Genomic DNA, 115,343 nt, shown 5'->3' with positions numbered 1-115,343 from the left:
ATGGCCGAAGATTTTAGCGGGCGCTTTATTTTAATTATAGATGGTTTCGATGAGTTTTATTTCAAGAATAACACATTCGAAACGGTATTTAAGCAATTGGCCGATATTATAGCCATGTACCACAAATACCCCTGGTTTAAGGTGATACTAACCATGCGTTCGTCAACCTGGAGTAACTTCAGGGAAGATATAATAGCCCAACCTGATCTGTGGTTCACCGGTTTTATGATGGATAGCAGTCAAAAACTTAATGTGCCGCTGTTTACTACCGAACAAATCAAAAAACTTTGCGATAATATAAACCCTAATATTGCCCATGATATAACTTTACCTATTATTGATAAACTAAGTCATCCTTTATACTTCCAGTACTATTACCAGCGATACAGCGATAATTTCAGCTTAAGCCACTTTAATGACCTTACTTATTACAACCTTGTAGCCGCAAACTACTATCATAATGTTTACAAAGGTCATTATGCCATTGAAAAGGTATTGTTGATTACCGGCATCATTAATCAAATGGATACCGATAACCGGGTATACGAGGTTAGTAAGATCAGGATCTATGAGCTGATCAAAAAATATGGATCGGCATACCAGGAGATGCTTAGCGCAGGGATCATTGAGGAACTTAACCTCTCGCGCGAAAACAAGCTCAACTTCGTAGTTAAAATGATTGACGATACTACCCTGGAGTATGCGTTGGCTATGATACTGATGTACAACAATAACTATGTATTTGATGATAACCTGGTAAACCTAACCGACCTGGTATTCGGCAGGGATAAAAAACTGCCTATCATAAAATGGTTTATTTATAATGCAGTTCATAAAGACTATAGGTTCGAGCTTAAAGCTTTACTAAGTGTACAGTTGTTGCCAAAAGAAAAATCGGAGATCATCAGGTTTATTGGTGAATTACTCAAAATTCAGCATGTAAACACAAAAATGACCGAGCGAATGGAAGATTTGTTTAGACAGGTTTGCAGCGAGGAGTTCTTTAACTACTTTATCAGCCTTGAATTTATCGATATTGGTTATGAGGAAGTGCTGGAAACATTTTTACAATTCCGCTTATCAAACCAGCAACAAATTTTAATAAAAACCTGCCTTGCTGCCATTGCCATCATGCAGCTTGATTTAACAAAAATCGAAAAACACTTTAATGATTTAAAGCAATACAATTTAAAAGCGCTTCAAAACTTGCCTATCAACCCGGTAAACTGCATTGAAACTATTTTGTTTTACCTCAAGTATGGCATCATAAAAAAGGAGTCGCTTACCGAAATCACAAGGTTCTATTTCAATCCGGTTCAAAACACCGGTGTTTCAAAAGGATTTACAGAAGTAGTTTATTTGTTGGCTTTATACACATCAACCATCTGTCAAAAACACAACAAAGCAGCCAAATTTATTAACGGTTTAAATAAGGTATACCGGGGTTATTCTACAGGATATGCTTTCATTTTAAAAACCGTTATGGCCGAGTCATACCTGGCGTCGGGTTATGAAGATAAAGCCAAAGCCGTTTTTAATGAGATAAGCATCACTTACAATGAACAGGATGGCGGTTTCACTACTTTTATGAAAGTGCTTTACGAGGGCTTAAAAATAAAACTCACCCTGCCGGTAAGTAACCAGCTTGCAGTTGTTAACAATATTAAAAACCTCATTAAATTATGCGATGACTCGAAACAGATCATAGTTAAGGTAAACACGCTTGGTTTTATACTTACTAACTATGCTGTATTGAAAGAAAACGTATACGTTTTTAACGATCTGTATTTCGATTTCATTAAAAGCATCCGCAACAACGGCTGCCGTACCGAACATTTCATGAACGATGAAATAAAATGGGCCGAAACGCCTCCTGCAAATAGTACGACAAACAGGTTGCAAAACTTTAGCCTAAATCGCAACTAAGACAAAATCTGGTTCCGGTACTCGCGGGGGCTTACTTTTTTAATCACCTTAAAAAAGCGGTTAAAGTTTGATACGTTATTAAAACCGCATTCATAGGCTATATCTGTAATACTGGTTTCTTTATGGCCCAGCAATTTACAGGCATAGCCTATTCTTGTTTCATTTACAAACTGAGTAAATGACTTTTGCGTGCGGGCCTTAAAAAACCGGCAAAACGCAAAGGTGTTCATGTTAGCCACATCGGCTATTGTGTTTAGTGAGATATCTTCCCTGAAATTGTCAAAGATGTACTTAAATACCTGGTCCATACGTTTGCTATCATTGTACTGGTAGTAGTTGATATAATTGATACTGGCCAGCAGATCATATTCCGTATCTGATGAACTCATGGCATTCAGGATCTCAAGCAGGGTGATGATTTTTTGCAGCCCCTCTTGCTGCAAAATCTGGTACATTAATTTTACTACCATATCCCGGCTTCTGCCTTTCAACTCCACCCCTCTTTGTGCCTTGTTCAAAAACGACTCGATTTTGCGCACATTTCCAAAAGCCGAAAGGTGCAGCAATAACTTCGATGGGTTAAAATAGATAGATAGAGAATGCGCATAAGGCTCCGGTTCGTCTCCGTTAGTTTGCTCCTGTGTGTTGTGCCAAACGTGCGGGATATTTGACCCCAGGAAAATAAGCTCGCCGCTTTCAAAATAATCAACCAGGTCGCCGATTATCCTTTTGCCCGAACTTTTTACGATGTGAACCAGCTGGCATTCCTCATGAAAATGAAACTCATTGGAGAAAAAAGGAAGCCTGACTTCCTTGGCAACAAAAAGGTCTTCTGACTGTACCCCGTCAGACAATACGGCTAAAATTGGTTTCATTTTAACAAGATCAGATCACAAAAGCTAAATATAAGCAAAAATACTATCGAAAGTTGCCAATTAAAGTGAAAGTAAAAAATCAAACCGCGCTAATTTTACAACATCATACCTTATCTGAAAAGGTATAATAAACCGATTTATAAACACAGGAAACAAGATTTTATCGAGGACTTTTCTATAGAGAACAGTCTGAATTTATTTGCAAAATATATTTACTTACATGTACATTAATAAAATTGAAGTTACCGACAAGCGTTTTAATTTAGGCAATGGCGCCGGATCTGATGCCGTAAACGATTCTACCCAGTACGCTTACGCCATTTGTGAACTGCATACCGATAGCAGCGTAAAAGGCATTGGCCTGGCCTTTACCCTTGGCGCCGGCAACGACCTGGTATGCAAAGCCATACAATACCTTTCCGAAACATTGAAAGGCCGCGAAATTGAGGAACTGATGTCTGATTTCGGTTCGGTTTACCGTTCGATACTTGACTCGCCTACTTACCGTTGGCTGGGGCCGCACAAAGGTGTTATGCAACTGGCGCTGGCGGCTATAGTTAACGCATGTTTCGATCTATGGGCTAAAAGTCGCCAGGTACCACTCTGGAAACTTTTGCTCGATTTAAGCCCGAAAGACCTCGTAGCTACACTCGATCTTAATTACCTGGAAGATGTATTAACCATTGAAGAAGCAGAAAACATTTTAGGGAACAATCTTACCGGCCGTACGCTACGCAACAGCGTTTTGCAAACAGGTTATAAAGCCTATGATACATCGGTAGGTTGGTTTAACTACTCAGATGAAAAAATTAAGGAAAATGTGGCGCGCGCCATCGATCGCGGGTTTACGGCCATGAAATTAAAAGTAGGCTCAAACGACCCGTTACGCGATATCCGCAGGGCAAAGTTGGTTCGGGCCGAAGCTGGCGACAGAACTACCATCATGCTTGATGCCAACCAAAAATGGAACCTTCCGCAGGCCATCTCCATTTGTAAAGAGTTAAGCACCATAAACCCTTACTGGATTGAAGAGCCTACCCACCCCGATGACGTATTGGCTCATCAGACACTGGCTAAAGAAATTGCACCTCTTAAAATTGCAGCCGGTGAGCATATTCCTAACAAGATCATCTTCAAAAACTTTTTGCAGGCAGGCGCCATGGATTTTTGCCAGGTTGATTGTGTGCGCGTTGGTGGTGTGTCTGAATTTCTGACGATTAGTCTGCTGGCAAAAAAATTCAACGTACCGGTAGTCCCTCATGTGGGTGATATGGGGCAGATCCATCAGCATTTAGTGTTGTTTAATCATGTTGCTATTGGGCACGAAAACTTATTTTTGGAACACATACCGCATTTGGCCAAATACTTTAAAAATCCGGCCAATATTAGCGAGGGCTTTTACGCCGTACCTGCCGAAGCAGGCAACAGCAGCGATCTTGTAACCAGCTAAAAACCAAAAATGAACCAGTTATTAAACAAAGTAATATTTATTACAGGAGGCGCGTCGGGCATTGGTTTAGCTTGTGCCGAAGCTTATATCCGTGAGGGGGCAACCGTTTTTATCATGGATGTTAATGAGCGGGCCCTTTATAAAACGCTTGACCGTTTTGGCGGCAAACATGAAGGCATTGCGGGTGATGTATCAAACAGCGCCGATGTAAAAGCCGCTTTTGAAACTATTAATAAACATTATGGCAAGCTTGATGCTATTCATAACAATGCGGCAATAGCTCATCCATCAAAACCTGTTGACGAAACAGAAGAAAATGAGTGGGATGCCCTGATGGATATTAACCTCAAAAGCCTGTTCTGGACAACCAAATATGGCATCAACATGCTTAAAGCATCAAAAGGCAGTATCCTGAATACCAGCAGTATGGCCGGCGATATCGGGCAAAGTCTGCATGCTGCTTATACCGCAACCAAAGGGGGCATCAACGCGCTTACCAAATCTATGGCGCTTGATTATGCGCAATATGGGATCCGGGTAAACGCGGTTTCGCCGGCTGGGGTGTGGACGCCATTACTTAAGCAATGGGCGGCAGAACAGCCGGATCCCGGATCGATAGAGAAATACCTGAATGATATACACGCTTTAGGCTACTGCCCGGAGGGTGATGTAGTAGCCGACGCGGCAGTTTTCCTGCTTTCGGATGCTGCACGATTTGTAACCGGATGCATTATGCCAGTAAGCGGCGGCGCTGAATTAGGCTATAGAAGATAAAACAGGATAAGCATGAACAAAACCAATGGTAACGCATCAAAATATTTAGCTCCGCTGCTGATAGTAATGAGCCTGATGTTTTTCTGGAACCTGAGCCGCAATATTAACGATGTGCTGATCCCACATCTGAAAAGGGCCTGCCAGTTAACCGATCTGCAATCGTCGCTGATCCAATCCGCATTTTTTGGGGCTTATTTTCTGATGGCTTTACCTGCAGGGCGCTTCATTGAAAAAATGGGTTACAGGGCAGGGATGCTTACCGGACTTATTCTGGCGGCTATTGGTGCAGCAATATTTTACCCGGCAGCAACTACCAGATTTTACCCGGTATTCCTGCTGGCATTATTTACCATGGCATCAGGCTTTGCCATATTGGAAGTTACTGCTACACCCTATATTTCAAAACTTGGCAACCCGAACCACGCATCAAGCCGGTTAAGCCTAGCGGCTGCAGTTGGCTCAATGGGTGCCACAATAGGGCCTTTCATTGGTTCCAGATTTTTGCTGCATGAAAAAGATATCCCGGCAAGCCTTATACAATCCTTTAGCCCGGAACAACTTCAATCGTTTTTAAACAGCGAAGCACACCTTGTGATTCCGCCTTATTTAACTTTGGCGGTGTTATTTATAGCCCTGTGCATGGTACTATACTTTTTAAAGTTGCCGGTGATTCATGAAGGTAACAGCAGGCAAAAACTCTCTGGAGTATTTAAGTTCAGGCATACTATATTGGGCGTACTTGCTGTTTTCGCATACCTGGGTGCCGAAGTTGGCGTGGTAAGTTTCATTATCCGGTACACGAAATCATTAAATATTGCAGGCATTACGGAGCAAAAGGCCGCCTTATTTATTACGCTTTATATGGCGCTGGTATTAACCGGGCGTTTATTGGGTGCATTTTTGCTCAAGCAGGTTAAACCTAATAAAGTGCTTATGCTATGCAGTATCGGCGCGTTTGTGCTGATATTGATATCGGTACTTACAAGTGGCTATGTATCCATAATTTCATTATCCGTAGTTGGGCTGTTTACTTCGGTAATGTACCCGATCATTTTTACCCTCAGCATTAAAAACATAGGCGATTATACCAAAGTAGCTTCATCATTGCTCATTATGGGCGTTGTTGGTGGTGCTATTATCCCACCAATAATGGGCCTGATATCTGATCACTCGGGCATCAGGATGGCATTTATAGTACCCCTTGTTTGCTATGTATATGTGCTATACTACGGCGTTAAAGGGTACGTGGTGACAAACAAAACTTATTCGGACGAATCCGAAGAACCGCTATTGACAGTAATAGGTCATTAGGCCCGATCTATCAAACTTACGAGGTTTTAAAACTTCGTAAGTTTCTGAATTTTCACCCCACGGCTCTTGGCATAAGCCATCAATAATGAACCGTGAACTAAAAACAACCGATACAATTTTGCGCAACTTTTAGTTTTTTCGACACTATTTTGTTGTGAAAAAGACACTTAATACAACTAAATTGTTTCAGCAAGACATTTTTTGCCAAAAACAGAAAAAGCAATGTCAAAATAGTATCGAAACAAATCAATTTAGATGCAATTTATTGTTAATGCCCTTCATACTTTTATCTTAATTATAAACGCCAACTACTAAGGTTTTTACAAAAAAATTTTAATCGAAAACATCAATCCTCAAAAAAGGACGAAGTTTTTGAACTGGGATTGCTATAACCAATACTGAATGATTAAAACTTTACTAATTACGCTATTATTTGGGTTCACGGCCGGTATTGCCTCAGCACAAAACCATGAAAGTGGCGGTGCGGGCAATGCCCCAGCCGTATATACCATTCAACATACAGCCAATGATAGCTGGAAAGGATTTGAACGGGTAAATATTACTATTGGTACCCACAAAGCCTATTTTATAAACCCCAAAAAACCGCTTGAAGGTAATCCATGGGTGTGGCGGGCCTCATTTCCGGATTGGCATACCGATATTGACAGCATCCTGCTAACCAAAGGCTTTCGTATAGCTTTTGTAAACGTTGATGATCAATATGGTAGCCCTTATGCTTTACAGGTATGGGATGCTTTCTATAAATATTTAACCACCAAACAATCATTTGCCACAAAAGTTGCTCTCGAAGGCGTAAGCCGCGGAGGTTTATATGTATACGGCTGGGCCAAACGCAACCCCGATAAAATTAGTTGCATTTATAACGAAGCACCTGTTTGCAACATTAAAAGCTGGCCGGGTGGTAAACTAAGCGCTCCTGGAGATGCCGGTTTGTGGAAACAATTGCAGCAGGTATATCACTTTACAGAGCAACAGGCACTTGATTATAAAGACAATCCTATTGATAACCTTGATGGGCTTGCTGCTTTCAAAGTTCCTGTAATGCACATTATTGGCATAAACGACCAGGTTGTGCCTAATGCCGATAATACCAACATCCTTGCTCAACGTTATACGGCCTTAGGCGGTCCGATGATGGTATACCCGGTAACTGCCGGTCCGCAGGAGTTGAACGGGCACCACTTCCCTATTGAACATCCGGAACAATGGGCAGATTTGATCATGGGGTACAGCTACCCGATAAAAAAGGCATTGCCCTATGCCAATTACTTTACAATCCGGGACGGTTTAGCCAATAGCCTCAGTGTATTTAACGCAGGCCAAAAAGCTACCGTAGCTTTTTTAGGCGGATCCATCACCTACAACCCAGGCTGGCGCGAAAAGATCAGTCGTTATCTTACCGAGCGCTTTCCATCAACTAATTTTCACTTTATACAAGCCGGTATCCCGTCCTTAGGAAGTGTGCCTCATGCATTCCGTTTACAGCGGGATGTGCTTGATTCGGGCAAAGTAGATTTGATGTTTGTTGAGGCTGCCGTTAACGACAATGTAAACGGCCTGGATAGCCTGACCGAAGTACGTGCTTTAGAAGGTATCGTAAGGCATGCAAAAAAAGCAAATCCGCTGATGGATATTGTCATGATGTCATTTGTTGATCCGGATAAGATCAGGGATTACAACAATGGCAAAACCCCACTACAAATTAAAAATCATGAACTGGTAGCTGGACATTACGGCTTGCCGTCTATCAATTTGGCTAAGGAAGTTACCGACAAACTTAACAACCAGGAGTTTTCATGGCAATATGACTTTAAAGACCTGCACCCGGCCATATACGGACAGGAACTTTACTTCGCTTCCATAAAAAGCTTACTGAATGCATGCTTTGATGATCAACAAAACAAGGCATCAAAATTATCTGCATTACCAAAACCACTCAATAACCTCAATTTAAATAACGGCAAATATTACAACATCCAGTACGCTAAAAGCCTGAATGGATGGGCTATTAACCCCGATTGGGCACCTGATAACAACGTGACAACCCGCGAAGGTTTTGTACACAAGCCAATGCTTATCGCAACAAAATCGAGCTCGTCATTAACACTGCCATTTACGGGCACTGCAATTGGAATGGCCATAGTATCGGGTCCGGACGCGGGCATTATAAGCTATAGTATTGATGGCGGCCCCGAAAAGAAAATGGATCTGTACACACAATTCAGCTCATGGATCTACCTGCCATGGTATGTAACCTTCAGTACCGATCTTAAAAAAGGTGCACATACGCTCAATTTAAAAATTGACACTGATAAGAATGCAAACAGTAAAGGAAACGCGTGCCAGGTAGTTTATTTTTTAACCAATTGATTTTTTCAAAAAAGCAACAGCAAGCTTAAACACGGCTAAAAAATTTTAATTGTCAACTTAACATATTTTAACTCTCAATAAACAACATGATTAAACCAGTTTTTAAAGGAAAAACCTTTTACCAACTCCGCATTTAAATGCATTAAAACCGACACACCCAAAAACCAAACTCAAAAAACAAAAAACCATTATCAAACCAATTTTATGAAACAATTTTACCAATGTATCAAAACCCGGCGGGAGCTTAAGCGCTCGTACAAACCTGCACCGGGTTTTTATTGCTTTGTATTATTACTGCTGAGCTTTATTGGTTCGGCACAATTTGCACACGCGCAAACAACCAAGGTAACCATTACCGGACGTGTAACAGATACCCTGGGAGCAACAATTGCCGGTGCCAACATCATAGCCACTAACCGTAAAAACCTGGGTACCACTACCGATGTAAACGGCAAGTTTGTGATTGATGCAGAACCCGGTACCATCCTTAAGGTATCGTACGTAACTTTTGTCGATCAGTTTTTTACCGTTTCGGCCAGTAAACTGGTGGTAAACATTGTACTTAAAGAATCAAAACGAGGCCTTGAAGAAGTTGTAGTACTGGCCTACGGTAAAAAAGAACGTAAGGAAGCTGTAGTAGGTTCTGTAACTACCGTTAAACCTGCCGACCTTAAAATCCCCGCCAGTAACTTAACCAACGCGCTTGCAGGTCAGGTGGCGGGTATTATCGCATTTCAGCCAAGCGGCCAGCCGGGGCAGGATAATTCCAGCTTTTTTATTCGTGGCGTAACCACTTTCGGCTATAAAAAAGACCCGCTCATTTTGATCGACAACGTTGAGCTTTCTACATCTGACCTTGCCCGCTTACAGGTTGATGATATCGCCAGCTTTTCGATACTAAAAGACGCCAGTGCCACCGCGCTTTACGGTGCCCGCGGTGCCAACGGTGTAATTTTAGTAAGTACCAAAGAAGGTAAAATTGGTAAGGCTAAGATTAACGTACGCGTGGAAAACTCCATTTCACAATCGGCCAAAACCCTGCAACTTGCCGATCCTATCACTTACATGAAGCTTTTTAACGAAGCCACCATAACCCGCGATCCGTTAAGCCCACTCCCCTTCTCGCAAAATAAAATATTAAATACCCAGGCCACGCTGAGCAATGCCCCGGGCAGCAATAAATATGTTTATCCGGCTGTTGACTGGCTGGGTATGCTTTTCAAAAAGCGTACAGCTACGCAACGTGCGGATATGAGCGTGAGCGGTGGCGGTGACGTTGCCCGTTACTATGTATCAGGATCGTATAACGTTGACCACGGTATTTTAAGGCAGGATATCGCCAACAATAATAACAACAACGTTAAGTTTGAAAACTACCAGTTACGCTCAAACGTTAACATCAATTTAAGCAAAACTACCGAGCTTATTGTAAGGCTTGCGGGCTCGTTCAATGAGTACAATGGACCTCTTACAGCCGACGCTTCGTTTTCGACCGACCTTTATAACGTTGCCGTACATACCAGCCCGGTATTATTCCCTGCTTATTTCCCTGCCGATTCGGCCAACCGCAATGTTAAACACATTTTGTTTGGTAACGCGGCACCGGCAAATGCGGGCTCGGCATCAAATGCTATCGCCTACAATAACCCTTACGCAGCGTTATTGCGCGGCCATAAAAACTATTCTGAATCAAGGCTATCTGCCCAGTTAGAGCTAAACCAAAAACTGGATTTTATAACCAGCGGACTTAACTTCCATGGTTTATTTCATACCAACAGATATTCATATTTTCAGTCGCAAATGGGGTATTCGCCATTTTACTACAACGTGAATACTTATGATAAAGCCACCAATCAGTATACCTTAACATGGCTTAACCCACAGCCAACCGGCAACAATGTTGCTACCGAATATTTAAGTTACTACCGCGACCCAAGTACAGATAACCTGAACACCTATATCTATTTCCAGGGTGTTTTAGATTACAACCACGCGTTTGGTGATCATAACGTGAGCGCGTCATTGATCGGCACACGCCAACAAACTGTGTATTCAGCAGCAAAAGATCCGGTATTAAACTATCCAACTTTACAGTACTCGCTGCCTTACCGCAACTTAACACTTGCAGGCCGCGCTACTTATTCATTTAAAAGCCGCTACTTCCTGGAGTTTAACTTCGGTTATAACGGTACCGAGCGTTTTTCGGCCAATCACAGGTACGGTTTCTTCCCTACCATTGGCGGTTCATGGATCGTATCTGACGAAAAATTCTGGGGGCAAGGGCTTTATGATGTTGTCACTCGTATGAAGTTACGGGCCAGCTATGGTTTAGTAGGTAATGACGCTATCGGTTCACAACGCTTCTTCTTCCTTTCGGATGTTAACCTTAACGGCGGAAACCCGGCTTCGTTTGGTACTTACAATGGTTATACCCGCAATGGTGTTTACATCAACAACTACGAAAACCCAAATGTAACCTGGGAAACCTCGCGCCAGCTAAATCTTGGTCTTGAGTTCACCCTGTTTAAAAATCTGAATGTAGTAGCAGAGGTTTATAAATATCACCGTTACAACATTCTGCAAACACGTAGCTCACTCCCGACAACACTGGGACTTGAAGCGCTTGACCAATACGGAAACCCTAACGTCACTGCTAATATAGGTACAGCCAATACCAAAGGTATTGACCTGCAGATGGACTATAAGGCGACCATAAACAACAATGTATGGCTGCAGGGCCGCGGTAACTTTACCTTAGCAAGCAGCAAATATGGCAACTATGAGGAGCCTCAGTATAAAGAAGCCTACCGATACCACAATGGTCAGGAAATAGGCAGGCAGTACGGCTATATTGCCGAACGTTTATTTGTTGATGATAACGAAGCAAGGAACTCTCCTTCACAGGTCTTTTCGACCAATGGCATCCCTCCGGGTGGTGGCGATATCAAATACCGCGATTTGAATGGCGACGGTAAAATTGACGGTGCCGACCAAACCTTTATCGGCTATCCAACCGTTCCGGAAATTGTGTACGGCTATGGTTTATCTGCAGGCATCAAAAACTTTGATATTTCCTGCTTTTTCCAGGGTCAGGCACGTGTATCATTCTTTATCGATCCTAACCGTACCAGTCCGTTCATTCAAAGCCCCGACCCATATATCTATGGTAATACACAGCTGATCAAAGCATTTGCCGACAGTCACTGGAGCGAAGAAAACCAGGATCTGTACGCTACCTATCCACGGTTAGGCGTAACCGGCAACCAGATCGAAAACAACCGCCAAAACAGTACCTGGTGGATGCGTGACGGTAGTTTCCTGAGGCTGAAATCTGTTGAAATAGGCTACTCGCTGCCGCCATCAATTTTAAAGCGCCTAAACGTAAGCAAATGCCGCATTTACTTTAACGGCTTAAACCTGTATACCTGGAGCGCCTTTAAACTTTGGGACCCTGAGCTTGGCGGTAATGGCTTTGCCTACCCTATACAAAAGGTGTTCAACTTAGGCTTAAATGTTAACCTGTAATTTTTTACTGATCAATACTTAGTATTATGAAACAATATTATAAACTTTTATTACTGGTAGGGCTCCTGGTTTCGGGCGCATCATGTAAAAAATATCTTGATGTTACACCAGATAATACCGGTACCCTTGAGTACGCTTTCAGGAACCGTAATGAGGCCGAAAACTACCTGTTTACCTGCTATGCGACCCTACAGCAGTTTTATGACCCTACTTCAAACATAGGTTTCACTACCTCGTCAGAAATCATTTATCCAAACAACCTTACCAACCACCCGCTTAATGAAAATGGGTTTAACCTTATCCGTGGTACGCAAAACAGCGCAAGCCCGGGTGTAAACTGGTGGGATGGTGAAAATGGCGGACAGGCATTGTTCCGTTCAATTCGCAGGTGTAACATCATGCTTGAGAATATCGATAAACCTGTCGACCTTTCACCATCAGAGAAAGCAAGATGGATGGCGGAGGTAAAATTTCTTAAAGCATATTATCATTATTACCTATGCCGCTTATATGGCCCGGTGCCATTGGTAAAAACCAACATCGACATTACTGCAAGCACAGAGGATGTGAGGGTAAAACGTTCGCCGGTCGATTCGGTATTTAATTATTGCGTACAGTTACTGGACGAAGCCATTCCAGATCTGCCACCGGTTATCACTAACCAAGCAAAAGAACTTGGTCGTATTACGCAGTTAACCGCTTTATCAATTAAAGCTGAAATGTTGGCAACACAAGCCAGCCCGTTATTTAACGGTAACCCTGATTATGCCAGCATGAAGAATAAAGATGGACAAGCTTTATTTTCAAGCACTGTCGATCCGCAGAAATGGAAACGCGCTGCTGATGCCTGTAAAGCGGCTATTGATGCCTGCGAAGCTAACGGCCTTAAATTATACACCTTTGTATCGCCTCCAACGGTAGGTTCCCTGTCAGATCAGTTACGTAATGAACTGACTATTCAAAACGCCGTTACCGAAAAATGGGATGTAAACCCAGAGTTAATCTGGGCATTAAACCCAACGTTCCCTTGCCAGGGTTATGCTACCCCAAGGTTAACGCCAAAATCTGCGGTTAATATCTTCTCAAACCCGTCAACATTTGCTGTTCCTATTTCAACACAGGAACTTTTTTATACCGCTAACGGTGTACCGCTAACTGAGGATAAGAATTATGATTACGCTGACCGTTTCGCGCTTAAAACCGCCGGCGATGCCGACAAATATTATATTGCTCAAGGCTATACCACTATTAACGAGCACTACGGCCGCGAAACACGTTTTTATGCCAACATCGCTTTTGACGGCAGCATCTGGTATGGTAACGGCATTTATAACCAGGATCAGGCTTATCATGTTGAAGCCCGCGGTTCCGGTTCATTAGCCGGCCCTAAAGACCTGAATACGCTCAATATTACTGGTTACTGGCCTAAAAAACTGGCCAATTATCTTTCAGTTTATGACGATGGCTTTCAGCCGATAGAATATCATTTACCACTGATGAGGCTTGCCGGCTTATATCTTTTATATGCCGAAACCCTGAACGAGGCCAATGGCCCAACCAGCGACGTATACAATTACATTGACAAAGTACGTGCAAGAGCGGGATTAAAAGGTGTTTTGGAATCATGGTCAACCTATTCAAAAAATCCGGCTAAACCAACAACTAAAGAAGGTTTGCGCGATATCATACACCGTGAGCGCCGCATTGAGCTTTGTTTTGAAGCACAAAGCGGATGGGATCTTCGCCGCTGGAAAGAAATTCAAAATGTGTTGAGCACACCACTGCAAGGCTGGAATATATATGAGTCAGAGGCTGGCAACTATTACAGGCCGCATACAGTGTTAACACCTGTTTTTGGGCTAAAAAATTATTTCTGGCCGGTTAAGGACAACGACCTGATTGTTAATAACAACCTGGTACAAACCACCTACTGGTAGGCATCCCATCCATTTAAAAATGAATTAATTCAACATAAATAAGAATTATGAAACGCATTAAAAATTATTCGGTAACAGCGCTGGTGCTTGCAGCGGCGTTGTTTATAGCGTGCTTAAATTCATGCAAAAAGAACGATGGGTATGTTAAAGAGGTTTCGACCGATTTAAGCAAGCCTGCCGTGGTTACCAACGTAAAAGTTAAAAACTTTAACGGCGGTGCTTATATCACCTACGATCTGCCAAACTCAGATAACCTGCTATATGTTCAGGCCGAGTACCGCATCAACGATAAAACTACACGCCAAACCAAATCAAGCTATTACTCGGATACAGTTACGGTTGACGGTTTTGCCAAAAGCCAGGAGTATGAAGTAACACTTTATTCGGTGAGCAGGGCTAATGTTAAATCCGATCCACTGGTTGTTAAGGTGCATCCTGATACACCTTTTTATAAGCTTATAAAGCCTACACTGACTATCACCTCTGATTTTGGCGGTGTAAACATCAAAGCGATGAACCCTGATCAAAAAGATATCGGTGTTATTTTATTGGCTTTTGATAAGTCAACACAGGCATTGGAGGTTGTAGACCAGCATTATACCAAGGTTGATACCATCAACTATTCCATAAGAGGGTATGCGGCGGTACCTCAGCAATTTGGCGTATATGTTACCGATAAATTTGGCAATATATCTGATACTACCGTTGTAAATATCACCCCTATATTTGAAACGCTACTGGATAAGAGCAAGTTTTCAGTATATAAAACACCTACCGATAGCCCTACTGCTTACGGCTGGGAGGTTCCATACTTATGGGATAACAAAACTGATGGATACTCAAACGGCTGGCATACAGCTCCGGGAGCGCCTGCCCCAATGCAGGTTACTTTCAGCCTTGGCGTATCTGCACAATTAAGCCGTTTTGTTTTATGGGAAAGACCCGATCAATATGCCTACGCGCATGGTAACCCTAAAGATTTCAGCATCTGGGGATCAAATGTGAATGCTCCGCAGGATGTAAGGCTGCCTGATTATGCCCCTGTTGGAACCGTAGTTGGCGACTGGGTTAATATCGGCAATTATCATTATCCAAACCCGCCATCGGGACTTACACCAGGTTTTACCAATTCGGCCGATGCCGACTTTGTTAAGGCTGGGGTTAACTTTAACATTCCACCGGGTTCAACACCAATTAAATACTTCCGCTTCATGGTGCATGATACCTGGTCAAACGGTGACTTTGCCCACATGATGGAGCTTTCAATTTATGGTAACCCACAATAGGTATTAACTCATTTAGATTAAACGAACATGAAAAATATTGTCAGAATAGCTGCTTTCTGTTTGCTTGGATACCTGTTGTATGGTTGCAGCAAGCAAGACACACAGTTTGAATCGTACTTAAATGGTCACGAAGTTAAGTACCCGGGCACAGTGGCCAACGCCCACTCCCGTCCCGGAAATTTACGTGCCGCCCTTACCTGGAATCCAAGCTCCGATCCCAGCATAACCCGTTACGTGATATACTGGAACAATAAAGCCGATTCCATCATTTACAATTCCACCAATCACAATACGTCGGATAGTTTAACGGTTGTTATACCAAACCTTAACGAATACATTTATTCGTTCACAGTTTTCTCGTATGATGCAAAAGGCAACCGTTCTATTCCGCTTGATATCAACAATGTGAGGGTTTACGGGCCTATCTATCAGTCGGGCTTATCAAACAGGGGTTATGATGTTACCAATCCATACGGTATCAGTGCCGATGGAAAGCTTACACTTAATTTCCTGAAAGTTGATACCAGTACCCATAATGTGTTCACAAACATAAAATACACTAATAAAGCCGGTAAGGAAAGTTTCGGAAAACTTAGTGCAGATAGCATGTCGGTTACCCTGGCAGATTATAAGGCGGATACTAAAATCCAGTTTTTATCAGCCTTTAAACCTGCTGTAAATGCTCTTGACACATTTTATGTAGCCAATTATGAGGACTTCCCGACCATTAACTCTGTTGCCATTTGCGATAAAAAGCTTTTCAAAAAAGTATACTTGCCTAACGACGCCAAACCTTATGAAGGTGATACAGATATAGACAGGCTTTGGGACGGCAGTACAGGTCCTCAGGGTTTCCCTAACATCTTCCATAGCGATGGCAACGGACCGCTTCCGGTGGTTATCACTTTTGATATGGGCGCACTATACAGAGGCCTGGTAGCTATTGAAGAAACCGGTCGTAACTGCTGTCACAATCCTGATGATTTTGAGGTATGGGGCATAGCGGACATTACCAACGCTGCTACTACCCTAAAAGCTAATGATGCAGGCTGGACTGCCGAGGCAATTTCTAAAGGCTGGAAACTGTTAAAAGAGATCAAACGGACCGATGACGGTAGCGCACCGTTAAAAGTAAACTTCGATCCCAATCCGCCGGCTGTACGCTATATCCGTATCAGGATTAAACACAACTCAAACAACGAAGGTAATTACACCAATATGAGTGAGCTTACCTTCTGGAATAACGCATTACTATAATAATAATACCCCTATGACCGGGCCGCATGGCGCGGCCTGGTCATATTTATAAAATTCAAGGACAACTGACCACAATTAATGCATTAATAAAAATTCATCAATGAAAAAACCGGCAATTATACTCCTTTACCTGTTTTCAATAATCAAAGTGGGCTTTGGCCAGCAAGCCGCTCCTGTAAAAACGCCGAAAGTGGTTTTGGATGATTTCATGACCAAACGCTTTGGCATGTTTGTGCACTTTGGGCCGGTAACCTTACGCGGCACCGAAATTGGCTGGAGCCGTAACAAGGAAGTAGCCCAGGATGATTACGATAACCTGTACAAGGAGTTTAACCCGGTTTTATTTAATGCCGATGCCATTGTAAAAACCGCTAAAGAAGCGGGCATGAAATACTTGGTGATTACCGCCAAACATCATGATGGCTTCGCTTTATGGCCATCTGCCTTTACTGATTATAATATCGGTAAAACACCCTATAAACGCGACATGGTTGCCGAACTGGCCTTGGCCTGCAAAAAGCAGGGTATACTTTTCTGCATCTATCACACCGTGCTCGACTGGCACGATCCTAACTACCCTATCCATAATCCTTATGATTCAACAAAAAATGTTAAGGGAGATATGGTAGCCTTTAAAACGCAAATGAAGAATGAGCTAAAAGAGCTCATCACCAAATATCACCCTTACCTGCTTTGGTTTGATGGTTACTGGGAAAAACCATGGACCAATGCCGATGGCCAGGAGATTTACGCCTTTATAAAAAGCGTTGATCCAAACGTTATTGTGAACAACCGCTTAGGTAAAGAAAGCGAAAAACTGAATGACCAATCAGTAGGTGATTATCTTACCCCGGAACAGCGCATCGGACAATTGAATATGAACGAGCCATGGGAAAGCTGCATCACAATTTGCCAGCAATGGGCCTGGAAACCTAATGATAAAATGAAAAGTGCGCAGGAATGTATCCAAACACTGGTAAAAACGGCTGCAGGCAATGGCAACCTGCTGTTTAATGTTGGCCCTATGCCTGATGGCCGTATTGAGGCCCGGCAGGTTGGAACCCTGCGGCAAATGGGTGCATGGCTTAAAAAATATGGCGAAAGCATTTACGGCACCAAAGGTGGCCCCATCGCCCCAAATGATAACTATGCTGTTACACGCAAGGGAAACAAGATCTATTTGCACATATTTCAGAAAAAAGATGATAAAATTGTATTGCCGAATTTACCAGGCGTTAGCGTAACCAATGCGTACGTACTGGGAGGAAGCAAACTAACTTATAAACCAAATGCAGCAGGTTATATTATTGATTTGCCGCAAACTTTGCCCGATGCCAACAGCAATGTAATTGTATTGGAGCTTAACAAAAATGCCGAAGAGATCCCCGTTATTACCGCGGTTAAATAAACTTAAAAACAGAAAACCTAATTAACATAAAGCATGCTAAAAAGAACGCCCCTGCTAATAACTGTAATGATAACAGGTATTACAACGTTTACTCACGCGCAAACAAAACAATTAAAACTTTGGTACAAACAGCCTGCCCAACGCTGGGAAGAGACAGTTGCGCTTGGCAATGGCCGTTTAGGCATGATGCCCGATGGCGGCATCAGCAACGAAAAGGTAGTATTAAATGATATTACCATGTGGTCGGGATCATCACAGGATGCCAATAATTATGAAGCCTATAAAAAACTACCCGAGATCAGGAGCTTGCTTGCATCCGGTAAAAACGTGGAAGCTCAGGCTATTATTGATAAATCATTTGTGTGTACGGGTAAAGGATCGGGTGGTGTGCCATTTGGCTGCTTCCAGATGCTTGGCGACCTTAACCTGAGCTACCAGTACAAAGGTATTGATGAGAAAGATGTAAAATATGAAAACTACGAACGTGAGCTTTCATTAAACAACGCACTTGCCAAAACCACTTACCAGGTAAATGGCGTAACCTACAAGCGTGAGTATTTCACCAGCTTTGGTGACGATGTAGATGTAATTAAACTAAGCGCCGATAAACCGGGAATGCTTAACCTGAGCATCAACATCAGCCGTCCGGAACGTGGTGTCGCCAGTATCGAGGGTAATGAACTTGACCTTACCGGTCAGTTGGATAATGGCACTGACGGTAAAGGCGTGGCTTATAAAGCCAGGGTTAAAGCGCAACTAACCGGCGGTTTGTTAAGTACTACCCCAACTGCGCTGGTTATTAAGGATGCTACAGAGGTGATCATTTATGTATCGGCAGGTACCGATTTCAAAAATCCCCAGTATCTCACCAAAATGGATGGCGCACTGAAGGCCGCTATGAAAAAGCCGTATGCACAGGAGAAACAACAGCATATCGCCAATTTCCAAAAATTATTCAACCGGGTAAAGGTTGATCTTGGTGCATCAGAGGCCGAGAAACTAACAACAGATCAAAGGCTTATCGCTTTCCGCAATAATCCCGATGAGGATAAAGGTCTGCCGGTTTTATTTTACCAGTTTGGCCGCTATCTGAGCATTTGCAGCACCCGTGTTGGATTGCTTCCGCCAAACTTGCAGGGCTTATGGGCAAATGAAGTGCATACGCCATGGAACGGCGATTACCACCTGGATATCAACATTGAAATGAACCAATGGCCGGTTGAGGTTTCCAACCTGTCGGAATTAAACCTGCCCCTTGCCGATTTGGTTAAAGGCATGGTACCTCATGGCGAAAAAACAGCAAAAGCCTACTACAATGCGGATGGCTGGGTAGCTCACGTAATCACTAACCCATGGGGCTTTACCGAGCCGGGCGAAAGCGCTTCATGGGGTGTTTGTAAGGTTGGCTCGGGCTGGCTTTGCGATAACCTTTGGCAGCACTATGATTTCACCGGTGATAAAAACTACCTGAAACAAATTTACCCGATATTGAAAGGCGCGGCACAGTTTTATAACAGCATGCTCATCAGCGATGCCAAAACCGGCTGGCTGGTTACTTCACCTTCATCATCGCCCGAAAACAGCTTTTATTTACCAGATGGTACGCATGCCAGCATCTGCGTAGGCCCAACTATTGATAACCAGATCATCCGCCAGTTGTTCAACAACGTAATAACTGCAAGCAAAGTACTGGGTACCGACGAAGCCTTCAGCAAAACCTTGGCAGCTAAAGTAAAAAAACTGCCTCCTCCGGGTGTCATAGCTAAAGATGGCCGCATCCAGGAATGGATGGAAGATTACAAAGAAACCGAACCGCAACACCGCCACGTATCGCACTTGTACGGCTTATTCCCGGCATCACAAATTACGCCGGAGGCTACCCCCGCCCTTGCCGAAGCCGCCAGAAAAACTTTGGAGGTAAGGGGCGACGACGGGCCAAGCTGGTCTATCGCTTACAAAATATTGTGGTGGGCACGTCTGCATGATGGCAACCGTACCTACAAACTGTTTAAAGAGCTGATGAAGCCAACCATCAAAACCGACATTAATTACGGTGCAGGCGGTGGTGTGTATCCTAACCTGTTGTCGGCAGGCCCTCCGTTCCAGATTGATGGTAACTTCGGCGCGACAGCCGGTATTGCCGAAATGCTGATCCAGAGCCATGCAGGCTTTATCGACTTAGTACCTTCAATTCCTGATGCATGGAAAGCTTATGGAGAAGTTAAAGGCCTTAAAGCCCGCGGTAATTTCACCGTTGATATGAAATGGAAGGATGGAAAGATTACCGGTTATAAAGTAACCTCGCCTACCCCACGTATGGTTAAGGTGAAAGTTAACGGACAAATCAAAAACGTTATGGCTGTTAAGGCGTAATAGCATCTTACCAGCACAACTAAGGCATCCTTTTTCAGGGTGCCTTAGTTATAGCAAACTCCAGGTCATAAAGACCGTATTTTGTAAAGAATACGTTAATATTTAGATACAATTTTGTGCTTAACAAATAAAATGTATCTTAGACATTTAATAACCTAAATTCATGCGAAAAATTTCTAATTGGTTAATGATAGCTGTACAGTTGTCCGGCTTGCTTTGCGTTTGGCAGCCGGCAATTGTTTCAGCATCAACCAAAATCATTAAGGCTCAGCCAACTCAGCAGGGCGATATTTCCTTTTCTTACAGTCCTGTAGGCACAGTCCGTTACAATCAAAAGTCGGGCACTTTTTCTGTCACCGAAAATGGCAAGGCTATACTTAGCAATTGTTATAGTAAAGCCGGCATCGATGGCAAATTCTTTACCTCAAAAGATTATAAACAGATTGCCTACAGCCAGGCACAGGTAAACGATGGCTTTGGTAAAGGCCTTAAACATACCTTTACCCTAACCGGCAATAATTTACCAAGCATGGTGCAGATGTTTTATACCTATCCATCGCATAAAGGTTACTTTTTTGTTGAGCTTTATGTTGAAGGTAAAAACCTTAAAACAAATTACATGGAGCCAATTGCCGGTAATATGGCCACAATTGCCGGCGACACCCGCTCGTTATTTGTACCATTTGATAACGATACCTTCATCAGCTATAATTCAAAAGCATTTAAAGCCCCGGTTAGCAATACCAGTGCCGAGGTAGGTACTGTTTTTGACAACAACAGCCGCAAAGGTTTGGTATTTGGATCGGTTGAGCACGAAACCTGGAAAACAGGTGTGCGCACCATCGCCAAAAAAGACAGCGCTAATACGTTTGAAGTATGGGGCGGTTATATTGAAGAAGCTGTAAACCGCGATAAAATAACCCATGGTTTTATCAGCGGCAATACGGTTAAATCGCCTAAAGTATTTGTAGGCTGGTTTACCGACTGGCGAAATGGTATGGAAGAGTTTGGTAAAGCCAACCGCGTTGCCGAGCCCCCTTACATTTTTAACTGGACCAAGCCTACTCCTGTTGGCTGGAACAGTTGGGGCGTTATGCAGGAAAAGCTGAATTACGACAAAGCTATTAAAGTAGCCAACTTTTTTGCCGACAGCATCCCGGCTTTCCGCAACGGTAACACCGCGTTTATTGACCTTGACTCGTTTTGGGATAACATGATCAGCGGTGGCTGGGAAGGCGACTTTGGCAAGCTGAAATCATTTGCAGATTACTGTAAATCAAAAGGCCTGCAACCCGGCGTATACTGGGCTCCCTTTACCGATTGGGGATGGCAGGGCGGCCCCAACCGTAAAGTTTTAGGCAGCAACTATACCTATGGCGAAACGTGGACAAAAGTTGGCGATGGCTATCACGATATTGACGGTGCCCGTGCTACAGACCCAACCCATCCCGGCACTTTGCAGCATATCGACTATGTAATTGGCAAGTTAAAAGCCTGTGGTTTTAAAATGATCAAGATAGATTTTCTGGGGCACGCCGCTGCAGAGTCAACTCATTTCTATGATCCGAAAATCACTACCGGCATGGAGGCTTATAAAAAAGGCATGGAACATTTGATTGATCAATTGGGCAACCAGATGCTGGTTTACGCAGCCATCTCCCCCAGCCTTGCAACTGGTCGTTACGCGCACATGCGGCGCATTGCATGCGATGCCTTTAAAACCATAAAAGACACCCGCTATACGCTCAACAGCGTAAATTACGGCTGGTGGCAAACCTACCTGTATAACTATGTTGATGCCGACCACGTGGTGCTTTCAACCGAAAGCGAGGGTGCTAACCGGGCAAGGATGCTCTCGGCAATTGTTACCGGTACCTTTATAACCGGCGATGATTTCTCTACTCACGGTCAATGGTCGGCCCGGGCAAAAGCCATGTATCAAAACCCTGAAATTTTAAAGGTAGTGGCAAACGGAAAAGCTTTCAGACCGGTTGAGGGTAATACAGAAACCGGAACTACCGAGCAGTTTGCACTAAAAATTGGCAACAGCTTTTACCTGGCCTTGTTTAATTATGGCGATGCAGATAAAACTTACGCTATTGATGCTAAAAGGATAGGCCTCGATGCCGATAAGGCAACAAATGGCAAAGCATTGTTACAAGGTGTTAGTGTAAGTGACGCGAAGGGCGTTTTAGTAAAAGCAGGCGATGCTGAACTAATTAAATTTGATTTGAGCAAATAAACGCTGCAAAGGCGCCGGCAAAAGATTCCCCTTAAATCGCCGGACGCCTTTTGAGGGGATGAAACCCTGTATCGTTTTTAACCGTTTAATTTAACCGATTTTGCCCGTTTGCATGCAAGCGGGCATTTTGATTTTTTGGCATTCATACAGCATTTGTTTTTACTGTGTTTTGTGCTTGCCATGTTGCTTTTTTCTACCTGAAGCGAAGAAAAAAACAATCCGCCGGTAACGGCCAGTATCGTAAAAAATTTCATAGTAGTAGGTTTTAACTTAAAAGACGAAGTTTTTTGGCAAACGTTACAGCCAATTAGCAAATGTTGATTTTCGCATATTTTACTAACAAGGATAAGCCTCAAAGACACGTCATTGCGAGGCACGAAGCAATCCCCAATTTGCAGATCCACCCTGTATAGTTTGGGATTGCTTCGTGCCTCACAATGACGAAATGGAGAGTTCCCCTCCCGCTAAAAAGCAAAAAGTCAGTGACCTCGCGTTACTGACTTTTTCATTAACTATTAACTGACCAAATATCCTTAACAAAAAACTATCTGGTACTACAAACATAGGGTGTTAAAGGCGGGCTATATGTGTGAAAAGCACCATCTTAACACAAGAAGAAAACTCTTATTACGCTGATTGCCTGTACTTTAAAGGCGTTATCTTATAATGTGTACGGAACAACCTGATAAACGAACTTGGGCATTCAAAACCTACCATACCAACTACCTCATTTACAGGGTAACGGGTATCCTTCAAGAGCATTAATGAGCGTTTTAAACGCAGCTGTATTAAAAACTGATGAGGTGTTAAGCCAAATGCCTGCTTAAAGGTGCGCAGCAAATGGTTAACCGAAAGGCAGGCATGTTCGGCCAAATCCTCAAGGCTAATGTTCTGATTATAATTGCTGTACAAGAATTCTTTAGCCAGGTTAAGGCGGCGCAAGATCTCTACTCGGGTGCCCTGGTTTAAGAAATCAAGTTTCTCGGCTTTTTTGCAGATCTCATCATTATAAATATGAAAATAGTTGATGAGCGTATGGTGCAGGTATTCGTTAATCAGCATTTCATCCTGCATGCCATCGTCAAGGTGTTGTTTCAGGTGGAACACATTGTATTTAATGTCACCGGCAAATGGGTAAATAGTTTCATTAAACTCAGGTTGTACTTTTCCGTTTCCGTTGCCTTTATCTAATAAGCTGTCATGATCAAAAGTCCAGCAATCTTTAAAATCCTGCAAAAACTGCTGATCAAAATTGATAGCGAACGATTGTACCTGCTGATCCAGATCGGTATCGGTTGAATATTGAGTGCCCCGGTTCAGGATCAAAAATGAATCGGGGTATATGGATAAATGCCTGCGGCCAATATCATAACGTTCACTACCGCTTAAAACAAAGCGAAGGCTTAAATCTGAAGTATACTGCGGCCCCTGTCTCTGACCGCCGGTGCGGCTTACAATCTTATTGTTGTTGCGTAATACTTTTGAATAGTCCATTGTGATATGATTTTATTATTCGTTATAATTTCTTTCTTCCAGTAACATAAACTTGTTGCCCGCCGGATCTAAAAACTCGGCTGCTAAACCTGCCGGCAAATAAGCCGGCGATTTGCAGAAAAACACTCCAGCCGTGCGTAGCGCGTGATAATCATTTAAACAGTCGGCTGTGTTAATGATGATGTTACTCTTATCACTGTTGCTATCGTTATTAGTTACAAGCAACGCCACATTTAATTTATCCGACCGGATCACCGTGCTCTCTCTTCCCTCGTAAAATGTCATTGTACCTGTTATTCTGAAACCTAATTTTTGAGTATAAAAGTTTATTTGTTCCTCAAAATCGGCTGTGTACACAGGTATATATTTCAATTTCATTTACAGTAGTTTTAACAGAAACCAGATTTAATAATGGAAATCAACCTGTTGGCCAAGGGGCAGCATACGGGATGATTTTTTGAAGCGGGTTTACAGTAGCCGGTCAGTTAAAACTACTTAACATATCAAAGGTACTTTACCGGCAGGGGGATAGTATCCCCCTATTTGGGGGATTTATGAATTAGTGGAATTGGGAGTATTGGAAGGGTTATCGGCTCAAATGCGAGCTGTGTGGACATTGATACGCTGTCCGAAGTCTCTGACTTCGGACGACTATGCATGTAGTTTACAACTACAGAAACTAAAAAAACAATATCTGTAGTTACAAACTACAGGCATACTAAATTCGAAGTCAGAGACTTCGAACAGCAAATAGCGACTCTGTAAGCATGCGGTTGCCACGCTTCGCTCTCAATACCATAGCTTTTAATACGCCAAGTAAAAAGATAATGCCTATAGCATTTAACTACAGGCATTATACATTCGCGGTCAACGACAGCGAATATTTGTGGAGCAGGTTTTAGTCTACTGTTAAAACACCATCAATATTTGACAGGGTTTTACCTGTTGATAAATGAGTGATGTCTAAAGTAGAATATTGCCAGCTTTGGTCTCTTTTTTGGCACAGTGCTGATAAGATCACCACTTCGCCAGTTGAAGTAATGGTATAGCTGCCGCCTGGTACATAACCGCTTGCTGATGCGCTACCTGGTTGATTTACCAAATAACCATCTAAGTTTTCAACGTTAGCTTGTGAAAGCGCGGTTAAATCTAACTCGGCAGGGATGGTAGATTGGTTTCTTTTTCTTGATTGGCAAAACAAAGTGCTTTTGATGTTTTTTGAGGTTTTGGCATAGCTGCCGCCTGGGATAAATGTTGACATGATAGTGTATTTTTTTAGGTTTTCTCGGCTTTTGAAGGATGTCTGAGTTTTCCTATCAGTCCTGAAAGTTAAGCTGCTTAAACCGGTAGTTTCGAACTGACAATACAAATTTGCAACGAAACATGCCCCGGTTTAAAGAGTATAAATACTCAGATTTTATTATCCGTAGTTTTACTTAGATGAACAGGGAGCGGACGTTTGAGATGATGGAACGCGATCCGTGGGGACACGGATCGGGGAACAAAAATAATTATTCCTGCTAAACGTTCGTGTCCTCACGAACGCTTAATCAACTATATCAATTTATTTTGCCTTGCCAGTTTAATGGCGTCTGCACGGGAGTTTACATCCAGCTTGAGGTAGATGTTTTTGATGTGGCTACGAACCGTTTCAAGGTCGATAAAAAGTTCGTTGGCAATCTGGCCGCGACTTTTACCCTCTCCTATCAGTTCCAGGATCTGAGTTTCACGTTTAGACAATGGCGATTCCTGGTTTTTCTGGAACGAGCGGATCACCAGTCGCGCGATATTGATACTCATAGGGCCTCCTCCCTCCCGCACCTCCTTTATCGATTCGATGATTTTGGTTGATGGTGTATTTTTGGTAAGATAACCCGAAGCGCCTGCCGCCAGCGCGTTAAAGATCTGTTTTTCGGATTCGTAAACCGTGAGGATCAGGATATAGCAATTGGGCAGCAGTTTTTTTAATTTGGGGATAGCATCAATACCGTTAACGCCGGGGAGCTCGATGTCCAGCAATATTACATCTGGCTTATCGGTAGCAATTTTTTTTGATGCCTCATCATACGAGCAATAGGTACTAATCACATCATAACCTTCGGTAGCACCAATTAAAAAGGCATAACCATCGCGCAGTGTTTCATCATCCTCAATTATACTTACCTTAATGTTACGCGCCATGCCTAATTATTTAACTGGTTTTTACTAAACTTTAATGTTACTGATGTGCCCTTCCCCGCTTCCGAATTAATGAGCAGCGACGCGTTAATCCGTTTTGCACGGGCATTAATATTATTAATCCCCCTACCGCGATGGGCCGCACCGCTGTCAAAGCCTTTACCATCATCGGTAACACGCAGTGCTATCGCGTTTTTATCGCTCTGATCAAGCTCAAAAGTCACAAGCCCGGCATCCGCATGTTTAAGGATATTATTTAACAGCTCCTTAAATATCATAGTGATGTTACGGCTATACTCCATGGGCAATTTTATCAGCTGGATATCCTCATCAACAGCGGCAAATTCAAAATCAACAGGTACATCATGAAAAACCTCTATCCCTATCTCGCGGATATGGTTGAGAGTTTCGTAAAGATTATCGCTTTTAGGGTCAAGCGCCCACAGGATATCCTTGGTACCGTTGTATAGTGATGCCGCGTTCTGTTTGATCTGATCAACAATTCCACGCTGATCTGCCTGCCCTTTATCAATCTTGGCATTCAGTATCTCTGATAAGACGGTGATACGGGTCAATTTGTTACCCAAATCGTCATGAAAATCTTCGGCCGTTTGCTGGCGGATTTTGAGCTTCTCTTCCCGCTTCATTGCCTCAATTGCCTTTTCGCGTTTTATTTTACGCTGATGTACCAAATTTTGCACCCCGAAACCGAGCAGCACCAACAGTACAATAGCCAGCAACCTGAAGTAAAATGTTTGATAAAACGGAGGAATGATCACAAAGCTGAAACTGGCCATCTTGGGCGAAACCTGTCCGTCCGGACTTATTGCCTTTACTCTAAAAGTATATTTCCCAGGCGGCAGGGATGGATAATTAACCACATTATTGCGCATGGGCGAGCTGAAAGCGCTATCCAGCCCAACCAGTTTATATTGGTAAGATACAGCGTCGGGGTTTTTGAGGTATACGCCAAGAAACGATATCGATAAGTGATTTTGGTTATGCTTAAGTTCGGCCCAGTCATCCAGATCAATTGAGGAACGTTTTTCGCCATCCTCCTTCATAAGCTGTACCGATTTGATAAACACGTGCGGCGGCGGCGATGGTACCATTTTAGTCATGGTATTATACACCATAACCGCTTTGGTTGTGCTTATCCAAATTTCATGCCCACGGTGCATAATGGCGTTTTGATTAGCCTCAACCACGGGCTCTTTCGAGCCTATGTTATCAATTACCCAAAAAGTTTTCTTCTCGGGGTCGTATTGCATGCGGTTAATTCCACGACCGGTTCCCATCCAGAGCCTGCCACGTTCGTCAGCAGCTAAACTGTAAATACTATTGGCTTTTAATCCGTCGCCAACGTTATAAATATTAACCGCGCCGGTCGTCATATCCCAGGTATACAGACCACTGTCATCAGTACCTACCAACAACAGATCGCGATACCGGATCATGCTATAAACTGCCGTATTGGGAAATGATTTAAGTTTAAACCCGGGAACTATCTTTTTATTAACGGCAAGCATAACGCCATTTTGGGTACCTATCAAAACAGAATCGCCCCCAAGGCCAAGCATCGAGGCCGAATATGACGGAATTCCCTCCAGTTGCTTCATTTCACCGTTTTGATAATAGAAACAGCCCATAGAAGTTGCAAGCCATAGCGTACCACTTTCATCAGCAGTAATAAAGTTATAGGCAAAACCCGAGCTGTTTTTTACCTGCTTAAAACCGCTTTTATCATATTGCCACAAACCTGTTGCCCCGGTGCCAATCCAAACGGTACCGGTTTTATCCGTATACAAACTCTGCACGCCTTTTAAATATGGCGAACCGCCAGGCACGGATACTTCGCTCAGCTTTTTTCCATCATACCGCAAAATACCGGCTCCGTCAATACCCATTAAAACATTTTTGTTCCAGTCCTGGGTTATCGTCATAACAATTTTTGATTCGGGAATACCTTGTGTACGGTCAAAAACGGTGTACCGGTCGCCTTCACAACGGTATAGGCCATTGCCCAAGCTGCCCAGCCACAGGTTTTTATCGGCATCAAAATAAATATCAGGAACTGAGTTATCTGTAAGGCCGTTTGATGAGTTGTAATGGATCACATCACCATCCATGATACAGTAAGCGCCGTTATCAGTACCCAGCCAGATGTTGGCATCAGCATCCTGTTCAATACATAAAAGCTGACCCTTGATTTTTTCGGTAACGTTTTTTATATCCAGCGGTTTAGCCGCACCATCCCTGGCGCATAGCAGACCTGTCCGTGTTAAAAGGTAAATTTTGTCTTTATCAAAACGATCAAAAAATATCCTTTTAATAATTTGTTCGTCATACACCGAAGGAACATCAATTACATGCTCCCATTTTTGCCCATTAAGGCGATAGATACCTTTTTTGTAAACAGCGGCATATAAAACACCCGCATTGTTAACGGCTAAGCTGGTAATGAAAAGTTCTGCATCGTTATTAATAACCACGTGCTGCATCTTATCATTTTTAACCCTGAACAGCGTACCTGCGCATGTAACCCAGATGGTACCTTCGCCATCCTGGGTTATATTCCCAACGAAATAGCGTTTTAGTGCTATATCGGGTTTGTAACGGATAATTTTTCCTTTATAAAGCCTTGCAAGCCCGTTCATTGTACCAAACCAGGTACAGCCTCCCTTATCAGAAAAAACCGTTGCAACATAGTTATCCGGCAGGCCTGTTAAACGGGTATAGGCGGTAAAATCCTTACCATCAAAGCGGCAGGCCCCGCCAAAAGTACCAATCCACAGGCGGTGGTCGATATCCATCGACATTTTGTTGATCTGCGACTGGATTAAGCCATCCTCAATATCATAATGCGCAAAAATGTATTTCTGTGCGTAGGCCCGGCCCGTAAACATCACCATACATACCAGGGAACACAAAAGCAGAAAAAAGGGGAAACGGAATAGCTTTTTCAATTAAAAACGTAATTTAAATTACCTGTATGGGGGTACAATTAAAAAGTTAAAATAAAGCTAATTAAAATAAAAAAAATCACCCCAATAGGGTGATTAATTATTGTTGGCTGTGGAAGTAAAATTTAGTTTTTTGCTACTACTGAGTTGTCGTTAGGTAAAGGTGTTTTGATGTCCTCAAACATTTTGCAAACCTGGGTAATTTTCCAGTCTTGCTTTTCATTTTTTTCGATGATGAGATAATCGTGCTGTGAGCAATTTTCGTAGTTAAAATCAACCCGGGCAATTACCATGGCATCGCTTTTGGCAAGCACCTCATAGTTCGACTGGCAGTTTTGCTGCGTGCCAGCGTCTTTTTTCATCATACTTACCAGATCATCTTTTTCTTGTACAAGTACTTTTTCGCCGCGCGGTATTTTTAATACGGAATTATCGCTCATTATTGATTTTAACTTTTTGAAGTTGGTGGTCATGTGGCTGTCAATGAAATCGCGGATCACACTGGCGTATCCTGTTTCGGCGGCCGGACGGCCGTAACTGATGCTGGCGGATAATAAACTTATTATGCATGCCAATAAGAACTTATTTTTCATTTGTGATATTTTTTTGATCAAATGTGGGCAGGCTTTAATCAAAAAAATATGCCTATAACACCTAAGCCGCGCGGTTTCTCCAGCTCATAGCGGGCGAAGCTCAAAACCGGTGTTTTTCGCCTATCAAAGCCGTTTTTCGCATATTTCTGAAGAACAAGTCCATGTTTCAGAACCGCTTCTGATAATTCTTTTAATTATCAATAAACAATGCCGGAACATGGCGTGGATATTTAAATCTGTACGAAAATATTTTTATTTTTGAGAGCATCGTTTACCGAATAAAACTACTACCGCAACTTGGAACCTACCGAAAATTTTTTCCGAAGCATTGTTGAGGCCTCGCCTTTTCCCGTTTATATGTGTATAGGCGAAGACAAGCTTATAGCCATAGCTAACGATGCCACGCTGAAAGCATGGGGTAAGGACAAATCGATAATTGGAAAACCGTTTGACGAGGCATTGCCTGATCTTAAAGGGCAGCCTTTCAGCAATCTTATAAGTGAAGTTTACAAGACCGGCGAAACCTACTATGGCAACAATGAACCTGCCGAATTTATAATTAACGGCAAACGGCAAGTCAACTATTTTAAATTTACATTTCAGGCGGTACGTAACTCGCGCGATAAAATTGTGGGTGTTATCTGCTTTTCGACTGATGTTACCGAAATTGAGCATTCCCGCCAGGCCATGGAGGAAAGCAGGCATACCCTATACAACATGGTAAAACAGGCCCCGGTAGGAATCTGCATCATCAACAGTGATAACCTTGTAATTGAAGTAGTTAATGATTCATACCTTGAGCTTGTTGGGCGTAAACGCATAGAAATGGAAAACCGTGGTATCTGGGATGCCATACCCGAGGCAGCGGATCTGTATGCGCCTGTGATGGACAACGTTATTGAAACAGGCCAGCCCATTACAGCAAAGGAGCACAAGCTGTTACTGGTGCGCAATGGCATCCCCGAAATGGTATTTATTGATTTTGTTTATGAACCTATAAGGGGTTTTGATGGCGAGATTAGCGCTGTTATGGTCATAGCTATTGATGTAACCGAAAAGTTTCTTGCCCGGCGCAAAATTGAGGAGGCAGAAGAACGGGCCAGGCTGGCTGTAGAAGCAGCTGAAATAGGTACGTTTGATCTTGACCTGATAACCGACGAATTGCTGACATCCGAAAAATTTAATAAGATCTTCGGATTTGAGCGTAACGTTCCTCATGATTTATTTGTTAAGGCGTTACACCCCGATGATATCGAGCTTCGGGATAATGCTCATAAAGCCGCGCTTATTAGCGGCAAACTTTTTTATGAGGCAAGGATCATCTGGCCGGATGGTTCAACCCACTGGGTCAGGGCACAGGGTAAAGTATACTACGGTTCCATAAACAAGCCGCTCAGGATATTAGGAACGCTTCTTGACATCACTGAGTTTAAACACCTGCAGCAGCAAAAAGACGATTTTATTAGCGTAGCCAGTCATGAGCTTAAAACCCCAATGACGTCTATCAAAGCGTCGATGCAATTGCTTGACAGACTGATAAAAGTTGATCCCTCGTCTGAAAAAATTCCGCAGTTTATCAGCCGTGGTAATAATAGCCTCAACAAAATGCAGCAATTGGTAGATAGCCTGCTTAATGTTTCAAAGATTACCGCGGGCCAACTTACGTTATACAAAACCAATTTTTTAGCGTCTCAGATGATTAGCGAATGTTGTGATCATGTCAGACTTGCAGGCACACACGAGTTGGAACTTACAGGTGACACTGAACTCCAGTTATTTGCTGACAGGCAACGTATTGACCAGGTTGTTGTTAACTTTGTAAACAACGCCGTTAAGTACGCGCCTGAAAGTAACCGCATAATCATAAACATCAGCAAGCAGGATGATATGGCTAAAATATCGGTACAGGATTTTGGTAAAGGCATCCCGGCAGAGAAGATTCCACATTTATTTGAACGCTACTACAGAGTTGATACTTCAGGTATACAATACTCCGGCCTGGGGCTTGGCCTATACATCAGCGCCGAAATTATTGAACGGCATGGCGGCGAAATGGGAGTTGAAAGTGAAGTTGATAAAGGCAGCACTTTTTGGTTTACGTTACCGCTGAATTAATCCACTAATGGTCCACCTGTATTTTACAATATTTAATTAAAGGGCAATATTTTAACCAAAACAGTTAAATTATTCTTATTCCAACAAATGCATACTTTTGGTGTTTGTAATATTCGTATTTTTAAACACAATCCCCTATTTGATCCTTTAAAATGACAGGCAATTTAGACCCTAATCTCCATGCAGATCTGGAAGCCATAAACCAGATCCCCGTAATCAATTCAATACTGGAGGTTATTTGCCGTACTACAGGAATGGGTTTTGCCGCCGTAGCCCGCGTTACCGAAAAAAAATGGATAGCTTGCGCGGTGCTTGATAACATCCAGTTTGGGCTGGTTCCTGGTGGGGAATTAACATTAGAAACTACCATCTGTCATGAAATAAGGCAAACGCAGGAAGCCGTTATCATTGATCATGTTGAAAAGGACGAGCGCTTCCGCACACACCACACCCCTTTGATGTATGGCTTTCAAAGCTATATTTCTATGCCTATCATCCGTAAGGACGGTACTTTTTTCGGTACGCTTTGCGCTATCGACCCTAACCCGGCAAGGCTCAATACGCCGGAGGTGACCAATATGTTTAAGCTTTATGCCGATCTTATTTCGTTTCACTTGCAGGCAACCGAAAAGTTAGCACTTACCGAAGAAAAACTTTTAGAAGAACGTAAAACAGCCGAGCTTAGGGAACAGTTTATCGCTATTTTGGGGCATGATCTGCGCAACCCTGTTACCGCTGTATCAAACGTTGGTCAGCTAATGATGCGGATGCCACTTAATGACAGGCTTAAACGCCTTGCTACAATCCTTCAAGATTCGTCCATGCGAATGAAAGGCCTCATTGACAACCTGCTCGATTTTGCCCGTGGCCGGCTTGGAGATGGCATTACGTTAGCATTAAGCCATAACGAACACCTTGAAAAAACGCTTAGACACGTAATTTCTGAACTTCTTCTCGCTGCTCCTGAACGGGAGATCATTACCGACTTTAATATTACCGAAACTGTATTTTGCGATGGTACAAGGGTAGCGCAATTATTCTCTAACCTGTTATCAAACGCGCTCACACATGGGCAAAAAGATGCACCGGTAAAGGTGGCAGCAGGTAAAATCGATAATAAATTTATACTATCAGTAACTAACCCCGGCGATCAGATTCCTTTTGCGGCAATGGAACGGTTATTTCAACCATTTTCGCGTGGTGAAGTTAAACAAGGCCAGCAGGGTTTAGGGCTTGGTTTGTATATTTCATCGGAGATAGCCAAAGCCCATGGAGGTACAATAGATGTAACATCAACCCCGGAAGAAACTTGCTTTACTTTTCAGTTTCCGGCGTAAGGATTAAAACAAATTTCCCAGCAATTTCCTTCGGGATCGGCAACAAAAGCGGCATATCCGCCCCAAAATGTTTCGGATGGCTGTTTTATTATTTCTACCCCCACCTTGTTTAATTTCGCTATCTGTTCATCAACTTTAGCTTTTGAAGCGAGGTTTATGGTAAAGTAGACAGCCTTACTCCCGGTATTATTATGTATATTTGTGTACTCCTTAAAAAGCGGCTCATCGCATAGGGTGAGTATTAAATTATCAAGCTTTAGCATTACGACCTTTTCGTTTTCGGCAATAATTTGCCACCCGAATTTTTCGGTATAAAACTCCTTTATCTCATCAAGATCTTTAACAGCAAGCGTTACGGCGGCTACATGGGTTTGCATGATCTATTACTTTTATAAGGGGTTCTTGTACACAAAAACTACAGGCTTTGCATGTTTTATTTCACACTAAAATTTAATCGCCAGTTAATACAGCTCGTCTAAATTTAGTTAACCAAATATATAAACATGCAGATCAATTATTTTATAGTAGGGATTGTAATAACCCTGTTAATAGCACTGATGATATGGATTGTAAAAACCGACCGGAAGGATGAAAAAAATTTCGAGCAAAACATTATTGATCAGGAACTTAAACCCAGGGAACACCCAAAGCCACAAAAAGCAGATAAAGCGATGTGATTGGGTAAAACCCGCTATTAACTCACGTATTTTTACGCATTTCTTTACAATATCCTTTTTCTAAATTTCACCACCCAACCTAAAATCTATCTCCATGGCAGCAGAAAAAACTTCAGATCAGCAAGTATTTTATGTAGGACTTTGTATGGCCGGCGCGGTATCTGCCGGGGCCTACACCGCAGGCGTTATTGATTACCTGCTCCAGGCACTAACCGAGTGGGACAAGCGCCGCGGCCAACCCGGCGTTCCGTCACACAGGGTACAGATCCCCGTGATGGGTGGCGCATCCGCCGGGGGCATGACCAGTATCATGGCAGCGTCTTCACTCAACAACCCTATAACCCATATCGATAAGCCATCGGGCGATATCCTGGCCGAACATCCGGAAAATAAACTCTACCATTCGTGGGTTGATCTTGTTCAGGCAGATATGTTTTCAAAAATGCTGGATACCTCTGACATTAAAAGCTCAGGTGTGATATCCGCCCTTAACTCTGATTTTATTAACGATGTTGCCAAACGCGTAGTTGCTGCCGATCCAAAGCAATGGCAACCTACGCCTGCTTATATTAAACCAGGTTTAAAGATCTTCACCACGCTTACCAACCTGCAGGGCTATGCTTATAACGTTCCGTTCAATTCATCATCGCCGCAGCCTACTAAGTACAACATGCGCATCCATAATGATTATGCCTGTTTTCAGCTTACCGAGAACGCTATAACAGGACATAATGATGGTTGGATGCCTTTGGACCTGAAGAATAAAGTTAATACTGATATAGCCGCCGATGCCGCTATGGCAACAGGCGCTTTTCCTGTTGGTTTGCAATCAAGAATAGTAAAACGCGATGCCCAGTATGTTAACAACAACCCATGGCTAAGCAATTACCTGGTTAATAGTCCCGTAGCTGCCGGTGGGTACCAAACCCTGAATGTTGACGGCGGCATGATCAACAACGAACCTTTTGATAAAGTGCGGAGTGTATTGGATGATCTTACCGGTCAGCCGGATGTTGATTATAACAACTACAATAAGTTTGTTTCAACCGTGTTGATGATAGAGCCCTTCCCTACCCAGGCGCCAACACCAATTTCACAATCAAGGGCTATATCAAATATAGTAGGCTTAACGCTATCTTCCATGTTATCGCAAATGCGCTCAAAGGCCGTTAATATTAAAGATGCCATGGACTCGGATTGTGCCGGTCAGTATCTGATCACACCATCGCGCAGGGTAGATACACCTGACGGCAAATCAACCGATCTCACCGGCGAGCAAGCCATTGCCTGTGGCGCATTGAGCGGCTTCAGCGGTTTTTTAAATAAAGAATTCAGGGTGCATGATTTCTTTTTAGGCCGTCATAACTGTAAGATCTTTTTACGTGATTACTTTACCGTGCCCGCCAAAGCACTAACTACCAACTCTATTTTTGTTGATGGCTACGCCAACGCGGATAAAGCCAAATATAAATCAACCCAAAACGATAGCTACCAGATCATACCTGTATTTGAAGAGGAAATCAAATTCCCTGATATTAAATTCAGCTCGGGCAACAACTGGCCTACTATTAAGGAACAGGATATTGATAGGTTTAGCGGCGGTATGAAAGACCGTATCCAAACCATTATGCTTAATGTGGCAGACCTGGGCTGGCTTACCAAAAGCTTACTATGGATAGGTGCCAAAGTGATTTTGAACCGCATGGTAACCAACAAAATTATGGTGACAATAAAAGGCGAACTTAAAACCTGGAAACTGCTGCCATAACGCTGCATTCTTAACTCATTGGCGGGAACAGATTAAGGTAAATTAAGCTTGTCAAAAAAGATTTTGCTTAATTACATTTGCCGCCGTATGTATAAAAAATATTAGCCGGTGTGGTGTTCACCGCGCTTTGGTCTACCGGTGCAATAGCAGCCAAGTTCGGCATTCGTTCGGCCGATGCTTTGATCCTGGCCAGTGTCAGGTTTATTAGTACAGGTTTAATATTTGGCCCTTATTTTTTATTACATAACAAGCACCGCTTTTGGCCCCGCGGCAGCGAGTGGAAGCCTATTATTATTTACGGGCTTTTAAATACCACGTTTACGCTGGGTTCTTTTTTCGCGGCACAGAAATACGCGTCGGCAGGCATGAGTACGCTGTTTTTAGCTGTGGCTCCCTTGCTCATGGCGCTGTTCTCGTCGTGGTTTTTAGGCCGTAAGCTTAGCCGCTTTGAAATTATTGGGATGCTGGTGGCATTTAGCGGGTTGATACTTTCCGCCGCTTCTGAGTTGCCCAAAGGGCATATCAAACCTTTAGGCTTAGTATTACTCATTATCTACATGGTATCCTACGCGTGCAGCAGCATTTATTTTTCATCAATAAAGCGAACGCTCACTAATATTGTTTTTAACGTTTGGCAGGTATTTACCGGCGGCATCATGCTATTGCCCTTTGCCTTCCTGTTTAAAGACTATCACATTCATCATTTAGATACGAACCTCTTGCTATCTATGGCCTGGATGGTCATTGTGCTCTCGTTCATAGCCAATCAGTTATGGCTTTACCTGGTAAAGATAGATACCGTTAAGGCTGCGGCGTGGTTGTACCTTGCCCCTGTTTTCGGATATGCGCTTGGTTACATTTTCTTCAATGAAACCATAACCGTGTTCACCATTTCCGGTACACTGTTAGTAATTGCAGGATTAGTTGTAGCGGGAAGAAATAAGAAAGCAGTTAAGGCTGTAGAGTAGCTATAACTTGCTTCTTAGGTTTGTCATGTTGAACGCAGTGAAACATCTTCTCCGATCTGTAATAGTGGTTGTAAGATGAAGAAGATCCTTCACTACGTTCAGGATGACAAAAAAGAATATTGTTATATCGCCTTAAACACCACTATCCCATTATGGCCGCCAAAGCCAAAAGTATTGCTCATAGCTACTTTTACTTTGTGGTCCATGGCATCCTTCAATACAAATTTCAAAGTATCAGGAATAGCCGGGTCTAAAGTTGTGGTATTGATAGTTGGCGGGATCACTTGGTTTTCTATCGATTTAATAGCCGCGATAGCCTCAATAGCACCGGCAGCACCCAACAGGTGACCAGTCATTGATTTAGTTGATCCTATGATGGTTTTTATCTCTTTATTTTTGCTAACTGCCAACAAAGCATTGATCTCTGAAAGATCGCCTACCGGAGTTGAGGTAGCATGCATGTTCAGGTAGTCAACGTCTTCAATGCTTAAACCTGATTCGGTAAGCGCCTGCTGCATAGCACGGGCAGCGCCAAGTCCTTCGGGGTGAGTTGCTGTCATGTGGTAAGCATCGGCTGTCATTGATGCTCCCGTTACTTCGGCATAAATATGCGCGCCACGGCTAACCGCGTGATCATAATCTTCCAGTACCAAAGCACCCGCGCCTTCGCCCATAACAAAGCCATCACGATCGATATCAAACGGCCTTGAGGCATGTTGCGGATCATTATTACGGGCCGACATCGCTTTCATAGAACTAAAACCACCGATAGAAGCTGGTGTAATAGGCGCTTCAGAACCACCGGTAACTATGATTTTAGCCTTGCCTAAACGGATATAGTTAAAGGCATCCATAATGGCGGTGTTAGACGTTGCACAGGCCGAAACGGTTGTATAATTAATCCCCATAAAACCATTACGGATAGAGATCATACCAGAGGCCATGTTAGAAATGAACTTAGGCACAAAGAACGGGCTGAACCTTGGCTGTCCGTTTCCCCTGGCGTATTCGGTCACCTGTTCTTCAAAGGTTTCCATACCGCCTTGTCCGCTGCCCCAGATAATACCAATATCAAACGGGTCCATTTTACTCAACTCAAATCCCGAATCTTTGATAGCCTCATCTGCTGCTACAAGGGCATATTGAGTAAAGGTATCAGTACGTTTTAGTTCGGCTTTATCCAGATGATCTGTGATATTGAAATCTTTAAGTTCGCAGGCAAATTGCGTACGGAACAATGATGCATCAAAACGGGTGATGGTTGCCGCGCCACTTTTACCGGCAACTAAGTTTTGCCAATAAGTTTCTACATTATTTCCAAGCGGTGTTAAAGCGCCCAGACCTGTTATAACTACTCTGTTTAACATGATGGTTTTATTAAAATCGGCGCAAAGATATAACAATATACCAAATGGTATTTTGACAAATCAATACTAACAGGTTTTAAACGCTGAAAATTACCGGGTTATGGCATGACCAAAAGCTAAAACAGTTCAAAAACCAACCTGATTTAGGCAAGAAAAGAGATGGAATTATTTTCCAAAAATTTTATTTAATTCCAAATAAGGTACCGCATCATTCACAAAACTATAGCCTCCATTGCTTAATTCAATAGCAGCCCGCTGAAATGCGCCCAAAGCTGCCCTTGCCAATGCCGAACCAAGGCTTACCCTTTTTACGCCCAGATCGGCAAGTTCATCAAAGCTGATATCAAACCCGGCAGCACCAAGTACAATATTTACAGGTTTGGGTGCAACAGCCTTTACCACCTGGCTTATTTGCTCCCTTGTTTTAAGTCCCGGCGCAAAAAGCACATCAGCCCCGGCATCGGCATAAGCCACAAGGCGTTTGATGGTATCTTGGAGATCAATTTTCCCGTGGATCATATTTTCGGCCCTGGCGGTTAACATGAAGTGAAAAGGCAGGCTTCGAGCCGCTTCGACAGCAGCCTTTACACGGGCAACCGAAAGCTCAAAATTATATATGGGGTCCTGGTCTTTACCGGTTGCATCCTCTATCGAACCGCCAACCAACCCTACACCGGCCGCGGCTAAAATTGTTTCGGCGCAGGTTTCCGGAGTATCGCCAAAACCATTCTCCAGGTCGGCGGCCACAGGCAAGTGAGTGGCGTTGATAATAGCCAGTGCATTATCAAGGGTTTCCTCGCGACTGATCATAGCATGCCCATCCGGGCGGCCAAGCGCGTAAGCCAACCCAGCGCTTGTAGTAGTAAAAGCCTCAAAGCCTAACCCTGTTAAAATTTTGGCCGAACCTGCATCCCATGGGTTAGGGATAACGAACAAACCATCGCGTTCATGCAACGCTTTAAAAATTTCAGCTTTTTGATATTGGGGGGTATTTATTGCAGATGACATTTTCAGGCAGATTAGTATTTATCGAAGTTAAGTTAAAAAACAGTCGGTAGTCATAAGTCTTAAGTCAAAAAGCAAATTTCCAGCTTAAGACTTAGTACTTCTAACTTACAACTTAATACTATTAATATCCTTAATATTGCAGCAGCAATAGTTATGAAACAACAAGTAGATATTGAAAACTGGATCAGAAAAGAGCATTACAACTTTTTTAAACAGTTTGAGGAACCCTATTACGGCGTGAATGTAGACATTGACGTAACCGCCGCCTATAAGTTTGTTAAGGACAACGGGATCTCGTTTTTCCTTTATACCATGTATCAGTCGTTAGCCGCCTCACAAATTATTGAGCCGTTCAAATACCGCATGGAAAACGACGAAGTTTTCATTTATGACCGGATTGATGCCAGTTCAACCGTTCCGAGAGCTAATGGCACGTTTGGTTTTGGCGAGTGGTCGTTTCACCCATTATTTGAAGATTTTACCCGCGAGGCCAACACAGAAATTGAGCGGGTGCAAAGCAATAACCTGCTTGAGCGCAAAGCTTTAAATAACGTGATCCGTTATTCTTCGCTGCCGTGGATCGACTTCACTTCGCTATCTCATGCGCGGATGTTCGCGTTTGTGGATAGCTGCCCTAAAATTTCATTTGGTAAAATGACCGAACATCATGGCAAACGCACAATGCCTGTATCCATCCATGTAAATCATGCATTAGTTGATGGGATTCACGTTGGCCAGTATATTGATTATTACCAGGAGCTGTTAAATAAAGGATTTTAGGTTAACGTAAAAAAGCGCAGAAGTTGCGTACCTAAGGCACGCCAAAATCTGTTATAATCTAATCTGCTACAAACCTTTAGCACCTCTGGTGTTTTTTCAAACGGCGTGATTTGCCTAAGGAAAGGATTTTAACCTTTCTTAAACACGTTTTCCTTCACCATAAACAATGGTAGCGAGCCATGGTCAAGCACGCGTGAATGGAAATCGCGGATATTAAATTTGGAGCCTTGCTTTTGCTGTAACTCCTGTTTCCAGTGCAGTATTTGCAATGCGCCGTATTTGTAGGTAACAACCTGTGCCGGCCAACGACGGATCCGGGCAATTTCGCGCATGGCTATATCATCCTGTCCGCGGATGTTCTTTTTCCAGAAGGCAAGTGCCTGCTCGTCCGTCCATCCGTAATAATTCAGCGCTACATCCAGTGGTACCCTAACCGAACGCACAATATCCCACTCCCATTTGCCCAACTCATCATAAGGCGTTTTGTATACACCCAATTGCTTGCCCAATTCCTCGGTATAAGCGCCCCAGCCTTCGGCAAAACCCATGTAATAAAACAGCTGCTGCACAGCCGATGTTTTGGTTTGTGCCTCGGTACTGGCCTGATAATGATGTCCGGGAACACCCTCGTGAATAAATAGCCAGTCGACCTGGCGTTTATTGTAAGGCTTGTCAAAAAGGTTATAGTAAAATACATTGCTATCGTAGTAGCCGGGGGTTTGAGCTAATTGCCGGCTTTCGCCTTTTACAATTTTTAGCGGTGCGATATTGGTGTTATCAAACAGCTTCGGCAGGTTAGCGTAAATGATAGTCTTAGTGCTTTCGAACGATTGTTGTACTACTTTCGGATCGCTGATAAAAAAGGAAGGATCGTTGAGGTGTTTATAAAAGTCGTCTTCGTTTAAACCAGTCTGCAGCCGGATAGCTTCGATATGTTTTTGAACGCGACTTACTTCGGTCAAACCAAATTGGTAGATTTCATCAGGAGTAGCGTTGGCGCTTGTCCAACGTTTAAGCAGATAAGCATACCAGGCTTTGCCGTTAGGGATATTTATAATACCGTTGGTTGGAACAGTTGCCGGTTTGTTTTTTAACCAATCCTGTTCAAGGGCAATGCGTTCCAGGTTAAGGCCGGTTTCATAACTGATCAGCTGATAATCTACCTTTTCCGATTCATTTAAATGATCTGCCATAAAAGCCGACAGACCGGTCTTGACTTTTGTAAAAAAGTCCAATTGCTTTTGAACATCGGCAGCGGTACCGATATGCTCTAAACCATTTACATAGCTTAGCTCTAATTGCGGCAGATGCAAATTGTTGTAGCCCGTTACAAAATCTTTGCTAAAGTCATCAAATGTTTGTTGTTTTTTGACCGGGAATACCGACAGCACAAATGCACTAACAGCTACAATAAAAACCTTCATAAAAACGGATTGGATAAACAAACATAATTAATAAACCGTATTTTAATTCAGCAAAGCCCAATATCCCCCTGTTGGGGTGATAAGCCTGTAATCCTTACCGTATAAATTTGATAATCATGGTGTATAGCAAGTTAATTTCGCTTTGTATTTTTATGCTGATTGCCTGTAGTGGATTTGCACAGCTAAGCTATCCCGACGCAACTCTTCCGGCCGATACGCCACATCTGTTTGCTCAAGGAATCCTTACCGATGGGCTGAGTAACCGCGATTTCACCATCTCACTACAGGGCGATGAAATATTTTTCACCCTGCAGCAACCACGTTTTATCACCAGTACTATTTTACATATCAAAAAGAAAAACGGCAAATGGGGTAAGCCCGAAGTCGCGCCGTTCTCCGGCCGTTACCGTGATTTGGAGGCAAGCTTTTCACCGGATGGACAAACCATTTATTTCTCGTCAGACAGGCCTCTGAATGAGAATGATTCTGTAGCAAAAAAAGACTTTGACATTTGGCGGGTTAAACGCGGTAAAAGCGGGGATTGGAGCCAACTGGAAAATCTCGGTCCGCAGGTAAATTCCGCTAAAAGCGAATACTACCCAAGCGTAGCTAAAAATGGCAATCTGTATTTTACGGTAGAAGCCGATTACGGCAAAGGCAGCGAGGACATTGTAGTTTGCAAACCTACCACAACAGGCTACACCAAACCCGAAAGCCTGCCCGAAGATGTGAATACCAAATACGATGAGTTTAACGCCTTCATTGCCCCCAACGAACAGTTTATCATATTTAGCTGCTATGGCCGGGCCGATGACCTGGGGCATGGCGATCTTTACATAAGCCATAAAGATAAATCCGGCAACTGGCTACCTGCCAAACATCTGCCTGCTCCTATCAACAGCACAGCGCTTGATTATTGCCCTTATGTAACCGCCGATAAAAAACACCTGATCTTCACCAGCAATCGTATCAACAATCAGCTAAATAACGGCGAAACCAAAACCTACCAACAATTACGAGCGCTGCTTAACAGTCCCGGTAACGGCTGGGATGACATTTATTGGGTGAAGTTTAACGAGGCCTGGTAAAATAGTTTACGTTGATTGAATATAGCTGTGCAATTGCTCAATGGTTTCCCTTTGTGAATGAATGGTTTCATATACCACATCGCTCATAGAAACAATGCCACACAAGTTATCGGCAACATCAAACACCGGTAAATACCTGATATTGTTTTCGCTCATGATCAGCATACATTCATCAACAGATGACTCGGGAGTGATTCTTGGAAAATTGGTACTTATGATCTCGCCGGCTGTGGTTTCGTCAGAGTGCTTGCCCATCAGGATAATTTTACGGGAATAGTCCCTCTCGGTCATCAAGCCCATATATTTACCATTTTCAGTTACTACTACCGAACCGATATTTTTATCGGCCATCAATTTCAACACATTAAACACAGTAGTTTCGGCAGGTACGGCAGTAACATTGCTCCCCTTGCGAGCCAGGATATGCTTTACACTTTTCATAAATACTCAGGTTAATTTGGTATTTTCAAGATACGAATAAGTAACAGAAAAACAATGGATTATTTAAAAAAACTAAGATTTGGGTCCTGATTTAACTACACCTATAAACACTTAAGCATATAATCCATCTATTTAATTATCATGTCCATTGTTTGGCTAAAGCATAACGTTAATTTAGTAGTTAGCTAATTATATTTTACCTAAACCTGAATTATGAAAACCTGCCTGTTATTGCTCAGCCTGTTTATTACACTTAATTTAAATGCCCAAAGCAAAAAATCTTATACAATCACTATCAATGCCAATATTAAAGGCTTAAAAGATGGCGATAAATATTTTTTAAATGGCCCCAGTGCTGTTGGATTTGATTCATGCGTAGCCCAAAATGGTCGCCTTCATTTTAAATACACCGGCGAACCCGAACCGTTGGTAATAGGCCGAATGAAAGATTCTGGCGGTAATTCGGACGATTTTTTAATTAGCTTTTTTTCTGATGTTTACAATATCAGCATTAGCGGCGACAACGCGTATAAAGACAACATCAAGATATCCGGCTCCCCTTTGATGGACAGCCTCATCCGGTTTAGTAAAATAGTACGACCTATTGAAGACAAGCGTGAGGAAATAGTTATCAGCAGCGTCCGCCGTAATCCTGATAGCATTAAAATCCAACTGGATAGTATCGCGTTGTTAAAGAAAAAAACAATGTCGGCCTATATCCAAGCAAACCTGCATTCATATGCTGGCATTATTCTGCTTTACTATAGTAAAATCGATAAAACATTTACCCCTGCTGAGGCCGATGGGTTGCTAAGAAAGTTTGACCTGGATCTTCAAAATTCGAAATACGGACATCTGGTAAAGCAATTGAATAGAAGGTACAACCAAATTCAAATCGGACAAGTGGCACCCGATTTTGAACAGACCAACCAATACGGAAAACCTATGCGTTTATCCGCTTTTAAAGGCAAATACGTTTTATTGGAATTTTCATCATCATGGTGCGGGCCATGCCGCACCATGAACCCTCAATTAGTATCGCTTTATGACAAATTTAAGGGCAAAGATTTTGAGATCGTTAGCATTTCAAATGATGTTAACAGGCAAACCTGGCTAAAAACCATTAAAGACGATAAACTAACCTGGCCTCAGCTATCTGATTTAAAAGGTCAGCAAAATGAGGTTGCGATAATGTATAACATCAATGCAATACCCCACAATTTCCTGATAGATAGACAAGGAAAAATCATCGCAGATAACATTTACCCTGAACAGCTTACAGAAAAACTGACTAAGCTTTTGAAATAAAAGGGTAACAAAAAGCCCCCCGGTAATTAAACCGAAGGGCTACCAACCTATATAAAACAAACCTATTGTTTTCTCTTTCCCCAAATGGCAGTGCCATGATTGTCTAACCCGGTAAATATCAGGGTTGATGTTATTTTATTTTCCCAATCGCGCTCACGCTCAACTTTCAGTTTGTAGGTGTCGCCGCTGCTGTATTTAAGTTCAAGCCATGGGCTTGTAAATGTCCATTTATCGGCAGCGTTACCATCAATTGTGCCCGCGGCATCCAGCTTAAAGGTTGTTGAAACCTGGAAATCCGGATTGGTTTGCTCGGTACCGTATCCCGGAACAACATGATAATTCAGTGTTATTTTTTCATAGGTTCCCGGGACATCCGTAGAGGCTATCGCCGTTTGGGCCACGTTGGCATACCGCTCCGGCGATACTATCGGCCAGCCATCAGGTGTCCATGATATTTTACGAACATGCAGGTCCATAAAGTAAGAGTTAATACCCGGCCTGCCCTGGTGTGCCATAAAATACTGTCCGCTGCCGTTATCAAATACCGCGCAATGCCCTGTACCCTGCCATCCGCTTTGATTGGTGAACTGATATGGTGCAAGGATCATCGGACCATGATCTTCGTCGGTATTAACGTCGTGCCCGTTATAATCATAGAAAGGCCCGGTCGGACTATCTGCTCGCCCTACCCTAACATTATATTTAGTTTGCAGCCAATCATAACTGATAAACAGGAAATACTTTTTCAGATCAGGGTTGTAGATCACCTCGGCACCTTCAATATTGCCATTGTATTTACCGCCGGTAAAGCCCCGGTTGGCAATGCGTTTACCCTTATCACCCGGCGAAACTGCAAGACCTGTTGAAGGGTCAAGTTTCAGGATATAAATGCCATCCCAGGCCGAGCCGTAGTACATATACTGCTCGCCGCTGGTTGTAACAATCACCGTTGGATCGATAGCATTGGTTTGGATACTGGCATCATTGGCAGATGTTACTACGATACCCTTCTCAGTCCAAGGTCCGTCAGGAGCTGATGCCGTTGCCATACCAATAACACTTAAACGCGCCACCGCCGATGAAAGCGAGTAATACAACCTGTACTCCGATCCCACCTTCATCACATAAGGTGCCCATAGCGCGTTATAAGGTGTACCACCCTTGCCGGTTATATAAGCAGAACCCTGCGCCGGTAACGATGAAAATACCCAGCCCACATATTCCCACTGCACCAAATCTTTCGACCGGCGAATTTGCAGCCCCGACCTTACATCGGTACCAAAAGCCACGTCCGTACTATAGCAGTAGTAATAGTCGCCAAACTTTTTAATGGAAGGGTCATGCACATTGTACACCGTCCATTTAGGATAATAGGTAAAAGCGGAGATATCAGCATAAGTATCGCTAATGCTGTTGATATCAAAACTGCTTGTTACCGGTGTAGTTGTGGTATCCGTTTTAGTGGGTGTTGGCGTTGGTGTTTCCTTTTTTGAGCAGGAAAATATTACTGTTGCCAGCGTTGCTATTAAGTATAGATTTTTCGCTTTCATAAGCCGTCTCTATATCTCCTCCTACAGAAGAGATTTTTTTGTTTATATATTAACCTTCGCGAAAAGCGCGGGATTGTGCGATTCCCCTCTTGAGAGGGGTGTAGGGGTGTGTTTCTGCTTCAAGCATCGCTCTTATAACACACCCCTGCTTTCGCTCATTCCTACGCGCCCCCTCTCAAGAGGGGAACTTAAAGTACCCTCTCCGCTCTCTTTATTAATACCCAGTATTCTGTACCAAACCCACATTAGTTTGCACCTCTGTAAGCGGTATCGGCAAATACTCTTTACCCGGAGTATAAGTATTAAATTCCGGATCCCTGGCTTTTAACCAGGCCAGCTTGGTGGCATCCTGCAACCAGCCCCAGCGGCGGATATCATCAAACCTATGGCCTTCCAGCGAAAACTCCAGGAAGCGCTCATGACCTATCTGTTCGCGCATTTCGGCCTGGCTCATGCCCGGCTTAACGGTAGCCAGATTAGGCAAACCAACACGGTTACGCACCATTTGAATGTATTGATAAGCATCGTTTGTGGTACCTAACTCGTTCAAACACTCGGCATACATCAGCAGCACATCGGCGTAACGCATCAGCCTTTCATTAATGCCCGATCTCCAGTCATACTCATCGGCCTGACCGCTGTCGCCATTTTCATATTTATGGCAAAACAGGGCATTTAATGATGAACTGCCTGCGTAGCGGGTTGCGAAATCCTGGTTGTATAATTTTTCGCCGGGTTTGTTATAGTACATGGTTACATCCAAACGTGGGTCGGTACCGCCACTGGTAGTTTTTTCCTGCAGATATTCGTTATACAATACGGGGGTCGGTTGCACATCTGTAAAACCAAAACTAGCAGCTCCGAAGGTGATGGCACGGGCAGATGTACGCCCCCAACCTGACGTCGGATCACCGCCCCAGCCCAGATCTGTACCTCCGGCATCTCTTGAAAACTGCACCTCGAAAATCGATTCGGCGTTGTTCTCGTTGTTTGCAAAAAAGTTATCGTAATAGTTAGGCACCAGGCTGTAAAGCCCCATATCAATAACCGATTTAAATTCGGCCGCGGCCTCAGTATACTTTTTGGTAAACAGGTAGGTTTTTCCCAGGTATGCCGATGCCGCACCTTTTGTAGCGCGACCAACCTGTCCATCTGGTGATAAGCCACTGTAGGTTGTTGGCAGCATGCTTTCGGCCGATTTGAAATCGCTGATCACCTGCGCCCAAACTACGTCTTGCGGCTGCTGCTTCTGGAAATAATCGGTACTTGAAGCGGCAGGCACTAATGGCATAGGCACGTTTTTATAAAAATCGGCCAGGTGGAAATAATACAATCCACGAAGAAAATAGGCTTGACCTAATACGCGTTTCTTTAACTCGGCATCCATGTTGATGGCCGGCACATATTTCAGCACCTCGTTGGCACGAAGAATACCCTGGTAATAAGCTGTCCATGAAAACAGCACCCCATCACCGGTGCTTTGCATGTTGAATTTGCCCATGTTATAGATCTGGTCCCAGGGGCTGTAGCTTGTAGCGTCATCGCCCCGGGTATTCTCCACTATTGGGGAAAAGCGCATGTATGAACCATCAATAATTAAGCTGCCGTACACCGCGTTTATGCCTTTCACGGCATCGCTGGAGTTTTGCCAGAAAGTTTGAGTTGTTTGCGCGTTGGGGTTTACCGTAGTCAGATCGCTCTTTTTACATCCCATGGCAAATGCAGCCACCAACAATAGCGTAAATACTGCCTTTGTATATATCGTTTTCATTATAAATAATGTTAAATCGTTAATCAGTTTTTATAATCCTAATTGTAAGCCTACCAGTAAAGTGCGCGGGTTAGGGAACGAGCCGTAATCAAAACCGCGGTTAATGGTACCATCGTTAATAAAATCCGGGTCGAAGCCTTTGTACTTGGTTATAGTGTACAAATTTTGGCCCGACAGATATACCCTGAAGCTCCTGATCACATGCGTGCGGTTCAGCAAGCTTGTCGGCAATGTATAACCCAATTGCGCGGTTTGCAGGCGTGCATATGAGCCACTCTGAATAAACCTGTCGGAATTGCGGTTATTGGCATTAGGATCGCCGATTATTGGGCGCGGAACATTGGTGTTGGTATTAGTAGGTGTCCAATAGTTCAGTTCATCGGTGCTGGCATTGGTATACTGGCCGGTCATTAACGACTGGTATACACCGTTGGCTATTTTACTGCCATAGTTACCCTGGATAAATACCGAAGCATCGAAGTTTTTATAATTGGCACTGAAGTTAAAACCATAATACAATTTAGGGATCGCCGAACCTAAGTAAACACGGTCGGCATCATTGATTATACCGTCTTTATTGGTATCCACAAACTTAACATCACCGGGGGCAGCACCTGTTTGGGTAGCATGAGCTGCTACATCAGCGGCATCTTTAAAAATACCTTCGGTTTTAAAGGCGTACAATTCACCAACTTCGCCACCTACAGCGGTTTTGCTATAAGCGCCATAAATTGGGTTACCGCCATTACCTAATGATGTTACTTTGTTTTTAACCGTTGAGGCGTTAGCACTAATAGTGTAATTAAACGGCCCGGTATCCCTGCTACGGTAAGTTACTGTAAACTCGATACCCTTGTTGGTAAACGACGCAGCGTTAACCAGCGGTGTATTGATGGCCCCTACCGAAATTGGAATAGGCACTGATAAAAGGATCCCCTTGATCTTGTTCACATAATATTCTGACGAAAAGCTCAGCTGATCATGAAACAAGCTCAGGTCGATACCAACGTTGGTTGTGCGTTTCTGTTCCCACTTGTTGGTTTGATCAAATACCTGGGTTTGGGTTGCACCAGAAGCCAGGGTGTTACCAAATACATAACTGGCATTAGCATTTACTACTGCCTGGTACGGATAAAACGCAAGGGCATTTACGTTACCCAATGTACCGTAACCGGCTTTCAATTTTAATTGGCTGATGGTTTCGGGCAGATGAAGGAACTTTTCTTTATTGATATTCCAACCTGCGGATACACCTGCAAAATTACCAAAACGGTTATATTCGGGTAATTGCGATGTACCGTCACGACGATAGTTTGCTGTAAGCAAGTAACGGTCATCATAGTTATAGTTTACGCGGCCAAATATTGGCGAATAAAACTTACGCTCGTTACTATTACCGAATACGGTTTTATCGGTTGTATTGCTTACGTTATCAAACGAGAACAGATATGGCTGAGGCAAGTTATAGGCTATACCTGTAAGGTTATCGTTTTTATCTTTTTGATAAGCAGTACCCGCTAATAACTCCACATGATGTTTACTGATATCAAACTTGTAGCTTAACGTATTTTCAATAAGGGCGGTGTAATAATTGCCGCGCGCGTCGCTGTAATAAGCTGTTGTATTTGGGTAGAACCAACCAAGATCATAGATTGGGTCGAAATAAGTATTCTTGAAATCGTTACGGTCATAGCTCGCGTTTAAACGGTATTTCAGGTTTTTGATGAACTCAATTTCCATCCATGCCGATGCCAGCATACGGTTACGCTGCCCCGTGCTGTTCAACAGGTTATTTACACCGATGATGTTAAGTGAAATAGCTCTTTGCGTGTTTTGATCAACACCGCCGTAACCACCCACGCGGTTAGGATCATAAATAGGCATGGTTGGAATAGCAGTAACCAAATCGACTATTTGGTTGCCTGTACCGTGCAGGTGCGGGTAGGCCAGGTTATTATAATCGCCCTCAGTATAGGCAAACTTGGTACCAAAGGATACAATTCCTTTTTTGCCCTGAATATTACCGCTCAGGTTATAACGGGTATATGAAGGGCCGGATACTGTGGTACCGGTTTGGTTAAAATAATCGAAAGCAACATTATAGCTCATATTTTCGTTACCGCCCGATAGCCCTAAATCATGGCTTTGAGTATAACCGGTTTTAAAAGCCGACTTTTGCCAATCGGTATTTACATTGTTAATAAATTTGCTTGAAGAAGGATCATTGCCCGGTGCCAGGGATAAACCGGCATTGGTTTCGGCAGCGTTTGCTATCTGCTGATAACCTACCCTATCGGTAACAGATAACGTTTTTGGATTTTTCTGATAACCAACATAACCGTTGTAGTTGATTTTCATGGCGCCGTTTTTGCCTTTTTTAGTAGTGATGATAACCACACCGTTTGCACCACGGAAACCGTAGATGGCGCCGGCAGACGCGTCTTTAATTACCTGTAAGCTTTCAATATCAGTTGTTGGGAAATCAAACGGCTCCATAGTTGGCACGCCATCAATGATGTAAAGCGGGTTGTTATTAATAAGTGAGCTTACGCCACGGATACGGATAGAAACACCCTCGCCTGGTACACCCGAACCGTTTACTTGCACACCTGCAACCTGGCCTTGTAAAGCCCTGGCAACATCAGGTGTTACCCTTTTACCGGCATCTTTCATGTTGACCACTGCAACAGAGCCTGTAAGGTTTTCTTTCTTCTGCGTACCGTAACCAACCACAATTACTTCGTTCAGTGAGTTAGACGCAGCTTTCAACTGTACATTGATGAGCGAGTTTCCACTCACCGGTACTTCCTGCGAAGCGTAACCAATAAAAGAGAATACGAGAATCACACCATCTGTATTGGCATCCGGGATGTTTATGCTATAGCGTCCCTGCAAATCGGTTTGGGCGCTTACGTTTGTTCCTTTTACTTTTACGGTAACGCCGGGCATTGGCAATCCGGCATCGTCGGTTACTTTACCATTAATACTTCCGGGAGCCATCGCTTTACCCTTTTCGGTAAGTATAACCAGGTTATTATCACTCAGCGTATAATTCAGGTTAGTGTTGCCAAGTACAATTTTCATCACCTCTTCAAGTGATGCATCTTTTGTATTTAAACTGGCGGGCATGTCATTTTTCAACAACATATCGTCGTTATACAAAAAGCGATAGTCAGACTTTTTCTCAATTTCCTTTAGCGCTTTTTTTAGCGATACGTTTTGGAAATTAACGTTGATGCGGGTCTGACCATATCCTTTTGAAAACGCCTGCAACGAGGAGACGAGTACCAGGATACAGATAAATTTAAACATAAGAAGTACTTTCAAAAATTGGTTCAGCCGCACTTGGTTAATGCGGTGTGCATTTTTTTTCATAATTTAGCATTAAGGTTATTTAACTATTTGGTTTATAGAAGGACTGGTAGTTAAGTTGTACCACATTATAATGGGGGGATGCGGGAACATCTTCCCATTTTTTATGGTCTGAAGTTTTATACTTTTCTATGCATAGGCTTATCTCATAAAGTTTTAATAATTAATAAATTACAATTTGGTTAGCATCTGTTTTATAACGAAAGGCCGCAGTTTTTTGCAGGCTTAATAAGGCTTTGTTAATTGATTCTTTTTCAAACTTGCCGGTAAACCGCAGCTTTTTCACCTCCTCATTTTCAAAAACAATATTCACATTATAGCGTCGTTCCATTTTTTGGGCGATGCTTTCAAAATCCTCGGCGTCAAAGGCCAGTTTATTTTCAAGCCATAAAGCTTCAGAGGGCAGGGTATCTTTTTTAGCCTGGTGAATACGGCTAAGGGCTATAAGCGGAGTTTCTTCGGCTATGCTACCTGTAGGGATATTACTTTTAGCCAGCGGCTCCTGGTTATTGATTATTGTAAGTTTTTCTGATGGGTTAAGGATGATCTTCTTTTCAGGATTTTTCAGAACAGTAAGCTCAATTTTACCCCGAACCAAGGCGGCCTCAGATGTTTTATCATGATCATACGAGCGCACATTAAATTTGGTACCCAACACCCTCACACTGATAGTTGGCGTGGTAACAATAAATGGACGTTGCGCATCTTTAACCACATCAAAAAAAGCCTCGCCAACAAGGCTTACTCTTCTTTGATCTGTACCAAAATCATTGTTGTAAGTAAGCTTACTGCCCATATTAAGCCAAACCCGACTACCATCGGGCAACTGAATTTTACTGATGCCGTTTTTGGGAGCAGTTATTTCGTTTGACTTCCCCGGCACAATAGTTTCTTTACGGGTAAACCAAAAAACGCCCAGCATTAAACATGCAGCTGCCAGTAACGATCCCAGTTTAATGATCCTGTCTTTTTTCCTTTTGGTTTGAATGGCGATAACTTCAGCAGCCTCTTGAGCTTCCTTTTCTTCGATGGCATCAAGCTCTGCTTCAAAAGCATCCCATTTGTCCAACAGTTTCTCGTCGTCGGTAGTTTGCTGATCGTTTTTCCAGATCTCCTCCAACTCACCTACAGCGTACAAATCGGCCGCCCCCTGTTGCTGCAACAGTTGCTCAAGTTCAAGTAACTCTTCGGGCGAAGCTTCACCATTTAACTTTTTGCCAATAAGTATCCAGATGTTGTTGATCATTATTTACGGTTCTATATATAAAGACTGTAAATAATCGGGATACCCCAGTGGAAGATTAAATATTTTTTGAAATTTTTTCGGAGGTAGCGGCAGGAGCTGATTTTTGAACTTCCTTAAGACCCTGGGCAAGGTTTTTTAACGCGTTACCCATGTGGTATTCAACAGTTTTTATAGAGATATCAAGCAAGTCGGCTACCTCACGATATTTTAAACCATCCTCTTTTATCAGCTTAAAAACCAGGCGGCATTGATCGGACAGTTTGCTTAAAGTAGTATTTATGAGTTTTGTAAGATCTTCACATACCAGTTTATCCTCGCCGGTAGCGCTTGAGTCAGCAACATCTACATTCACATCATCAATGTTTACGCTTTTGAGCTGATTTTTTGCAAGACTGGTAAGCGATTTGTTTTTAACCGAGGTGTAGCAGTAATAAGTAAAATTATTGATCTCGGGAAGAGAAGCCCGACGTGCCCAAAGGTTCATGAAAACATCGTTGGTGATCTCTTCGGCCAATTCATCCTGCTTTACCAACGATTTTGCCAGATTAAACAGTTTACCATAATAAAGCAAATACAGCCTTTTAAAGGAAGCCCTGCTGCTGTTTAAAGCAATATCATTAAGTAAGTACTTAATCTCGGTATCCAACATTCCTTTATCGGTTGTAATTACTTTAATCAAAAACCTAAGCAGGTTTCTGTTTGGTTCAAATCAATAATTGGTATTAATTAAGGCGAGGGTATCGCACTAATTAAAATCTAAGGTATAATATTTTATTTTAATTGTTCAAAAAACAATTAAAATATTTTTTAACATCAAATGAGAACCTTATGCTAAATTGTTTTACTAAATGGCAAACATGCAATACACCACAATCATCGTCTACGCAAACAAAACACCCTAATCTTATCTTAAGACATCTATTTTAATTGTCACTTATACAATAATAAGACAGTCCAAATTCTTTTTTTGGATTTGTAAACCTCGTGCTATCCCGAAATTAAATTGAGGGCAAATTTTGAAGAAAGTTTTCCATGCCAGATTGAAACCAGCGCAACTAACTATAAAATGGAGTACAGTACAATACATAAAAAAACACCAGGCCTTAAACTACAGGCACTGGTGCTTTTTATAATTTATTTAAATGATTTATTCAATCACCACAGTAGCAATTGAATGCGCAAGGCTTTTGGTTTTAGCAGCTTTGCCTTTAATCCAAAGGCGATAATCAATATCATCATCGGTTTTATTCATGACCACAACTGCCAGTTTACCATCGGTATTTACGTAAGCCGTAGTAAGCAGATTGTTGCGGCTTGATGAACTGGCTACACGTTTTGCACCCGGATGGATAAATTTGGAGAACTGACCTAAATAATAGTATGCATTGGTATAGATCAGTTTATCATTTTTGGTATCGTAGTGAATGGGCGCCATGCAGAAATTGCCCACGTGGTTGGGGCCTCCTTTTTCATCAAGCAATACATTCCAGTCTGTCCAGGCTACGGTACCGATGTTAAAATCGTTAATCATAGATGCGCCATATTTCTCGCCGAAACTCCAGTCGGTATATTTTTCAGGATTAAAATCTGCCGCACAGCCTTCGGTAAGCATTAATGGCTTATCAGGAAAAGTTTGGGCAACCATACGCTCGTTTTCAAAGTTCATACCTGCCCCTTTCGCCGCAATATCTTCATACCAGTGATAGGCAACGCCCCACACGTATTTTGCAGCCTCAGGATCTTCCAGTACGGTGCTTACGCGCTGGTACATCAGATCGCGGTTATGATCCCAGATCAAGAGTTTACGATCCGCATAACCGGCTTTTTTCATAGCCGGACCTAAAAAGTTCTTGATAAAGTCACGCTCTTCTTCGGCTGTGAACACGCATGATTCCCAGGTTTGCACTGCCATTTCTTCATTTTGTACCGTGATACCCCAAATAGGGACACCTTGCTTTTCGTAGGCGTTGATAAACTTACCATACAAATTGGCCCAGCTTTGGTTGTATTCGGCTTTCAGCTTACCGCCGTGTAAGGCATCGTTATTGGTTTTCATCCAGGCGGGTGGGCTCCACGGTGAAGCGAACAAGGTAAGCTTTCCTCCTGCAGCAGCCAGCACCTCTTTAATAAAGGGCACACGATACTTCATATCATGGCTGATATCAAAAGTTTTAAGCGCGGCATCGCCCTCTTTTACGTAAGCATAAGTATCACTCGAAAAATCACAGCTTTGGATATTAGTGCGCCCGAGTGTATAGGCAATGCCTTTGTCTTTATCATAATAATCAGTCAAGACTTCCTGCTGCTTATCCTTCGGCATTTTGTAAAATACCTCGGCCGAGGCATCGGTAAGTGCCCCTCCAATGCCCAGCATGGTTTGATAGGTTTGAGCGGGATCAACAAAAATGGTAATCTCGTTCTCCAAAGGCTGCGGGTAAGCTTCAAACTGAAGTGTACCGCTTTCCGTCATCTTTTTATCGGTGTTTTTGGCGGTTACGTAAACCTTTGCCGTTTTACCATCTACAGAAAACGTAGCCTTTTGGGCATTGGCCAGGTTTGCCGATAGCAGCAAAAGTGCCAATCCTAAGGGGCGGGTATAAAATTCAATTCTCATAATTTAGGTTGATTGGTTGATTGATTTTTACGCCAGGATATGGTTAATCTGCTTTAATTCCTCATCACTAAATGAAGTATTTGCCAAACAACCGATAGAATCCGTCACCTGTTCGGGCTTACTTGCGCCAATTAATACCGATGTAATACGCATGTCTTTCAAGATCCATGATAACGCCATTTGCGCCAGGTTTTGACCGCGTTGCAGTGCTATCTCATTTAGTTTTGCTGCTTTCGCGATATTTTGCTCAGTTATCGCGTCTTCATCGATAGCACCGTTACCGCGGTGAGCTGCTGCTCTTGAACCTTCAGGAATACCTTTCAGGTATTTATTGGTCAACAAACCCTGCGCCAGCGGCGAGAATGGGATACAACCAACCCCTTTATCTTCCAGCACATCAAGCAGTGCACCTTCAACCCACCTGTCGAACATGGAGTATTTAGGCTGATGGATCAAGCATGGCGTACCAAGCTCCTTTAGTACGGCTACCGCTTTTTCTGTTTCGGAAGCGCTGTAGCTTGAGATACCTACATACAAGGCTTTACCCTGGCGAACAATCAGATCCAGCGCGCCCATAGTTTCTTCGATTGGGGTTTCAGGATCCGGACGGTGATGGTAGAAAATATCTACATAATCCAATCCCATGCGCTTCAGACTTTGATCAAGACTGGCTACGAGGTATTTTTTTGAACCCCAGTCGCCATAAGGACCAGGCCACATACCCCAACCTGCTTTACTTGAGATGATGAGCTCATCGCGGTATCTTTTAAAGTCATCTTTAAAAATGTGCCCAAAGGTCTCCTCGGCTGAGCCTGCAGGCGGACCGTAGTTATTAGCAAGATCAAAATGGGTAATACCTTTGTCAAAAGCCAGGCGTAAAATATTACGGGCATTTTCCAGGCTGTCGATACCGCCGAAGTTGTGCCATAAGCCAAGCGATACCGCGGGCAGTTTTAAACCACTGTTACCGCAACGGCGGTATTCCATATCCTGGTAGCGATTTGCATTGGGTAGATAGGTCATATTTTGTTTGATTAATGAATGCCCAAAATTGACCTATCTATCGCAAAAATCCATTGAACTGGGACAAGAAATGAAATTATTTACCGGCTAATATTTGGAAGGATGCCCACAGGCCGACTTATATTTGAGCCATGTTTCAAAATATCAATAATTACGCGGCCCGATCGGTTAATTTAACCACTGAAGAAACAGCGCTGTTTAATGAGATATTGGAATACAGAAAAGTCCCCAAAAAGACCCGCTTGCTCCAGGCCGGCGACATCTGCAATTTTGAAGCATACGTAAACAAAGGCTGTATCCGCGAATATGTTATAGATGAAAATGGGGCCGAAGTTACCCTGCAATTTGCCGTTGAGGACTGGTGGGTAAGTGACCTGGCCAGTTTTCAGGATCAAACTCCGGCCCACATGAACATCGAAACGCTGGAAGATTGTGAGCTCCTCATCCTCACCCGCGATTCAAAAGAGCGCCTGCTAACCGAAGTGCCCAAACTGGAACGCATGTTCAGGCTCATGCTGCAAAGGCATTTAACTGTGGTTCAAAAACGATTATTTAAAACCATATCCACCACCGCAATGGAAAAATACCTGGAATTTATTAACCGTTATCCAAATATTCCGCAAAGGGTGCCACAGCATTATATAGCCTCATACCTGGGTATTTCGCCTGAATTTTTGAGTAAGTTGAGAGCGAGGAGTTTGAAGAAATGATTATATAAACTTCTGGCAATTGCGTTCCCAATACTGTTTAATAAAACCCCATTTGTAATTTTTATACTTTTCAATTACGTCAATTGGGTACTTTTTGATAATTATCTTTTCTCTTCCCTCCGTTTTTGATATAAATATTCCAGGCTCTTCATCGCAACCTCGTCCCGAAATATTACCTATTTTGACGACCTTGTTATTTATGATCTTAAAGAGGTCGCTATCCCAATCCGAATCGGCGCATCCGCTACGGCGGTATGAATAATATAGAAATGTACCTCTCAATTTTTGAGGATCGGGATATTCCGAAAAATTATCTACCAGCACAAATTTCTTAGCGCGTTTATCGTACAGTGCAAGTTCGCACACTCCTGGAACATTCGACATGTATTCAATAAGCAGATCTTGATATCCATCGTCATTAAAATCAATAAACTTAAATGAAGACAAACCATAATCAGACTGTCGAATTAAACTTATTTTGCCATCGCGACTAACAATCGATATCGACAAATCACTTGTTTTATAAATAGCCCGGTAAGGTACACCATCAACCTGCGCCTTAACGGTTTTATAAGTATCTTCCTGAGCAAATAAACAATTAGCAGTAATAGTTAAAACCAATGCGATAAGGAAGGTTTTCATTGAAATACATTTATGTCTCTAATTTAAAACAAAAGGGCAAATCGTTATAAACCATCTGCCCTTTTATCAAATTATTAAAGATAAACGCTACTTAATTCCTGTGAATATGTAACCCATTAAACTGCCTTTTACCGTTTTCGTAGGTTGTATTTCCTTTGGCAAAACGCGGATATTTTGCGCTGTATTTCTTAAATACACTTTCAGGTTGTTTCACTCCGTTAACGATCATTTCTTCGCCGTTGAATGAAAGCTCGTGCAGGGCATCTTCGTTAGGGAGAATATGATCCGCTACCATATCGCCGATCATCTGTTTTAACATCCGCTGATCTTCGGCGGCACGCTCCTGGTCTTTTTTGGCCTGAATTTGATCCAGGTGGGCCTGTTCCTGATCTCGTTTAGCTTGTACCTGGTCACGGCTGGCTTGTTCCTGATCACGGGAAGCCTGCTCCTGGTCACGTTTGGCCTGGACCTGATCTTTAGATGCCTGCTCCTGATCGCGTTTTGCTTGCTCCTGATCTCGTGCGGCTTCTTCCTGTTCAACTTTTGCCTGTCGCTGATCACGTTCGGCCTGTTCCTGGTCGCGTTTCGCCTGCTGCTGATCACGACCGGCTTGCTCCTGATCGCGTTTAGCCTGCGCCTGGTCTTTCTTTGCCTGGATCCTGTCTTTCCTGATTTGCTCACGGATAGCTGCTATAGCTGCGCTATAATTACCCCATTTGCTTGATGGAATAGTTTCACCATCTACGGCCAAAGCGGTTAGTTTATTATTAACCAGTTCCATTTGGTAAGTTTTACCCTTCCAGTTGGTTTGAATTTTCTCATGGCCCTTCCCGTCAATACTATGGTAGTTGTTATAAGGATCATAAGCGGTTCTTTTAGCTGGTTGCTGAGCGTTTACCGCTGTTGTGAAAGCTAAAGCAGCTATCAATATCAGGCTGCTTTTTAAATAATTGGTTTTCATTTTTCTGTTGATTTAAATTTTGAAAAGCCTATAGGCTTCGTATTTGTTGATTCCTGTTATTTTCCTTTTAGTTTTTCCAATGCCTTTTTTCCGCCCTCATTTTGCGGATTTAGCGCAATTGATTTTTGGTACATTTTTATGGCATCTTCCTTTTTGCCTGCACCGGCAAGCGCTTCAGCATAGCTATCATAAGTATTAAAACTGGCCGGATATAGGAGTGTATTGAGTTTAAAAACCTCCAAAGCCTGGCCGAGGAAGCCATCGTTCATCATGTCATAACCCAGCCGATTTAATTCCCTCTCGTCCATGAAATAATGAGCTGTGTCTGTTTTAGCCTCATTGAAAAGTACAGTTGCGGCATCGGGGCCTTTCTGATGCAGGGTTATTACATAATCTTTAGCCAGCGACCGCTTGCCCCGGTAGATATCATTCCCATTGTTTAAAATATAAAAGGCATTAAGTCCTTCGGGATGAAGGCCGCGATGGGTTACATTATCAAGCAGGATCACAGTTTGCTTCCGGGTTATATTGCGAAGAAATACGGTAACCACACCCGATGAACCACCCGAATGCCATACTACTTTGCCATAAGTTGTATCCTTGAGGATCTCCCAGCCGAGACCATAATATGATTTCGTGTTTGCCCAGCCGGCGCTTGCTTTACTTCCGTCATTAAGTAAAGTTGGAACAAAGGCTTCTTCAAGCACTTTCTGTTGCAGTAATTTGCCACCGTATAAAGCTTCATCGAACTTTAGCAGATCACCGCTGGTACTCACAACCGCTGTAGGCCCAATTATAGCCCCCAATATTACCGATTCGATATGATCACCTTTTACCGAATCAACACGCTTCAACTGCCCTGGCGAGTAGCTGATAAATTCATAGCGCTGAGCCCGGTTCTTGTCGGCTACCGGCAACAGAGGCGTTTCAATGTAGCTATGAGCCATCCCCGCAGGATTAAAAACATATTTAGCCAAATAGTCCTGAAACTTCATTCCGCTCAGCTTTTCAACTAACAGCGCAAGCAAACCGAACCCGGTATTTGAATAGCTGTATCTTTCACCTGTTTTGGATAATAAGCCGCGACTGTAATTTTTTAATGCAGGGATCAAGTCATTCAATGCATAAATCTTTTCCGGGTTTTCGCTATAAGGCTTCTCAAAAATCTGGTAGTCGGGCAAGCCGGAAGTATGTGATAACAAGTGCCGCAAAGTGATCTGCTTCCAGGGGAACTCGGGAAAATACTTGATGAACGGATCATCCAGTTTAAGCTTGCCGTTTTGCTTAAGCTGTAAAATTGCCACCGCCGTAAACGTCTTTGATACCGAAGCCATATTAAAAGCAGTTTGATCGGTATTTAACAACTTCGAGGCCACATCGGCATAGCCAAATGAACGCTGATAAACAACTTTCCCTTTTTCGGCAACCAGCACGTTGCCATTAAACTCATGCTGACCATACAATGCCGTAAACAAGCTATCCAGTCGCTTTTGCTTGTCCTGTGCCAGCAAAACGCTTGTTGTCCCGTTGAAAAGTATAAGCAACAGGCATGTAATCACCATACCTCCCGATAAATAATGTTCCTTCATTTCCAATTAAATTTTTGTTAGTAAAAAGGCAATACAATGCCATCCAACTCAAAGCCGGTTGTTAAAAATCTTGGCTTTCCTGAATTAAAAATGCAAAGCTCCGCCTACAGGCAGCGCTGCCTGCGATTAAAAAGCCTGTTCTGTTGTTAATTGATTTACTCTACGCTTACGCTGTTTTTTGGTTTAGCTGGTTTTGGTGCTATGGGTTGTATTACGTGTGCCTGGTCACGCTTTGCCTGCTCCTGATCGCGCTTAGCTTGTATCTGATCCCTTTCGGCCTGCTGCTGGTCAAGTTTAGCCTGCACCTGATCGCGCGCGGCTTGTTCCTGATCCCGCTTAGCCTGCTCCTGATCGCGAAGGGCCTGTTCCTGCTCTATTTTGGCATGTTCCTCGTCACGGCGAGCCTGCTCCTTCTCGCGGTTATAATCGGCTTTAGCTGCCGAAACTTGCTGGCTATCTTTTTCGGCCTGTTGCTTTACAGCCTTTGCATCAGCTTCAAGCTGCTCCTGTGGTGAACTCGGCTCGGCATTAGCAATAACTACATTTTCATTTGCAGCAACAGGCTTTTGAGCTACAGCAATGTTTTTGTGCCTTCCATGTTTTGGTTTATCAACCGACATGACAGCTGCAACAGATTGTATACCTGCAGTTGGTATTATATATCGCTCCTGCTTGTATATATAGGCTTTATCGTTTCCGGGGTTATTAATTTTCCTGATCTGCGCGATAGCCGCTGTAGCTATTATTGCCGAAAGGATAACAACACCACTTATTAAAAACGCTTTATCGCCTGGGGTTACTGTTTGATTTTTATTACTCATGATGCGGCTTACCCTTTGCAACAGCTGATTCTTTTTACCAGGAAACGCAACCGCATAATTTGAGCCGTACAATGAATGTTCTTTAAAGCTGATAAGTGCCTGTACAAACTCACGTTTGTTTTTTGTTTGAGCTATAGCGATATCATCACAGCAGTTTTCCCGCTCGTCACGAAGCAGGGTCGAGATCCACAGTAAACCGGGATTGAAGAAGAATACCGTTTCTGCGATGGTCTGTAAGAAATTAACAATATAATCATGCCTGCGGATGTGCGCCAGCTCATGCAATAACACAGCCTCAACCTGCTCGGGCGGTAAACCTGCCAACAAACCGGCCGGGATCAGGATAACCGGTTTCAGGTGACCAATAACCATAGGCATTTTTACATAGCCCGATTCCAGCAGTTTAACCGCCTGCTTTAGCTGCAGCTTTTCGCAAAGCAGTTCAACCCTGTTTTTCCAATAAACAGCCGGTTCAGATACCTGCCTGTGTTTAGCCACATGGATAAACATAATCCCGCGCATCATCCGTACCGATCGGAACAGGAAAAACACAAACCATAACAATACAACCATAGGCGCATTGGCTGTAAAATAGCCAACACAGGTATTGGCAAAAGCCCGGATCCCATCGGCATTAAGGCTCAATAATTGCGATGCCCTGTTGCCAATAGCATTACCAAATTGCATCATCCCCTGTTGTGGCTGCCTGCTCCACTCCCACGCAAAAGTGAACACACAGGCCCCAATAAATAATAAAAACTGTACAAGTACCAGGTTGTACCTTACTGCCGCGCTTGCTTTTTTGGTAAAGAGCATTACCAGCGCGCTGATAACAGCCAACACTAAACCTTGCCATAGCGAATGGATCAGCATCCAGCTAAAAGCCTGTATCAGGCTATGAGAAATGGTGTTGGTGTTAAGGAGCAGGTACATATCTGTAAGGTTTAATTATTTATCATCCATGTTTTTGAGCAGCTCTTTTATTTTTTTGAGTTCTTCGGCCGATGTTTTATCGTTGCCCAACAGGGCTACCATCAAATCGCTCGGCGAACCATTGTACATCGAATCAACAAAGCGGCCAAGCATATTGCCTTTTATCTTGCTTTCTTCAACCGCGGCACTGTAAACGTGCTTCATATTGGTTTCGTCGCGGTCAAGCATTCCCTTCTCTTTCATCACCTGCATCAGCTTTAGGGTACTGGTATAAATTACCGCCTCCTTTTGCTCGTTAAGCTTATCATGCACAAATCTCACCGTAGATGGGCCGTACTGCCATAACACCTGCAAAACATCCATTTCGGTTTTGGTGGGCGTTAAATCAGCAGTAATATCCTTTTTAAACAAACTCATAAACCAAAGGTATGCATTAAAAACGTACGTTGCAATAACTAAGTTATTTTTTTATAAAAAATTTTCATCCTAAAACAAAACAACCACCCTAATACTAAGGTGGTTGTACGTTATAAATATAAGATCAGTCGTTAAAAGCTTTTGGCGAAGGTTAAACCTACCCTTCCATCCTGGTAGGTTGGCAGCAATAATGAGTTATTGTTTTTGCCTTTTTCATTACCTCCACGGAACAGACCATTTCGAATAAGCGGATACAAGTAATACGCCGCTTTGGTAGACAAGATTCCAAAACCAGCACCGGCTACGATATCACTAAACCAGTGTTTGTTGTTGTATACGCGTAATATCGCAGTAGTAGTAGCGAAAGCATAACCAACACCTCCGTATATCGGCGAGCGGTCGCCATACTCCTGGGCCATAAACTCGGCCGAAACAAAGGCATTACCGGTATGCCCTGATGGAAAAGAAAACTTATCCGAGCCATCGGGACGCTCACGATGGGTAACACGTTTTAAACCAAAAGTGGTACCGGCAAATATAGCCTCAGATAGTACAAGCAGCATGGTACGATCAATAAACGTATTTTTACCGTGTACCCCTGCCGCGTTCAAACCGTAAACGGAGATGATTGGTGCATACTGAAGGTAGTTATCAACCTTAGTATGAAAGCCCGGATGGTCTTTCATCATATCTGTCCTTACATCGTAATCGATATTACGGATAAACTTTACTTTTAGTGATAATAAACCATAGGTAATGAAAGCCGCTGGCGGTATATATGAAGGAAATTTACTTTGCAGATGCTTAACCGTATCGGGCAAAGTGAGGATATTCCGGGCAGAGTCTTTCTGCAAAGAATCCTTCTTTACTGCAATTTTTTGTAACGTATCTTTAACCTGGGCATATACAGGCAGCGAGAACGAGGCCGCCAATAGCATCGAAATAAAATAAAACCTGAACTTTTGCAAAGAAATCCCCCTTATTAAGCGCTGATAAGCACAATTATACAATTTAATTCTGTAGAATTTCTGAAGCGCGTGAACAATAAATTAACACGCTGTTAACGTAAATTATATCCATTATGTTGTATCGCTTTTAAATTGATTTTAAGGCAGATAGATTTTGCTTTTAATTGTTCTTTTAACAATAAATAAAAATCACTATGTTTGATTGCACCTCCAATAAACCTCCAAACCACCTAAATGAAGATCATCAAATTTATCCTTTGCATTTTGTTGCTTACTTGCAGCCGTATTTTTGCCCAGGAACAAGCTCATATCACCATTAACCTGAATGATAAAATTGGCGATATGTATCCCTTTTGGGCATGGTTTGGCCATGATGAGCCTAACTATACTTACATGAAGGACGGTCGGAAACTGCTTTCCGAACTGGCGGCTTTGAGCCCTGTTCCCGTGCGTATGCGGGTTCACAACCTGCTTACCAGTGGTGATGGCACTGCGGCGCTAAAGTGGGGATCAACCAATGCTTATACTGAAGACACCAATGGCAACCCGGTTTACAACTGGCATTTGGTAGACAGCATTTTTGATACTTACGTAAAACTGGGGATGAAGCCTTACGCTCAGATAGGTTTTATGCCCGAGGCTTTATCAACCCACCCAAAACCTTATCGCCATTACTGGAAGCCCGGCGATAATTATGATGATGTTTATACGGGTTGGGCATATCCGCCAAAAGATTACAACAAGTGGGAAGAGCTTGTTTACCAATGGGTAAAGCACTGCGTACAACGCTACGGCCAGACAGAAGTGGAAAGCTGGTATTGGGAAGTTTGGAACGAGCCCAATATTGGCTATTGGAAAGGTACCATGCAGGAGTTTTTTAAATTATACGATTATGCCGCGCATGGCGTAAAACGCGCTTTACCAACCACACATGTTGGCGGACCAGAAGTTGCCGGTGGATCAAGCCCCGGCGGGATGAAGTTTTTAAACGCGTTCATTAAACATTGTATCGCCGATACCAATTACGCTACAGGCAAAATAGGTTCCCCTATTGATGTGATCTCTTTTCACGCCAAGGGGCAACCTACATTGGTTAATGGTAAGGTACGTATGAATATGGCGCCACAGATCCGTGATATCAGGGAAGGCTTTAAAATAGTAGCCTCATACCCCGAGACTAAAAATACACCGATAGTGGTCGGCGAATCGGACCCGGAGGGTTGCGCGGCTTGCGGTATGGCTACCAATCCGTCAAACGCTTATCGTAACGGCACTATGTATTCGAGTTACACCGCGGCATCTATCGCAAGAGAATATCAACTGGCCGATTCACTGGGCGTAAACTTTATGGGTTCAGTATCATGGTCGTTCGAGTTTGAAAACCAGCCCTGGTTTTATGGCTTCCGCGATCTGGCTACCAATGGTGTCGACAAGCCGGTACTTAACGTTTTCAGGATGCTGGGGATGATGAAAGGTAAGCGCCTGAAGATAAATGGCGATCAGATGTACACGCTCAAGACAGTAGCTGATTCAAGCATCAGGGGCCGCAATACAGATATCGGCGCGCTGGCATCGGTTGATAAAAAAGAAATGACGGTACTGTTGTGGAACTATCATGATGATGACCTGAAAGATGCCGGAAAAACTGTAGAGATCAGGATAGAACACCTGCCGCCAACCTTTGTAAAACTAACCCAATACCGGATAGACGATGAGCATAGCAATGCCTACGAAGTCTGGAAAAAGATGGGGTCTCCACAAAACCCTACCGCGGCTCAAATCAAAGAACTTGAAAAAGCCGGTCAGCTCCAAAAGTTCGGAAAACCTGTTACCCTGATAGCTAAATCGGGCTTGTCCGGTGCTACGGTTTCATTACCACGTCAGGGAGTGGCGTTTCTGAAATTCAGCTGGTAATTAAATTACCGGCCATTTTGTAAATAAAAACCCTCCCCCGATAAAAACCGGGAGAGGGCCAGTCAACCTAACATAACCTGGGTGAGTAGGCTCTGTTAGTTAATAGTTACATTGAACGCTAAATTATAAGGCAAATCCGTAGGCCAAACGCAGACCAAGCATACCGAAATGATCCTGGTTAGCACCAGAGAAATTTTCATAACGGAAGCTTACATCCCAGCTTTTATTAGCCCAGCCTATACCTGGCGAAAGATCAAGCCTGTGAGGGCCCCAGCCATGTTCCAGTTTTTCGTAAGCTATACCAACTTCGCCGGCAACGTATACACTTGGTACAAAAAATTCTTTAACACCAAACTTGATAGGGATTTCGCCGTAGCTTCCGTAACGCTGATCTGTTCCCGGAATTTTCTTCGGAAAGAAGTGATAGCCGCCCATAGTATAGGTAAGCGCAAAACTATCGCTTATACCGTATTGCAAACGGGCTGTACCACCTAACGTAAAAGTGCTGCCAAGTTTGGCTACGCCTGTGGGCAAGCCGGTTTCAATTCCTAAACCTAAACGGAAAGCGTTTGCAGGAGTGGTTTGCGCTTTTACCGTATTTGTGAAAAACAGGGCTCCCGCTACAAGGACCGCTGCTGTTAACTTTGATAGTAATTTCATTTAGTGATATTTTGTGTACATAATGATTACTACCATTTTAAGGCTGGCGTTGCCTCCGGGTGCAGATTTTTTACAATGGCAAAATATTTACCTTATAAAGTGCTTATTCTTTAATATAATGCAACCCCATAACACCATCTGGAAAAGCGTTACTTTTTTCCAGCCTGAGTTTTATTTCTGTATTGGGAAACAGTGGGATACCGGCACCGAGCACTATCGGGTTAACAAATAGCCAAAATTCATCAATCAGGCCTTCCTTCATCAGGAAGCGGGCAAGGCCGGGGCTGCCAAACATAATAATTTCACAGCCATCCTGCTTTTTGAGGTCCAAAACTTGTGCTTTTATATCACCACTAATAAACTTAATCTTATCTGTATCTTGTTGTGCAGCAGTTTCGGATACTACATACTTAAGCGTTTTATTATACCAGGTGGAGTGTTCAATGTCGTGCTTTGATGCATTGGGTTTATTGCCGGCGGTTGGCCAGTAGGCATCCATCATTTCAAAAGTTTTGCGGCCATATAAAGCCGTATCTGCAGCCTGGGTACGGGCATTGGCATATTCAAATATTTCATCGCTTACTTTTATCCAGTTCATAGCACCGTCAGCCCGGGCGGTAAAACCATCAAGCGAAATGTGCATAAATACCACTAAATTCCTCATAATATCATTGTTTATATTTTGTATCTCAAATTTAAAGGGTACCATACTTTACACAAGGGGCTAAAACGACTTTTAAAGGGTGCAAATATGCCCGCACAAAAAAGGCCATGCTTTCGCACAGCCCTCTTCTGAACAATGATAAGTTGCCTACAAAGTAGCCATATCAATTACAAACCTGTAACGCACGTCGCCTTTTTCCATGCGGTCATACGCAGTGTGAATATCTTTGATATCAATCATTTCAATATCGGATACAATGTTGTTTTCGGCACAGAAATCAAGCATTTCCTGGGTTTCTTTAATACCACCAATGCCCGAACCCGCTAAGCTTTTACGGCCTCCCAATAAACTAAAGGCAGCAATCTGCGCCGGTTTAGGAGGTACACCCACACAAATATGAACGCCATCGGTACGTAATAGCGACAGGTACATGTTAAAGTCATGCTCGGCCGATACCGTATCCAAAATAAAATCAAATGTATTTTTAGCGGCTTCAACCTGTTTAGGATCAGTAGTAACCACAAAATGGTGTGCGCCTAATTTTTTAGCGTCTTCTTCTTTTTTAGGAGATGTACTTAATACAGTAACATCAGCACCAAAAGCCACACCAAATTTAACCGCCATGTGGCCTAAACCACCTAAACCAAGCACTGCCAGTTTATGGCCTTTGCCTACCTTCCAATGCCTTAAAGGTGAGTACGTGGTAATACCGGCACATAACAATGGAGCAACGGCTGCCAGGTCAACACCTTCTTTAAGGTGCAGTACAAAATCCTGGTTAACAACAATGGTGTTTGAATAACCGCCGTAAGTAGGTGTTTTATGATCCTGCTCGAGACCGTTATAGGTTTGTGAGCTGCCGTTTAAGCAATACTGTTCCAAGTCGCGTTTGCAGTTTTCGCATACCCGGCATGAGTCAACCATACAGCCGGTAGCTGCCAGATCGCCAACTTTAAAGCCTTTTACATTTTCGCCAACTTTAACTACACGACCAACAATTTCGTGTCCGGGTACCATCGGGAATATGCCGGGGAACCAGTCGTTTTTAATCTGGTGTAAATCTGAGTGGCAAACGCCGCAGTACAAAATATCAAACTGCACATCATTTGGGCCAACCTCGCGTCTTTCAAAAGTCCAGGGAGCAAGCGGCGTGTTTTCGTCTTGCGCGGCATACGCTTTAGTTTCAATCATAGTAGTAAATGTTAAGTAGTGTGAATGATGATTTATGAATCTTGGAGAGGATCTCCCTAACAAATGTACAATGATATTTTGCAAACATTACAAGCTCAATGGCTTTTTAAAACAAAAAACTGTCTCTTGAATGGATATTGTTACGATGGGTAAAATCAAACTTTTAATTTAGCATATAGATTCATACCTCATGAAAGTAGCAATAGCCACTCCCCCATTTCCTAAATCAATTAATGATGGTTTAACTCAGGCCGAAAAGCTAATCAAAGATGCAGCAGCCCAGGATGCACAGGTGATTTGCTTTCCTGAATCATACATACCGGGATACCCGGGTATGATTGCCGAACCAGAGCCAACATCGCCCGCCATATTGCAGCAGGCATTAGATGAAGTATGCCGGATAGCCGTCGAAAACAAAATAGCAGTGATTATGCCTATGGATTGGTACGGCGAAAACGGGTTATTAAACATTGCCCACGTAATATCGGATACCGGTGAAGTACTTGGCTATCAAACTAAAAACCAGTTAGATCCATCGGAAGATACTATGTGGGTTCCGGGTACTCAAAGGAGCGTTTTTGAAATTAATGGGTTAAAATTTGGCATCACCATCTGTCATGAAGGCTTCCGCTATCCCGAATCGGTAAGATGGGCGGCACGCAATGGCGCGCATATTGTTTTTCATCCGCATTTTTCGGGTAGTAACACAGAAGGTACAATCCTTACCGAATGGGGCAGTATGGCCAATCCGTATTATGAAAAAGCGATGATGATGCGCGCTTTGGAAAACACCATCTACTTTGCCAGCTCCAATTATGGCTCGCTTTACCCGGAATCTGCAAGCTCGATAATAGCACCTGATGGTAGTTGTCTGGCTTATCAGGCTTACGGAACAACCGGCGTGATTATAGCAGATATAGCTATTGAAAAAGCCACAGGCTATTTAGCCAAACGGTTTAAGCCGCAATTGTACGATTATTGATTGCCGCCATTTTAACCATTATTTGAATTTTGCAAATAATAGATTGATTTATTCAAACACCTGGCTGCTTGTCTGTTTTACTTTTGTATCATAAACAAAAAACAAAATGGAAAACAGAAATAAAATAGCGGTAGTAACCGGTGGTAGCCGCGGCTTAGGCAGGGACATGGCCTTAAGGCTTGCCGAAAAAGGAATAAACGTTGTTATAACCTACAATACCAATGCCGGAGAAGCTTCAAAAGTTGTAAACCTGGTTGAGCAAAGCGGCGCAAAAGCAGCGGCATTGCAACTGAATACAGGGGTAATTAAAAGCTTCGACGTTTTTACCGAAAAACTTCGCGAAGTGTTAACAGATAAATTCGGGACCGATCATATTGATTTTTTAGTAAACAATGCGGGCCAGGGCGGCTATAGCGCCATCAGTGATGTTACCGAGGAGTTTTTTGATGACTTATTGAACGTACACTTTAAAGGCGTATACTTTTTAACCCAAAAACTGATCCCGCTTATGGCCGATGGCGGCGGTATCGTGAATGTATCGTCAGGACTAACCCGCGTATCTGTTCCCCGTTCTTCTGCCTATGCTTCAATGAAAGGCGCGGTAGAAATTTTCACCCGTTACCTGGCTAAAGAACTCGGAGGAAGAGGAATCCGTGCTAATGTAGTTGCCCCTGGCGCCATCATGACTGATTTTGGCGGCGGCCATTTGCGTAACAGTGAAGAAACCCAGAAAATGGTGAGTAGCATCACCGCCCTTGGTCGACCGGGCGTAGCTGAAGATATCGGCGGTGTAGTAGCTTTCTTATGTACTGAGGATGCGCGTTGGGTTAACGGCCAACGCATAGAGGCTTCAGGCGGGATGGCTATTTAATCGAAATCCCCCCAATAAAAAGTGTCTCTCAGAAATTCTGAGAGACACTTTTTATTATAAAATCGCGAAAAAAGAATCACCATAATATTTCCAGTATCACAACCACCGCGTTATTGCTTAACGCTTCCAGGTCGGCCTCTTCCAGTTGCCATAAGGCCAGACCATCACGCTCGTGCATCAGGCGACCCTGCAATTCAAAAGCCCCTGCAAGCACAAAGGCGTAAAATAACGAACTATCGCTTTGAACCCTGTAAAGCGCATCCGTACGCCCGCCAAACTGCCCAATATGTAAACGAAAAGGATGATCTGCGGTATGCGGTACCACATTGATCAGTTGATTTTGCTTATCTGTGAGATCGAAATTAAAAACCTCATCGCAAGCCACATTTACAACCTCATTATCTTTTAATTGTAAATAAATGTAATTGATCCAATCACTTTCATAAAGGTTCATCAACTCAAATCGCTCGCCGGCAGCTGCCTGGCCCACGAATACTTCTCCTACATCAATCAAACGCATATCGCCATTGGACTTTTTTAACAGTACCTCACCGGTAACAGGTATCAACACGAAACGGCAGGGGCTTTCGACAGTAACAATAGCTGATTTACCGCCCGCCAGCATTTCATCGTTCCATACCTCCAGCCTGCCGAAGGGCCTGCGATACTCGTTAAAGTAATCTCCATAGTTAAAACTGCTGTAGCGCCTCCAAACCTGAGTTTTCACAAGTCCCCTTTGATCGGCTAAATATATTTGTCCCGGTGAGATCATTTCCATTTTAATCAAGATATTGTAATGAACTGATGTTTACATATGGTTGCAACTGCATAAGATTGGTTGTTATGGTGTCGCCCTCTGCGGAAGGTTGATTTTCGGGCAGATGATCGGAGATCAGCAAATAACTGTCAATGGTATCATGCCAGATCAACGGAGCCGAATAAAAGTTAACCGCCACCTGGTGTTTATCCTTATCATTAATATCAGAGTTGATGATTTCGAACTGAAATCTGCTAAACGTAAGAAAGCGCCTGCCAACGTTATTTAAAATGTCGGGCATAATACTGCCAAGCTGCTGAATATATCCTGTGGCAGATGGTGTTACCATACCGTTTAAACGCCGGGCATTAGCAACATTCCTCATCAGCTCAGCATAGGAAGTATAAGCTGTTCCCTGGCTAAAGTTCTGGGCCTGTATTTTAAATTCCAGGTAGGTGCTATCAAACACCAGTTTATCCCACTGCTTAACCGACCGGTTATCGATCACCTTACGGTAGCACAGAACAATCACAGGCTTTTGCATAATAAAGAATAATGAAAACAAGACGCCGGCAGTAACCGACGCCCTTTAACAAAAAACAAAATGAAAATTTTAGGCGGGCACACTCAGGCTAATGCTTAATACAAACCCATCGGTAGTATTACCCGTAACCGTTGCCAGCTCAAGCGAATAGCCATCGCTGAATACATTATCGGTAGCATTATAGGTATAACCGCTCATACCCTTACTATAACCGTTAACTGCTGCCAGCGCTGTGCCTGTCCCCTCCGGGAAAGCAATCTGCGTTACTTTTAATGAGGTCCCCGATGAATTATACGCATGCACATGGATATGCGTTGCCCTCCCGGTATACCAACCCGGAAATATTGATGTAAAAGTTACCAGTCCGTTTGAATCGGTTGTTTGCCTGCCGCGTAAAAAGTGAACCAAAGTGTAATTAGTTGATTGCGAGCCGCTGCCGCCGTATTCTGAATAATTACCTTCAGCATCGCAATGCCAGATATCAACCAGCGCCGAAGGAAGCGCGGCGCAGCTACTATTGCTGTTATTGATTGTAATTTTCACGGTAAGCTTGTACCCGGTACGGCCGTCGGTAATATCGCTTCGTACATATGATGCAGGAGAATGTGTTGGGTATGGGCCCTCAGTTTCTGTTGGCGCAACACTGCAAGTACCAGAATCGGTTGAACCTGAACTGCTGCCGGAAGATGAACTCCCCGAGGTGGTGGTAGTTCCTGTAACAGTATCTGCATCTTTTTTACAGGCTTCAACCAATGCCGAGGTTGATACCGCGCCAATTACCAGGCTTTTTAAAAAGTTCTTTCTTTCCATTATATGCTCTCCTTTTAAGTTTAATCTAAGTTGTTGATTCAAAAGTAACAGGAACGTTACTGAGGTTTTAGGATGTGTCGTTTAGAAGCCTTTTTGTGTCGACAAATGGTAAATTATTGCTGTGTCCGAAAACGCAATTATATAATCATACAGTTGCATGACACCATTAAACCGCCAAATTTCCCTATCTTTGCATGTTTTTTGAGAATATATAATATTTATGGCATTAAAAAGTAGCGCGGTTATTACCGGTGTAGGCGGCTATGTTCCTGACAACATTTTAACTAATAGCGATTTAGAAAAAATGGTTGACACCAACAGCGATTGGATAGTTTCGCGTACAGGGATTAAGGAAAGAAGGATTCTTGCCGATCGGACACTTGCTACTTCAGACATGGCGGCCTTTGCAGTAAAAAATTTACTTGAAAATGCCAAAGTTGCCCCTTCTGAAATTGAGTGCGTAATTGTAGCTACTTCTACCCCTGATTACCTGCTGATTTCGACAGCCAGTATTGTTTGCGACAAATGCGGATTAAACAACGCCTGGGCATCTGATGTTAACGCGGCCTGCAGTGGTTTCCTTTATGCATTTACTCTTGGCTCAAGCCTGGTTGAAAGCAACCGCTATAAAAAAGTAATAGTTATCGGCGCCGATCAAAACAGTGCCATCGTTAACTATGCCGACCGTAATACCTGTATCCTTTTTGGCGATGGCGCGGGAGCTGTATTGCTTGAAGCTTCAACCGAAGATACCGGTGTTGTCGACAGTGTATTTAAAACTGACGGCCACGGACGCGAACACTTATATGTTCCTGGTGGTGGTTCAATGAACCCGGCCTCAGAAGAAACTATCGATGGCAAACTACATTATATTCGCCAGGACGGTCGCGTGGTTTTCAAAGCAGCCATTAAAGGCATGACTGAAAGCTGTACCTCCATCTTGCAGCGCAACAACCTCACCATTGATGACATTAACTGGCTGATCCCTCACCAGGCTAACTACCGCATTATCCATGCCGTAGGCGATGCATTGGGTTTACCGGAAAGCCGCGTTAAGATCAATATCGACCGCTACGGTAACACTACAGCCGCTACCATCCCGTTGGCGTTGTGGGATTACAAAGCCGATTTCAAAGAGAACGATAACGTGATCCTGACTGCATTTGGTGCAGGCTTTTCATGGGGGGCCACTTATTTAAAGTGGGGCAAACTAAGATAATTCCCGTTTATAACACAATCTGAAAATACAAAGGCTTTCCTTTACCACAGGAAAGCCTTATTTATTAATATACTATGAGTATGACAACCGAAGAACGAATTAAGGACGCGGAATCAAGAATATTTAAAACGGTATTCCCAAGTGATACCAATCATTACGATACACTTTTCGGCGGTTCGGCAATGGCTATGATGGATGAAGTTGCCTTTATTACCGCTACCCGCTTTACCCGTAAAAGGATGGTTACTGTATCATCAGACAGGATCGATTTTAAGCGCCCTATTCCCGCAGGCACCATTATTGAGCTGGTCGGCAATATATCGCACATAGGCAACACCAGCCTTAAAGTTTCGGTTGAAATTTTTATTGAAGAAATGTATTCCTTCGTCCGCGAAAAAGCCATCACCGGCACATTCACCTTTGTGGCCATTGATGAACACAAACACCCGATAAACGTTTTGTAAGCAATTTGAAGCATAAAGCCGAAAGCTTAAAGCGAAAAAAAAGAAAAAAAGCTTTCAGCCTTCGGCTTTATGCTTTGTGCTTCTTAATGAAGTTTCTTGCGCTTTAATAACCCTCCCGTAGTATCATCGATGCTTTGTTGTACAATGAACGCTTTGGGATCAATGCGAAGAATGGTTTGTTTTAGTGATGGAATCTCCAAACGAGTTGCTACTGTGAAAACGATATCGCGGGGATCATTAACATGACCATCCTTACCGTAGCCGCTTTTACCCTGATAAATAGTAACACCACGGCCAAGGGTAACGGTAATAGCCCGGCGGATAGCATCACTCTTAGTGGAGATCACGGTAATACCCGAATATTGTTCGATACCATTCAGCAGGAAGTCGATCATTTTAGCGGCAGCCATGTAGGTTAATATCGAATACATGGCAGGTTCTACCCCCAGTACCGACGCGGCGATTCCAAATATCAAAACGTTAAGCAACAGGATAAAGTCGCTCACTTTAAGGATCTGCGTTTTTTTACTAACCAATACTGCCGCAATTTCGGTACCGTCAAGCACTGCTCCTCCGCGCATGGCCAATCCGCTGCCCATGCCAATAAATACACCACCAAATACAGCGGTAAGTAACTTATCGTGGGTAACATCAGGAAATTTAACTACAGCAAGGCATAAGGAAAGTAGTGCTATAGCAGCCGTGCTTTTAATAGCGAACCAAAGCCCAAGCTTTCGGTAACCTATCCACAAAAAAGGCACGTTAATAACAAATATCAATACAGATATAGGCAAAGAAGTAATATCTGATATCAGCATGGATACACCGGTAGCACCGCCATCGATAAAATGGCTTGATAACAAAAAGCCTTTTAGTCCGAATGCTGCCGATAATATCCCGATACCAATATTAGCCGAATCTCTGATGATGTTAATTACCTTCATGCCCAAATATAGTTTTTTGAGGCTAAAGGCGGGCATTGAAGGATGAAATAGCTAAGACCAATCAGTCTAAATTATTAACAATAGTGTTTAATTAGCAATTAAACGATCAATGATAGATTGTGTTCTTTTAATACGTCTCCAACACCAATGAGTGAACCATGATGATTTTCACAAAGTAACCACTTGTAATCTTTGTCTATTATATAATACTCAAAACCAAAACACTCATTTAAAATGTCACATATATAATTAGGAGCAACATCATAAATCGGATAAAACGGCTCCTGATCATCTTCAATCATTAGCCATACCTTTCGGGTTAGATTTGGAATAATTTCTGAAAAGCTATTGGGAGGGTAATCCAACCTTTTAAAACTGAAAGAAGATTTAAAAGCTTCCCACCACCATCTCCTATCATTACCTTTAACAAAAAAGGCAAGTAACTCAAAATACAGCAGACTGTTATATTGAAGGTCAATTTTTGATATAATACTTTTATCAAGCTTTAATTTGGCTATTGCAGCTTCTATTTCTATCGTTACCTCGCCCATTTTATTACCTCACCACCACCTGTATAGTATTTCTGCTGATCTGCTCCAATAAAAGTGTTTTGCCTTCGGTTAATTTTTCAATAACGTTTACACCATCATGGCGTACAGTAATGAGTGTTAAACCATTATTGTACTTCACATTAAAATCCTGTTTAAGGCCTGTTAACAGTTTTTCAAAACGCTCCTCATTCAGGTCGAAACAAACAGAAAAACTTAGTGCCGAGGTTTGCATAACATTCACTTTGATGTTGTTTTGTGCAAACAAACGAAACACGTCGCTCAGGTGATCTTCGGTAATAAATGAATAATCCTTACCGGATACCGATAGCAGCACCTGGTTTTGTTTAAGAATGATTACCGGCTTGGTAAATTGGTTATGTCCGTCTTCTTTAATTACGGTACCTGATGCCGAAGGATTGGTAAATGGCTTTACCAATAGCGGGATTTTAGCGTTCTGCAAAGGCTTAATGGTTTTAGGGTGGATAACACTTGCCCCGTAATAAGTCATCTCGATGGCTTCTGTATAAGATAACTCTTCAAATTTTACGGTATCGGTAAAGTATCGCGGATCGGCGTTCAGTATGCCAGGAACATCTTTCCAGGCGGTTACCGATTCGGCGCTCAAACAGGCGGCAAATATTGAAGCTGTATAATCTGAACCTTCGCGACCAAGAGTGGTTGTGAAATTTTCAGATGTACCGCCCAGGAAACCCTGAGTTACAACGATACTCTTTTCGAGCAATCCAGGAAGATCTTTGCCGATGCTTGCTTTGGTTTTATCCCACTCAACAATGCCTTCACGGTAAGTATTATCGGTATGTACATACCCACGTACATCAAGCCATTTGCTTTTCAGCCCGGCCTGGTTTAAATAGGCGTCAACTATCCGGGTTGATACTAATTCGCCAATAGATACGATCTGATCATATACAAAATCGTAGCTGTCGTGTGGTTCATCTTCAATAGCCCAGTCAATCTCTACAAAAGTATTAGCTACTTCATCAAATACGGGGTGTCCGGCCTCAAACAGCCCACTCAAGATATTATAATGATATTCCTTGATCTCGTTAAAGATATCATGCATATCATCAGCCTGATCCATATAGGCCTTAGTAAGCTTTTCGAGCGCGTTGGTAGTTTTGCCCATAGCCGATACCACGATGAGCAATTGTTGATCTGTATATTGTTTTACAACATTAGCAAGGTTGGTAACACCCGCGGCATCCTTAACCGATGCCCCTCCGAATTTAAAAACAAGCATTTATTTGATGAATTGACTTACAACCGAACCCGGCTGTATTAATGATTTGATCTGTGTGTAAGGAATAAACAATTCGGTTATACCGGCCGCGTAAGGCTTTATCTCGTACTGGTTATACAAAAACTTGATACCAAGCGGTGTAATGGAAAAGTTTTCATTAAGCGCGAACTTATCATCTTTAAAAAAGTAGTTATCCTTCAACGATGCTGTATCGCTGAGCTTTTCATTCTTCCTGAAAATCTTTTCGGCAATGCCAGTTAATTTGTCGTGGTAACCGCTGATAAAAACATCATCAAGTTTGAGATTTTTACCGGCTTTAGTATCCCAGTTTATGAAACCTACCGATGTGCCCCCATGAGCGCCGCCGGTGTATGAATAACCGCGCACCTCAAGCGTAGTTAAGCTGGAATCTTGTTGGAGTACTTTAACCGAATCTTCAAGCGTAAAAAACATACCGGTACGCGGGTCTGTCTTTTTGAAATCATCATATGACTTCAGGAAGTTTTTGGTCATCAGTTCCAGGCTGCTGTCCGCTTTACCATCCATGGCAAACATCACGGTTAGTTTGTTCACTATAGTATCATTCAAGGCTTTGGCGCTATCAAAAACCGGGTAGTTGATTTTTACTACCGTGCAGGCGCTATCTGCTTTAGTGCCGCAATCCGCAGCCCGTGCCTTTATTACTTTATAAACATAGTGCAGTGTATCAAGCGGTTTTTCGGGAGTTTTTTTAGGCACTCCCCATTGGCACGATGACAGCCCAAGGGCAATAAAAAACAACAGGCACAGGTTTTTCATAGGTATAGTTTTTAGTAGTTTAATAACTGCTCTTTTGACAGAGAAGCATTTAACCAGCCTGCTTCAATATTCGCGCCGTATTTGTTGTAAAAGTTAATAGCCGGCTCATTCCAGTCGAGCACCTGCCAAACCATTCCGCTGAAACCTCTCTCTTTGGCCTCCTGTATCAACCTGTCGAAAAGCATTTTACCAATCTTTTTACCGCGCATATCTTCGGTCACAATCAGGTCTTCCAGGTACATGCGACTGCCTTTCCAAGTAGAATAGCGGACATAGTATACAGCAAAGCCAACAACAATGCCATCAACTTCGGCAACAAAGGCCTTCCAAACAGGGTTAGGGCCAAAGCCAGCTTCTTCAAAGTGCTGTAAGGTAACGGTAACCTCTTCAGGTGCTTTTTCATACATGGCCAGTTCATGAACCAGCTCCATCAAACGCGGGCAATCCGCCTGAATAGCTTCTCTTATTGTTACTTCCCCTGCTCCCTGAAAGGGCTGACTTTCAATTTTATTTTCTGTATTGCTCATTTTTATTGTTTCGCAGTTACCCAAAAACCATGTCATTGCGAGGAGGAACGACGAAGCAACCGCATGCTATACAAAGCGTGCGATTGCCGCGCTACGCTCGCAATGACATCTTTAATTGATTACTCTCCCATGTCACTCGCCATTGTTGATGCGGCCACCAACAACTTTCTATCTATTTTAACAGGTGTTCAACTTTTTTAGGTGTAAACACATATGGCCATTCTCCCCAAAAAATCTATTTGATAATCAGCTATTTAATTTTAATACCTATTATCCATTCAAACAAAATGAACACATAATAACTGACAATCAACCACTTAAATTTTCACAGTTCTAAAAGTTGAACACCCGTTTTTAAAAAATTGAACACTTAAATTCAATTTCAAAAAAAACCAACAGCGGGCGGTCATGCTTCCGTGCGATTGCCACGCTGCGCTCGCAATGACATCAGGCGTTTAATCAATTATTTTTCCAATGCTTGATCACCCGGCCGCCAAATATGGTGCTGCCTAACCTCACCATATTACTCCCCTGCTCAATGGCCAGTTTATAATCTGACGACATACCCATCGACAGGATATCAAAACTCTCCTCTTTCCGGAAGTAGCTCACTTTTATACCTTCAAAAAAAGTATTCAGTTCGTAATACTCTTCCTTGATCTGTTTTTCGTTGTCGGTATTGGTGGCGATGCCCATCAATCCGCGGATCCGGATGTTTTTCAGCGTGGTAAACTCTTCTGAGCGAAGTAGTTCAATAGCCTCGTCAAAGCCCAGGCCGTATTTGGTTTCTTCGTCGGCAATATAAATCTGCAGCAGGCAATCAATCACCCTTCCGGCTTTTTCAGCATGCTTGTTAATCTCCTGCAAAAGTTTCAGGCTATCAACAGATTGGATCATGCTTACAAACGGCGCGATATATTTTACCTTGTTGGTTTGCAGGTGGCCAATCAAATGCCACTCAATATCTTTGGGAAGCTGATCGTGTTTTTCAACCATCTCCTGCACCAAATTTTCGCCAAACAACCGCTGACCAGCATCATAAGCTTCCTGTATATCGGTTACCGGTTTTGTTTTTGATACCGCCAATAATATTACCTTATCTGCTTCCGTTTCCTTTTTTAAGCTTTTGATGTTATCTGCAATGCTCATTTATCCGTAAATTTGCTTAATTAATCAGCCGCTAAATTACTGAATGCATAAATATATAACCTTGTTTTTTTCTGCAGCACTTTTTTTATGTGCCTGCAATGGCAAAAGTGTTCCCGGCGATGTGCTCAAACCGGCAGCAATGGCCGAAGTTTTGACCGAGATGCACATTATTGATGGCACCCTGTACAATGCTACACAAGTGCCGGATAGTTTGTACAAATACGGTGCGGGTAAATACGTTGCCATGTTTCAGCGCCTGCACACCGATACCGCTCATTTTAACAAAAGTATGCGATATTACGCTACTCAGCCCGATAAGCTACTTGCCATTTATGACCAGGTGGATATCAAAATTAAAAACAAAACCGATTCGCTTAACAAAGTGCAGCTTGAACAAAGCAAAGCAGCTCATAGGGCCGATTCGTTAAAAAACTTAAATATTAAAACTAAAACCGACTCGGCAAAGAAGCCTGTTCCTCATGAAAACCCGGCAGCCCGCAGAGCCGATTCATTAGAAAATTTAAAAACTAAACCCAAAACCGATCCGGCTAAAAAACTTGACCTTCGCAAAAGCAAGGCAAAACACATAGCCGATTCGTTAAGAAATTTAAAGTCATAACCTGATGCTTTACCCCCAAAACAGTGTAGATAAGCTGGGTTTTACCGAAATAAAAGAACTGATAAAAGCACATTGTCTGAGCGAAATGGGTCAACAAATGGTTGACAAGATTCAGGTGATGAGCAATTATGACCAGATACATAAATTCCTGAGCCAGGCAAATGAGTTTAAGAATATCCTGGTTAATGATGAGGCCCTGCCCATTCAGCATTTTTTCGATATAAAATCCCTTGCCAATAAAGCCCGCATAGAGGGCGTTTTTTTAACCGAGGAAGAATTTTACCAGGTACAAGCCTCGCTCACCACAGTATTTGCTGTAATAGCTTACTTTAATGAGCGCGAAGGCCTATATCCTAATCTCGAAGCCCTTTTTGAACACCTGCCTATTGAAAAGGCTATCCTTAAAAAGATTGACGCGGTAATTGACCAGAAAGGCAAGATCAGGCCAAATGCATCGCGCGAGCTGATGGAAATAACTACAGGCATTGCCAAAGCCGAGCAGGAAGCCCGCAAAAAAATTGATATGGTATTTAAAAATGCCACATCAAACGGCTGGGCTGCCGATGGTTCGCTAACTATACGAGATGGCCGCTTGGTGATCCCCCTGCTGGCCGAAAACAAACGTAAGCTTAAAGGTTTTGTTCATGACGAATCAGCTTCGGGCCAAACTGTTTACATTGAGCCCGAAGAGGTTTTTGTGCTCAACAACCGCATCCGCGACCTGGAATTTGAGCGTCGCCGTGAGATAGTAAAGATCCTAACCGCTTTAACCAACGACTTAAGACCTTACGTACCTTTGCTACTCTCCTATCATAGCTTGTTAACCAAGCTTGATTTTGTACGCGCAAAAGCCCTGTTTGCCATCGATATTGAGGCCGAAATGCCACAGGTTGTAAATGAAGCCCGGGTAAAACTATACAATGCCCGCCACCCGCTTTTGTTCCTGAATTTTAAGGCCGAGAAAAAAACGGTGGTTCCGCTCAATATGCAGATAGATGAAGGCACCCGTATCATCGTGGTATCTGGCCCTAACGCCGGCGGTAAATCTGTTTGTATGAAAACCGTTGGCTTACTGCAAATGATGGTACAGGCCGGCTTGCTGATCCCTGCCGATGAAGCGAGTGTTGTAGGTGTATTCAAACAGCTTTTTGTTGATATCGGTGATGATCAATCGATTGAAAGTGATTTGAGTACATACAGCGCCCACCTGTCCAAAATGAAAAACTTTGTGGAGCAGGCCAATGGCAAAACCCTCATCCTGATAGATGAGTTTGGTACCGGTACAGATCCGCAATTTGGCGGACCAATTGCTGAGGCTGTTCTTGAAGCGCTCAATCAAAAAAAGGTTAAGGGTATGGTAACTACCCACTACTCTAATCTTAAAATATTTGCCAGCAATACCGAAGGGATCGAAAACGCGTCGATGTTGTTCAACAACGTTGAAATGAGGCCGCTTTATCAATTGGAAATTGGCAAACCCGGTAGTTCGTACGCCTTTGAAATTGCTCAAAAAATAGGTTTACCGGCCAACGTGCTTAACCTCGCCAAAAACAAAATAAGCGAAGGGCAAAAAAAGGTTGATACCTTACTGGTTGACCTGGAACGTGAAAAACGCTCCATTTTTGAAACCAAACAAAAGCTGGATAAACAACAGCGTAAGGTAAATGAGCTGCTTGCCGAAAACGAGAAACTGAAAAGCTATCTCGAAGAAAACAAACGCACGCTTATTAAAGAAGCCAAGGATCAGGCCAAGAATATTATCCTGAACGCCAACAAGCTGGTTGAAAACACCATTTCTGAAATTAAAAGCAGTAATGCCGATAAGGAAAAAACCAGGCAGCTACGCGAAAACCTTAACGTTGAACTTAAAAAGAACACCGTTAAGGCAGAAACACCTAAACCGGCCGCCCCTGCCAATGAGGAGTTAAAACCGGGCGACTGGGTAAAACTTACCGATTCGGAAACTACAGGGCAGGTAATTGAGATCATTAAAGAAAATGTGGTGATTGCCATTGGCGATCTGCGAACCGTAGCCAAAAAGAAACGTGTAGTTAAAGTTTCCAAATCATCGGTACCTAAGGAGATTAGGCGGAGTTTCAGCGCTCAAACTAATGATATGGCCAGTTTTAGTCCGGAGATTGATGTGCGTGGTCAACGTACCGAAGATGCGCTGCATGCCATTGAAAAACTGTTCGACCGGGCGCTTATGATGGGCTTTAACAACCTCAAGATCATTCATGGCAAAGGCGATGGCATTTTGCGTAAAATGATCAGGCAGTACCTCAAAAAATACGAGCAGGTTGACCGCATGGAAGATGAACACGCAGACCGTGGCGGGGATGGAATAACTTATGTATATTTGAAGTAAACGTAAGGTTAAGAAACCACTAAAAAGCGTCATTGCGAGGAACGAAGCAATCCCAAACCATACAGAGCGGCTCTGCTTATCGGGGATTGCTTCGTTCCTCGCAATGACGGTTCTCAATTTATTTGCCAGTAATTAAACCTTAACTTATTTCAATATATGTCTTTAAAATCTATTGCTCCTATGTTATATACCCGGCAGGTACGGGAAACTGTCGACTTTTATGTTACTAACCTCGGCTTTACCTGTATCGGATACGATGAAGATTGGGGATGGGCTACCGTAAGCCGCGATGATATCGAAATCATGTTTGCTTTACCGGTTGATAACGCGTCATTTACGGTGCCTAAATTTACCGGCTCGTTTTATATCCGCACCGATAAGGTAGACCAGTTATGGGCCGAACTTAAAGACAGGGCAGTAATTTGCTATCCTATTGAAGATTTTAATTACGGCATGCGCGAGTTTGGTGTTTTTGATTACAATGGCTATCTGCTGCAATTCGGGATGCCAATTGAGTAATAACCGAATATAAAAGCAAGGGTATGCGCGATTCCCCTCTTGAGAGGGGCGGAGGGGTGTGTTTCGCTTTGTTTACATACTAATCGCATAAACACACCCCTTCCAACGCTCTTTCCCGCCGCGCCCCCTCTCAAGATGGGATTTTTTGCTGCATTAATTTTAGCATAATTTCTTATTTTTAAGCCAAACAAACCCTACTTCCTACTTAAAAATGCGCAAACTATATTTCCTTATACTTTTCATTGCTTTTACCGGCACTATAAATACCTGCGCCGCTCAAAGCGTTATACTTAAAAGCAAAGATCAACGCATCCGTTATACCGGGCGCATTAACCAAACCGATGAGGCTGCCGAACTTTACTGGACAGGTTCATCCCTAAAGATCAATTTCAACGGAACCGGAGCATCGGCCCTGATGCAGGACGAACGCGGTGAAAACTATTATACCATCATTGTTGACGATAAGGTGATCAACACCATCCACCTTGATAATACTAAGCAAGCCTACACGCTGGCCGAAAACCTGCCGGCCGGCAAACACACCCTCGAATTATTTAAACGTACCGAATGGGATAAAGGCAAAACCCTTTTTTACCAGTTTATTTTAGCCAAAGAGGCGACAGCACTCCCGCCACCGGAGCCCAAAAAACGTAAGATCGAGTTTTTCGGTAATTCCATCACCTGTGGGTATGCCGATGAGGACACTACCGGGCAAGACCGTGGTACGGCGCCTTACGAAAACGGATATCTGAGCTATGCCGCGCTAACCGCACGTCACTTTGATGCACAGTATGTTTGTACCTCAAAAAGTGGTATCGGCATTACGGTAAGCTGGTTTCCGCTCATCATGCCAGAGATGTATAACCGCCTGGATCCAACAGACCCAACAAGTATTTGGGATTTCAAAAAGTATACACCTGATGTTGTGGTGATTAACCTGTTTCAGAATGACTCATGGATTGTAAACCAACCCAATAACCCACAATTTAAAGAGCGTTTCGGCACAAAGGCTCCTGAGCCCGACCAGATCATAAAAGCTTATAAAGATTTTGTAAAAAATATTCGGAAGGCTTATCCCAAAGCGCAGATCATTTGCGCGTTAGGCAGTATGGATGCAACCAAAGCGGGTTCGCCATGGCCTGGATATATTGAAAAGGCTGTTACTGCTTTAAACGACAAGCAGATCTATACCCATTTTATTCCATACAAAAACACGCCGGGACACCCAAGTCTTAAAGAGCAACAAGCTATGGCCGATGATTTGATAGCTTTTATGGAAAAGACGGTTAAGTGGTAGAAAAAACTCAACAAAAGATGTCATTTCGAAACGAGGAACGAGTGAGAAATCTTATACGCCTCGTTAGCAGGCACTGTATTTTCGCTATTCAGGGCGTATAAGATTTCTCTTTCGCCCTGATGTTCAACCCTCTCCGCTCAGTCGAAATGACAGAGAGAGATAATACCTACGGCACCAGCAATTTTTCAAACTCGGTACTGTCACCCTTAAAAACATTAAAATCCACCACATGGTTAATGCCGTTAACGTGGGCCTTATCCGAGTGCTGCCAAAATTTCCAGTTGGTTTTGTTTGATACAAGCAATTTGGGTTGATAATAATGCGCTATCCAAAGTGTGTAGCCGTCAAAATAACCTTCCAGATAATCCTGGTAAAATTTCAGGTTGGTATATATAATAGGCTTGATACCTGTACGGGTTTCAATAGTTTTGATGAAACTCTCCAATTGCTCCCTCATTTTTTCCGGACTGGTACGGTATAGTCGCTCTATATCAACCACCATGGGCAGGTCGCCTTTTTCGGTTTTTACCGTTTGCAGAAAAAACTTGGCTTGCCATACGCCGCTTTTTTGCGGAAGGAAGAAATGATAAGCTCCGCACATGATACCTGCCTTAGGTGCTTCGCGCCAGTTGCGTTGAAAATATGGGTCGACACTTAATACACCTTCTGTCGCTTTTATAAAAGCGAAACTTACATGCACATCACCCTCGCGCATGGCTTTTACCTGTTTCCAGTTGATACGGCCCTGGTATGATGATACATCGACGCCATACACCGAGTACCCATCGGGAATATGAATTGCAAAGTCCTTGTATTTACGGTAATGCGTATCCTCTCCGGCATCCATGATCCACCGCCAGGTGGCGCTGCCGAATTTTAGAATATAGCCATAATAAAAAGGGGAGAGCAGGATAAGCAGTAAAGCACCAATTGTCACTATCCATGATGTGGAAAAGCCAGACTGTTGTTTTGTTTTGACTACCGGTTTTTTACGGGCAGGCGCTTTCTTTCTTACAGGTGTTGTTTTCTTTTCAGGAGCAGGCACGGGGTAAAATTACGAAAAACGAACCGTTGATTTGACCCTGATTTTTATGATTAATGGATTGCCTTGATGACCAGCAGGAATAGCTAAATTTATCTTAGAAATTCATGAAAATCCTTTAATCAGGCAAGTCAAGGTTGTGACATTCCCTTAACAAATCAATCTCTATATTTGTAAGGTAAACTTACAAGTTTAACTGATTAATTATATGAGCGACGAAAAAGAGGTTCAACTGGCTTCCGAATTGAGGTTTATCATTGGCAGGCTAAGCAAAAAGATCAGGAAGACCTCGGCTACTGCCGAGAAACTTTCATTGACTGAACGATCAACCCTGGCCTTGATATTTCAGTATGAAGAGATCCTGCCTAATGAACTGGCAGCTATGGAAAAGATCACCACGCAATCTATGTCGCAAATATTGAGCAACCTGCTCAACGTTGGGCTCATCAAAAGGCGCATTTCTGAACTGGATAAACGTAAGGTGATCATCTCGCTTTCGGAAGAAGGGATCAGCCTCATTCATAAATCAAGAAGCGAAAAGGACGAGTGGCTTAACCGGGCTCTTGAGGCCACCTGTACTGCCGAAGAGCAGGAGATATTGAAGAAAGCGCTGGCCCCGCTGGCCAAATTGTTGAATTTTGACTGATAAAACCGACAGCAGAACAAATGAGTAAGATAACTACTTTCAATGCTTTTAAAAGCCGCAACTACCGGTTGTATTTCGGCGGGCAATCGGTTTCATTACTGGGCACCTGGATGCAGAAAACTGCTGTAAGCTGGGTGATCTATTCGCAAACACACTCCAAGTTTATGCTGGGGTTAACGTTGTTTGCCAGCCTGTTCCCGTCATTCCTGTTTTCGTTTATCGGTGGCGTAGTATCCGACAGGTATAACCGCTTCAAAGTGCTGTTATTTACACAGGTGGCATCAATGGTGCAGGCCGTTTTGCTTACTGTACTCGTGTATTTTGGCTATTATTCCGTTTGGGCAATTCTGGCTTTAACCGCTATGCTGGGACTCATCAACGCTTTTGACGTACCTGCACGGCAATCGCTGGTTTACGAAATGGTTGATGATAAATCTGACCTACCCAACGCGCTTGCACTTAATTCATCCATGGTAAACCTGTCGCGACTGATAGGGCCGGGAATTGCAGGCCTGATCATCGAAAAATTTGGCGATTCGGTTTGTTTCGGAGCTAACGCGGTAAGCTTTATCGCGGTAATTGGCTCGTTGCTCATGATGCGCCTACCCAAGTTCGCTCCAAAACCCCACGGTAAAAACGTACTTGCCGATTTGAAAGACGGTTTCGAATACATCCAAAATACACCCACTATAAAATTTATGTTGCTGATGCTTGCTACGGTAAGCCTGTTCGTGCTACCTTTTAGTACGCTGATTCCGGTTTATGCTAAGGATATTTTTAAAGGCACGGCATCAACCTTTGGGGTGATAGACAGCGTGATAGGGCTCGGCGCATTTGGTGGTGGGATCTTCCTGGCCTCGTTGAGTGCCGGTACCGATCTGAAAAGGATCCTCGCTATTAATACGCTGATATTTGGAGTAGGGCTCATCGTGTTTTCGCACATGCATAATTACCCGGTGGCACTGTTTTTAGCAGCATTTATCGGTTTCGGTATGATGTCGCAGGTTACCATTGGTAATACCATAATTCAAACTACCGCCAGTCCCGAAATGCGCGGCCGGGTGATCAGTTATTACGCCATGTCCTTTTTTGGGATGCAGCCGCTTGGCGGTTTACTTATTGGCGCGGTATCGCAAAAAATAGGCGTACCGGACACCGTTATGGCCGAAGGCATGGTGGCACTTCTGTTAGGTATTATACACTTTAGCTTTTTAAGGCGGAGCCGACTGAAAAAGGCAGCCGCAGCGGCCGCTTTGCAGCAGCAACCTATAGAAGTTATTCCTTAAATATTAAACAATCAAATAACTATGATAACTACAATTGATCAAAACGCGGCATTGGTATTGATAGATTTGCAAAAGTACATTGTACAGTTGCAATGCGCTCATTCGATGGACGGTATCCTTGAAAAATCGGCTCAATTAGTTGAAGCTTTCCGCAAAGCCGGTAAACCTATTGTTATTGTTCACGTTGAACCAATCAGCGGTTCATTTAAAACCAGGCGCGATGCCAAAGGTCCCGCCATGACCGAACTTCCGGCCGACTGGAATGAAATTGCTCCCGAAATAAAAACTGAGCCAACCGATATTTTCATTACCAAGAAAACATGGGGCGCTTTTTATAACACAGGCCTGCATGAGGAACTGCAAAAAAGAGGTGTTACACAAATCGTATTGGCTGGTGTAGCAACAAGCATTGGTGTTGAAGGTACCGCGCGTTCGGCTAATGACTATGCTTACAACATTACCTTTGCAAGCGATGCCATGACCGATATGTTTGCCGAAGCGCATGACCACAGCTTCAAATACATTTTCCCGAGGATTGGCGAGGTAGGTACCACTGCCGAGATCATTGAGAAATTGGGGTAATGTTAGGAAGCTTAGTTCGCTATTCTTAGATCACAGATAATAGTGCGTCATTGCGAGGTACGAAGCAATCCCCTATAAGCAGGTCCGCTCTGCATAGTTCATGATTGCTTCGTACCTCGCAATGGCGCTTTTTTCAATCTTTTGTACCCAAACAAACCCCTCGAGATAGTTATTAATAACTACATTCGTGGAATCATCTGCCATTGCAAAGAAACTGCTGATTGAATACCTGTTGCCTATGAAAAAAATCTCCCTGCTTAAATTCCTGGTAGTTTTGGTTCATTTGCAGTGTTTGTTAACTTGTTTTACAAACAAGGCTTTCGCACAGGCCGATTCGGCAAAGATCACTGTAAATAGTCCGGCATTTATTCCTCCGGCTGTTCAACGCTGGGATGATCGTGTGATGATCGATCTGCAAAATCATCGCACACCCGGTCAAACCGGCTTTTTCATGTTCCTGAGCAAAAATGTTTTGTATGGCGATATTGGCATTCCGGCCGGTTTGTTGGTGGGCGGAATTGTAAGTAACAATAAAGAAATGCGACAGAATGCGGGTTATGTGGCCAGCAGCACCGCGGTATCATACGGTTTTATGCTGCTGATAAAACATTTGGTAAAACGACCGCGGCCATTTGTTCAGAATATTAATATTACACCTGTTTACCGGGCAGGAGGCACCTCATTCCCTTCAGGGCACACTTCATCAAGCTTTGCCACTGCTACCGCCTTGTCGGCTGCTTACCCTAAATGGTATGTGATAGCGCCGTCATTCTTTTGGGCAGGGGCTACCAGCTATTCAAGAATGTACCTCGGTGTTCATTATCCAACAGATGTAGCCGCGGGTTTAACATTGGGTGTTGGAAGCGCGGCGGAAATGTCTTTTTTGAGGAAGTAAATTTTATCGTTATTTTGCTCCTCCTAAAGTTATAAATCACCCACCCGTAGTAAAACACAACACTCCGGTTATTTCAACTACATTTCTTTCAAATGGAGTTCTTATGAACCCTGGAGCGAATGTAATCTCCAATAAATATGAGTTTGCAGTTGATAGGTTAATAGGTCCCAATATACAACAGGTTATGCAAACAATGCTCTTAAAAGGGGCAACGCTTGCCAAAACTAAGATTGCTATAACTATTTACACAAGACAAGAAAACAAAAGCATTTCGACTATAAAAAACCTAATTTTATCACGTTTTAGAGTTAATGTCAATATTGTTTACAAGCCGCTTCTGGTTGAGCATTTACCAACGCAAACAACCGGTGTCGAAGATATGATGTATAAGATCGAAGCAAAGGGTACCCATTAAACAATAAATAAATACTGATGGTTTCCAACAAATGGGCAAGATAATCTAAAAATAAATATTTCTCGTTAAGAATATTAAACGCTCAATATGGGCTGTAAAAATATGTTATATATGAAAGTACTGATCTTTTTTCTGTTAATTATATTCATTGTTCCCGTCTTAGCGCAGACTAAGCAAACAAGACCAAGCATTTGCCGCTTATCTTAAAGCGACTGGATTTTCAAATTTATAATCCTTCGTTGCGTCGAAGTGTTCGGGCTAAGCTAAATGATACATCTACAATAGTTTACGTACTAAGTGATTATAGAGGGTCTCTTATTTTCTCTGTTTTTAATTCAAAAGAGGAGTTGATTCAATCTGGACAATATAGCAACGCGCTAGATGTTTTTAAACGTTATACTTATACCTATTACGGGCTAAGCGGCGGGTTTGAAATCCATGTTCAACCATATTATGAACCCTTGCCCAATGGGATTTGGATTTGGTATGTTAACAATAAAATATTAAAAAAGGAAAAGTACCAACAAGGCCAACAAATTGAATGATTGCGGAAAACCGTTATGCGGATGTTATCATCACCGTTGTTACGGGGTTTTGGATCTTCAGCAATCGATGTGCCCTCGGGCTTCGTTAAAGCGTTGCCGGGCCGATCCGAGTGCCCTGTAGTAATAGCTTCTCATAAACCTGGGGTGTTTTTTTATCGTAAAGTTTGATATAGTGCGGTAACAATACCGACCAGAAGCAAAAAAACCTTCAGTCTTTTCGACTAAAGGTTTTTTTGACATTTTCAGATCATATATTACCAGGATACGTTGGCTGTGTAAGTACTTTTACCATCAACATTCCACGGTGGCAATACTTTTGCGTAGTAATTGCCTGTTAAGGTAACCGTTATATTTGGTCGAGAGGCTTGAAAAGTACATAAAGTATAGTCAAGCTTGGTGATATCTGTTTCTGACAAATTAATGTTTGAACCATTTACGTAACTTAAAGTTCCATTACCGGTATTGAAAAAAGCAACCTGAAAATTCATGCCGGTTATCTTTTTTTCATAAGTCTCCGAAGAGGTAGGTAACCAGTTCCCAGGTTTGTTGCCACCTAAATATTCTTGTTTTATACGTGTGCGTACATAACATATCGAAGTTTGGCCGGCAGATTCAACATAATTGAAAATTTCAAATACAAATTTACGTTGGCTGTTAGGATCTCCGTTTCTTAAAAATTGATATTGATAACGTGCATCAGTTCCGCCTCCGGGAAGCGATGTGCTTTCTGTAGAAAGAGAACCAGATTTAACAACAGATGAAGTGCTTATCGGCACAACCCCTGCTTTGAATTTTAACGTTGCAATTGAGGGGTCTTTTTTAATTTTATTTAACAATGCTTCATCATTATTGGGAACCAAATATTTGTAACCATTATTAAAATAAACAATCGTGTCGGCTATCATATACTCGCCTTTATTGTTTAAAATAGCCCCATAGAATGTGGGAAAGTCGAAGCTGTCGTAAATTCGTGATGCTGATGAATCGCTTCTTAATGAGATAAAATTAAAATCACTTTCCCATTTTGTTAAGTAATTCGAGTCTTTATTAATCAATCTGCTTACGGTTTCTTTAAAAGCGTTGCTGTTTTTAAATACCAGCCTGCCGTTTTTACTTGTAACAGGCGCAGCAGAGATTTTATCTTCATCTTGCACATTTGGGTGAATTTCCTTTTTGCAAGAAAAGATTGTTGTAGCGATAGCAATAAGTGCTAAATTAATAAACAGATTTTTTTTCATGATAATTGTTTAGATATGCAACAAATATAACAAAAAAGCATTTATTTAACTGTTAATAAAATAATAATTAATTATTATTTTATTAACTTGAGTTGAGGGTTCATAAAAGGGAATAGCGAGTGAGCAAATAAGGATAACTTTGAGTTACCACACTTAAGGCAAACGATCAACCATACAGCCCGACACAGGTATAACGAATTGATCCGGAATATCCTGAATCTCTCCAGAGGTTTCAGCTGCATATCATCGTCTTTTACTAAGGGTTACTAATGAAACCCTTAAGCGTATTCGCAATATTTTTTTAAAGTGGTGAGAAGATCAATGGCAAGTTCAAGTTCCTAAAAAAATCAATTAGCTGAGATATCCTTTACCGGCAGTACATCAATCTCGTCTTCTTTCTTTAACTCCAGCTTTGGCGAACTTATTGAACCGTTTGGTTATAATAAGGTAAACGATTCGGTCAGGATAGTAGGCATTTGTTGTCAAAACGACTGAAAAACTTATTCTGAAACTTGAGCAGTTATAGATTACTTTTTTCTTTTAACAAACTCAATACCCCAACCTGAACCTGGTCGATAATAGACCAATCAGTAGCTATATAAATATCGGTGGTTTTACGGCTAAGGTCGATGTGATCGATAAGCTCGAAAAAAAAGATAGCAAAACTTAACGACTCTGGATGAATCCGAAATTTGCATTTTTTTTCATAAATCCTCAAAAATGCGTGTATGTGCATGAAAAAAGCCCTTAGCTGTATTGCTAAGGGCTTTTTTTATTAGTTTTCCTACAAGGGCTCGAACCTCAATCTTCAGAGCCAGAATCTGACGTGATACCATTACACCATAGGAAAATAACAGAACAACTTCGCCACCAAAACAGTGGCAGTTTGTACAGTGCAAATATACTAAATATGCAAATTGGTGTAAAGTCAATTTGAAAAAAGCCGCAGCTCATTTTACTGAACTACGGCTTTTTTACAGTAGGATTATTCGGGATTAGTCTTCGTTTACGAATGAACGCAGCATCCAGGTATTTTTCTCGTTAAACTGCATGAAACGGTTAATCATATCATTAGTGCCATCATCGCCGGCCTCTGCGGTGATATTCAGTATTTCGCGTTCCATTTTTATTAACGAGGCCAGGTCATCAATAATGGCTTTTACCATCAGGGTATCTTTCAAGCCAATAGTCTGGATCTCTTTGATGCTTGATGTTTCGATATAATCTTTAAAGGTGCTGATAGGAGGTTTGCCAAGGCTCAGGATCCTTTCGGCAAGTTCGTCGATGGTGGTGAGCGCCGCTGTGTACAGTTCTTCAAATTTCAGGTGCAGGGTAAAAAAGCTTGTGCCTTTAACGTTCCAGTGGCAGCCACGCAGTTTTTGGTAGTGGATGTGATAGTTTGCCAACAGGTCGTTCAGGTGGTCAACTACCGGTTTTACTTTAACTTCTTCGAGGCTTATTTCTTTTGCGTCCATAAATAATAGTGATGTTTTTAAGTGTAACATGCCGCTGCCGGCAATGTTTGGCAAAGGTAAACAGTTTTGATTTTAATGAGCATATTTGCAACTTTATGACTTCGCTTTTACCCTTCATCAGCAAAACTTACCAGGCTCCGGTTTGGCGTATGGAAATTGACGATTTTACCCAAACGCTGTTCCTCGAAATAAGGGATCATGCCAATAAACAGGTTAGTTTTTCGGCCCTGAGCCTGCAAAACGGCGATGTTTATTTTGAAGGTTTTACAACACCCGAGCGTTGGCTTACCGGTATTGAAGCCGCTTATGATGGTGTTTTGTTGCTGCATAATTACCAGTCGGCAACAGGGCCGGTACATAAAGGGATTACCGCTATTGAAGCTGTATCAGGCAAAGAATTGTGGAGTAATTTTACTTTGGCCTTTGATCATCTGTCGGTTAATGGCCCTGTGGTTTATAATGTCCAGTTACAACCGCGGAAGTTATTGTTAATTGATGTAAAAACAGGAGCTACTTTAAGAGGATATGAACCGGTGGTGGATCAGCCTCGGGATAATAAGATCGTCAGCCCTCAACTGTTGCCCGCAGCGGAAGTAAATAATTTATATTTACCGCTTAGCGTACATGCAAATGCGGTTCATTATATCAGCTACAATAGTTTCAGAATTGTATCTTTGCACACGCTTTTGCAGGAGCATCTTGAACAGCACTTGTTTGTATATAACGAGGAGGGTACCCTTTTGTATCATGATTTGTTACACAACGCTATACAAAAAATGCAACCCGAGGCGTTTGTACTACATAATAATCAGCTTATCTATTTAAAAAACAGATCGGGCTTAATAGTGTTGAAATTGTAATTTACTGTATTTATAAATTATCATGAAATTTAAGATTTTATTATTGGTCACTCCTTTACTCACATTCTCCATATCAATTTTTGCTAACCCGCTTGCCGACTCAGTTGGTGTTGAAAACCTTAACGGTAAAAAGGTAATTGTTCATAAGCTCGATCCCAAAGATAACTACTACTCAATAGGCCGCCGTTACAACGTTAGCCCTAAAGCCATTATACAATTTAATAATAATGCGCCGCTTAAAATCGGCGGTACAATAAAAGTTCCTACTGAGTTGCCTTTTTCTGGCGAGTCTGCGTCTGCTGCCCAACCCGCAAAACAGGTAGCGACAACTACTCCGCCGCCTGCGCAACAACAGCAAAACAAGCCTGTTACACAAGCTCCGATTCAGCAAAGCAAACCACAGGTTCAGCAACAGGTAAGTTCACCTGCCCCTGTAGTACAAACTGCAGTAGCCAAAACGCAACAGGCAGTTGCTGATACTGTTAAAAAAGTAAGCATGCTTAATGTACAGCAATACAAAGTATCAGCAGGCGAAACCTTATATTCTATCGCTAAACGTTTTAATACTTCTGTAGATGATATTAAAGCACTTAATAAACTAAGTTCTGATTCTGTAGCCCCCAACCAGGTTATTAACGTGCGCACCGGTTTACCTCCTCAGGAAACTAAAGAACCGGTAATGCAACGCGACTCGACTACTGTTGTAGCACAACAAGATACTACAGGCGGCGACCATGGTAAAGCCAACCGTTTTGGCCTGTACGAAAAAATTGAAAAAGGTGTAGCCACCTGGATGGATGATGCCGGCTTAGATCCTAAAAAGGAACTGGTACTGCACCGTACAGCGCCAATTGGCACCATCATTAAAATTACAAACCCTATGAACAATCATACCACCTTTGCAAAGGTTGTTGGCCGTTTTACCGATAACGAAACAAACAAAAATGTTTTGATCATCATGACCAAAAACACTGCCGACGCTTTAGGTGCTTTAGACAAACGTTTTCAGGTAAATATCAGCTACGGTAGCCCGAATGAATAAACCTTATATTATTGGAATTGCCGGCGGAAGCGGCTCAGGCAAAACCTTTTTCTTAAAGTGCTTTTTAGAACATTTTACTGCCGACGAGGTGAGCCTCGTATCGCAGGACGATTATTACATCCCGGTAGCACATAACATGACGAAGGAAGAAAACAAAGAGTATAACTTTGATCTTCCTTCAACTATTGATCACGAACATTTTCAGCAGGATATCAGCAAGCTTTTAAATAAGGAAGCTATCCTGAAGCAGGAATATACTTTTAATAACCCCGATGCTATCCCTAAAATGATAGAGATCAAGCCGGCACCTATTTTAATAGTGGAAGGTTTGTTTATTCTACATTTTAAAGATATTGCCGAGTTGCTTGATCTTAAAGTTTTTATCGATGCTGATGAAGATGTAGCGCTGCAGCGTCGTCTTAAACGGGATTTGATAGAGCGTGGCTATTCGCATGATGATGTGATGTATAAATGGATCAACCACGTTGTACCGGCATATAAAGAATACCTGCTGCCCTACAAAGATGAGTGCGACCGTGTGATCACCAATAATACTCACGTTGCAGAGGATATTATGGTAATTACCGAAGAGATCTCGGCTGATTTAAGGAAGAAGCTTTTTTAATGCGGATTATTGCCTAAGATATTTTTGAGGGCATTGTCATAATCTGTTTTGGTGATAACCCCTGCATCAAATTGGTTTTGCAGGGCCCGAAGTTTAAGCGCGTTTTCGGTTGTATAACCAGGATAGCCTGGTTTATAATAATCTAAAGGCGCTTTTTCTTTTTCAAACGCCCATACAAGCGCACAAATCCAGCCGATGATGGTCCAACCCAGAAACAGGTTAAGCAGGAAAATTAATTTAAAGTCGGCCTTTTCGCGGGCTATGATGGCTGGTATAAAATATAGCAGTCCGGCTATGGCCATGCCAGTCATCCCAACTATTCCAAACATGAAATCCATGTTTTAAAGATAGTGTTTCTTTTGTGGGGAGTTTTAGTTGCTTCGCTAAATTTGATTATTATATAATTTGAATATAGGAGCGTCATTGCGAGGAACGAAGCAATCCCCAATTAGCAGAGCGGCTATATAAGTCCCCTGTGCAGTTCGCGATTGCTTCGTTCCTCGCAATGACGTAACTATAGAATTATCTCCGGCACATCTCCCTCAACAATAAGTTTACCGGCTGTGGCCTGTTTAATTTCTTCAACACTTACACCCGGCGCACGTTCTATTAGCCTGAAACCGCCTTCGGGCAATACATCAAATACACCCAATTCGGTCACTATTTTTTTAACGCAGTGAACACCAGTGAGCGGTAAGGTGCATTGGGGTAGTAACTTTGATTCGCCTGCCTTGTTAACCTGTTGCATGGCCACAATAATATTCTCTGCGGATGCCACCAGATCCATAGCGCCACCCATACCTTTAACCATTTTGCCGGGAATTTTCCAGTTAGCGATGTCGCCGTTTTCGGATACTTCCATAGCACCAAGGATGGTGAGGTTAACTTTTTTAGCCCTGATCATCCCAAAGCTCATAGCCGAATCAAATATGGCCGAGCCGGGCAACATGGTGATGGTTTGTTTGCCGGCGTTAATAACGTCCGGATCTTCCTCGCCCTCAAAAGGAAAAGGCCCCATACCCAATAAGCCATTCTCTGATTGTAACACCACATCCATGGTATCCGGTATATAATTGGCTACCAGCGTAGGTATGCCAATGCCGAGGTTAACATAGTAACCGTCTTTTATCTCTTTTGCTATTCGCTTTGCGATGCCCTGTTTATCAAGCATAATATAATGTTATAATACATGTCATTGCGAGGAGGAACGACGAAGCAATCGCATGCTATACAGGGCGGCTTTGCCTCCGTGCGATTGCCACGCTTCGCTCGCAATGACATGAAGTTTATTGTTTGTTCCTCACTGTTACATGTTCAATCCGTTTCTCATAATCCACACCCTTAAAAATCCTATGCACATAAATACCGGGTGTATGGATATGGTCCGGGTCAAGCTCGCCGGGTTGTACCAGTTCTTCTACTTCGGCAATGGTTATTTTACCGGCCATGGCCATTACAGGATTAAAATTGCGGGCGGTAGAACGGTATACCAGGTTCCCCATGGTATCGCCCTTCCAGGCTTTTACAATGGCGAAATTGGCATCAAAGGCCATCTCCATTAAATAATCCTTGCCATTAAAATTGCGTATTTCTTTGCCTTCAGCCACTTCGGTACCAATACCTGCAGGAGTAAATATGGCTGGCATACCATAGCCGGCAGCCATGCAACGGGTGGCCAAAGTACCTTGTGGTATTAGCTCAACCTCCAGTTCTCCATTCAATAGCTGGCGTTCAAATTCGGCGTTTTCACCTACGTACGATGAGATCATTTTTTTTACCTGGCGTTGCTTCAGCATCAGGCCGATACCAAAATCATCGACCCCGGCATTGTTGGAGATACAGGTGAGTTGTTTAACCCCTTTTTTCACCAGCGCGGCAATACAATTTTCGGGCAATCCGCATAAACCGAAGCCGCCCAGCATGAGGGTCATGCCGTCGGTAATGTCGCGGATGGCCTCCTCGGCACCACTAACTACTTTATTCATATATTATAATTGGTTGCTATAAATTTAAATAAAATAAGCTTGAAGCTTGTTGTTATGTAGATAACTTATTACGGTAGGCTTGTGTTTTGTAGATATAACGAATATGATTTTGATTTAGCACCGCTTTTGAAGATTGCCGGCAGATGGGGATTGGGGGGAGTAATAAATATATTAAAAGGTGTCATTTCCTTTAGAACTGCATGGGACTATGGTGAGGAGGTGAGGAGAAATCTTATACGAGCAGTTTCAAGCAGGGCGAATAACGCATGTCGTATAAGATTTCTCACCCTTGCCTCTCTATTTCCCCCTCAAAGGGTTCGAAATGACAACGTGTTTTCAATTATTTGCAATTTATTGCCGCTGCTTACGATAAAGAAAATACGATCCTCCCAAAATCCCCAAAAACACCAATGGCATAACACGGTTTGCTACCGGATCACCTGAAACGGTATGCGCTATAAAAGCCGAAACAAATACAAAAGTATATCCTCCATAAGCCCACTCTTTTACCTTTGCGGGTACTGGCGCTAATAATACAACGGCTCCCATAAGCTTTGCTATTGCCAATTCAATCCTGAAATAATCCGGAAAACCTAAATGATGAAACGCGGCGGTCATTTCGGGCTTGGTTAAATATGCGTAGGATGAAAATGCCATCATCAAGGCTACTATTGCGGTCAGTATCCAGTAAAAAATTTTAGTTGCTTTCATTTTATTAATTATTTGTCGCAAACTTAGCTACCTTTACTTTCAAAAAGATACTACTATCCTAAAGGATACCGGTATCGTTGAGGATAGCAGCATGAACAACGGAAAGATCATCCACAATAAAGAGGCCTGCAACGCCGCGGTAAACGCCGTGCGCGATACACTTTACGTAGTTAACGGCAAATGGAAATTACTGATGCTGGTAAGTTTAATGACCGGCCCCAAACGGTTTAAGGAACTTCAGCGCGATCTGGAAAATATCACGCCCAAGGTACTCTCTAAAGAATTAAGAGACCTGGAATTAAACGGTTTTATTAAAAGAACGGTTTATGACACCACTCCGGTAACCGTAATTTATGAGCGTACCGAATATGCCAATTCGCTAAGTAATGTTATTAATGAAATGCGCGAATGGGGCCTGAAACACCGTGAGCATATAAAACAAATGAGCCGTGATGAGGCTGAAGCCCGAAAAGCTGTAGTTGTTTAATTTATCACTGGTAAGCCACTAAATTTATCTCTAAAACAAAACGCCTTTACCTGATAAGCAAAGGCGTTTTGTTTTAGATAACAACCTTAGGTTTTTTTCATTTGTTGAATTTAGATATAGCTAAAATTACTCATAACCGGTTGTAGCGTTAACAACAAGTTCCATAGCCCCCTCTGCCCCAAGGCGTTCCATCAAATTAAATTCTTTCGACTCAAGGCGATTGTAATTGGTAAAAAAGGCCTCTATCTGGTCGGTAAGGCTATGCGGCAACTGTGCAGCATCATGCAGATCGGTAAAAAATTTTGACACCACAGGCACTGCCAGCAGCCTGTCGTTACGGTAACGTTTTCCTTCCGGACTGGTTTGCTCTACCTTAAAAGCCCCTATTAACCTGCAATCAATCACACAACCTGGAAAAGTACTTATCTCTGATATCACCAGCACATCCAGCGGATCGCCATCGCCCCCAATGGTATTGGGTATAAACCCAAAATCAAATGGAAAAACCATGCCGGCAGGTAATAATTTTTTAAGTTTAAACTGCTTTGTCGCGGTATCGTAATCATACTTGTGCCCACTGCCTTTGGGCGTTTCCACAATTACCGTAATGCCGTTTTCTAAATTATCCATGTTTTATCTTATTATAGACCGGGGATCTTTATTCCTGCCGCTTTGATATCCTGCAAAATGTTTTCCTGAACGGCCAGCTTCGTATCCTGAAAACCATGGGCATGCACCCATACGTTCACCCCTACCCGGTAACCATCCGGATCTAATCCGGCAACGCCAATCCTGCGGTTAGGCGACTCCAATATATTTTCCGATTTATCAATAGCCGAGTCAATAACCGACTTTACCTGGTTATAATCTATATTATTGGCAAACTTCAGTTCAATATCCAGCCTTCGAGTACCTTCCCTGCTGATGTTAATGATCACCTCATTTGATAATTTGCCGTTAGGAACAATAACTATCCGGTTATCAAAAGTTTTCACAATGGTATAAAAGATCTGGATGGCGGTAACCGTTCCTTCAAGTCCCTGGGTAATGATATTTTCGCCAACAACAAAGGGTTTGAGCAAGAGGATCAGTACACCGCTGGCAAAATTTTGCAGCGTACCAGAAAGTGCTAAACCGGCAGCTACACCAAAAGCACCAACCAAGGCGGTGAATAAGGTAATAGGAATTCCCATAATCTGCACTACGCCCAATATTAGCAACACACGCAGCACAACACCTACAAGGCTTTGCAAAAACGGCTTTATGGTGGGATCTATTTCCTTTTTTTGCATGTGTGCCTGCCACCATTTCAATAATAGGCTAATCATCCAAAGGCCTATAAACAAAACCACTAAGCCTATCAAAAAACTGGGTGCATAACGGATCACCCATATATAAAGCTGATCATAAAACTTCTCTATCTTCATAGTATAAACGTTAAGCTTCCGAATAAAAAACAACTAAAGCTTAACGCTTATTTGAGGGAACAGTTTGTTTTAACAACCATTTAACACTTCGGCCCATTAAGTGTTAATAATTGTTAAAAGTGTTAAATTTCAATACGTTACCAATTTTAAGCCCTAATTTGGTATTAACTATTTGAAAAAACTTTTACACTTTATCATGAACTACAACAAAATCAACAACCTTTTGGGCTGGCTTTGTTTTACCCTTGCATCCCTAACTTACATCCTTACTTTAGAGCCCTCTGTAAGCTTTTGGGATTGCGGCGAATTTATTTCCTGCGCCTATAAACTCCAGGTGTCGCACCAGCCGGGTTATCCGCTTTTTGCTATGATAGGTAAGGCTTTTTCCCTGCTATCCATGGGCGATAGAACCAAAGTAGCCTACTTCACCAACCTTGGTTCGGCATTGGCCAGCGGCGCTACCATTATGTTTTTATTTTGGAGTATAACCGCATTTGCCAAAAAGCTCCTCGCTATAAAAGATTTCCAACTAAACAAAACCCAAACCTTACAAATAATGGGTGCCGGGTTAACCGGCGCCCTTGCATTCGCCTTTACCGATACCTTTTGGTTTTCGGCGGTTGAAACCATTGTTTTTGCCTGGTCGTCGTTATGTACCGCAGTGGTATTCTGGGCAATTTTAAAATGGGACGCCGTTGCAGATGAGCCAAGAGCCGACAGGTGGCTGGTGTTCATCGCCTATATCATTGGTCTTTCCATAGGCATTCACCTGCTTAACTTATTGACTATACCGGCCCTGGTTATGGTTTACTACTTTCGCAGGCATAAAAAAATCAATATCAAAAGTGGCCTTATCGCATTCGCTATCAGCATCCTGATATTGGCATTTGTTCAGTTTGGGATAAGGGGATATACTATCTCACTTGCCGCCCGGTTCGATCTGTTTTTTGTAAACACGATTGGTCTTGGTTTCGGAAGCGGCGTTTTATTCTTCTTTTTATTGCTAATAGGATCATTAGTAGCAGGCATATGGTACAGTATCCGCAATCAAAAACACTTTTTAAATGTGGGCCTGCTTTGCATCGTGTTTATTTACTTTGGCTATAGCTCATTTATATATATCCCAATCCGGGCATCGGCTGGTACAAATCTCAACAACTCGCATCCGAGCGACGCGTTCACCATGGTTGAATACCTTAATCGTACCCAATACGGCGAAACACCGTTATTAAGCGGCCCATACTTTGATGCTAAAATAACCGACGTTACCGATGGCACGCCCCTGTACCGCAAAGGCAAAAACAAATATGAGATTGCCTATAACAAACCTAATTATGTTTATGACCATACCAGTATTTTGCCCCGCATGTGGTCGACAGAGGAGAATACTACCTATACCCAGGATGCCCAATTTTATCGAGACTGGCTTCAACTGCGCGACAACGCTACTCCTACTTTTTCAGATAACTTAAAGTGGATGTTCAGTTGGCAAATGTACCAGATGTATTGGCGCTACTTTATGTGGAATTTTGTTGGCCGCTACAGTGATGACGATATGGAAGGGCAAACCAATATGAACGGCGTAGGCGGCAACTGGACATCGGGTTTATTCAACAACACTTCCAATACCCCCAAGTTTGTTTTGAACAATGTTACCTATACCCCGCTTTATGCTCTGCCTTTGGTTGTTGGTTTATTAGGAATGCTGTATCATTTCCAAAAACGACGAAAAGACGCGCTGGTGATCACATTACTATTCTTTTTCACCGGACTGGCCATTGTGCTGTATGTTAACCAAGCATCGGTACAACCGCGCGAACGTGATTACTCATACGTTGGTTCGTTTTATGCCTTCGCTATTTGGATTGGAGTAGGGTTAATCGCGTTGATTGACCTGGTACCTAAAAAAATCAATCCACGATTTGCAACCATTGGGGCATTTGTACTTTGCACCATTGTTGGCCCTGTTTTATTGGCCAGCAAGGAATGGAAAAACCATGACCGTTCAACCAAGATGGCAGCGCATGATATGGCTTACAACTACCTGATGTCGTGCCCTAAAAACGCCATTTTGTTTGATCTGGGCGATAATGACACCTACTCCTTATGGTACGATCAGGAAGTGGAAAATATTCGCCCCGACGTACGCATCGTAAACCTGAGCCTGCTAAGTGCCGATTGGTCGGTAAGGCAAATGCAGCATAAAATAAACGAGGCCGATGCCCTGCCTATCACTATGAACTTTGATAAATACAAGTTAGGCACGCGCGACGTGATCAGGTATAATGATGCCAAAATACCGGGCTACGTTGATGTAAAGGACATATTTGATTTTATTACCTCAGATGATAAACGCACCCAGGTTGAATATACCAACGGAACTACCGAAAACTATTTGCCAACCAAAAACTTCAAGCTTGCGGTTAACGCAAATGACGTGATGAAAAACAAGGTTATCACGCCCGAGCAAAAAGGGTTATTGACGGATACCATGAAATGGAAATTCCCTCCTAATTACATTACCAAAGAAAACCTTGCTATGATTGACATCCTGGCTCATAACGACTGGAAACGACCAATTTGCTTTACCACCTCTATCGGGCAGACAAGCATGGTTGGGCTACAGCCTTATTTATACCAGGAAGGTTTTGCGTACCGATTATTACCATTCAAAACAGATTCATCATTGGCAGATCAGCTTTCAAAAACCAATAGCTTAGTGATGTACAGCAACATGATGAACAAGTTTAAATTCGGCAATTTTAAAACTGCTAAATACCTTGATCAGCAGTCAACAACCATGTTTTATCCGCAGATGGTATCAGCTTTTTCCGACCTTTCTGCAGGGCTGCTAAAGGACGGGCATCCCGATCTTGCACTTAATGCGCTGCATAAATACGAGGAAGTGATGCCTGATATCAACCCAAATTTCATGGCTGCACAAGGTAAAATTACCATGGCCGATACTTCCTACAAACTTGACTATGCCAAACTGGGTAACAAGCTGATAAAAAGCGTTAACAGCTACTTAACTGATCAGCTTGAGTACAATTACCATCAATTGCAAAAGGATACAGGCAAGTTAAGCCCACGTGATGTACACAATAGTATGTTGCTGCTAAACAACATGGTGGCAGTAACCCACAATGGCAACCAAAAAGAGTTAAGCGGGCAATTGATGGCGCAGTTTAATGATTATGCCGAAAAATTTAAAAGTATTCTCCAGCTCTAAACAACCAACATATATATGCAATGGGGCGGGCTATTTAATTTAGTCCGCCCCTTTTTTATGTTTTAGTAATTCACGTATTTTTCCTCGAAGGTACCATCGGCATACAGGTCAATCAAACCATAGCCGGGTGCCGTTTCGCGGCGGCTACCCTCCCACCAGGCGCCGGATACCGCGCCGTTACACAGGTAAGTAACATTATTATAAACCACTTTATCGCGCATGTGCAGGTGCCCGCTCAGGCATAACTTCACGTTAGGGTGCTGATAAAACAGGTTAATGATCTTAGCGGTATCGGTGTGCATATCGCCGCCAAGCATCGTCCATTTGTTTACAATATCATCTTCAATCATCAGCAAAGCGGTAAGTATCGGAATGTGCGACATTACCATCACCGGCATATTAGCATCGGTAGCTTTCAGTTCGTCGCTAAGCCAGTTAAATTGCTCATCGCCCAGTTTGCCTATGTACCAGGTATTATCAATATCCAGATGCACACTATCAAGCACAATAATTTTCCAGCCGTTTTTAACCATGCTGTAGTATGGTTTTACAAGCTGCAGCTTATCTAAAGCATATTTTTTGCCATAGATGGCCTGGCCTTTATCATCCTCATACCACCAGATATCATGATTACCCAAACAATAATGAACCGGCAAGCTGCATTCGTTTTTCATTATGTTTTGCACCAGTTTCCATTGATCGTTAATAGTGCCGATGTTTTCTTTATTCATATCAAAAACAATATCGCCACCATTTAATACCATATCAACTTTAGGTGTTTGTTGTTGCAGATGGTGCAGGCACCTCGTAAACCTCGCGGGTGCATCAAACTTATCTTTCAGGTGCACATCGGTAATATGGGCTATCCGTAACGAAGGTTTGGTCGATGTTGTTGTTTTGCCAAGTGCCAATGAAGGCGCCAAAAGCAGGCCTCCTATATTTTTTAATGCCGATCTTCTTTCCATTGTATAAGTGCCGCCTCTTTAACACAGGCAATAGCAGCGTCAAAAATACATTTATATTGCTCCTGACATACCCGAACCTTTGTTAAACTTTTATTAAGAAAACGAATGCTATGTTTTACAAAAACAAAAAGCCTCCTGAATTAACAGAAAGCTTAATGCGATTTGTGTAGGAATGGTTAAAGTATTGTTCCGGTAATTAGCCGTTATATTAATTAATACTAATATGATCTACTTTGTTACGTAATAAAGCTCAGTTTCTGAAATCATTTTCTGCACCGGCGGCAAATTTGGTTTCATAAATTGATTCTTTATTTTGCAATACTGATTTATAATAAAGCAACAGAAAATCATATACGCCCAGCTCATAAACACGCTGCCTTGTTTTAAACAAACGGTTCATATTCATTTGAATAAGGCTGATCACGAGCAGATTCAAATCCTGATGTACAGTGCCGGATGAAATGAGTTCATTAAGCAATAAAGCAACTGGCTTGTTATTTAAACTCCGATACCTGAGCAGGTCATCACCGGTAACTACCGCGCCTTCGGCAAAAAGGCCTTCAATTCTGCTACGGTAGTGCCTGTATTTAAAGGTAAGCTGCTTCGAGAGCAGGTTATCATAGTTAACATCGGGGTAAGATGAGGCGACAAGCAATTCCATCAGCTCGGTTTTCTGCGAAAGCTGAAAGTCAAAGTCATCCAGTAACCTATCGATTGATAAAAGTCCCCAAAGCCATCTTACTTCATCAAAGTTTTCGGTCATTTCCGCCCTTGATATAAGGCTGGCTACAGCAAGGCTGTCATTAAAAAACAATTGTTCCACAAGCTCTATCGATGCTTCACCGTAGCGTTCCAATTCGCGCTCATAGGTATCAAACTGAACCTTCCAGATCTGCTTTGATTTAATCAGGGCCGAAAAAGTGCTATTAACACTTTGAATCACCCTACCTAACGCAAATACCGACGCCAGGTGAACCCTGAAACGGATATGTGGTTCTGGATCGGCATATCGCACGTAAAACCACTGATCTATCAGGTCTTCGTGATAAAGCTTTTTGCTTAGTTGGATCAATTCGTTACCAATTACCTGCTCAGCGGTTTTAACACCGCAATATAGTTTTACGTACAGCCATTCATCGCCCGGGAAAAACTGCCTTTTTGCCGCGTTTGTACTTAATGGAACCATACTACCATACTTGCTGGTTGTTTTTTCGCCACGTTTTAAAACAGCTACAAACTGGTTTCCGATAAGTTTCTCATCCTTCTTTTTAAGAACAATGTTTTTGCGTTCGCCAATGTATTCACGCAAAACAATTTCATTCTTTTTTTTGCACGATGAAAGCCATGCCGCAACTTCAAGTCGACTGCCGGTGTGTACAACCAATTCACTATCGGTGTCTGTAAAAACAAAAGCATCCGGCAAGTCCCAGTATTTAACAAACTTTGCCCAGGCCTGGTCGTAATCAACAGCTAAATCTTTTGCTAACTGTTGTAAATCGGCATTGGTCATGTACCATGTTTTTAAGGCTAATATTACGCCCTCATAAACTACTCTTGGCGTTCTGGTTACCCCAAGTTTAGGTAATATATCAAGATTAAAACCAAGCTGATATTTTGAATCCTCACATTGTAGATCAGCCAGGAACTGATATACAGGTAAAGACGTCATTCCGTAATTGTAGGCGGTATTTAACCGTGGAATAATCCGTTTACCCAATTTCGCCGAGCGTAGTATAATATTGCCCCCTTTAACTGATATTAATAGATCTGTTAAGTTAACTTCCTGCTCGCCTGCACTTATCTGCGGTTGTAACTGGTAATTCCGATACGGAGCGGATGTAAAGCTCCCCAAACTGTCATCCGGTTTATGTATAATTTCGGCTACTACGGCCGGCTCATAAATACGCGCCTCTGTTTCGGCAATCTCTTCAAGAATCTGTCCAAAATTCCTATCGGCGCCTGCCAAACGGCCAAGCATGGCGGCACCCGCCGGCCAACCACAATGTTCAAGATAAAGCAAAGGCTCATCGTGCCCCGAAATACGGAACATTACCGAAAAACTTGGCGGCAATTCATCATCGCCAATTTTGACGTCCTCAAACTGCGATTTTTGTAAATGGATAACTTCCTGCCCGGGATTATTAACAATTTGGCCTATAAGCCATTTTACTGCATCCGTATATTGAGGATCTTTATGATCTGGCCTACGGCCTGACGACTCTGTGTGCCGTTTTCCGGCGTAACCAATGCCTTTTTCAGGATCAAGCGCGTCTGTAAGCCGAACCTCCTGCTCGTGGTAACGGTCGCTAAAGCGCTTTATAAATGTTTTTAAATTTTTACTTTGATGCCTGGGTGAAATCCGGTTAAGCATATCAATAGCATCAAGCAATTGATCGGCATAAGCTCTATCAAGCGTAGCCGAAGCTCCCTGCCTAAAATAATCTACCTGCAGCAGTGTCCCCTGTGAGGCGTCCCCTGACAAATCTTTCAAAATCATAGCTACCTTATTATTTTTCTTAATTACACTATCGGTGCCAGACAGCACCTCCTTAATCGAATTCAGTGTTGATAAACAGGCTTGCGCTTTCGCGCTTTTTTTTTCTAATCGGGTAAAAATTTCAATAGCGTGGCCAAGATATTCTTTACCTTCTCCGCAAGGTTCCAATTCGCTCCATAAAACCTGGTTTTCAATAAGTTGATTCAAAAAAACCAAAGCAGACTCCCCAGTTTTTCCGAGTGTCTGCATTAAAAACAGCCTGATTGAATCATATGACTTAAAATCCTGGCAAAACCGGATGACAGACTGAAGATCATCGGTTATCTTTACCGACGAGGCTTTATATTTGCCACAGTTTAAAGTTTGATAATCAATCTTATTGTAAGCCCCGTTTAACGTATACAGCGTTTTATTCACCCTGTAATTCAGCAATGATCTTATAACCTCATCATCTAAAAACCGATGCGTTATATTAACAGCAGCTGCTACATTTAGCCTTGCATGTTGATAAATGCCGCCAAGCTCCAAATCTGTGCACTCGCCCCAATTAACCACCGCGTAACCAGCAAACAATCCCGACGAATTGGCACTGGCTACGCTCCGGTTTATAAATTTTGTAAGGGTTATTTCAATTTTCTCCCGCTTTTTTTGATCACTTATATCATCAATATTTAAAACAGCTTCGTACAGATCTTTAGAAGTAAGCCAAAGCGCCTGCATAAACAGTTCATCCCTGATGAATGCTCCGATAATTTTCTTATCAATCATCTCCCGGCAACTAAATGCAGGAAGCTTTAGCATCAATCCTGATGAAAATTTATATTGTTCAGAAAGCTTTGCTGTTTTCATTATAATTACTATTAGCTTTAACTATTAATGCACATACATCACTATCCGTAGCGAAACAGATTAAAAGCCGGTTGAAGTGGTCATTGTATCTGTAGTGGGATAGTTAACAGCAGCGTTAACATTTTTAACGGTTTGACTATTTATTGACCTGTTTAAAATTTGCACTTGTTTGATTTGAATTTTTGGCAGTGAGGCTTTGTTATGATTTTTCATAATTTTAATTTTTAATGGTTACTAAATGGGGGTGATTAGCCGTTAATTGAGATAAATGTGGCTAAAGGGCTCCTGGAGAGGAAAATTTTAGTACCAATGCCCCGTTCTGAATGACCAAAACCGCTAAATGCAGGGACAAAAAAATTATGATTTTAAATTTGAGAGCCGATAAATCGAGGTTAAAAACAATAGGCTGGCATTTGCTTTTTTGGCTTATATATATACTTTACGAAGAAGTAATAGTTTTTTATGCCAAGCAACCCGCCGAGCCCCTGGGCACCCTTTATTCGTTTTTGATAAACGCCTGGGTGTTTTATAACTATTGGCGTGGTGTGAGGTATTTAACCAAAAAAATAAAGAATATTTTCTTGCTGATATTGGCAATAGCAGTTGCCTTTACCATTGTTACTTCAATAGTAGTTTTTTTTAAGATCCTTGGCGATTCTCTTATACAACATGTCAGTTTTAACGCGCACGCAAGCCCCTTCCGGCGAATGTCGCTTATTATGCGAACGGTTTACTTTGCGGGAATGGGTGCGGCGTATGGTTTTGCCAAAGAAGTGATCCAAAAAGAACGTGAAGCCGCCCAGCTCATTGAAAAGCAACAGATACTTGAAAAGAAAGCTCTTCAAGCCGAATTAAACGTGATTAAATCGCAGATAAATCCTCACTTTGTGTTTAATACACTTGGCTTTTTATACGCCGAAACCTACAAAAAACTCCCTCAAGTTGGCGAATCGATCATTACCCTATCAAACATTATGCGGTATGCGCTAACCAAAAATGAAGATGGTTATAGCAGCCTTGAAAGCGAGTTTACTTACATCAGGGATTTTATAAAAATTCATGAAAGCCGGAGCAAAGCTTTTTTTATGAAGGTAAATATTGAAAGCAGCGCTGTACCATATCAGGTGGTTTCATTGGTTTTGATAACGCTTATCGAAAACATGTTTAAGCACGGTATTTTCAATCAGGCTACCAAAGAAGCCACTTTGAACATTACTATTCACGATGGGAAACTGCACTTTTATTCGCTTAATTATAAAAACAATAACAGCGTTAACAAAGTACAGTCAAATGGCATAGGACTTAATTATATTCGCGAACGATTAATGGATGAATATGGGCGGGAAGGATATGAATTGTTGGTGGATGAAACGCATAACAGTTATGAGTGTAAACTTATAATGCCTTTAAAGTATCATGAAAGTAATTAATTGTATTATAGTTGAGGATGAGCCTTATGCCATTGATATATTAAGCGATTTTATATCAAAGGTACCTTTTCTTAATCTCACTCAAACATTTACAAATCCTATTGAGGCATTATTATATCTGAAAGAATCGGCTGTTGATCTCATATTCCTTGATATCAATATGCCCGAGCTCTCAGGTATCGACCTGATCAAAATGCTGCCCAAAAGCACTGAAATCATTATAACATCGGCATTTAGCGAGTTTGCGCTTGCCGGCTTTGAGAATAACGTACTTGATTACCTGCTCAAACCATTTGCCTTTGACAGGTTTTTACAGGCTTCGCAAAAGGCACTTGATAAACTTTTATTGCTTGCAGCACTTAAGCCAGCTGTTCCTGTAATTGACCTCCAATCAAAATCCGACTCCTTTTATCTAAAAACCGATCGGGGCAAAATAGTGAGGATAAACTTCGAGGATATAATTTATATAGAGGGACTTAAAAACTACTGCTCGGTTTTCACTGAAACAGAAAGACATATTTCGCTGGTAAGCATGAAAACGCTGGCCGACAGCCTGCCGCAGGAAGATTTTGCGCGTACCCATAAATCATACATCATAGCGTTAAAACGCATTAAAGCAATAGACGGCAACATGGTAATATTTGATAAGATCAAAGAAAAAGTTCCAATAGGAGTTACTTACCGGGACGGCTTTTTTGCGTTGCTCAATAATAAAATGTTTAAATAGCCTAAGCTTTACCTTTTCTGGCTTTTTCCGATTTGAGGAACTTTAACATAAGGCCGTACAGGATACATTCGTGCAGGCGTTGCCTGTTACTGAAATAACGATTAACAGCCATATGGATCACACTACCTAAAAACTTTGCATTCCAATTAATGGTGTATTTCTGTAAAAGTAACTCTACCTGTTTCCTTTTTTCCTGAAGCAGATCATCATACGCCAATAATAGATTATTTAAGCTGCCGTGATATTTCCTGTATAACTGGTCAATCTGTATTTTAACGGCTTTATCATCAAATTCGGTAAAAAAATAAGCTTGCTGCCTTTCAACAAACTGCAGTTGCTGGTTAATATCGGGACTCATCAGATTAAGGTAATCTTTGATGAGCCAAAAAATCAGCAACCAATCTTCAGTGTCATAACGGTTACTTTCAAGCAGCCTGAACACATTGCAGCAAAACATGGTTTCTATGCAAAAAAGGCGTTCGGCCTGTTCAATCTGGTGTCCATAACGTTCCAACTCGCGCACGTAAGTATCAAGCTGCACAACGTGAACCTGCCCACTCAGCAAAAATGGCGAAAGCACCTCTCTTATTGCAAGATAAACTTCCTGAAAGTCAATCTCATCAACCAAATTAACCCTTACCCGGATATGGTTATCAGGATCATGGTACCTGATAAAAAACCATTGCTTTATCTTAATCTCAGCCGAGTAGTTTAACAGCTCATCGAGCTTTAATAATACCTCATTGGCAATATTACTACTGAGGTAAAGTTTGATGAACAACCATTCACTGCCAGGAAAAAAGCTACGCTGAAGCGTATTTTCAACAAATTGAAAGTATTGGGCACTTAATGGCCTTTCGAAATAAAAAGGAGCAACAAACTGGTGCATATAGGGGTCTGCTTCAGCATCTTTCACAACTGCGTTATGTTGATGATGAATACATTCAGACAAGACCAAAACCGGCGCTTGTCTGGATACTTCTTTTGCAAGCACCTGCATACTGATTTCATTTTCCGTATCAATCAATAACTCGTTATCTCCCTTTATGATATAAAACTTATCGGGAAGGAGCCACTCTTTTCTGAACCCGTTAAACAAATCGCAAAATTTATCTATGTGTTTTTCAGTCTTACTAAGTTCATCTAAAATAGCTGGCGTAAACTTCCAGGTTGCCCTGTGCAGAATAATACCGTAATTGGTTTCAACACGCGGAAAAAAAACAAAGTCAGTTGAAAGCGCGCCCCAGTTAAAGCTCAGGCTTCCATTGCCATGCTGATGCTGAATATCGCACAAAAACGTATAAATAGGGTGTTGCGACCTGTTAAAATTGTATGCACTGCTCAGCCTCGGAATTACTTCCTTTTGATGCTCTTTTGAAAACAGCTTGAACACATTTTGTTCAAGTTTAATATATATATCATTCAGCCTTAAAACTGATTTGCCCTTAGCATCATCAATATAAGCCAGTTCGTGAGGCCAAAAAGGAGGATGTGTCATGATATTTAAGATGCGTTCCTCCGGCATATGGATCACTTCGGCAAACATCGCATCCGGACTATTTTCCGCTTCTTTTGCAGCTATCTCTAAACCTGTTTTATAAATTCCTGCATCACCAACTGCAAACCGTGCTACCATGCTTAAAGCTCCCGGACCAATAACCCTTTCAAGAAACAAAAGATCATTTTCATAAAGCTGAAAAAGCGCGCACATAGAAAAAGGCAGGTTATCGGCGCTCCGTTCCTTAACAAAATTATCAGGTATGGTTACTTTATACTGCTTTTCAATTTTGGCCCGGTTTAATAGGTTAAGCATCTTAAAATCTATCTCAGTGTAATCTACCCACGGAGCAGCGCCCTCGCTTGTTGCATACAAACCCTCGGTAAAAAGGGTTTCGTGTTCATACCATTGCCCGTATTCTATTCCGGTATCGGTATCAAACGCCTCCAGAAGCGGAACGCTTTGTTCCTCGTACCTTTTTCTGAACCTGCTTTTAAACTGCTCAACTCTTTTATTGAGCACCGGTGGATTCAGGTTATTAAGCAATGCAATTCCTTTGGCTATTTTCTTTTGTAACGATTTATCAAGCTCCTGCTCATTTAGTTCATTAAACCTGGTTATATGGATCTGATCTTTGAGTTCACGTCCTGCTACCTGATTGGTAAGCTGCTCAATAAGGGTATAAAATGAAAACCAGTTTGGGTTATCGGGACTATAATTATTTATTTCATTAATCAGGTTGATTAACTCATTGACAGTGCTGTTTAACCCTGCATCGTCCGTTTTTTGCAAAAAGACAGGAAAATCATAACCTATTGCCGGTTCAAACGCAGGCTTTAATACTTGTCCTTCTATTAGCTCATCAATAAAGGCAATAAAATCATCCGGTTCAAAATCCGGAAACCTTTCAAGCAACTGCTGTTTATTCCATATCTCATTTCCGGCAATAGCAATAATATCATCAAGCACATCATTGCAGGCAATAGCACTTACCTGGTAAATTCTCTGATCATCAATAATCTGATAAGTAATAAAACGTAAATCGTCCCCAACTTTATAAAGGGTATTATTAACCTTATACCCCGCCAATTGCTGATTGGCATTTTCAATTTGCTTGGCAAGCGAAAAGCTCACCACAGCATCGGGCACGGTGTATTTTCTGAATTTTGCCGAAAGTTTTATCCGGCTGATTTCTCCCCAGTAAACTGATGAACAGCCCGCAAACAAACCAAAGGGTGTGGCCCGGTTAGCCATGCGGGCCATATATTTATAAAAACTTGATAATAATTGAGCCTCTTTAGCATGAGGCTGATCGTCTGCAAACAAAATATCAAGTTCGTTATAAAGCGATTTGCTTGCTATATAAATACTTTCTTTTATTAGCCTGTTATTCCATAAAGTAAGCAAACTATTTTTCCCAAGCTTTTGCCTGTATGACAAAGCAGCCGAGCGTAAAATTAAACCGTTAATAAAATTAACTTTCATTGTATATAAAAAGGCAAGGTCAGGTATATAATAGCGAACTTAAGTTAAGCTATTTTAGTTAGCGGGCAAAAAACTGAGTTAATCTGATGCATAATTCCAACAAAAAATGGGGCAGTTACCTGAATAAGGCACTGCCCCATTTTAAAGGACAAATGTAATAAGCAATTTGGATTTAATATCTAATAATAAGTATTATCCATAAATTTAATTTAAGGAAATAATTATTAATCCGTATTGTTTTTCCCGCCCCTGAATATCATTCTTAGCGCCTGATCTCTTGTTAAAAAAGCCACTGCCCAGTTATACAAGGTTTTAATTTTATTATTATAATTTACTAATGATATCAAATGAATAAATAACCATACAAACAACGCGGCAAAACCACTTAAGTGTACTTTATGCTTAAACAGGTCAACAACAGCATTATGCCTGCCAACTATGGCCATATCACCTCTGTCAAAATATTTAAAAGGCTTTATATTTTTACCTTTTGCCATGGCTATAAAATTTTTAGCCGTATTGCGCCCCATTTGTATAGCCACCTGCGCCAGCTGCGGGTGCCCTTTAGGATAAACCGGATCGGTCATCTGTACACTTATATCGCCTATGGCATAGATATCTTCCAGATCTTTCACCCGGTTATATTCGTCAGTTATCATTCGGCGGCCAATACCCAAACTTGTGGCGGGTATACCTTCAAAGGTATTGGCAATGATACCGGCTGCCCAGATCAGGGTTTTAGCTTCAAGCGTTTCGCCATTGGCAAATGTTACCACACCATTGCTAAAATCACTCACATGGGCATTTAACTTAACTTCAACACCCAAATCAATAAGCGCCTGGCGGGTTTCGCTATGAGTTTTATCACTCATTGGAGCAAGCAAATTGGGGCCACCATCAACTATATAAATTTTGCCCCTGGCATTAGTTAATTCAGGATAATCTTTTTTAAGGATATAGTTTTTCATTTCGGCCAGCATACCTGCCACTTCCACACCGGTAGGGCCACCACCGGCAACAACTATGGTTAAAAGCTTTTGGCGCTCAACCGAATCGGTAGTAATAGCCGCCTGCTCTATTGTTTTAATAAGGCTGTTACGCATGTATAGCGCGTCGTCAATTTCTTTAAGTGATATGGCGTTTTGCTTGATGCTTTCGATACCATAAAAATTGGTACTGGCACCGGCTGCAAATATCAGGTAATCATAAGTTAGCTCGCCATTGTTTAAATACAGGATCTTTGCCACTGGATCAACCTTAACTACTGAGGCCATCCTAAAACTTAATCTTTTATCTCTGAATAATTTACGGAACGGATAGCTAATGCTTGATGGCTCAAGGAAACTGGTTGCTACCTGGTAAAGCAGCGGCGTAAAATAATTGTAGTTATTTTTATCAACCAGGGTTACATCATAGTGCTTATTTTTATATAGTTGCTCGGCAACATTAAGACCGGCAAAGCCGCCGCCAACTATTACTATCTTTTTTTTATCGTTGTTGGATGTTATGCTTGTCATGATATTTAATATTTATAAGCGTTTTGCAGGCAGACGAAGCAGGAAAACATTGATTTCGAAAAAATATCCCGGCTTTATTTGCTTTGTTTTTCTACTATAAATTTACTGAGATTTATAAAAAACAGCCTCATCTTAGTGTAATTATTACACACTTAAAATCAACTTCATCTTCACTACTTTAACTACTCCAAACGAACACAAAGCTGCAAGTTAATCATCAATAAAAAAATGCCTAAAAGGCGGATAACCCGGTCGATTTTACTGTTGTATGCAATTAATGATCCGGGTATGACATACGGCAGGTTAAAGTGTAAACAAGGCCTTATTTTTAATCACCGCAGATACTACCGGGCACATAAAAACACAAGCATTTACTAAACTGGGCTATCCATTAAAAACAGTAAATTTAGTACCATGAAAATGATCCCACTTTTTAAATGCCGCGACCTGAAGCAGTCTGTAGGTTTTTATACCAATGTGCTCAACTTTAGGCTAAAATATCCTGAAGAAACAGCCGATGATGGCGTTGTTGACCTGATCAATGAATTTGGAGAATTGCAGCTAACGGTATATGAAAGCGACCGGCTGTTTGGCTCGGTGGTAAATGTTTGGGTTGATGATGTAGACGGTAGATTTAAATTTTATGTTTCCCGAGGACTGGATACTACAGAAAAAAAGAACTCACCTGTTCACCAGGGTCCAACCGACCAAACCTGGGGAACACGCGAGTTTTACGTTACCGATACAGATGGCAATACTTTACGTTTTTGCCAGCCGCAGCGATAAGTATCACTGAATTACTTTAACCCCGTCAGGGGCTTTAATAGTTGATTTTATCTTCCCGTTAGCTTGTTTATCGTGCCTGATCTTCACCACGCCGTATGGTGTTGGATACGCCCCCTCGGCAAAGCTTAAATCTCCTAAATGTGGTTCAATCTTAATAACCTTACAACCCGGTGCCACTACTTTTACACCAAGCACGTACTCTGTTAACCAAGGCGTTGGCCCCGATGCCCAGCCATGCGACAAGCTATGCCTGAAACCCTTGTAACAATAAGCGCCGTAATCGCCATGGATATCTTTTTTCCCCTCGGGTACCAATTCATCAATCCGCGAAGCGTTAGGTAACCAGTCGATATTAAAATCTTCCCAAAATGTGGTAGCGCCGAGGTTTAGCATCGGTCCCCAGAAATTGCGGATAGCATCAATCCCGCCCTGGTAATCGCCCGCTTTAGCTTTGGCCAGCAGCATATAGTAACCAAAAAAGGTTGAGTAATTATGTACCCCGCCAGCCGAAAGTATCTCATTGGCTTTTTGAGCAGGCAATAAACCCGATAGCCCCAATAAAGCGGCGGCTTGCTTTGAACCTCCTGCATCCGGCACGTTGGTTTTAAGTTTGGCAACAGCAGCCTCGCATTTTTTGGCGGTGATCGGATCGTTCAAAACTTTGCAAAGTTCGGCGCCGGCATTCAGGGTCATAACCAGCATGGCTTGTAAACCGGCATGGATAGCAGGCTTATTTTCGCTGGATGGCCAATCTAAAAACCTCCCAGCTCCATCAAGCTTCTCGCTGCCATTGGCATCAACCTGCACAGCATACTGGTTCAATAATTTAATCAGGTAAGCTTTTTGCTGTTGCAGATACTTGAGATTACCAGTATGCATATACCAATCCCGCTGAATCAGAATCCACCACATGGAGTACGATACCATGCCGTTCATATAGCCCGGCAGCGGGGTAATATCGCGGGCAAGGTCAAGACTTTTAGGAACAACGGGATTATCGCCAAAAACAGCGGCAATAGTTGATGTCTCGGGATGCATATCCCCTACCCAAACCAGCCTGTCACGCTTAATGCCATCCCAAAGGTAATCCTGCATATTGAGGTGTACGGTGTAAGCTCCGGTAAGCCAGATTTTATTAAGTAACGTATCGCTGCATTTAAACGAGCCCAGGTAAGGGAGATCCCGATAAACAAAAATAGCTCTCGCCTCTTTTAATTTCAACTGGCTGTTATCATCTACCAAATCAATCCGTACAAAACGGAAACCGGTATTACCGATTTCCAGTTTGCCCAGCCATGGCAGCGATACTATCATATCGCGCATGGCATGATCATTAGTTGCGCCTTTTATGGTATCGATATTAGACATAGCCTCGCTTGCCGATTCACCAAAACGAATGCGTACTCTTACCGGCTTTCCTCCCCTGGATTGATCTGTTACCAATTGCAGGCCACCATGCAGTTCTTTACCAAAATCAAGCAGTAAACCCGGTTTCCCCTTTTCATTACTTTGAAGAATGCAAAGGTCGTTCCCCGATAAATCTGCCTGTCCGGTGCCTTGCTTTAGTAGTTTTTCGGCATTGGAGATATTGTTTGCCGCGTCGGGCGATTTCCACAGTATGCGGACCGGCGAAAGATATTTCCTGACTGTCTCCGTTGATTGCGCTTCGGCAGATCGTTTAGCGTCAAAAACAGGTGGAAGTTTCTGGGCTTTACCGACTGAACAGGCAAGGGTTAATATAAGTATAGATAGGGTTTTCTTCACGTGATAATGTATTTTAAATTCTTGGATACTGCTTAAAAAAGGCATTGGAAGAGTAAAAACCATGTCATTGCGAGGAGGAACGACGAAGTAATCGCTTGCTATACAGGGCGGATATGCTTCCGTGCGATTGCCACGCTTCGCTCGCAATGACATAGTTGTTTTTATATACTCTCTTAATAAACCACCGCCCTAACAGTAACCGGCCCTGTCAGCCCCGAAGCTTCAAGCTGGCTTTCGGGCTTGTAAGGATTAACAGTTGTCCAAGTGTGACGTTCATTAGGCTGCAGCTTACTATCACCAATTAAGCGGTTAACCCAGGTGTTTACTACTTCAATATCTACG

98 protein-coding genes (2 of these 98 only partly in view) are annotated in these 115,343 nt (G+C 42.6%); 44 read left to right on the top strand and 54 right to left on the bottom strand.

From position 1 onward, the window contains the following. A protein-coding gene (locus EAH55_RS11210; RefSeq protein ID WP_121809698.1) for an NACHT domain-containing protein crosses the window boundary here: on the top strand, positions 1-1,926 show its 3' portion. The gene continues 669 nt to the left of window position 1, outside the view; only the last 1,926 of its 2,595 coding nucleotides appear in the window; the start codon falls outside the window, past its left edge; it ends in the stop codon at positions 1,924-1,926. On the opposite strand, the gene EAH55_RS11205 is transcribed toward EAH55_RS11210, so the two are convergent. Next, a complete protein-coding gene (locus EAH55_RS11205; RefSeq protein WP_121809697.1) occupies positions 1,923-2,801 on the bottom strand; it encodes an AraC family transcriptional regulator in 879 nt (292 codons plus the stop codon). The genes EAH55_RS11210 and EAH55_RS11205 overlap by 4 nt on opposite strands. 220 nt (positions 2,802-3,021) lie before the next feature. Between EAH55_RS11205 and EAH55_RS11200 the strand changes: the two genes are divergently transcribed. The 11 genes from EAH55_RS11200 (at position 3,022) to EAH55_RS11150 (ending at position 22,755) form a co-directional block, all read left to right on the top strand. Next, the gene (locus EAH55_RS11200) at positions 3,022-4,251 is read left to right on the top strand and encodes an enolase C-terminal domain-like protein (protein WP_121809696.1); all 1,230 of its coding nucleotides are present in this window, start codon (positions 3,022-3,024) and stop codon (positions 4,249-4,251) included. 9 nt (positions 4,252-4,260) lie between these two features. Further along, positions 4,261-5,025, top strand: a complete 765-nt coding sequence (locus tag EAH55_RS11195) for an SDR family NAD(P)-dependent oxidoreductase (protein WP_121809695.1) — start codon at positions 4,261-4,263, stop codon at positions 5,023-5,025. A 12-nt stretch (positions 5,026-5,037) separates the two neighbouring features. Then, complete coding sequence (fucP, locus tag EAH55_RS11190; RefSeq protein ID WP_121809694.1) at positions 5,038-6,336, top strand: L-fucose:H+ symporter permease; 1,299 nt, start codon at positions 5,038-5,040, stop codon at positions 6,334-6,336. A 402-nt stretch (positions 6,337-6,738) separates the two neighbouring features. Beyond that, entirely contained in the window at positions 6,739-8,727 is a 1,989-nt protein-coding gene (locus EAH55_RS11185; protein ID WP_121809693.1) for an SGNH/GDSL hydrolase family protein, read from the top strand. 204 nt (positions 8,728-8,931) lie between these two features. Then, positions 8,932-12,252 (top strand): SusC/RagA family TonB-linked outer membrane protein, encoded by a 3,321-nt coding sequence (locus tag EAH55_RS11180; RefSeq protein ID WP_121809692.1) that lies wholly within the window; start codon positions 8,932-8,934, stop codon positions 12,250-12,252. A 26-nt stretch (positions 12,253-12,278) separates the two neighbouring features. Then, on the top strand, positions 12,279-14,189 hold the full coding sequence (locus EAH55_RS11175; RefSeq protein WP_121809691.1) for a RagB/SusD family nutrient uptake outer membrane protein: 1,911 nt from the start codon (positions 12,279-12,281) through the stop codon (positions 14,187-14,189). Positions 14,190-14,236: 47 nt separating this feature from the next. After that, positions 14,237-15,475 (top strand): DUF5000 domain-containing lipoprotein, encoded by a 1,239-nt coding sequence (locus EAH55_RS11170; protein WP_121809690.1) that lies wholly within the window; start codon positions 14,237-14,239, stop codon positions 15,473-15,475. A 27-nt stretch (positions 15,476-15,502) separates the two neighbouring features. Next, positions 15,503-16,732 (top strand): DUF4998 domain-containing protein, encoded by a 1,230-nt coding sequence (locus EAH55_RS11165; protein ID WP_121809689.1) that lies wholly within the window; start codon positions 15,503-15,505, stop codon positions 16,730-16,732. A gap of 100 nt (positions 16,733-16,832) precedes the next feature. Beyond that, on the top strand, positions 16,833-18,140 hold the full coding sequence (locus EAH55_RS11160; RefSeq protein WP_121809688.1) for an alpha-L-fucosidase: 1,308 nt from the start codon (positions 16,833-16,835) through the stop codon (positions 18,138-18,140). A gap of 33 nt (positions 18,141-18,173) precedes the next feature. Further along, positions 18,174-20,513: a glycoside hydrolase family 95 protein gene (locus EAH55_RS11155; RefSeq protein ID WP_121809687.1), complete on the top strand. Its 2,340-nt coding sequence runs from the start codon at positions 18,174-18,176 to the stop codon at positions 20,511-20,513. A gap of 163 nt (positions 20,514-20,676) precedes the next feature. Further along, the gene (locus EAH55_RS11150; RefSeq protein ID WP_121809686.1) at positions 20,677-22,755 is read left to right on the top strand and encodes an alpha-amylase family protein; all 2,079 of its coding nucleotides are present in this window, start codon (positions 20,677-20,679) and stop codon (positions 22,753-22,755) included. A 77-nt stretch (positions 22,756-22,832) separates the two neighbouring features. Here the strand turns inward: EAH55_RS11150 and EAH55_RS30845 are convergent, their stop codons facing one another. The 7 genes from EAH55_RS30845 to EAH55_RS11120 form a co-directional block, all read right to left on the bottom strand. Beyond that, positions 22,833-23,009, bottom strand: coding sequence for a hypothetical protein (locus EAH55_RS30845; protein WP_162996829.1), 177 nt, complete (start codon positions 23,007-23,009; stop codon positions 22,833-22,835). A 373-nt stretch (positions 23,010-23,382) separates the two neighbouring features. Next, the gene (locus tag EAH55_RS11145) at positions 23,383-24,249 is read right to left on the bottom strand and encodes a helix-turn-helix transcriptional regulator (protein WP_114937066.1); all 867 of its coding nucleotides are present in this window, start codon (positions 24,247-24,249) and stop codon (positions 23,383-23,385) included. A gap of 15 nt (positions 24,250-24,264) precedes the next feature. After that, positions 24,265-24,627 (bottom strand): VOC family protein, encoded by a 363-nt coding sequence (locus tag EAH55_RS11140; protein ID WP_121809685.1) that lies wholly within the window; start codon positions 24,625-24,627, stop codon positions 24,265-24,267. A gap of 520 nt (positions 24,628-25,147) precedes the next feature. After that, positions 25,148-25,510, bottom strand: coding sequence for a cyanovirin (locus EAH55_RS11135; RefSeq protein ID WP_114937065.1), 363 nt, complete (start codon positions 25,508-25,510; stop codon positions 25,148-25,150). Positions 25,511-25,803: 293 nt separating this feature from the next. After that, the gene (locus EAH55_RS11130) at positions 25,804-26,430 is read right to left on the bottom strand and encodes a response regulator transcription factor (protein WP_121809683.1); all 627 of its coding nucleotides are present in this window, start codon (positions 26,428-26,430) and stop codon (positions 25,804-25,806) included. A gap of 2 nt (positions 26,431-26,432) precedes the next feature. Continuing rightward, positions 26,433-29,393 carry a ligand-binding sensor domain-containing protein gene (locus EAH55_RS11125; protein ID WP_162996828.1) on the bottom strand — a complete coding sequence of 987 codons (2,961 nt, stop codon included), beginning with the start codon at positions 29,391-29,393 and terminating at the stop codon, positions 26,433-26,435. A gap of 122 nt (positions 29,394-29,515) precedes the next feature. Further along, positions 29,516-29,983, bottom strand: coding sequence for a nuclear transport factor 2 family protein (locus EAH55_RS11120; protein ID WP_121809681.1), 468 nt, complete (start codon positions 29,981-29,983; stop codon positions 29,516-29,518). A gap of 297 nt (positions 29,984-30,280) precedes the next feature. Between EAH55_RS11120 and EAH55_RS11115 the strand changes: the two genes are divergently transcribed. Then, positions 30,281-32,098, top strand: coding sequence for a PAS domain-containing sensor histidine kinase (locus EAH55_RS11115; RefSeq protein WP_121809680.1), 1,818 nt, complete (start codon positions 30,281-30,283; stop codon positions 32,096-32,098). 152 nt (positions 32,099-32,250) lie between these two features. Beyond that, positions 32,251-33,435, top strand: coding sequence for a GAF domain-containing sensor histidine kinase (locus EAH55_RS11110; protein WP_121809679.1), 1,185 nt, complete (start codon positions 32,251-32,253; stop codon positions 33,433-33,435). Here EAH55_RS11110 and EAH55_RS11105 read toward each other — a convergent pair. Next, entirely contained in the window at positions 33,420-33,812 is a 393-nt protein-coding gene (locus EAH55_RS11105; protein ID WP_121809678.1) for a VOC family protein, read from the bottom strand. The two genes, EAH55_RS11110 and EAH55_RS11105, sit on opposite strands and share 16 nt — an antisense overlap. A gap of 126 nt (positions 33,813-33,938) precedes the next feature. On the opposite strand from EAH55_RS11105, the gene EAH55_RS30840 reads away from it, so the two are divergent. From EAH55_RS30840 to EAH55_RS11095, 3 genes are all read left to right on the top strand, one after another. Continuing rightward, positions 33,939-34,112 (top strand): hypothetical protein, encoded by a 174-nt coding sequence (locus tag EAH55_RS30840; RefSeq protein ID WP_162996827.1) that lies wholly within the window; start codon positions 33,939-33,941, stop codon positions 34,110-34,112. Positions 34,113-34,206: 94 nt separating this feature from the next. Next, on the top strand, positions 34,207-35,880 hold the full coding sequence (locus EAH55_RS11100; protein ID WP_121809677.1) for a patatin-like phospholipase family protein: 1,674 nt from the start codon (positions 34,207-34,209) through the stop codon (positions 35,878-35,880). Positions 35,881-35,990: 110 nt separating this feature from the next. Next, the gene (locus EAH55_RS11095) at positions 35,991-36,848 is read left to right on the top strand and encodes a DMT family transporter (protein WP_121809676.1); all 858 of its coding nucleotides are present in this window, start codon (positions 35,991-35,993) and stop codon (positions 36,846-36,848) included. A gap of 122 nt (positions 36,849-36,970) precedes the next feature. On the opposite strand, the gene fabF is transcribed toward EAH55_RS11095, so the two are convergent. Both fabF and EAH55_RS11085 read right to left on the bottom strand, forming a co-directional pair. Next, entirely contained in the window at positions 36,971-38,215 is a 1,245-nt protein-coding gene (fabF, locus tag EAH55_RS11090; protein WP_121810051.1) for a beta-ketoacyl-ACP synthase II, read from the bottom strand. A 165-nt stretch (positions 38,216-38,380) separates the two neighbouring features. Then, positions 38,381-39,223, bottom strand: coding sequence for an isocitrate lyase/PEP mutase family protein (locus EAH55_RS11085; RefSeq protein WP_121809675.1), 843 nt, complete (start codon positions 39,221-39,223; stop codon positions 38,381-38,383). A 153-nt stretch (positions 39,224-39,376) separates the two neighbouring features. On the opposite strand from EAH55_RS11085, the gene EAH55_RS11080 reads away from it, so the two are divergent. Beyond that, positions 39,377-40,003: a chloramphenicol acetyltransferase gene (locus EAH55_RS11080; protein WP_121809674.1), complete on the top strand. Its 627-nt coding sequence runs from the start codon at positions 39,377-39,379 to the stop codon at positions 40,001-40,003. Between the two features lie 128 nt (positions 40,004-40,131). On the opposite strand, the gene EAH55_RS11075 is transcribed toward EAH55_RS11080, so the two are convergent. Next, positions 40,132-41,427 carry a DUF885 domain-containing protein gene (locus EAH55_RS11075; RefSeq protein ID WP_121809673.1) on the bottom strand — a complete coding sequence of 432 codons (1,296 nt, stop codon included), beginning with the start codon at positions 41,425-41,427 and terminating at the stop codon, positions 40,132-40,134. A gap of 116 nt (positions 41,428-41,543) precedes the next feature. Here EAH55_RS11075 and EAH55_RS11070 point away from each other — a divergent pair, with 116 nt between their 5' ends. Next, on the top strand, positions 41,544-42,515 hold the full coding sequence (locus EAH55_RS11070) for a TolB family protein (RefSeq protein WP_121809672.1): 972 nt from the start codon (positions 41,544-41,546) through the stop codon (positions 42,513-42,515). A gap of 6 nt (positions 42,516-42,521) precedes the next feature. Here EAH55_RS11070 and EAH55_RS11065 read toward each other — a convergent pair whose 3' ends face one another. Next, positions 42,522-42,956, bottom strand: a complete 435-nt coding sequence (locus tag EAH55_RS11065) for a CBS domain-containing protein (protein WP_121809671.1) — start codon at positions 42,954-42,956, stop codon at positions 42,522-42,524. A gap of 213 nt (positions 42,957-43,169) precedes the next feature. On the opposite strand from EAH55_RS11065, the gene EAH55_RS11060 reads away from it, so the two are divergent. Then, positions 43,170-44,264, top strand: coding sequence for a TlpA disulfide reductase family protein (locus tag EAH55_RS11060; RefSeq protein WP_121809670.1), 1,095 nt, complete (start codon positions 43,170-43,172; stop codon positions 44,262-44,264). A gap of 62 nt (positions 44,265-44,326) precedes the next feature. Here EAH55_RS11060 and EAH55_RS11055 read toward each other — a convergent pair whose 3' ends face one another. The 7 genes from EAH55_RS11055 to mgrA all read right to left on the bottom strand — a co-directional run bounded on the left by EAH55_RS11055 (position 44,327) and on the right by mgrA (position 55,840). Further along, positions 44,327-45,814 carry an arabinan endo-1,5-alpha-L-arabinosidase gene (locus tag EAH55_RS11055; protein WP_121809669.1) on the bottom strand — a complete coding sequence of 496 codons (1,488 nt, stop codon included), beginning with the start codon at positions 45,812-45,814 and terminating at the stop codon, positions 44,327-44,329. 214 nt (positions 45,815-46,028) lie between these two features. After that, positions 46,029-47,585 (bottom strand): RagB/SusD family nutrient uptake outer membrane protein, encoded by a 1,557-nt coding sequence (locus EAH55_RS11050; RefSeq protein WP_121809668.1) that lies wholly within the window; start codon positions 47,583-47,585, stop codon positions 46,029-46,031. A gap of 30 nt (positions 47,586-47,615) precedes the next feature. Further along, entirely contained in the window at positions 47,616-50,960 is a 3,345-nt protein-coding gene (locus EAH55_RS11045; RefSeq protein ID WP_121809667.1) for a SusC/RagA family TonB-linked outer membrane protein, read from the bottom strand. Between the two features lie 160 nt (positions 50,961-51,120). Continuing rightward, positions 51,121-52,203: a FecR family protein gene (locus EAH55_RS11040; RefSeq protein WP_121809666.1), complete on the bottom strand. Its 1,083-nt coding sequence runs from the start codon at positions 52,201-52,203 to the stop codon at positions 51,121-51,123. A 55-nt stretch (positions 52,204-52,258) separates the two neighbouring features. Beyond that, complete coding sequence (locus EAH55_RS11035) at positions 52,259-52,882, bottom strand: RNA polymerase sigma-70 factor (protein ID WP_121809665.1); 624 nt, start codon at positions 52,880-52,882, stop codon at positions 52,259-52,261. Between the two features lie 468 nt (positions 52,883-53,350). Continuing rightward, positions 53,351-54,817 carry a glycoside hydrolase family 30 protein gene (locus EAH55_RS11030; protein ID WP_121809664.1) on the bottom strand — a complete coding sequence of 489 codons (1,467 nt, stop codon included), beginning with the start codon at positions 54,815-54,817 and terminating at the stop codon, positions 53,351-53,353. Positions 54,818-54,844: 27 nt separating this feature from the next. Then, positions 54,845-55,840 (bottom strand): L-glyceraldehyde 3-phosphate reductase, encoded by a 996-nt coding sequence (gene mgrA, locus EAH55_RS11025; RefSeq protein ID WP_121809663.1) that lies wholly within the window; start codon positions 55,838-55,840, stop codon positions 54,845-54,847. 131 nt (positions 55,841-55,971) lie between these two features. Between mgrA and EAH55_RS11020 the strand changes: the two genes are divergently transcribed. After that, on the top strand, positions 55,972-56,550 hold the full coding sequence (locus EAH55_RS11020) for a Crp/Fnr family transcriptional regulator (RefSeq protein ID WP_121809662.1): 579 nt from the start codon (positions 55,972-55,974) through the stop codon (positions 56,548-56,550). Here EAH55_RS11020 and EAH55_RS11015 read toward each other — a convergent pair whose 3' ends face one another. The 6 genes from EAH55_RS11015 to EAH55_RS10990 form a co-directional block, all read right to left on the bottom strand. After that, positions 56,551-57,192 carry an XAC2610-related protein gene (locus EAH55_RS11015; RefSeq protein ID WP_121809661.1) on the bottom strand — a complete coding sequence of 214 codons (642 nt, stop codon included), beginning with the start codon at positions 57,190-57,192 and terminating at the stop codon, positions 56,551-56,553. It lies immediately after the preceding gene. A gap of 91 nt (positions 57,193-57,283) precedes the next feature. Then, the gene (locus tag EAH55_RS11010; RefSeq protein ID WP_121809660.1) at positions 57,284-58,153 is read right to left on the bottom strand and encodes a hypothetical protein; all 870 of its coding nucleotides are present in this window, start codon (positions 58,151-58,153) and stop codon (positions 57,284-57,286) included. Between the two features lie 56 nt (positions 58,154-58,209). Beyond that, entirely contained in the window at positions 58,210-59,742 is a 1,533-nt protein-coding gene (locus EAH55_RS11005) for a serine hydrolase domain-containing protein (RefSeq protein ID WP_121809659.1), read from the bottom strand. 155 nt (positions 59,743-59,897) lie between these two features. Continuing rightward, entirely contained in the window at positions 59,898-61,496 is a 1,599-nt protein-coding gene (locus EAH55_RS11000; RefSeq protein WP_121809658.1) for a M56 family metallopeptidase, read from the bottom strand. Positions 61,497-61,511: 15 nt separating this feature from the next. Then, on the bottom strand, positions 61,512-61,913 hold the full coding sequence (locus EAH55_RS10995; RefSeq protein ID WP_121809657.1) for a BlaI/MecI/CopY family transcriptional regulator: 402 nt from the start codon (positions 61,911-61,913) through the stop codon (positions 61,512-61,514). 131 nt (positions 61,914-62,044) lie between these two features. After that, positions 62,045-62,881 (bottom strand): phosphatase PAP2 family protein, encoded by an 837-nt coding sequence (locus tag EAH55_RS10990; protein ID WP_162996826.1) that lies wholly within the window; start codon positions 62,879-62,881, stop codon positions 62,045-62,047. Between the two features lie 234 nt (positions 62,882-63,115). Here EAH55_RS10990 and EAH55_RS10985 point away from each other — a divergent pair, with 234 nt between their 5' ends. Further along, positions 63,116-64,795 (top strand): GH39 family glycosyl hydrolase, encoded by a 1,680-nt coding sequence (locus EAH55_RS10985; RefSeq protein ID WP_121809655.1) that lies wholly within the window; start codon positions 63,116-63,118, stop codon positions 64,793-64,795. Between the two features lie 123 nt (positions 64,796-64,918). On the opposite strand, the gene EAH55_RS10980 is transcribed toward EAH55_RS10985, so the two are convergent. The 3 genes from EAH55_RS10980 to EAH55_RS10970 all read right to left on the bottom strand — a co-directional run bounded on the left by EAH55_RS10980 (position 64,919) and on the right by EAH55_RS10970 (position 67,310). Continuing rightward, positions 64,919-65,455 carry a hypothetical protein gene (locus EAH55_RS10980; protein ID WP_112573813.1) on the bottom strand — a complete coding sequence of 179 codons (537 nt, stop codon included), beginning with the start codon at positions 65,453-65,455 and terminating at the stop codon, positions 64,919-64,921. A gap of 103 nt (positions 65,456-65,558) precedes the next feature. Then, complete coding sequence (locus EAH55_RS10975) at positions 65,559-66,119, bottom strand: dihydrofolate reductase family protein (protein WP_121810050.1); 561 nt, start codon at positions 66,117-66,119, stop codon at positions 65,559-65,561. A gap of 147 nt (positions 66,120-66,266) precedes the next feature. Further along, entirely contained in the window at positions 66,267-67,310 is a 1,044-nt protein-coding gene (locus tag EAH55_RS10970; RefSeq protein WP_112573815.1) for an NAD(P)-dependent alcohol dehydrogenase, read from the bottom strand. Positions 67,311-67,500: 190 nt separating this feature from the next. Between EAH55_RS10970 and EAH55_RS10965 the strand changes: the two genes are divergently transcribed. Beyond that, entirely contained in the window at positions 67,501-68,292 is a 792-nt protein-coding gene (locus EAH55_RS10965; RefSeq protein ID WP_121809654.1) for a carbon-nitrogen hydrolase family protein, read from the top strand. Positions 68,293-68,398: 106 nt separating this feature from the next. Next, on the top strand, positions 68,399-69,163 hold the full coding sequence (locus tag EAH55_RS10960; protein ID WP_121809653.1) for an SDR family NAD(P)-dependent oxidoreductase: 765 nt from the start codon (positions 68,399-68,401) through the stop codon (positions 69,161-69,163). A 76-nt stretch (positions 69,164-69,239) separates the two neighbouring features. Here the strand turns inward: EAH55_RS10960 and EAH55_RS10955 are convergent, their stop codons facing one another. From EAH55_RS10955 to EAH55_RS10945, 3 genes are all read right to left on the bottom strand, one after another. Next, positions 69,240-69,941 (bottom strand): pirin family protein, encoded by a 702-nt coding sequence (locus EAH55_RS10955; protein WP_121809652.1) that lies wholly within the window; start codon positions 69,939-69,941, stop codon positions 69,240-69,242. A gap of 1 nt (position 69,942) precedes the next feature. Then, a complete protein-coding gene (locus tag EAH55_RS10950) occupies positions 69,943-70,464 on the bottom strand; it encodes a hypothetical protein (RefSeq protein WP_121809651.1) in 522 nt (173 codons plus the stop codon). Between the two features lie 69 nt (positions 70,465-70,533). Continuing rightward, positions 70,534-71,274, bottom strand: a complete 741-nt coding sequence (locus tag EAH55_RS10945; RefSeq protein WP_121809650.1) for a dioxygenase family protein — start codon at positions 71,272-71,274, stop codon at positions 70,534-70,536. Between the two features lie 220 nt (positions 71,275-71,494). Between EAH55_RS10945 and EAH55_RS10940 the strand changes: the two genes are divergently transcribed. Both EAH55_RS10940 and EAH55_RS10935 read left to right on the top strand, forming a co-directional pair. After that, positions 71,495-72,493 (top strand): beta-ketoacyl-ACP synthase III, encoded by a 999-nt coding sequence (locus tag EAH55_RS10940; RefSeq protein WP_112573821.1) that lies wholly within the window; start codon positions 71,495-71,497, stop codon positions 72,491-72,493. Between the two features lie 80 nt (positions 72,494-72,573). After that, positions 72,574-72,957, top strand: a complete 384-nt coding sequence (locus tag EAH55_RS10935; RefSeq protein WP_121809649.1) for an acyl-CoA thioesterase — start codon at positions 72,574-72,576, stop codon at positions 72,955-72,957. Positions 72,958-73,040: 83 nt separating this feature from the next. Here EAH55_RS10935 and EAH55_RS10930 read toward each other — a convergent pair whose 3' ends face one another. From EAH55_RS10930 to EAH55_RS10905, 6 genes are all read right to left on the bottom strand, one after another. Further along, positions 73,041-73,901: a YitT family protein gene (locus EAH55_RS10930; RefSeq protein WP_121810049.1), complete on the bottom strand. Its 861-nt coding sequence runs from the start codon at positions 73,899-73,901 to the stop codon at positions 73,041-73,043. A 98-nt stretch (positions 73,902-73,999) separates the two neighbouring features. After that, positions 74,000-74,452: a DUF6756 family protein gene (locus EAH55_RS10925; protein WP_121809648.1), complete on the bottom strand. Its 453-nt coding sequence runs from the start codon at positions 74,450-74,452 to the stop codon at positions 74,000-74,002. A 4-nt stretch (positions 74,453-74,456) separates the two neighbouring features. Beyond that, the gene (locus EAH55_RS10920) at positions 74,457-75,713 is read right to left on the bottom strand and encodes an aspartate kinase (protein ID WP_121809647.1); all 1,257 of its coding nucleotides are present in this window, start codon (positions 75,711-75,713) and stop codon (positions 74,457-74,459) included. Continuing rightward, positions 75,714-76,511 (bottom strand): DUF3298 and DUF4163 domain-containing protein, encoded by a 798-nt coding sequence (locus EAH55_RS10915; RefSeq protein WP_121809646.1) that lies wholly within the window; start codon positions 76,509-76,511, stop codon positions 75,714-75,716. 11 nt (positions 76,512-76,522) lie between these two features. Then, entirely contained in the window at positions 76,523-77,038 is a 516-nt protein-coding gene (locus EAH55_RS10910) for a GNAT family N-acetyltransferase (protein WP_121810048.1), read from the bottom strand. A 459-nt stretch (positions 77,039-77,497) separates the two neighbouring features. After that, complete coding sequence (locus EAH55_RS10905) at positions 77,498-78,187, bottom strand: YggS family pyridoxal phosphate-dependent enzyme (protein WP_121809645.1); 690 nt, start codon at positions 78,185-78,187, stop codon at positions 77,498-77,500. A gap of 43 nt (positions 78,188-78,230) precedes the next feature. On the opposite strand from EAH55_RS10905, the gene EAH55_RS10900 reads away from it, so the two are divergent. The 4 genes from EAH55_RS10900 (at position 78,231) to EAH55_RS10885 (ending at position 82,990) form a co-directional block, all read left to right on the top strand. Continuing rightward, positions 78,231-78,806: a DUF4296 domain-containing protein gene (locus EAH55_RS10900; protein ID WP_121809644.1), complete on the top strand. Its 576-nt coding sequence runs from the start codon at positions 78,231-78,233 to the stop codon at positions 78,804-78,806. A gap of 4 nt (positions 78,807-78,810) precedes the next feature. After that, positions 78,811-81,174 (top strand): endonuclease MutS2, encoded by a 2,364-nt coding sequence (locus EAH55_RS10895; RefSeq protein ID WP_121809643.1) that lies wholly within the window; start codon positions 78,811-78,813, stop codon positions 81,172-81,174. Between the two features lie 156 nt (positions 81,175-81,330). After that, on the top strand, positions 81,331-81,693 hold the full coding sequence (locus EAH55_RS10890; RefSeq protein ID WP_208644826.1) for a VOC family protein: 363 nt from the start codon (positions 81,331-81,333) through the stop codon (positions 81,691-81,693). A gap of 211 nt (positions 81,694-81,904) precedes the next feature. Beyond that, on the top strand, positions 81,905-82,990 hold the full coding sequence (locus EAH55_RS10885; protein WP_121809642.1) for an SGNH/GDSL hydrolase family protein: 1,086 nt from the start codon (positions 81,905-81,907) through the stop codon (positions 82,988-82,990). A gap of 166 nt (positions 82,991-83,156) precedes the next feature. Here the strand turns inward: EAH55_RS10885 and EAH55_RS10880 are convergent, their stop codons facing one another. Beyond that, on the bottom strand, positions 83,157-84,035 hold the full coding sequence (locus EAH55_RS10880) for a glycoside hydrolase family 25 protein (RefSeq protein WP_121809641.1): 879 nt from the start codon (positions 84,033-84,035) through the stop codon (positions 83,157-83,159). Between the two features lie 205 nt (positions 84,036-84,240). Between EAH55_RS10880 and EAH55_RS10875 the strand changes: the two genes are divergently transcribed. The 5 genes from EAH55_RS10875 to EAH55_RS10855 all read left to right on the top strand — a co-directional run bounded on the left by EAH55_RS10875 (position 84,241) and on the right by EAH55_RS10855 (position 87,856). Further along, positions 84,241-84,678 carry a MarR family winged helix-turn-helix transcriptional regulator gene (locus EAH55_RS10875; protein WP_121809640.1) on the top strand — a complete coding sequence of 146 codons (438 nt, stop codon included), beginning with the start codon at positions 84,241-84,243 and terminating at the stop codon, positions 84,676-84,678. A 20-nt stretch (positions 84,679-84,698) separates the two neighbouring features. Next, the gene (locus EAH55_RS10870) at positions 84,699-85,964 is read left to right on the top strand and encodes an MFS transporter (protein ID WP_121809639.1); all 1,266 of its coding nucleotides are present in this window, start codon (positions 84,699-84,701) and stop codon (positions 85,962-85,964) included. Between the two features lie 21 nt (positions 85,965-85,985). Further along, positions 85,986-86,546 carry an isochorismatase family protein gene (locus EAH55_RS10865; protein WP_121809638.1) on the top strand — a complete coding sequence of 187 codons (561 nt, stop codon included), beginning with the start codon at positions 85,986-85,988 and terminating at the stop codon, positions 86,544-86,546. A 187-nt stretch (positions 86,547-86,733) separates the two neighbouring features. Further along, positions 86,734-87,441, top strand: coding sequence for a phosphatase PAP2 family protein (locus tag EAH55_RS10860; RefSeq protein WP_244228157.1), 708 nt, complete (start codon positions 86,734-86,736; stop codon positions 87,439-87,441). Positions 87,442-87,544: 103 nt separating this feature from the next. Then, positions 87,545-87,856, top strand: a complete 312-nt coding sequence (locus EAH55_RS10855) for a hypothetical protein (protein ID WP_121809637.1) — start codon at positions 87,545-87,547, stop codon at positions 87,854-87,856. Between the two features lie 799 nt (positions 87,857-88,655). Here the strand turns inward: EAH55_RS10855 and EAH55_RS10845 are convergent. Further along, a complete protein-coding gene (locus EAH55_RS10845) occupies positions 88,656-89,639 on the bottom strand; it encodes a hypothetical protein (protein ID WP_121809635.1) in 984 nt (327 codons plus the stop codon). A 360-nt stretch (positions 89,640-89,999) separates the two neighbouring features. Between EAH55_RS10845 and EAH55_RS31500 the strand changes: the two genes are divergently transcribed. After that, positions 90,000-90,134 (top strand): STAS-like domain-containing protein, encoded by a 135-nt coding sequence (locus EAH55_RS31500; protein ID WP_121810045.1) that lies wholly within the window; start codon positions 90,000-90,002, stop codon positions 90,132-90,134. A 500-nt stretch (positions 90,135-90,634) separates the two neighbouring features. On the opposite strand, the gene EAH55_RS10825 is transcribed toward EAH55_RS31500, so the two are convergent. Continuing rightward, entirely contained in the window at positions 90,635-91,114 is a 480-nt protein-coding gene (locus EAH55_RS10825) for a Dps family protein (RefSeq protein WP_121809633.1), read from the bottom strand. 95 nt (positions 91,115-91,209) lie between these two features. Here EAH55_RS10825 and EAH55_RS10820 point away from each other — a divergent pair, with 95 nt between their 5' ends. Genes EAH55_RS10820 through EAH55_RS10810 form a run of 3 tightly spaced genes read left to right on the top strand, consistent with a single transcriptional unit; the run spans position 91,210 to position 93,641 of the window. Then, on the top strand, positions 91,210-91,974 hold the full coding sequence (locus EAH55_RS10820) for a DUF4905 domain-containing protein (RefSeq protein ID WP_162996825.1): 765 nt from the start codon (positions 91,210-91,212) through the stop codon (positions 91,972-91,974). A 22-nt stretch (positions 91,975-91,996) separates the two neighbouring features. Next, the gene (locus tag EAH55_RS10815) at positions 91,997-93,016 is read left to right on the top strand and encodes a LysM peptidoglycan-binding domain-containing protein (protein WP_121809631.1); all 1,020 of its coding nucleotides are present in this window, start codon (positions 91,997-91,999) and stop codon (positions 93,014-93,016) included. After that, the gene (locus EAH55_RS10810; protein WP_112573834.1) at positions 93,009-93,641 is read left to right on the top strand and encodes a uridine kinase family protein; all 633 of its coding nucleotides are present in this window, start codon (positions 93,009-93,011) and stop codon (positions 93,639-93,641) included. Before EAH55_RS10815 ends, EAH55_RS10810 begins: the two co-directional genes overlap by 8 nt. Here EAH55_RS10810 and EAH55_RS10805 read toward each other — a convergent pair. The 4 genes from EAH55_RS10805 to EAH55_RS10790 form a co-directional block, all read right to left on the bottom strand. After that, entirely contained in the window at positions 93,638-93,979 is a 342-nt protein-coding gene (locus tag EAH55_RS10805; RefSeq protein WP_121809630.1) for a superinfection immunity protein, read from the bottom strand. The genes EAH55_RS10810 and EAH55_RS10805 overlap by 4 nt on opposite strands. Before the next feature lie 176 nt (positions 93,980-94,155). After that, the gene (locus tag EAH55_RS10800; RefSeq protein ID WP_121809629.1) at positions 94,156-94,812 is read right to left on the bottom strand and encodes a 3-oxoacid CoA-transferase subunit B; all 657 of its coding nucleotides are present in this window, start codon (positions 94,810-94,812) and stop codon (positions 94,156-94,158) included. Between the two features lie 115 nt (positions 94,813-94,927). Then, positions 94,928-95,626, bottom strand: a complete 699-nt coding sequence (locus EAH55_RS10795; RefSeq protein WP_121809628.1) for a CoA transferase subunit A — start codon at positions 95,624-95,626, stop codon at positions 94,928-94,930. Positions 95,627-95,977: 351 nt separating this feature from the next. After that, complete coding sequence (locus EAH55_RS10790; RefSeq protein WP_121809627.1) at positions 95,978-96,337, bottom strand: DoxX family protein; 360 nt, start codon at positions 96,335-96,337, stop codon at positions 95,978-95,980. 91 nt (positions 96,338-96,428) lie between these two features. Between EAH55_RS10790 and EAH55_RS10785 the strand changes: the two genes are divergently transcribed. Next, positions 96,429-96,824 carry a winged helix-turn-helix transcriptional regulator gene (locus tag EAH55_RS10785; protein ID WP_121809626.1) on the top strand — a complete coding sequence of 132 codons (396 nt, stop codon included), beginning with the start codon at positions 96,429-96,431 and terminating at the stop codon, positions 96,822-96,824. Positions 96,825-96,950: 126 nt separating this feature from the next. On the opposite strand, the gene EAH55_RS10780 is transcribed toward EAH55_RS10785, so the two are convergent. Together EAH55_RS10780 and EAH55_RS10775 are read right to left on the bottom strand one after the other, a co-directional pair. Continuing rightward, positions 96,951-97,454 carry an inorganic diphosphatase gene (locus EAH55_RS10780; RefSeq protein WP_121809625.1) on the bottom strand — a complete coding sequence of 168 codons (504 nt, stop codon included), beginning with the start codon at positions 97,452-97,454 and terminating at the stop codon, positions 96,951-96,953. A gap of 11 nt (positions 97,455-97,465) precedes the next feature. Beyond that, positions 97,466-98,251, bottom strand: a complete 786-nt coding sequence (locus EAH55_RS10775) for a mechanosensitive ion channel family protein (RefSeq protein WP_121809624.1) — start codon at positions 98,249-98,251, stop codon at positions 97,466-97,468. A gap of 196 nt (positions 98,252-98,447) precedes the next feature. Between EAH55_RS10775 and EAH55_RS10770 the strand changes: the two genes are divergently transcribed. Beyond that, a complete protein-coding gene (locus EAH55_RS10770; RefSeq protein ID WP_121809623.1) occupies positions 98,448-101,483 on the top strand; it encodes a glycosyltransferase family 117 protein in 3,036 nt (1,011 codons plus the stop codon). Between the two features lie 62 nt (positions 101,484-101,545). On the opposite strand, the gene EAH55_RS10765 is transcribed toward EAH55_RS10770, so the two are convergent. The 3 genes from EAH55_RS10765 to EAH55_RS30835 all read right to left on the bottom strand — a co-directional run bounded on the left by EAH55_RS10765 (position 101,546) and on the right by EAH55_RS30835 (position 106,007). Next, complete coding sequence (locus EAH55_RS10765) at positions 101,546-102,448, bottom strand: metallophosphoesterase family protein (RefSeq protein WP_121809622.1); 903 nt, start codon at positions 102,446-102,448, stop codon at positions 101,546-101,548. A 250-nt stretch (positions 102,449-102,698) separates the two neighbouring features. After that, on the bottom strand, positions 102,699-105,794 hold the full coding sequence (locus tag EAH55_RS10760; protein ID WP_121809621.1) for a lantibiotic dehydratase: 3,096 nt from the start codon (positions 105,792-105,794) through the stop codon (positions 102,699-102,701). Positions 105,795-105,854: 60 nt separating this feature from the next. Then, entirely contained in the window at positions 105,855-106,007 is a 153-nt protein-coding gene (locus tag EAH55_RS30835) for a hypothetical protein (protein WP_162996824.1), read from the bottom strand. A gap of 146 nt (positions 106,008-106,153) precedes the next feature. Between EAH55_RS30835 and EAH55_RS10755 the strand changes: the two genes are divergently transcribed. Both EAH55_RS10755 and EAH55_RS10750 read left to right on the top strand, forming a co-directional pair. Then, entirely contained in the window at positions 106,154-107,224 is a 1,071-nt protein-coding gene (locus EAH55_RS10755) for a sensor histidine kinase (protein ID WP_162996823.1), read from the top strand. After that, entirely contained in the window at positions 107,211-107,951 is a 741-nt protein-coding gene (locus EAH55_RS10750) for a LytR/AlgR family response regulator transcription factor (protein WP_121809619.1), read from the top strand. The genes EAH55_RS10755 and EAH55_RS10750 overlap by 14 nt, the downstream gene beginning before the upstream one ends. 1 nt (position 107,952) lies before the next feature. Here EAH55_RS10750 and EAH55_RS10745 read toward each other — a convergent pair whose 3' ends face one another. Both EAH55_RS10745 and EAH55_RS10740 read right to left on the bottom strand, forming a co-directional pair. Beyond that, on the bottom strand, positions 107,953-110,934 hold the full coding sequence (locus EAH55_RS10745; protein WP_121809618.1) for a lantibiotic dehydratase: 2,982 nt from the start codon (positions 110,932-110,934) through the stop codon (positions 107,953-107,955). A 224-nt stretch (positions 110,935-111,158) separates the two neighbouring features. Then, a complete protein-coding gene (locus EAH55_RS10740) occupies positions 111,159-112,451 on the bottom strand; it encodes an NAD(P)/FAD-dependent oxidoreductase (RefSeq protein ID WP_121809617.1) in 1,293 nt (430 codons plus the stop codon). Positions 112,452-112,865: 414 nt separating this feature from the next. Here EAH55_RS10740 and EAH55_RS10735 point away from each other — a divergent pair, with 414 nt between their 5' ends. Next, positions 112,866-113,237 carry a VOC family protein gene (locus tag EAH55_RS10735; RefSeq protein ID WP_121809616.1) on the top strand — a complete coding sequence of 124 codons (372 nt, stop codon included), beginning with the start codon at positions 112,866-112,868 and terminating at the stop codon, positions 113,235-113,237. A gap of 3 nt (positions 113,238-113,240) precedes the next feature. On the opposite strand, the gene EAH55_RS10730 is transcribed toward EAH55_RS10735, so the two are convergent. Both EAH55_RS10730 and EAH55_RS10725 read right to left on the bottom strand, forming a co-directional pair. Next, entirely contained in the window at positions 113,241-115,001 is a 1,761-nt protein-coding gene (locus tag EAH55_RS10730) for an alpha-L-rhamnosidase-related protein (RefSeq protein WP_244228155.1), read from the bottom strand. A 173-nt stretch (positions 115,002-115,174) separates the two neighbouring features. Continuing rightward, positions 115,175-115,343, bottom strand: the end of a protein-coding gene (locus tag EAH55_RS10725; protein ID WP_244228153.1) for a glycosyl hydrolase. It continues 3,113 nt past the right edge of the window; only the last 169 of its 3,282 coding nucleotides appear in the window; its start codon lies beyond the right edge, outside the window; it ends in the stop codon at positions 115,175-115,177.

This window comes from Mucilaginibacter kameinonensis (assembly GCF_003675385.1).
GTDB lineage: Bacteria > Bacteroidota > Bacteroidia > Sphingobacteriales > Sphingobacteriaceae > Mucilaginibacter > Mucilaginibacter kameinonensis.
This window is presented reverse-complemented; position numbering and strand designations above follow the sequence as displayed.

What these genes read in the sequence shown, in the direction of transcription:
- EAH55_RS11205 (WP_121809697.1), bottom strand. Translation starts at nt 2,801, where the DNA reads ATGAAACCAATTTTAGCCGTATTGTCTGACGGGGTACAGTCAGAAGAC.
- EAH55_RS11200 (WP_121809696.1), top strand. Translation starts at nt 3,022, where the DNA reads ATGTACATTAATAAAATTGAAGTTACCGACAAGCGTTTTAATTTAGGC.
- EAH55_RS11195 (WP_121809695.1), top strand. Translation starts at nt 4,261, where the DNA reads ATGAACCAGTTATTAAACAAAGTAATATTTATTACAGGAGGCGCGTCG.
- fucP (WP_121809694.1), top strand. Translation starts at nt 5,038, where the DNA reads ATGAACAAAACCAATGGTAACGCATCAAAATATTTAGCTCCGCTGCTG.
- EAH55_RS11185 (WP_121809693.1), top strand. Translation starts at nt 6,739, where the DNA reads ATGATTAAAACTTTACTAATTACGCTATTATTTGGGTTCACGGCCGGT.
- EAH55_RS11180 (WP_121809692.1), top strand. Translation starts at nt 8,932, where the DNA reads ATGAAACAATTTTACCAATGTATCAAAACCCGGCGGGAGCTTAAGCGC.
- EAH55_RS11175 (WP_121809691.1), top strand. Translation starts at nt 12,279, where the DNA reads ATGAAACAATATTATAAACTTTTATTACTGGTAGGGCTCCTGGTTTCG.
- EAH55_RS11170 (WP_121809690.1), top strand. Translation starts at nt 14,237, where the DNA reads ATGAAACGCATTAAAAATTATTCGGTAACAGCGCTGGTGCTTGCAGCG.
- EAH55_RS11165 (WP_121809689.1), top strand. Translation starts at nt 15,503, where the DNA reads ATGAAAAATATTGTCAGAATAGCTGCTTTCTGTTTGCTTGGATACCTG.
- EAH55_RS11160 (WP_121809688.1), top strand. Translation starts at nt 16,833, where the DNA reads ATGAAAAAACCGGCAATTATACTCCTTTACCTGTTTTCAATAATCAAA.
- EAH55_RS11155 (WP_121809687.1), top strand. Translation starts at nt 18,174, where the DNA reads ATGCTAAAAAGAACGCCCCTGCTAATAACTGTAATGATAACAGGTATT.
- EAH55_RS11150 (WP_121809686.1), top strand. Translation starts at nt 20,677, where the DNA reads ATGCGAAAAATTTCTAATTGGTTAATGATAGCTGTACAGTTGTCCGGC.
- EAH55_RS30845 (WP_162996829.1), bottom strand. Translation starts at nt 23,009, where the DNA reads ATGAAATTTTTTACGATACTGGCCGTTACCGGCGGATTGTTTTTTTCT.
- EAH55_RS11145 (WP_114937066.1), bottom strand. Translation starts at nt 24,249, where the DNA reads ATGGACTATTCAAAAGTATTACGCAACAACAATAAGATTGTAAGCCGC.
- EAH55_RS11140 (WP_121809685.1), bottom strand. Translation starts at nt 24,627, where the DNA reads ATGAAATTGAAATATATACCTGTGTACACAGCCGATTTTGAGGAACAA.
- EAH55_RS11135 (WP_114937065.1), bottom strand. Translation starts at nt 25,510, where the DNA reads ATGTCAACATTTATCCCAGGCGGCAGCTATGCCAAAACCTCAAAAAAC.
- EAH55_RS11130 (WP_121809683.1), bottom strand. Translation starts at nt 26,430, where the DNA reads ATGGCGCGTAACATTAAGGTAAGTATAATTGAGGATGATGAAACACTG.
- EAH55_RS11120 (WP_121809681.1), bottom strand. Translation starts at nt 29,983, where the DNA reads ATGAAAAATAAGTTCTTATTGGCATGCATAATAAGTTTATTATCCGCC.
- EAH55_RS11110 (WP_121809679.1), top strand. Translation starts at nt 32,251, where the DNA reads ATGACAGGCAATTTAGACCCTAATCTCCATGCAGATCTGGAAGCCATA.
- EAH55_RS11105 (WP_121809678.1), bottom strand. Translation starts at nt 33,812, where the DNA reads ATGCAAACCCATGTAGCCGCCGTAACGCTTGCTGTTAAAGATCTTGAT.
- EAH55_RS30840 (WP_162996827.1), top strand. Translation starts at nt 33,939, where the DNA reads ATGCAGATCAATTATTTTATAGTAGGGATTGTAATAACCCTGTTAATA.
- EAH55_RS11100 (WP_121809677.1), top strand. Translation starts at nt 34,207, where the DNA reads ATGGCAGCAGAAAAAACTTCAGATCAGCAAGTATTTTATGTAGGACTT.
- fabF (WP_121810051.1), bottom strand. Translation starts at nt 38,215, where the DNA reads ATGTTAAACAGAGTAGTTATAACAGGTCTGGGCGCTTTAACACCGCTT.
- EAH55_RS11085 (WP_121809675.1), bottom strand. Translation starts at nt 39,223, where the DNA reads ATGTCATCTGCAATAAATACCCCCCAATATCAAAAAGCTGAAATTTTT.
- EAH55_RS11080 (WP_121809674.1), top strand. Translation starts at nt 39,377, where the DNA reads ATGAAACAACAAGTAGATATTGAAAACTGGATCAGAAAAGAGCATTAC.
- EAH55_RS11075 (WP_121809673.1), bottom strand. Translation starts at nt 41,427, where the DNA reads ATGAAGGTTTTTATTGTAGCTGTTAGTGCATTTGTGCTGTCGGTATTC.
- EAH55_RS11070 (WP_121809672.1), top strand. Translation starts at nt 41,544, where the DNA reads ATGGTGTATAGCAAGTTAATTTCGCTTTGTATTTTTATGCTGATTGCC.
- EAH55_RS11065 (WP_121809671.1), bottom strand. Translation starts at nt 42,956, where the DNA reads ATGAAAAGTGTAAAGCATATCCTGGCTCGCAAGGGGAGCAATGTTACT.
- EAH55_RS11060 (WP_121809670.1), top strand. Translation starts at nt 43,170, where the DNA reads ATGAAAACCTGCCTGTTATTGCTCAGCCTGTTTATTACACTTAATTTA.
- EAH55_RS11055 (WP_121809669.1), bottom strand. Translation starts at nt 45,814, where the DNA reads ATGAAAGCGAAAAATCTATACTTAATAGCAACGCTGGCAACAGTAATA.
- EAH55_RS11050 (WP_121809668.1), bottom strand. Translation starts at nt 47,585, where the DNA reads ATGAAAACGATATATACAAAGGCAGTATTTACGCTATTGTTGGTGGCT.
- EAH55_RS11045 (WP_121809667.1), bottom strand. Translation starts at nt 50,960, where the DNA reads ATGAAAAAAAATGCACACCGCATTAACCAAGTGCGGCTGAACCAATTT.
- EAH55_RS11040 (WP_121809666.1), bottom strand. Translation starts at nt 52,203, where the DNA reads ATGATCAACAACATCTGGATACTTATTGGCAAAAAGTTAAATGGTGAA.
- EAH55_RS11030 (WP_121809664.1), bottom strand. Translation starts at nt 54,817, where the DNA reads ATGAGAATTGAATTTTATACCCGCCCCTTAGGATTGGCACTTTTGCTG.
- mgrA (WP_121809663.1), bottom strand. Translation starts at nt 55,840, where the DNA reads ATGACCTATCTACCCAATGCAAATCGCTACCAGGATATGGAATACCGC.
- EAH55_RS11020 (WP_121809662.1), top strand. Translation starts at nt 55,972, where the DNA reads ATGTTTCAAAATATCAATAATTACGCGGCCCGATCGGTTAATTTAACC.
- EAH55_RS11015 (WP_121809661.1), bottom strand. Translation starts at nt 57,192, where the DNA reads ATGAAAACCTTCCTTATCGCATTGGTTTTAACTATTACTGCTAATTGT.
- EAH55_RS11010 (WP_121809660.1), bottom strand. Translation starts at nt 58,153, where the DNA reads ATGAAAACCAATTATTTAAAAAGCAGCCTGATATTGATAGCTGCTTTA.
- EAH55_RS11005 (WP_121809659.1), bottom strand. Translation starts at nt 59,742, where the DNA reads ATGAAGGAACATTATTTATCGGGAGGTATGGTGATTACATGCCTGTTG.
- EAH55_RS11000 (WP_121809658.1), bottom strand. Translation starts at nt 61,496, where the DNA reads ATGTACCTGCTCCTTAACACCAACACCATTTCTCATAGCCTGATACAG.
- EAH55_RS10995 (WP_121809657.1), bottom strand. Translation starts at nt 61,913, where the DNA reads ATGAGTTTGTTTAAAAAGGATATTACTGCTGATTTAACGCCCACCAAA.
- EAH55_RS10985 (WP_121809655.1), top strand. Translation starts at nt 63,116, where the DNA reads ATGAAGATCATCAAATTTATCCTTTGCATTTTGTTGCTTACTTGCAGC.
- EAH55_RS10980 (WP_112573813.1), bottom strand. Translation starts at nt 65,455, where the DNA reads ATGAAATTACTATCAAAGTTAACAGCAGCGGTCCTTGTAGCGGGAGCC.
- EAH55_RS10975 (WP_121810050.1), bottom strand. Translation starts at nt 66,119, where the DNA reads ATGAGGAATTTAGTGGTATTTATGCACATTTCGCTTGATGGTTTTACC.
- EAH55_RS10970 (WP_112573815.1), bottom strand. Translation starts at nt 67,310, where the DNA reads ATGATTGAAACTAAAGCGTATGCCGCGCAAGACGAAAACACGCCGCTT.
- EAH55_RS10965 (WP_121809654.1), top strand. Translation starts at nt 67,501, where the DNA reads ATGAAAGTAGCAATAGCCACTCCCCCATTTCCTAAATCAATTAATGAT.
- EAH55_RS10960 (WP_121809653.1), top strand. Translation starts at nt 68,399, where the DNA reads ATGGAAAACAGAAATAAAATAGCGGTAGTAACCGGTGGTAGCCGCGGC.
- EAH55_RS10955 (WP_121809652.1), bottom strand. Translation starts at nt 69,941, where the DNA reads ATGGAAATGATCTCACCGGGACAAATATATTTAGCCGATCAAAGGGGA.
- EAH55_RS10950 (WP_121809651.1), bottom strand. Translation starts at nt 70,464, where the DNA reads ATGCAAAAGCCTGTGATTGTTCTGTGCTACCGTAAGGTGATCGATAAC.
- EAH55_RS10945 (WP_121809650.1), bottom strand. Translation starts at nt 71,274, where the DNA reads ATGGAAAGAAAGAACTTTTTAAAAAGCCTGGTAATTGGCGCGGTATCA.
- EAH55_RS10940 (WP_112573821.1), top strand. Translation starts at nt 71,495, where the DNA reads ATGGCATTAAAAAGTAGCGCGGTTATTACCGGTGTAGGCGGCTATGTT.
- EAH55_RS10935 (WP_121809649.1), top strand. Translation starts at nt 72,574, where the DNA reads ATGACAACCGAAGAACGAATTAAGGACGCGGAATCAAGAATATTTAAA.
- EAH55_RS10930 (WP_121810049.1), bottom strand. Translation starts at nt 73,901, where the DNA reads ATGAAGGTAATTAACATCATCAGAGATTCGGCTAATATTGGTATCGGG.
- EAH55_RS10925 (WP_121809648.1), bottom strand. Translation starts at nt 74,452, where the DNA reads ATGGGCGAGGTAACGATAGAAATAGAAGCTGCAATAGCCAAATTAAAG.
- EAH55_RS10920 (WP_121809647.1), bottom strand. Translation starts at nt 75,713, where the DNA reads ATGCTTGTTTTTAAATTCGGAGGGGCATCGGTTAAGGATGCCGCGGGT.
- EAH55_RS10915 (WP_121809646.1), bottom strand. Translation starts at nt 76,511, where the DNA reads ATGAAAAACCTGTGCCTGTTGTTTTTTATTGCCCTTGGGCTGTCATCG.
- EAH55_RS10910 (WP_121810048.1), bottom strand. Translation starts at nt 77,038, where the DNA reads ATGAGCAATACAGAAAATAAAATTGAAAGTCAGCCCTTTCAGGGAGCA.
- EAH55_RS10905 (WP_121809645.1), bottom strand. Translation starts at nt 78,187, where the DNA reads ATGAGCATTGCAGATAACATCAAAAGCTTAAAAAAGGAAACGGAAGCA.
- EAH55_RS10900 (WP_121809644.1), top strand. Translation starts at nt 78,231, where the DNA reads ATGCATAAATATATAACCTTGTTTTTTTCTGCAGCACTTTTTTTATGT.
- EAH55_RS10895 (WP_121809643.1), top strand. Translation starts at nt 78,811, where the DNA reads ATGCTTTACCCCCAAAACAGTGTAGATAAGCTGGGTTTTACCGAAATA.
- EAH55_RS10890 (WP_208644826.1), top strand. Translation starts at nt 81,331, where the DNA reads ATGTCTTTAAAATCTATTGCTCCTATGTTATATACCCGGCAGGTACGG.
- EAH55_RS10885 (WP_121809642.1), top strand. Translation starts at nt 81,905, where the DNA reads ATGCGCAAACTATATTTCCTTATACTTTTCATTGCTTTTACCGGCACT.
- EAH55_RS10875 (WP_121809640.1), top strand. Translation starts at nt 84,241, where the DNA reads ATGAGCGACGAAAAAGAGGTTCAACTGGCTTCCGAATTGAGGTTTATC.
- EAH55_RS10870 (WP_121809639.1), top strand. Translation starts at nt 84,699, where the DNA reads ATGAGTAAGATAACTACTTTCAATGCTTTTAAAAGCCGCAACTACCGG.
- EAH55_RS10865 (WP_121809638.1), top strand. Translation starts at nt 85,986, where the DNA reads ATGATAACTACAATTGATCAAAACGCGGCATTGGTATTGATAGATTTG.
- EAH55_RS10855 (WP_121809637.1), top strand. Translation starts at nt 87,545, where the DNA reads ATGAACCCTGGAGCGAATGTAATCTCCAATAAATATGAGTTTGCAGTT.
- EAH55_RS10845 (WP_121809635.1), bottom strand. Translation starts at nt 89,639, where the DNA reads ATGAAAAAAAATCTGTTTATTAATTTAGCACTTATTGCTATCGCTACA.
- EAH55_RS10825 (WP_121809633.1), bottom strand. Translation starts at nt 91,114, where the DNA reads ATGGACGCAAAAGAAATAAGCCTCGAAGAAGTTAAAGTAAAACCGGTA.
- EAH55_RS10820 (WP_162996825.1), top strand. Translation starts at nt 91,210, where the DNA reads ATGACTTCGCTTTTACCCTTCATCAGCAAAACTTACCAGGCTCCGGTT.
- EAH55_RS10815 (WP_121809631.1), top strand. Translation starts at nt 91,997, where the DNA reads ATGAAATTTAAGATTTTATTATTGGTCACTCCTTTACTCACATTCTCC.
- EAH55_RS10810 (WP_112573834.1), top strand. Translation starts at nt 93,009, where the DNA reads ATGAATAAACCTTATATTATTGGAATTGCCGGCGGAAGCGGCTCAGGC.
- EAH55_RS10805 (WP_121809630.1), bottom strand. Translation starts at nt 93,979, where the DNA reads ATGGATTTCATGTTTGGAATAGTTGGGATGACTGGCATGGCCATAGCC.
- EAH55_RS10800 (WP_121809629.1), bottom strand. Translation starts at nt 94,812, where the DNA reads ATGCTTGATAAACAGGGCATCGCAAAGCGAATAGCAAAAGAGATAAAA.
- EAH55_RS10795 (WP_121809628.1), bottom strand. Translation starts at nt 95,626, where the DNA reads ATGAATAAAGTAGTTAGTGGTGCCGAGGAGGCCATCCGCGACATTACC.
- EAH55_RS10790 (WP_121809627.1), bottom strand. Translation starts at nt 96,337, where the DNA reads ATGAAAGCAACTAAAATTTTTTACTGGATACTGACCGCAATAGTAGCC.
- EAH55_RS10785 (WP_121809626.1), top strand. Translation starts at nt 96,429, where the DNA reads ATGAACAACGGAAAGATCATCCACAATAAAGAGGCCTGCAACGCCGCG.
- EAH55_RS10780 (WP_121809625.1), bottom strand. Translation starts at nt 97,454, where the DNA reads ATGGATAATTTAGAAAACGGCATTACGGTAATTGTGGAAACGCCCAAA.
- EAH55_RS10775 (WP_121809624.1), bottom strand. Translation starts at nt 98,251, where the DNA reads ATGAAGATAGAGAAGTTTTATGATCAGCTTTATATATGGGTGATCCGT.
- EAH55_RS10770 (WP_121809623.1), top strand. Translation starts at nt 98,448, where the DNA reads ATGAACTACAACAAAATCAACAACCTTTTGGGCTGGCTTTGTTTTACC.
- EAH55_RS10765 (WP_121809622.1), bottom strand. Translation starts at nt 102,448, where the DNA reads ATGGAAAGAAGATCGGCATTAAAAAATATAGGAGGCCTGCTTTTGGCG.
- EAH55_RS10760 (WP_121809621.1), bottom strand. Translation starts at nt 105,794, where the DNA reads ATGAAAACAGCAAAGCTTTCTGAACAATATAAATTTTCATCAGGATTG.
- EAH55_RS30835 (WP_162996824.1), bottom strand. Translation starts at nt 106,007, where the DNA reads ATGAAAAATCATAACAAAGCCTCACTGCCAAAAATTCAAATCAAACAA.
- EAH55_RS10755 (WP_162996823.1), top strand. Translation starts at nt 106,154, where the DNA reads ATGATTTTAAATTTGAGAGCCGATAAATCGAGGTTAAAAACAATAGGC.
- EAH55_RS10750 (WP_121809619.1), top strand. Translation starts at nt 107,211, where the DNA reads ATGAAAGTAATTAATTGTATTATAGTTGAGGATGAGCCTTATGCCATT.
- EAH55_RS10745 (WP_121809618.1), bottom strand. Translation starts at nt 110,934, where the DNA reads ATGAAAGTTAATTTTATTAACGGTTTAATTTTACGCTCGGCTGCTTTG.
- EAH55_RS10740 (WP_121809617.1), bottom strand. Translation starts at nt 112,451, where the DNA reads ATGACAAGCATAACATCCAACAACGATAAAAAAAAGATAGTAATAGTT.
- EAH55_RS10735 (WP_121809616.1), top strand. Translation starts at nt 112,866, where the DNA reads ATGAAAATGATCCCACTTTTTAAATGCCGCGACCTGAAGCAGTCTGTA.